Annotated in this window: 74 protein-coding genes (1 of these 74 running past the window's edge); 33 read left to right on the plus strand and 41 right to left on the minus strand. The window is 67.8% G+C overall.

Features of this window, described 5'->3' with window-relative positions:
* Positions 1–375 carry the 3' portion of a tRNA (guanosine(37)-N1)-methyltransferase TrmD gene (gene trmD / locus V5F26_RS02270; RefSeq protein WP_394947619.1) on the plus strand. It extends 348 nt beyond the left edge of the window, so 375 of the gene's 723 nt are visible here — the last part of the coding sequence; its start codon lies off the left edge, out of view; it ends in the stop codon at positions 373–375.
* A gap of 123 nt (positions 376–498) precedes the next feature.
* The gene (rplS, locus tag V5F26_RS02275; protein ID WP_234051212.1) at positions 499–909 is read left to right on the plus strand and encodes a 50S ribosomal protein L19; all 411 of its coding nucleotides are present in this window, start codon (positions 499–501) and stop codon (positions 907–909) included.
* Positions 910–987: 78 nt separating this feature from the next.
* On the opposite strand, the gene V5F26_RS02280 is transcribed toward rplS, so the two are convergent.
* From V5F26_RS02280 to V5F26_RS02300, 5 genes are all read right to left on the minus strand, one after another.
* Positions 988–1,881, minus strand: a complete 894-nt coding sequence (locus V5F26_RS02280; RefSeq protein WP_394947620.1) for a hypothetical protein — start codon at positions 1,879–1,881, stop codon at positions 988–990.
* Between the two features lie 402 nt (positions 1,882–2,283).
* A complete protein-coding gene (locus tag V5F26_RS02285; protein ID WP_394947621.1) occupies positions 2,284–3,894 on the minus strand; it encodes an ArnT family glycosyltransferase in 1,611 nt (536 codons plus the stop codon).
* Positions 3,895–4,327: 433 nt separating this feature from the next.
* Positions 4,328–4,555 carry an FmdB family zinc ribbon protein gene (locus tag V5F26_RS02290; protein ID WP_234051215.1) on the minus strand — a complete coding sequence of 76 codons (228 nt, stop codon included), beginning with the start codon at positions 4,553–4,555 and terminating at the stop codon, positions 4,328–4,330.
* A 126-nt stretch (positions 4,556–4,681) separates the two neighbouring features.
* Positions 4,682–5,134: a VOC family protein gene (locus tag V5F26_RS02295; protein ID WP_394059169.1), complete on the minus strand. Its 453-nt coding sequence runs from the start codon at positions 5,132–5,134 to the stop codon at positions 4,682–4,684.
* Between the two features lie 7 nt (positions 5,135–5,141).
* On the minus strand, positions 5,142–6,254 hold the full coding sequence (locus tag V5F26_RS02300; RefSeq protein ID WP_394947758.1) for a PA0069 family radical SAM protein: 1,113 nt from the start codon (positions 6,252–6,254) through the stop codon (positions 5,142–5,144).
* 493 nt (positions 6,255–6,747) lie between these two features.
* Here V5F26_RS02300 and V5F26_RS02305 point away from each other — a divergent pair, with 493 nt between their 5' ends.
* The 6 genes from V5F26_RS02305 (at position 6,748) to V5F26_RS02330 (ending at position 14,157) form a co-directional block, all read left to right on the plus strand.
* A complete protein-coding gene (locus V5F26_RS02305; RefSeq protein WP_234051217.1) occupies positions 6,748–6,900 on the plus strand; it encodes an aa3-type cytochrome c oxidase subunit IV in 153 nt (50 codons plus the stop codon).
* A gap of 35 nt (positions 6,901–6,935) precedes the next feature.
* Positions 6,936–8,084: a Re/Si-specific NAD(P)(+) transhydrogenase subunit alpha gene (locus tag V5F26_RS02310; RefSeq protein ID WP_234051218.1), complete on the plus strand. Its 1,149-nt coding sequence runs from the start codon at positions 6,936–6,938 to the stop codon at positions 8,082–8,084.
* Positions 8,084–8,539, plus strand: coding sequence for a proton-translocating transhydrogenase family protein (locus V5F26_RS02315; protein ID WP_234051219.1), 456 nt, complete (start codon positions 8,084–8,086; stop codon positions 8,537–8,539). Before V5F26_RS02310 ends, V5F26_RS02315 begins: the two co-directional genes overlap by 1 nt.
* A gap of 10 nt (positions 8,540–8,549) precedes the next feature.
* Entirely contained in the window at positions 8,550–9,956 is a 1,407-nt protein-coding gene (locus V5F26_RS02320; RefSeq protein ID WP_394947622.1) for an NAD(P)(+) transhydrogenase (Re/Si-specific) subunit beta, read from the plus strand.
* 1,129 nt (positions 9,957–11,085) lie between these two features.
* On the plus strand, positions 11,086–13,857 hold the full coding sequence (gene treY, locus V5F26_RS02325; RefSeq protein WP_394947623.1) for a malto-oligosyltrehalose synthase: 2,772 nt from the start codon (positions 11,086–11,088) through the stop codon (positions 13,855–13,857).
* A gap of 75 nt (positions 13,858–13,932) precedes the next feature.
* Entirely contained in the window at positions 13,933–14,157 is a 225-nt protein-coding gene (locus V5F26_RS02330; RefSeq protein WP_394059165.1) for a hypothetical protein, read from the plus strand.
* A gap of 42 nt (positions 14,158–14,199) precedes the next feature.
* On the opposite strand, the gene V5F26_RS02335 is transcribed toward V5F26_RS02330, so the two are convergent.
* The gene (locus V5F26_RS02335; RefSeq protein ID WP_394947624.1) at positions 14,200–15,156 is read right to left on the minus strand and encodes a pirin family protein; all 957 of its coding nucleotides are present in this window, start codon (positions 15,154–15,156) and stop codon (positions 14,200–14,202) included.
* Between the two features lie 522 nt (positions 15,157–15,678).
* On the opposite strand from V5F26_RS02335, the gene V5F26_RS02340 reads away from it, so the two are divergent.
* Positions 15,679–15,957, plus strand: coding sequence for a TM2 domain-containing protein (locus V5F26_RS02340; RefSeq protein WP_234051224.1), 279 nt, complete (start codon positions 15,679–15,681; stop codon positions 15,955–15,957).
* A 93-nt stretch (positions 15,958–16,050) separates the two neighbouring features.
* Here the strand turns inward: V5F26_RS02340 and typA are convergent, their stop codons facing one another.
* Positions 16,051–17,877 carry a translational GTPase TypA gene (gene typA / locus V5F26_RS02345; protein ID WP_234051225.1) on the minus strand — a complete coding sequence of 609 codons (1,827 nt, stop codon included), beginning with the start codon at positions 17,875–17,877 and terminating at the stop codon, positions 16,051–16,053.
* 168 nt (positions 17,878–18,045) lie between these two features.
* Here typA and V5F26_RS02350 point away from each other — a divergent pair, with 168 nt between their 5' ends.
* The 5 genes from V5F26_RS02350 (at position 18,046) to V5F26_RS02370 (ending at position 23,514) form a co-directional block, all read left to right on the plus strand.
* Positions 18,046–18,474, plus strand: coding sequence for an ion channel (locus V5F26_RS02350; RefSeq protein ID WP_234051226.1), 429 nt, complete (start codon positions 18,046–18,048; stop codon positions 18,472–18,474).
* A 192-nt stretch (positions 18,475–18,666) separates the two neighbouring features.
* The gene (locus V5F26_RS02355) at positions 18,667–19,887 is read left to right on the plus strand and encodes an acyl-CoA dehydrogenase family protein (RefSeq protein WP_394947625.1); all 1,221 of its coding nucleotides are present in this window, start codon (positions 18,667–18,669) and stop codon (positions 19,885–19,887) included.
* Positions 19,884–20,891: a phosphotransferase family protein gene (locus V5F26_RS02360; RefSeq protein ID WP_394947626.1), complete on the plus strand. Its 1,008-nt coding sequence runs from the start codon at positions 19,884–19,886 to the stop codon at positions 20,889–20,891. The genes V5F26_RS02355 and V5F26_RS02360 overlap by 4 nt, the downstream gene beginning before the upstream one ends.
* A gap of 169 nt (positions 20,892–21,060) precedes the next feature.
* Positions 21,061–22,134: a 3-hydroxyacyl-CoA dehydrogenase gene (locus V5F26_RS02365; RefSeq protein WP_394947627.1), complete on the plus strand. Its 1,074-nt coding sequence runs from the start codon at positions 21,061–21,063 to the stop codon at positions 22,132–22,134.
* A 195-nt stretch (positions 22,135–22,329) separates the two neighbouring features.
* Positions 22,330–23,514: an acetyl-CoA C-acyltransferase family protein gene (locus tag V5F26_RS02370; protein WP_234051230.1), complete on the plus strand. Its 1,185-nt coding sequence runs from the start codon at positions 22,330–22,332 to the stop codon at positions 23,512–23,514.
* A gap of 189 nt (positions 23,515–23,703) precedes the next feature.
* Here V5F26_RS02370 and V5F26_RS02375 read toward each other — a convergent pair whose 3' ends face one another.
* The gene (locus tag V5F26_RS02375; RefSeq protein WP_394947628.1) at positions 23,704–24,462 is read right to left on the minus strand and encodes a TetR/AcrR family transcriptional regulator; all 759 of its coding nucleotides are present in this window, start codon (positions 24,460–24,462) and stop codon (positions 23,704–23,706) included.
* Positions 24,463–24,765: 303 nt separating this feature from the next.
* Between V5F26_RS02375 and V5F26_RS02380 the strand changes: the two genes are divergently transcribed.
* Complete coding sequence (locus V5F26_RS02380; RefSeq protein ID WP_394947629.1) at positions 24,766–25,524, plus strand: RICIN domain-containing protein; 759 nt, start codon at positions 24,766–24,768, stop codon at positions 25,522–25,524.
* 82 nt (positions 25,525–25,606) lie between these two features.
* Here V5F26_RS02380 and V5F26_RS02385 read toward each other — a convergent pair whose 3' ends face one another.
* The 11 genes from V5F26_RS02385 to V5F26_RS02435 form a co-directional block, all read right to left on the minus strand.
* Positions 25,607–27,361: a di-heme-cytochrome C peroxidase gene (locus V5F26_RS02385; RefSeq protein WP_394947630.1), complete on the minus strand. Its 1,755-nt coding sequence runs from the start codon at positions 27,359–27,361 to the stop codon at positions 25,607–25,609.
* Positions 27,362–27,630: 269 nt separating this feature from the next.
* Positions 27,631–28,272 (minus strand): CoA transferase subunit B, encoded by a 642-nt coding sequence (locus V5F26_RS02390; RefSeq protein ID WP_394947631.1) that lies wholly within the window; start codon positions 28,270–28,272, stop codon positions 27,631–27,633.
* 1 nt (position 28,273) lies between these two features.
* On the minus strand, positions 28,274–28,987 hold the full coding sequence (locus V5F26_RS02395) for a CoA transferase subunit A (RefSeq protein WP_234051235.1): 714 nt from the start codon (positions 28,985–28,987) through the stop codon (positions 28,274–28,276).
* Between the two features lie 471 nt (positions 28,988–29,458).
* Positions 29,459–31,036: a 2-isopropylmalate synthase gene (locus V5F26_RS02400; RefSeq protein ID WP_394947632.1), complete on the minus strand. Its 1,578-nt coding sequence runs from the start codon at positions 31,034–31,036 to the stop codon at positions 29,459–29,461.
* A gap of 413 nt (positions 31,037–31,449) precedes the next feature.
* Positions 31,450–32,391 (minus strand): prephenate/arogenate dehydrogenase family protein, encoded by a 942-nt coding sequence (locus V5F26_RS02405; protein ID WP_394059149.1) that lies wholly within the window; start codon positions 32,389–32,391, stop codon positions 31,450–31,452.
* A complete protein-coding gene (gene hisC / locus V5F26_RS02410) occupies positions 32,388–33,518 on the minus strand; it encodes a histidinol-phosphate transaminase (RefSeq protein ID WP_234051238.1) in 1,131 nt (376 codons plus the stop codon). Before hisC ends, V5F26_RS02405 begins: the two co-directional genes overlap by 4 nt.
* 126 nt (positions 33,519–33,644) lie before the next feature.
* Entirely contained in the window at positions 33,645–34,481 is an 837-nt protein-coding gene (locus tag V5F26_RS02415) for a chorismate mutase (protein ID WP_234051239.1), read from the minus strand.
* Between the two features lie 100 nt (positions 34,482–34,581).
* Complete coding sequence (locus tag V5F26_RS02420; protein WP_394947633.1) at positions 34,582–35,103, minus strand: hypothetical protein; 522 nt, start codon at positions 35,101–35,103, stop codon at positions 34,582–34,584.
* Between the two features lie 111 nt (positions 35,104–35,214).
* A complete protein-coding gene (locus V5F26_RS02425) occupies positions 35,215–35,598 on the minus strand; it encodes a VOC family protein (RefSeq protein WP_234051241.1) in 384 nt (127 codons plus the stop codon).
* 43 nt (positions 35,599–35,641) lie between these two features.
* Positions 35,642–36,910 carry a dual-specificity RNA methyltransferase RlmN gene (gene rlmN, locus V5F26_RS02430; RefSeq protein ID WP_234051242.1) on the minus strand — a complete coding sequence of 423 codons (1,269 nt, stop codon included), beginning with the start codon at positions 36,908–36,910 and terminating at the stop codon, positions 35,642–35,644.
* A 123-nt stretch (positions 36,911–37,033) separates the two neighbouring features.
* Complete coding sequence (locus V5F26_RS02435; RefSeq protein WP_234051243.1) at positions 37,034–37,579, minus strand: invasion associated locus B family protein; 546 nt, start codon at positions 37,577–37,579, stop codon at positions 37,034–37,036.
* Positions 37,580–37,936: 357 nt separating this feature from the next.
* On the opposite strand from V5F26_RS02435, the gene V5F26_RS02440 reads away from it, so the two are divergent.
* Positions 37,937–38,914, plus strand: coding sequence for an NADPH:quinone oxidoreductase family protein (locus tag V5F26_RS02440; protein WP_394059142.1), 978 nt, complete (start codon positions 37,937–37,939; stop codon positions 38,912–38,914).
* Positions 38,915–38,974: 60 nt separating this feature from the next.
* Here V5F26_RS02440 and V5F26_RS02445 read toward each other — a convergent pair whose 3' ends face one another.
* From V5F26_RS02445 to V5F26_RS02455, 3 genes are all read right to left on the minus strand, one after another.
* Positions 38,975–39,379 (minus strand): YkvA family protein, encoded by a 405-nt coding sequence (locus V5F26_RS02445; RefSeq protein ID WP_234051245.1) that lies wholly within the window; start codon positions 39,377–39,379, stop codon positions 38,975–38,977.
* Between the two features lie 196 nt (positions 39,380–39,575).
* Positions 39,576–40,109, minus strand: a complete 534-nt coding sequence (gene thpR, locus V5F26_RS02450; RefSeq protein WP_234051246.1) for an RNA 2',3'-cyclic phosphodiesterase — start codon at positions 40,107–40,109, stop codon at positions 39,576–39,578.
* Between the two features lie 143 nt (positions 40,110–40,252).
* Entirely contained in the window at positions 40,253–40,930 is a 678-nt protein-coding gene (locus tag V5F26_RS02455; RefSeq protein ID WP_234051247.1) for a GyrI-like domain-containing protein, read from the minus strand.
* A gap of 263 nt (positions 40,931–41,193) precedes the next feature.
* Here V5F26_RS02455 and dapF point away from each other — a divergent pair, with 263 nt between their 5' ends.
* The 3 genes from dapF to ftsY all read left to right on the plus strand — a co-directional run bounded on the left by dapF (position 41,194) and on the right by ftsY (position 45,113).
* Positions 41,194–42,051, plus strand: coding sequence for a diaminopimelate epimerase (gene dapF, locus V5F26_RS02460; protein ID WP_234051248.1), 858 nt, complete (start codon positions 41,194–41,196; stop codon positions 42,049–42,051).
* On the plus strand, positions 42,051–43,328 hold the full coding sequence (gene mtaB, locus V5F26_RS02465; RefSeq protein ID WP_394947634.1) for a tRNA (N(6)-L-threonylcarbamoyladenosine(37)-C(2))-methylthiotransferase MtaB: 1,278 nt from the start codon (positions 42,051–42,053) through the stop codon (positions 43,326–43,328). Before dapF ends, mtaB begins: the two co-directional genes overlap by 1 nt.
* A gap of 387 nt (positions 43,329–43,715) precedes the next feature.
* Positions 43,716–45,113 carry a signal recognition particle-docking protein FtsY gene (gene ftsY / locus V5F26_RS02470; protein ID WP_394947635.1) on the plus strand — a complete coding sequence of 466 codons (1,398 nt, stop codon included), beginning with the start codon at positions 43,716–43,718 and terminating at the stop codon, positions 45,111–45,113.
* Positions 45,114–45,196: 83 nt separating this feature from the next.
* On the opposite strand, the gene V5F26_RS02475 is transcribed toward ftsY, so the two are convergent.
* The 3 genes from V5F26_RS02475 to V5F26_RS02485 all read right to left on the minus strand — a co-directional run bounded on the left by V5F26_RS02475 (position 45,197) and on the right by V5F26_RS02485 (position 49,289).
* The gene (locus V5F26_RS02475; protein WP_234051251.1) at positions 45,197–45,457 is read right to left on the minus strand and encodes a hypothetical protein; all 261 of its coding nucleotides are present in this window, start codon (positions 45,455–45,457) and stop codon (positions 45,197–45,199) included.
* 229 nt (positions 45,458–45,686) lie between these two features.
* Complete coding sequence (locus tag V5F26_RS02480) at positions 45,687–46,193, minus strand: DinB family protein (RefSeq protein ID WP_509210534.1); 507 nt, start codon at positions 46,191–46,193, stop codon at positions 45,687–45,689.
* A 399-nt stretch (positions 46,194–46,592) separates the two neighbouring features.
* Complete coding sequence (locus V5F26_RS02485; RefSeq protein ID WP_394059137.1) at positions 46,593–49,289, minus strand: carbohydrate-binding family V/XII; 2,697 nt, start codon at positions 49,287–49,289, stop codon at positions 46,593–46,595.
* 176 nt (positions 49,290–49,465) lie between these two features.
* Between V5F26_RS02485 and V5F26_RS02490 the strand changes: the two genes are divergently transcribed.
* The 3 genes from V5F26_RS02490 to purN all read left to right on the plus strand — a co-directional run bounded on the left by V5F26_RS02490 (position 49,466) and on the right by purN (position 52,061).
* The gene (locus V5F26_RS02490; RefSeq protein ID WP_234051254.1) at positions 49,466–50,155 is read left to right on the plus strand and encodes an MIP family channel protein; all 690 of its coding nucleotides are present in this window, start codon (positions 49,466–49,468) and stop codon (positions 50,153–50,155) included.
* Positions 50,156–50,316: 161 nt separating this feature from the next.
* Complete coding sequence (gene purM, locus V5F26_RS02495) at positions 50,317–51,390, plus strand: phosphoribosylformylglycinamidine cyclo-ligase (protein WP_394947637.1); 1,074 nt, start codon at positions 50,317–50,319, stop codon at positions 51,388–51,390.
* Positions 51,387–52,061 (plus strand): phosphoribosylglycinamide formyltransferase, encoded by a 675-nt coding sequence (purN, locus tag V5F26_RS02500; protein WP_394947638.1) that lies wholly within the window; start codon positions 51,387–51,389, stop codon positions 52,059–52,061. The genes purM and purN overlap by 4 nt, the downstream gene beginning before the upstream one ends.
* Before the next feature lie 1,299 nt (positions 52,062–53,360).
* Here the strand turns inward: purN and V5F26_RS02505 are convergent.
* The 10 genes from V5F26_RS02505 to V5F26_RS02550 all read right to left on the minus strand — a co-directional run bounded on the left by V5F26_RS02505 (position 53,361) and on the right by V5F26_RS02550 (position 61,733).
* Positions 53,361–55,481, minus strand: a complete 2,121-nt coding sequence (locus tag V5F26_RS02505) for a molybdopterin-containing oxidoreductase family protein (protein ID WP_394947639.1) — start codon at positions 55,479–55,481, stop codon at positions 53,361–53,363.
* A 184-nt stretch (positions 55,482–55,665) separates the two neighbouring features.
* A complete protein-coding gene (locus V5F26_RS02510) occupies positions 55,666–56,394 on the minus strand; it encodes a TerC family protein (RefSeq protein ID WP_394059131.1) in 729 nt (242 codons plus the stop codon).
* A gap of 306 nt (positions 56,395–56,700) precedes the next feature.
* Complete coding sequence (ndk, locus tag V5F26_RS02515) at positions 56,701–57,123, minus strand: nucleoside-diphosphate kinase (protein ID WP_234051259.1); 423 nt, start codon at positions 57,121–57,123, stop codon at positions 56,701–56,703.
* Between the two features lie 153 nt (positions 57,124–57,276).
* A complete protein-coding gene (locus V5F26_RS02520) occupies positions 57,277–57,741 on the minus strand; it encodes a MaoC family dehydratase (RefSeq protein WP_394947640.1) in 465 nt (154 codons plus the stop codon).
* Positions 57,738–58,205 (minus strand): MaoC family dehydratase, encoded by a 468-nt coding sequence (locus tag V5F26_RS02525; protein ID WP_394059126.1) that lies wholly within the window; start codon positions 58,203–58,205, stop codon positions 57,738–57,740. The genes V5F26_RS02520 and V5F26_RS02525 overlap by 4 nt, the downstream gene beginning before the upstream one ends.
* 94 nt (positions 58,206–58,299) lie before the next feature.
* Entirely contained in the window at positions 58,300–58,761 is a 462-nt protein-coding gene (locus V5F26_RS02530) for a MaoC/PaaZ C-terminal domain-containing protein (RefSeq protein WP_394947641.1), read from the minus strand.
* A gap of 11 nt (positions 58,762–58,772) precedes the next feature.
* Positions 58,773–59,870: a redox-regulated ATPase YchF gene (gene ychF / locus V5F26_RS02535; protein ID WP_394947642.1), complete on the minus strand. Its 1,098-nt coding sequence runs from the start codon at positions 59,868–59,870 to the stop codon at positions 58,773–58,775.
* 225 nt (positions 59,871–60,095) lie between these two features.
* Entirely contained in the window at positions 60,096–60,704 is a 609-nt protein-coding gene (gene pth, locus V5F26_RS02540; RefSeq protein WP_234051264.1) for an aminoacyl-tRNA hydrolase, read from the minus strand.
* A 111-nt stretch (positions 60,705–60,815) separates the two neighbouring features.
* Positions 60,816–61,430 carry a 50S ribosomal protein L25/general stress protein Ctc gene (locus tag V5F26_RS02545; protein ID WP_394059123.1) on the minus strand — a complete coding sequence of 205 codons (615 nt, stop codon included), beginning with the start codon at positions 61,428–61,430 and terminating at the stop codon, positions 60,816–60,818.
* A gap of 177 nt (positions 61,431–61,607) precedes the next feature.
* Entirely contained in the window at positions 61,608–61,733 is a 126-nt protein-coding gene (locus V5F26_RS02550; RefSeq protein WP_255684199.1) for a hypothetical protein, read from the minus strand.
* Between the two features lie 241 nt (positions 61,734–61,974).
* Here V5F26_RS02550 and V5F26_RS02555 point away from each other — a divergent pair, with 241 nt between their 5' ends.
* The 3 genes from V5F26_RS02555 (at position 61,975) to V5F26_RS02565 (ending at position 65,750) form a co-directional block, all read left to right on the plus strand.
* Complete coding sequence (locus tag V5F26_RS02555; RefSeq protein WP_234051266.1) at positions 61,975–62,808, plus strand: universal stress protein; 834 nt, start codon at positions 61,975–61,977, stop codon at positions 62,806–62,808.
* 217 nt (positions 62,809–63,025) lie between these two features.
* Positions 63,026–63,973, plus strand: coding sequence for an NAD(+) diphosphatase (gene nudC, locus V5F26_RS02560; protein ID WP_394059120.1), 948 nt, complete (start codon positions 63,026–63,028; stop codon positions 63,971–63,973).
* Positions 63,966–65,750: a uracil-xanthine permease family protein gene (locus tag V5F26_RS02565; RefSeq protein ID WP_394059119.1), complete on the plus strand. Its 1,785-nt coding sequence runs from the start codon at positions 63,966–63,968 to the stop codon at positions 65,748–65,750. The genes nudC and V5F26_RS02565 overlap by 8 nt, the downstream gene beginning before the upstream one ends.
* 18 nt (positions 65,751–65,768) lie before the next feature.
* On the opposite strand, the gene V5F26_RS02570 is transcribed toward V5F26_RS02565, so the two are convergent.
* The gene (locus V5F26_RS02570) at positions 65,769–66,626 is read right to left on the minus strand and encodes a prephenate dehydratase (RefSeq protein WP_394947643.1); all 858 of its coding nucleotides are present in this window, start codon (positions 66,624–66,626) and stop codon (positions 65,769–65,771) included.
* A 439-nt stretch (positions 66,627–67,065) separates the two neighbouring features.
* On the opposite strand from V5F26_RS02570, the gene V5F26_RS02575 reads away from it, so the two are divergent.
* The 7 genes from V5F26_RS02575 to V5F26_RS02605 all read left to right on the plus strand — a co-directional run bounded on the left by V5F26_RS02575 (position 67,066) and on the right by V5F26_RS02605 (position 76,637).
* Positions 67,066–67,629 (plus strand): c-type cytochrome, encoded by a 564-nt coding sequence (locus V5F26_RS02575; protein WP_394059114.1) that lies wholly within the window; start codon positions 67,066–67,068, stop codon positions 67,627–67,629.
* Between the two features lie 331 nt (positions 67,630–67,960).
* Positions 67,961–69,847 carry an extracellular solute-binding protein gene (locus V5F26_RS02580; RefSeq protein WP_394947644.1) on the plus strand — a complete coding sequence of 629 codons (1,887 nt, stop codon included), beginning with the start codon at positions 67,961–67,963 and terminating at the stop codon, positions 69,845–69,847.
* 49 nt (positions 69,848–69,896) lie between these two features.
* Entirely contained in the window at positions 69,897–71,792 is a 1,896-nt protein-coding gene (locus V5F26_RS02585) for an extracellular solute-binding protein (protein ID WP_394947645.1), read from the plus strand.
* A gap of 219 nt (positions 71,793–72,011) precedes the next feature.
* The gene (locus V5F26_RS02590; protein ID WP_394059108.1) at positions 72,012–73,127 is read left to right on the plus strand and encodes a microcin C ABC transporter permease YejB; all 1,116 of its coding nucleotides are present in this window, start codon (positions 72,012–72,014) and stop codon (positions 73,125–73,127) included.
* A 3-nt stretch (positions 73,128–73,130) separates the two neighbouring features.
* Complete coding sequence (locus tag V5F26_RS02595; RefSeq protein WP_234051277.1) at positions 73,131–74,351, plus strand: ABC transporter permease; 1,221 nt, start codon at positions 73,131–73,133, stop codon at positions 74,349–74,351.
* Between the two features lie 16 nt (positions 74,352–74,367).
* A complete protein-coding gene (locus tag V5F26_RS02600) occupies positions 74,368–75,996 on the plus strand; it encodes an ABC transporter ATP-binding protein (protein ID WP_394947646.1) in 1,629 nt (542 codons plus the stop codon).
* Positions 75,993–76,637: an NUDIX domain-containing protein gene (locus V5F26_RS02605; protein ID WP_394947647.1), complete on the plus strand. Its 645-nt coding sequence runs from the start codon at positions 75,993–75,995 to the stop codon at positions 76,635–76,637. Before V5F26_RS02600 ends, V5F26_RS02605 begins: the two co-directional genes overlap by 4 nt.
* Positions 76,638–76,974: 337 nt before the next feature.
* On the opposite strand, the gene V5F26_RS02610 is transcribed toward V5F26_RS02605, so the two are convergent.
* The 5 genes from V5F26_RS02610 to V5F26_RS02630 form a co-directional block, all read right to left on the minus strand.
* Positions 76,975–77,412: a BlaI/MecI/CopY family transcriptional regulator gene (locus V5F26_RS02610; protein ID WP_394947648.1), complete on the minus strand. Its 438-nt coding sequence runs from the start codon at positions 77,410–77,412 to the stop codon at positions 76,975–76,977.
* A 165-nt stretch (positions 77,413–77,577) separates the two neighbouring features.
* The gene (locus V5F26_RS02615; RefSeq protein WP_394947649.1) at positions 77,578–78,372 is read right to left on the minus strand and encodes a creatininase family protein; all 795 of its coding nucleotides are present in this window, start codon (positions 78,370–78,372) and stop codon (positions 77,578–77,580) included.
* A gap of 93 nt (positions 78,373–78,465) precedes the next feature.
* On the minus strand, positions 78,466–79,245 hold the full coding sequence (locus tag V5F26_RS02620; RefSeq protein ID WP_509210535.1) for a DUF1499 domain-containing protein: 780 nt from the start codon (positions 79,243–79,245) through the stop codon (positions 78,466–78,468).
* Positions 79,246–79,397: 152 nt separating this feature from the next.
* Positions 79,398–80,114 (minus strand): HAD family hydrolase, encoded by a 717-nt coding sequence (locus V5F26_RS02625; protein WP_394947650.1) that lies wholly within the window; start codon positions 80,112–80,114, stop codon positions 79,398–79,400.
* Positions 80,115–80,338: 224 nt separating this feature from the next.
* The gene (locus tag V5F26_RS02630; RefSeq protein WP_394947651.1) at positions 80,339–80,941 is read right to left on the minus strand and encodes a L,D-transpeptidase; all 603 of its coding nucleotides are present in this window, start codon (positions 80,939–80,941) and stop codon (positions 80,339–80,341) included.
* 310 nt (positions 80,942–81,251) lie between these two features.
* On the opposite strand from V5F26_RS02630, the gene V5F26_RS02635 reads away from it, so the two are divergent.
* Positions 81,252–81,464, plus strand: coding sequence for a hypothetical protein (locus V5F26_RS02635; protein WP_394059097.1), 213 nt, complete (start codon positions 81,252–81,254; stop codon positions 81,462–81,464).
* Positions 81,465–82,281: the final 817 nt, after the last annotated feature.

Below are 82,281 nucleotides of genomic sequence, written 5' to 3' on the forward strand. Positions count from 1 at the left end.
GAGGGCGTGGATGAGCGCATCGTGGCGGCGCGGAACCTGGAGGAAATCTGCGTCGGCGACGTGGTGCTCTCGGGCGGCGAGGCCGCCGCTTTGCTGCTGCTCGACGCCTGCGTACGCCTCATTCCCGGCGTCATGGGCAAGCTGGCGAGCGGGGAGGAGGAGAGCTTTTCCCAAAATCTCTTGGAATATCCGCAATATACGCGCCCCCAGGAGTTCGAGGGGCGCCCCATCCCCGAGGTTCTGGTCAGCGGCGACCATGCCCGCATCGCCCGCTGGCGGCGGGCGGAGGCCGAGGCCATCACCCGGGCCCGGCGCCCCGACCTGCTGGGCAATTGGCCACGCGCCTGTGACGCGCCCATGAAGGAAAGGGAATGACACCACCCTCATTCTCATGTATGGAGCCGCGTCCCCTGAACTGACAACGACACGATGCGGCGCCGGGGCGGGCGTGGACCAGATCCGCGTTTCCAAATAAAGACGCCGCTAGAGGTTGGTGACATGAACATTATCGAGACGCTCGAAGCCGAGCAGGCGGCGAAACTCGCCGAAAAGCGTGCCATTCCGGCCTTCCAGCCGGGTGATACGGTCATCGTGAACGTGAAGGTCGTGGAAGGCGAGCGCACCCGCGTGCAGGCCTATGAGGGCGTGGTGATCGCGCGCTCGGGCGGCGGCCTCAACGAGAGCTTCACGGTCCGCAAGATCTCCTATGGCGAAGGCGTGGAGCGCGTGTTCCCGGTCTATTCGCCGCTCATCGATTCCATCAAGGTGGTCCGCCGGGGCAAGGTGCGTCGCGCCAAGCTCTATTATCTGCGCGACCGTCGCGGCAAGTCTGCCCGTATCGCCGAGCGCCAGGAGCGCACGGCCGACGGCAAGATCAAGAAGAACAACGCGGCTCCCGCCGCCGAGTGATCGCCGGGCGCACTTGCGCCGCAAGCGACCCGCGTTTCACGCCGCCGGCCTCGCCGGCGGCGTTTTTGTTTGCCCTCCTCACGCCCCCGGCGGCTCCACATCCTTGAGGCGTGAGAGCAGCCCGTCCGGGTCCGCGTCGAACATCCGGCGCGCGGCGTCCAAGCCGCTCAGGCCGCCCACGTGCAGCCAGCCATCCACCAGCAGCTTGGGCGCACTCCAGCCGCCGTCCGCCTCCGGCATGGATACCGTGCGCAGGTGCGGCCAGACCAAGGCCTCCGCATCGAGATCCCGATAGAGCGCATACCAGTTGCGGCCGCCGGCATCGGTGTCCAGCAGCCGATCGGGGCCGAAATCCAGCGCCATGTCCGCGAGGCCGCCGTCGAACACGCAGAAGCCCGGCCACAGATACCAGGCCTTTGCCCGCCGGCTCCAGCGCCGCACCCCATAGACCGGCTGGCGGGCCACGCAGGCCGCGAGGTCCATGGGCTTCAGCGCCACAAAACCCTGGTCGAGCAGCGCGAAAGCCCCTGGCCCGACAGGGCGGATGATGTTCTGCAGCACCCAATTGGCGGCGACCGATGAGATGCGCGCCGACAAACCATGGGTGAAGGGCACCGGCGGCAGGGCCAGATAAGGCAGGCGCCGCTCCCCCGCCAGCACGGCGTGGCGGGTGCGGGCCTCCGCATCGCAGGAGGTGTCGCACACCAGCAGCGGCGTGTGGGGAAGAAACCGCGCCATGGAGTCCGCCAGCAGCGCCACCGCTTCGGGCGCGTTATAGGCGATGGTCAGGGCCAGCGTTCGCGCGCCCCGCTCTCGCAGCGCGCGCACCACCGCGTCCTGTCCCGCCGCCACGCGGCTGCCATAGGCGTGATCGAGGGACGCGTGGCGCACATGGTTGAGCCATTGCAGGCCCGGCACCTGGGTCAGCCGGCCCGAAACCGGCAGCGGCTCGCCGCCCTTGGCGCGGGCCATGCGAGACGCCCGCAGGCGCGGCCCCTTCACGCGCACACACCGGTGCGCCGCGTGGCGACCAGGCCGGACCGGAGGGGCAGGCAACGGCCGCGTGCCCTGCCGAGCGAATTCCTGCAATCCATCCCACCGCCCTCACTCCCCATGCCGCTCCCTCCTCCTGCCGGTCCGGCGAGGTTTCACTGCCTGCGGCCGCAAGAGGTGATCGCCGCCGGCGCCTGGCGCATCCGCCCGCCCCGAGAGTGCGGACGTGCCGCGGATCTTTGGCATGGGGGCGCTCCTCACACGCGGCGGCCCCGCTGCCGGAAAGCCAGCCGGTCCGGGTTCAGTTTTTCACGGAGGGGCTGAAACAGTCCATCCTTTCGGCCTCGTGCCCTGCTTCATCCCAACTCGGCGGGCAGCGCGCTACGGCTTGGATGCGGCTGGCCCGGTCGGAACGGGCGTCGTCCGGTTCAGGGCATAAAGATATGCCTGGCCGCTGCCATCCGGGCGCGGGAAGCGGCCGAGCAGCTTGAAGCGCTCCGGGTGAGCCGAGATCGCGTCCTGCATCTGCTCTTCCAGCGCAGCCTCCGACCCCGCGCTTCCCTCGACGAGAGCGATATAGCCAACGCCGAGCCCGTCCAGCCCAACAAGGAGATCTTCGGGAGTGGCAAAAAGCGGTGCTCCCGTCGCCGGGCCGGGGCCACGGACGGCGAGCACCATGCGGCCCGGCATCACGAAGCTGCGGCGGGCCTGATCTCGCTGCGCGACGGCAGCCACCAGCGCGCCTTCCGAAGACCGATCAGCCAGCACCAGCAAGCTCGGCGGGCGGCCGGTTTCGGAGAGAAAGGTCTGCGCGACGGGGTCAAGGCCAAGGCTCGGCTTGCTCACACTCGCCATGACCGCGGGAAGCGCCGCGAACAGCATGACCAGCGCCACCATCAGGCCCGCGAGCGTCCTCCACCCGCTCGTCACCAGCGCCATCAGGCGCAATCCGCCCGCCGCGGCCAGAATGACAAGCGGAGCATAAAGCGGCAAGCCGGTGTCCGGCCCCGGCAAGGGCCACGCCCGCTCGGCCAGGACGAAAGCCAGCGAAAGCACCACCAGGACCGGGAGCAGCGCCGGCCCATCCTTCCGTCGCGCATCCGCCAGCACGAACAGCACGCCCGCCACCGCCATCGCCACCAGAACCGCGCCGAGCTGCCCCAGGACGGCGAGGCCTTCATGCGGCGCCATGGTGCCGGACAGCGCCGCCGCCGTGCGCACCATGGGAAATGTGCCGATGGTCCACGGCCCAGCGACCACCAGGACCAGCCCGAACGGCAGCCAGAACACCCCGCGTCGCAGCAGGCCGAAGCGCCGGGTCAACAGAACAGACATGGGGAGCAGCAGCAAGGCGAGGCCCGTGGCCTTGGTCAGGATCGCCGCGGAGGCCAACAGGCCGAACACCATTGCGCCACGCAGGCACGGCCGCTCAAGAAAATCGGCATAGACCACGGCCGCCCAGAGCATCAGCACAGCGAGAGGCAGGTCGAGCCCCACCACCACGGTTGCCTCCCTCAAACCAGGCAGCACCATCAGCACCGCGCCGACGGCCACGCCCGGCAATGGCCCGAAGCGTCGCGCGCTCAGCCAGCCCGCGCTCGCCACCAGGAGCGCGGCGAGGAAGGCCGGCAGCAGGAGGATTGCCGGCGTCGAGGGCTGCAGCAAGCTGAACCACAGGCCTTCCACCAGGTAGTAAAGCGGCGGCCACAGCCCGAGCACGACGCGGGGAAAGTGCAGCCCATATTCCGCGATGAAAACCAGCGGATTCTGGAACCCCGACGACAAATAGTTCAACACCATGAGGCCGGTGACCACATGGCCCGACTCGTCGGGACCCGTGGCTGAGAACTCCGCCATGTAGGCGCCCGCCGTGCGCTGCTGCACCACGATCAGCACGGTAAGGAGGGCCGTCAGGATGAGGAAGCCGAGGCCCTGCAGCGCGGCGGTGCCAAGGCTTCGCGGGGTGCGCTCCCGAACAATGTCGTCCGCCAACTCGACTACTCCGCCAACACAATGCGGCCTCCGGCGCGCATGCGGCGAGACACCGCGCACCGCGAACCGGCTCAGGGCCGCCTTGTAAAAGCACAGGCGTCCGGCGTCTATGCCGGGAACGCGGCACAGGACGCACGGCGGGCGGAGGTTTCTGAATGCTGCGGCGGGCGCCGCCGATCGACCTGGGAAACGGCCCTCCTGAAAGAATGCCCATGACGGCAGGCGGGAAGATTGTCTCGGTATTTCTCTATGACCCGAAAACAGGCGCGTTGCGGATGCCTGCCACTGCCGGAGCATGCCAGCCGCCCCCGGGGCAGGACGTCTCACCGGCGCCGACTGCATCGCTCGTGCCGGTCGAATGGCCGTCCGGGCACGGGGAGCCGAAGGCTGCCGTGCAAAAAGGCCCTGGGGATACGCCCACGGTGGCGGGGGTTCAGGTGCCGCGCTCGGCCTTGCTGAAATTGCTGAGGTCGCCCTGCCGCTCCGCCTGCTTGCGCCAAACCTTGGCCGCTGCCTTCAGCTTGGCTTCCGGAGCGATGCGCGACATCAGGCGATCCAGCTTGAGGCTTCCGCATTTCGGGCACACGGGCGTGTCGGATATGCCGACGAGCAGCTCGCTATCCGTGTTGCAATCCTGACAATGAAAGCCATAGAGCGGCATCACGCGGCCTCTGTTCCAGCGCCCGGCGGCGCCTTGAAAGAATTGGCGTCGCGCCCCGATCCGGTTCAGCCGGCGCGCGGCTCGACGCACGCAGTCCACGCAAGTTTCGTGCCGCCCCTCCCTCCATCAGGCGTCGCCGCTGGGCAAGACCAACCGGCCTTCGCCATCGAACGGAAAGAACGGATTGTGCGCGACCTCCCAGAGGTGCCCATCCGGATCCGCGAAGTAGCCGCTGGTGCCGCCCCAGAACACTGCCTGGGCCGGCTTCACGCAGCGCCCGCCGGCCGCGACCGCCCGCGCGATCACCTCCGCCACCGCGCCGCTATCCCCCACATTGCAGGCAAGCGTGAGCCCACGGAACGCCGGCAGGTCGCCCCCCGGCGGCAAAGTTGCATCCTCCGCCAGATGGTCGCTCGGATAGAGGCTGAGCACCACGCTTCCCGCCACGAAGAAGGCCACCCCGGTGTCCGCCGCCGCGCGCCGCTCAAGCCCCATGGCCGTATAGAAAGCGCAGGCCCGCGGCAGGTCGGATACCCCGAGCGTGACCAGATTCAGGCGGAAGGGAGCGTCGGGCGCCATGGCGGCCTCAATCGAACAGCGAGAGTTGCTCGCCCATGGGCTTGGGGTGCCGGAAATGGGCCGTGGAAAGCCTGGCACCGCGCCCATCCAGCCCGAGCCGGCGAGCCGCGATCTCAAACCTGCGCCCCAGGGTCCAGGCATAGGGCCCTTCCCCCCGCATGCGGCTGCCGAAGGCCGAGTCGTAATCCTTGCCCCCGCGCATTTGCTGCATCAGCGCCAGCACATGGCGCGCTTTGTCCGGGAAATGGGTGACCAGCCATTCGCGAAACAGATCCGCCACCTCCAGCGGCAGGCGCAGCAGCACATAGCCGGCCTCGCGCGCACCGGCCGCCTTGGCCGAATCCAGGATGCGCTCAAGCTCCATATCGTTGAGGGCGGGGATCAGCGGCGCCGTCATCACCGCCGTGGGAATGCCCGCCTCGCTCAGCCGCTGGATGGTCCCGAGCCTCCGTTGCGGGCTCGCGGCGCGCGGCTCCATGATGCGCGACAGATGAGGGTCGAGGGTGGTGATGGAGACCGCCACCTTCACCAGCCCCTTCTCGGCCATGGGCGCGAGGATATCGAGATCACGCGCGACCAGCCCTGATTTGGTGACGATGGCCACCGGATGGCCGAAGTCACGCAACACCTCCAGGATGCGGCGCGTGACCTGGTACTGCCGCTCGATGGGCTGGTAGGGGTCGGTATTGGTGCCCATGGCGATCACGCGTGGCTGATAGCCGGGATGGGACAGCTCCCGCGCCAGCAGCTCCGGCGCGTCCGGCTTCACGAACAGCTTGGTTTCGAAATCGAGCCCCGCCGACAGCCCGTGATAGGCATGGGTGGGGCGCGCGAAGCAATACACGCAGCCGTGCTCGCAACCGCGATAGGGGTTGATGGAACGGTCGAAGCCGATATCCGGCGACTGGTTACGGGTGATGACCGTGCGCGCGCGCTCCTCCGTCACCTCGGTCTTGAACGGAGGCAGGTCTTCGAGGGCCTCCCAGCCGTCGTCGAACCGCACCCGAGCCACCGGCTCGAACCGCCCCGCCGCATTGGAAACGGCCCCGCGCCCGCGCCGCCGCGGGGCTTCCACGACCAGTCCCGCGGCCTCGGCGGCGGAAGGGGCGACAGCCGGCACATCCGCTGCCGCGTCAACATCCACCGACTGCTGCCGGCTTTCAGCGGCTGCGCGGCGCGTTGCTGCGCGGTCCTCCTCCAGCCGGCCGAGGACCGCCCGCGCGCGCTTGGGCCCCGCGCTCGCCGCCGGCTGCGGAGCCGCTCCTGCGGCCGCCTTGCGGCCCGCGCCACCCGCCACCTTGGGACCGGCGGATGACCGCCGGCCCGCCTTTGGCGGCGCGAGGGAATCGGAAGGCCGCTGCGCCACCTCCAGATCGAGAGGCGCCGGCAGCGAAGGGGCTGGAGGGTGAGCATTCAGATTCATGAATCAAAAGCTAACACCGCCACGCGAACGAAACAAGAACATCGGTGCGCAAATCGCGTTTCCGGAACGGATGCGAGCTTGGCGGGGCGCCGTGGTCTATTGTACGCTGAAGTACTCCGCTCACAGCGGTTGCCAGATGTCGGAGCCTCCGTTAAAGCCCGTAGAGGCTATGCGCCGAAGGGAGAAGAACATGGCGGATCATGCGACGTTTGAGTACGCCACCGCCGACGGCAACGATTATGCCGAGCACCTGCGCACATACGCCTTATTCACGGCGCTGACGAAATGGGGAACCGTCGCGGTCGCCGCCGTGCTCGTCCTTATGTGGATCTTCCTCCTCTGAGCCTTTGAAAGCCCGGAGCACTGGAGACATCTCAGATGAAAATCGCTGTCGTCGCCGAGGTTAACCTCGGCGAGCCGAGGGTCGGTGCGACCCCGGATACGGTGAAGCGTCTCGTGGCCCTCGGCGGCACTGTCGTCGTCGAGAGCGGCGCAGGCATCAAATCCGGCATCATGGATGCCGAATATGTCGCGGCTGGCGCCACTATCGCCGCCTCGGCGGCCGACGCCCTGTCCGGTGCGCAAGTGGTACTCAAAGTGCGGCGCCCTGAGGAAGCCGAACTTTCGTTGTATACACCGGGAGTCATCGTCCTCGCCATCATGGATCCCCATGGCCACGAGGCCGCGCTTGAAGCCATGGCCAAGGCCGGCGTCAGCGCCTTCGCCATGGAGCTGATGCCCCGCATCACGCGTGCCCAGGTGATGGACGTTCTCTCCTCCCAGGCCAATCTCGCCGGCTATCGCGCCATCATCGACGCGTCCTACGAGTTCAACCGCGCCCTGCCGCAGATGATGACCGCCGCCGGCACCGTGCCCGCGGGCCGCGTCTTCATCATGGGCGCGGGCGTGGCGGGCCTGCAGGCCATCGCCACCGCGCGGCGCCTCGGCGCCATCGTGACCGCCACCGACGTGCGCCCCGCCTCCAAGGACCAAGTGGCCTCGCTGGGCGCGAAGTTCATCGCGGTGGAGGACGAGGAGTTCAAGCAGGCGGAAAGCGCCACCGGCTACGCCAAGCCCATGTCGGCCGAATATCAGGCCAAGCAGGCGGCGCTCGTGGCCGAGCACATCAAGAAGCAGGACATCGTCGTCACCACCGCCCTCATCCCCGGCCGGCCCGCGCCGCGCCTGGTGAGCGCCGAGATGGTGGCCTCCATGCGGCCCGGCTCGGTCATCGTCGACCTGGCAGTGGAGCGTGGCGGCAATGTTGAAGGCTCGGTGGCCGGCGAGGTCGTCGAGATCGGTGGCGTGAAGATCATCGGTCACCACAACATGCCGGGGCGGCTCGCCGCGTCCGCGTCTCCGCTTTACGCGAAGAACCTCTACAACTTCTTTGAGACCATGGTCGACAAGTCGGCGAAGACCTTGGCCGTCAAGTGGGACGATGAGCTGGTGAAGGCCACCCTGCTCACCCGCGACGGCGCCGTCGTGCATCCGAACTTCGCCAAGAAGACCGAGGGAGCTGCGTGATGAACCCCGTGACCGCACAAGCCGCGGCCGACGCCGCAGCCCAGGCGCGCGCTGCCGCCGAGATCGCCCGCCAGGCCGCCGAAGCAGCCCAGATCTATGCCGATCAGGCCGCGACCGCCCTCGGCGGGGCGGTGCATGCCGCCACCGGCGGCGCCATCGACCCGTTCGTGTTCCGCCTCTCCATCTTCGTGCTGGCGGTGTTCGTGGGCTATTACGTGGTGTGGTCGGTGACCCCGGCTCTCCACACCCCGCTCATGAGCGTCACCAACGCCATCTCGTCCGTCATCGTGGTGGGCGCGCTGCTCGCGGTGGGCGTGACCACCGTGGGCGATGCCTCGCACGCCTGGTGGGCGCGCATCTTCGGCTTCATCGCCCTTATTCTGGCAGCGGTGAACATTTTCGGCGGGTTCATGGTGACCAGCCGAATGCTCGCCATGTACTCGAAGAAGAAGTGAGGCCGCACCCATGAGCGTCAATCTCGCGGCCCTGCTCTATCTCGTTGCGGGCGTCCTGTTCATCCTCGCCTTGCGCGGCCTTTCCCATCCCACCACGTCGCGACGGGGCAACCTGTTCGGCATGGCGGGCATGACCATCGCCGTGCTCACCACCCTGGCCCTGCAGCCTCCGTCCGATGCTGTGGGCTGGGTGCTGGTGATCGCCGGCCTTGCCATCGGCGGCGGCGTCGGCGCCGTGGTGGCCAAGCGCATCGCCATGACGGCCATGCCGCAGCTGGTCGCCGCCTTCCACTCCCTGGTGGGCCTCGCGGCGGTGCTGGTGGCGGCGGCGGCCCTTTATGCCCCGCGCGCCTTCGGCATCGGCGATCCCGGCCACCTGCACGGGGCGAGCCTTGTTGAAATGTCGCTGGGCGTGGCCATCGGCGCCATCACCTTCACCGGCTCGCTGATCGCCTTCGCCAAGCTCAACGGCAATATGAGCGGCAAGCCGATCATGCTGCCGGCCCGCCATTTCATCAATGGCGGCCTGGCCCTGCTGCTGATCATCCTCATCATCGCCTTCGTGAATACCGGCTCGATCGCGCTGTTCTGGATCATCACCGTGCTGTCGCTGGTGCTCGGCGGGCTGCTCATCATCCCCATCGGCGGCGCTGACATGCCCGTCGTGGTGTCGATGCTGAACTCCTATTCGGGCTGGGCGGCGGCCGGCATCGGCTTCACCCTCGGCAACACCGCGCTCATCATCACGGGCGCGCTGGTGGGCTCCTCGGGCGCCATCCTGTCCTACATCATGTGCAAGGGCATGAACCGGTCCTTCATCTCCGTCATCCTGGGCGGTTTCGGTGGCGATGCCGCCGCCGCCGGCCCGGGAGGCAAGGGCGAGGACCGGCCGGTGAAGCAGGGCTCGGCGGACGACGCCGCCTACATCATGCGCAATGCCGAGAAGGTCATCATCGTGCCCGGCTACGGCATGGCGGTGGCCCAGGCCCAGCATGCCTTGCGCGAAATGGCCGACTTCCTGAAGGAAGAGGGCGTCGAGGTGAAGTACGCCATCCACCCGGTGGCCGGCCGCATGCCCGGGCACATGAACGTGCTGCTGGCGGAAGCCCAGGTGCCCTATGACGAGGTGTTCGAGCTGGAGGACATCAACTCCGAGTTCGCCCAGGCGGACGTCGCCTTCGTCATCGGCGCCAATGACGTGACCAACCCGGCCGCCAAGACCGACCCGCAGTCGCCCATCTTCGGCATGCCGGTGCTGGACGTGGAAAAGGCGAAAACCGTGCTCTTCATCAAGCGCGGCATGTCGGCCGGCTACGCCGGCGTGGAGAACGAGCTGTTCTTCCGCGACAACACCATGATGCTCTTCGGCGACGCCAAGAAGGTGACCGAAGATGTGGTGAAGGCGTTCGGCCACTGAGCCCGCGCCACCGGCCACGAAGCCGGTGGACCACGCAAGAAACCGACGGCCGCCGGCATCCACCGGCGGCCGTTGCGCGTTAAGAACAACCCCATGTCGCGGAAGACAGATCGCTTTTCGCGATTCAATGGCGGGCGAAAAGTCTCTACACTCGTCCTTGGAGCGGGATGATGGGCGCCGGCCAGGGCCGGGGCCCGCCGGACCAAGGCGGCCACGGGTCCGCCGAGGCAAGGGGGCACGAGGTGAGGGGTCCAGCGTATCGCGGCGTCGCCACGCCGGCAGGAACGGCGCGCAGCAGCCAAGCGCACCGCGCCGCGCGCACACGCCACGGAACCCACCTCGGCGCGCCCGCTTTCGCGCGACTGATCGGTGGCCGGCACGACGCGGCGAATGGCTGCGCGCGGACGAGACGCCCGCGCGAAACATGTGCGCCAGGACAGCTTCAGCCATTCATAACAGCGTCAAGGCAATCGATCCTCGCGTTTCCCCGGCGTTCCTTCAGGCGCACCGAGGCCCATGTCGCGCCGATGGGCTCTCACTCTCAGCCCGCGCGCGCTGCCGGAACCTGTCCACGCGCTCCGGGCCTCCGCACGGGTCGGCGACACAGCTGGATCCCCAGCGGAAGCGCTGAGCCCTACTCTCACGCCCTCAGCCGCGCAGGCCAGGCCGGCGAGCGGGGTGCGTCGTGGTGCGACGAAGATGGCCCGAAGCAGACCGCGCGCGCCCGTCTCCCGAAGGCTCTCCGCAGGCCAGGCACTTGGCCATTCAACGTTTTCCAAGTTGCTGCGACCCACGGCGCAGCCTTGCCGGAAAGCTTCGACCGCCACATCCGATCGCCCAAGGCGTCGCCAACCGGCGCATGCCGTTTCCCGGTGTCCAACGGGCTCTCCCCGCGCGCGGCGCGTAGCGTCGGCCTCCCCCTCGTCAACGCACCACGGGATGGTGCACGTGACCGCCGCCCCTCCGGCGGGCGCCGGGCGGATGCGCGGCCTTGCCCCCCCTCCCCGACCCTGTGCTCCAGAGGCCGCACCCGTTTGCGCGCCCGGCGCGCAGAACAGCGTCTTCCAGTCCCCCACCAGTCCGCTGAACGCCCGCGCCGGCAGGCTCCGAGCCCCATGCGAGGCCGGTCGTGACTGTGCCCCGCGCCGCCGTCCGCCTTCAGTTCGAACCGGCATTTCCCCTCGACGCGGCCGTGGGGCTGGTGGACTATTTCGCCGATCTCGGCGCCAGCCACATCACGGCGAACGCCTTGCTCGCCGGTCGCGCTGATCTCCCCGGCGGGGTAGTGGACCACGATACCGTCGAGCCTCGCATCGGCGGCGAGGAGGGGCTGCGCCAACTGGTGGCCGCGCTGCGCCGCCGGCAGATGGGGCTCATCGTCGACATCACCCCCGCCGCCATGGCGGTCGGTGGCGCCGACAACGAGGCCTGGAACGACCTGCTGGAGTGGGGCCGCGACAGCGCCCATGCGCACTGGTTCGACGTGGACTGGCGCGGCGCTGATCCGGTCCTGCGCAACAAGCTGCTGGCGCCGTTTTTGGACCAGCCCTATGGGGTGGCCCTGGATGCCGGCAGCCTTCAGCTCGCGTTCGACAGCGCGCAGGGGCGCTTCCTGGTGCGCCACCATGCGCACGCCTTCCCCATCTGCCCGCTCCACTACGCGGAAATCCTGGAGGCGGCCGAGCTGACCGGCTCCGACGAGCTGGCCGCGCCCTTTACCCGGCTGCCCCGCCTGCGGCCCGACCCTCAGGAAGCGGAAGCCGCCCGCCGGACCTTGATGGCGCGCGCCGCCACGCCCGAGGGGCGCACGCTCATCGCCGCCGCCTGCGGCGCCTTCGACAGCCGCACCGAACCCGGCCGCGAGCGCCTGCACCGGCTGCTGGAGCGCCAATCCTTCCGGCTCGCATGGTGGGGTACCGCGGCCGACGAGCTGAACTGGACCCGGCTGCCCGACACCACCGCCCTCGCGGCCATCCGCACGGAGCGGCCGGACGTCTTCGATGCCACCCATGGAACCCTGGTCCGGCTCTATGCGGAGGGGCTGGTTGACGGCTTCGTCATCCGCCAATGGGACCTGCTGGGCGACCCCGCCGCCTACACCCGCCGCCTGCGCCTGAAGCTGGAGAGCGCGGCCGCCTCCCGCCCCGCGGGCCTCCCCGCACTCTATCTCGCGGCTGGTACGGTCGGAGCCGGGGACATTCCCCCCGGTGGCGGCATCGTGGCCGGCACCGCCGGCGCCGAGGCGCAAGAGGATATCTCCGCCGTGCTCCACGACCCGGCCGGCGGCACGCCGCTGGGCGATCTGTGGGTTTCCGCCACCGGCGAGCGCCAGCGCTTCGACGACCAGCGGGCCCTGGCACGCCGCCAGGCCCTCGCCATGAGCTTCGGCGCCCAGCTCGAGCGCGTGGTGGACGCTGTGGTGGAGGTGGCGCGTTCCGATCTCAAGACGCGGGACACGCCCCGCGCCAGCATTGCGCGCTGCGTGCGCGAGCTCGCCGTGGCCCTGCCCATCCGCCGCACCTATGCCGACGTGGATGGCTTCGACGCCGCCGACGCCGCCCTGTTCGCGGCCGCGCTGAAGCGGGCTCGCCGCCGCCTCTCGCCCCTCGACCTCCCGGTGGCGGAGCAGATGGCCGCGTGGCTCGGCGGCGAAGCCCCGCGCCAGCTCGGCGATTTCGAGAAGGCCGGCGCGCGCGAGGAGGCCATTGCCGCCTTCCAGCAGCTGACCGCCGCCCTTGGCCGGGAAGCCCTGGACGAGATGCTGGCCGCACGCTTCGGCCGCCTTGTCTCGCGTAATGAGCCGGGGTCCGATCCGGCATGGATGGGCCTTGCACCCGACGCTTTTCATGATCGCATGGCGGCCCGCGCCAGTCGCAGCCCCCACGCTTTGAGCGCGACCGGCGGCCCGGACCAGCAGCGTGGCGAGGATGCCCGCATGCGGCTGGCCGTGCTCAGCGGCGCGCCGCGCGAATGGGAGGCCCTGCTGTGGCCGCTCTTGGAGATCACGGCCCCCTTCCGCTCCCGGCTGGTGGACGGTGTCGCGCCGGAGCCGCGCGATGTGGTGATCCTCGTACAAACCCTCATTGGCGCCTGGCCCCACGGCCTGCGCCCCGACGACGCGCTGGGCCTCGGCGGCCTGCATGACCGAGTGAAGGCATGGTGGATGGAGAACCTCCGCCGGGCCCGCATGCGCACCCGCCCGCATTTTCCCGACACGGCCTATGAACAGGGCTGCGCGCACTTCCTCGCCACCCTCATGGAGGGGGAGGCCGGCGCGCCGGCCCGCCGGCTCATTGCCGCCTTCGTGCCCCAGCTCGCCCGCGCCAGCGCCGTCAACGCCCTGTCGCAGGTGGTGCTGAAATGCACGGTTCCGGGCATTCCGGAACTGTTCCAGGGCACCGAATTCTGGGACTTCGGCCTCTGCGCGGGCGACGGCGCTCCGGCAGTGGACCATCTGGCACGCGCCGACGCCCTTGCCACCGGCGGCACGCCCGACTTTCTGCTGGAGAGCTTTGCCGATGGCCGGGTGAAGCAGGCCACCATCGCGCGCCTTCTTCACCTGCGGGCGACAGAGGCCGCCCTCTACCGCGACGGCGAATATCTGCCCCTCCCCGTCCAGGGCCCACGCGCCGCCCACGCATTGGCCTTCGCGCGCCGCCATCGGGACGCCATGGGCGTGACGGTGGTGACGCGCTTGGCCTATGGGCTGCTCGGCCTGGAAACGGCCCTGCCCAAGGTGGCGCCGGGCCTGTGGCAGACCACCCGTGTCACCTCCCCCGAGCTGAGCGATGGGACCTATCACGACGCCCTCACCGGACGCGTGGTGGAAGTCCGCCTCGGCCGCTTCGATCTTTCCGATGCGCTGGACAGCTTTCCGGCCGCGGTGCTCCTGAAGATGTGAGGCCCGCGGCGGAACGGGGGCGGGCTGACGACGTTGATGGGCCAACACCCACAGGTGGGGGCCAGGGAGACGTCCATGAGCAAAGGCCACGCCCACAAGAAGACAGCCCAACCGCACACGCCCGAAGCCTGCCGCACACCGGAATCCGTGGCTCGGCAGCTCGACGACGAGCTGGAGCAGAGCTTCCCCGCCAGCGATCCGCCCTCCATGGTGCGCGATACGCCCACGCCCATTTGCGGGGAGGAGGCGAAGCCCCAGCACCCGCGCGGCCGCCACGAGAAGAAGCACGGGCACGGCTAGAGCGTTGCCGAACGACGTCGCAGGCCGCGCGCGGGAGAGCGATCAGGTCCGCGGCCGCTGGGCGCGCGGGCGGCCGGGCCCGTCACCGGGGGCCGGGATGAACTCGTCATGATCGGCGGGGATAAGGTCGAAGCGTCCCTGGCGCCAGGCGTCCCGCGCCTCGTCGATGCGCTCCAGGCGGGAGGAGACGAAGTTCCACCAGATGTAGCGCGGCCCCTCCAGCGCGGTGCCGCCCAGCAGCAGCACCCGCGCCGCCGTGTGCGCCCGCGCCCGGGTGGCGACGCCATTACGGATCACCAGCATTTGCCCGGCAGGGAAACGCGTGCCATCCACCTCGACCTCGCCGTCCAGGATGAAAAGCGCCCGTTCTTCATGCTCGGCATCGATCGGCAGCGCCGCCCCGGGCGCAAGGCGCGCGTCCACATAGACCGCTGGCGCGGCGAGCGGCACAGGCGAGGCTGCGCCGAACGCCGCCCCCAGGATCACCCGCGCCGACACTCCCCCATCCTCCACCAGAGGCAGGGCATCGGCGCCGGCATGAACGAATTCCGGAGCCCCCTCCTCCCGCGACTGGGGCAGGGCCAGCCAGATCTGCACGCCGGAGAGGCTGCCGCCATGGGCCTTCACGGCCGCGTCGTGCCGCTCCGAATGGACGATGCCGCGCCCGGCCGTCATGAGATTCACGGCGCCGGGGGTAATCACCTGCTCGCTGCCCAAGCTGTCGCGATGAATCATCTGCCCGTCGAGAAGATATGTGACGGTGGCGAGCCCGATGTGCGGATGTGGCCGCACGTCCTCCGCCTGATGCGGGCCAAAACGCACGGGCCCCATACGATCGAAGAAGATGAAGGGGCCAATCATCTGCCCCCGGGTGGAGGGCAGCACCCGCCCCACCTCCATGCCGCCAATGTCGCGGCTGCGCGGCAGCAGAACGGTTTCCACAGCCGCGCAGCCGGCGGCGTCCCCGAGCTCGGGATCTGGGCAGGGAACGAAGCTCATGGAACGAAACTCATGGAACGAAACTCATGGCAGCAGCCTCCAGCGCGGCGAGCTTTTCCGCCACCAGCGGCAAAGGGGTGCCGGTACGGAGCAAAGGAGCGAGGACATCATAGCCCCGATCCGAATATGCTCCATCGCAAATGCCGTCCTGGGCCGCACAGGCTGAGAACCGCCCGGCACGCCGAGGGGCGATCTTTCCCCCGCGCTGAGGAAGCTCCAACGCAACTGCGAGGCGCCGCGGCGATCGGGTGCATCCGGACTTCCCCGCCCCGCTCCGACGCGGCGGCCACCTCGCCAACACGCGGCGCAATGCGAATTTCCCCTCAGGGGCGTTTCAGAGCGGAGTGGATCCGCCTCGTGTGAGGGAAATGCCCGAAGGCCCCGCGCATATTCCATGCGCAAACGGGTATCCACTTCACGGCAAAGGGCCTTAGTAAGACGCCGCTCGCGAAGCCGGCCCTGGCGCGCCGAAACCGCTCGCCGCTCCGGCCCGCGTTTGACCCTCCAATGCCGGGCCTTTCCATGACCACCGACATCGCCACCAGAACCTATATCGAAGCGCGCCTCGCCAATGAGGGGCCGAGCATGACGCTCGCCTATTTCTTCTGGCTGTTCCTGGGGCTGTTCTCGGCCCACCGCTTCTACCTGGGCAAGACCGGGACCGCGATCCTGCAGATCATTTCCTATTTCTTCGTGGTGGGCATCATCTGGTTCGTCATTGATGCCTTCCTGCTGCCCGATCTCGTTCGGGCCCGGCAGGAGGAGATCCGCCGCCGCATCGCCAGCGGCATTGTGTCCTGAAAAAGCGGCCCGCTGAGGCAGCCGCCAAACAAAAAGGGGTCCGGCGATGCGCCGAACCCCTCTTCTCATGCAATTCCGGCGAACGGGCGCCGATCAGGCCATCTCGCCCACGGCCTTGCGCTCGTTGCGCTTGCGCTCGTTGGGATCAAGGAAGCGCTTGCGCAGGCGGATGGACTTGGGCGTCACTTCCACCAGCTCGTCGTCCTGGATCCAGGCCAGAGCGCGCTCAAGGGTCATGCGGATCGGCGGGGTCAGGCGCACCGCCTCGTCCTTGGAGGTGGTGCGGATATTGGTGAGCTTCTTGCCCTTCAGCACGTTCACTTCCAGGTCATTGTCCCGGTTGTGGATGCCCACCAGCATGCCCTGATACACCTTCCAGCCCGGCTCGATGATCATCGGGCCGCGATCTTCCAGGTTCCACAGGGCATAGGCCACCGCCTCACCCTGCTCGTTGGAGATCAGAACGCCATTGGTGCGCCCGGCGATCTCGCCCTTATAGGGGGCGTAATCGTGGAACAGGCGGTTCATGATGGCGGTGCCGCGCGTGTCGGTGAGCAGCTCCGACTGGTAGCCGATGAGCCCACGGGTGGGAGCGTAGAAGACGAGCCGCTGGCGGTTGCCGCCGGAGGGGCGCATCTCGACCATCTCGGCCTTGCGCTCGCTCATCTTCTGCACGACCGTGCCGGAATACTCCTCGTCCACGTCGATGAGGACTTCCTCGATGGGCTCCATCACGGTGCCCGCCTCATCCTTCTGGAACACCACGCGCGGACGCGACACGGCCAGCTCGAAGCCCTCGCGGCGCATGGTTTCGATCAGCACCGCGAGCTGCAGCTCGCCGCGGCCGGACACGAAGAAGGAGTCCTTCTCGGTGGATTCCTCGATCTTGAGGGCCACATTGCCTTCCGCCTCGCGGAACAGGCGGTCACGGATCACGCGGCTCGTCACCTTGTCGCCCTCGGTGCCGGCCAGCGGCGAATCGTTGACGATGAAGGTCATGGTGACGGTGGGCGGGTCGATGGGCTGAGCGGCCATCGCCTCGGTCACTTCAGGTGCGCAGAAGGTGTCGGCCACCGTGCCCTTGGACAGGCCGGCGATGGCGACGATGTCACCCGCCACGCCTTCCTCGATGGGCTGACGCTCCAGGCCGCGGAAGGCCAGGATCTTGGACACGCGGCCCTGCTCCACCAGGGAGCCGTCCTGCGCCAGAACCTTGATGGCCTGATTGGGCTTCAGGGTGCCGGAGGTGATGCGCCCGGTGATCATGCGGCCGAGGAAGGGGTTGGCTTCCAGGAGCGTGCCGATCATGCGGAATGGGCCTTCATGCACGGTCGGCGCCGGCACGTGCTTCAGCACCAGGTCGAACAAGGGCGCCATGCCCTGGTCCATGGGGCCTTCCGGGCTATCGGCCATCCAGCCGCTGCGCCCGGAACCGTAGAGAATCGGGAAGTCGAGCTGCTCGTCGGTGGCGTCGAGCGCCGCGAACAGGTCGAACACCTCGTTGATGACCTCGGTCGGGCGCGCGTCGGAGCGGTCCACCTTGTTGATGGCCACGATGGGCTTCAGGCCGATCTTGAGCGCCTTGCCGACCACGAACTTGGTCTGCGGCATGGGGCCTTCGGCGGCATCCACCAGCACGATGGCGCCGTCCACCATATTCAGGATGCGCTCCACCTCGCCGCCGAAATCGGCGTGCCCGGGGGTGTCGACGATGTTGATGCGCGTGTCCTTCCACACCACCGAGGTGGCCTTGGCGAGGATGGTGATGCCGCGCTCTTTTTCGAGATCGTTCGAGTCCATCACGCGCTCGGCCACGCGCTGGTTCTCGCGGTAGGAACCCGACTGCTTGAGCAATTCGTCCACCAGGGTGGTCTTGCCGTGGTCGACGTGGGCGATGATGGCGATATTGCGCAGCTTCATGGGCTTCCAGCACCAAAATGCGGGTCCGAATTCCTCGGGCCCGCCGGAGAAGAGGGAAAGTTGCGGTGCAAAATACACACTAAGGGCCGAAGATCAATGCGCGGCTGGCATTCTCCCTGCGCGGGTGGCATCTGAGGCGGGTTGGCGCACCGCTTTTCCGGAGGGTTCATGCAGGTTGAAGAGATCGTGTTCGGCCTTCTGGTCAGCGCCCTCACCATCGCCATCCAGGCCGTCATCACCCTCATGCTCGTTCATGCCCTGCAGAAGCGCGCCCACCGCCGGGTGAAGGAACACTCGGTGCCGACGCTGCTGGTGGTCATGTGCGGCACCGGGGTGGTCCTGACCCTCGGGCACCTGGTGCAGGCTCTGGCGTGGGGCGTGCTCTACGTGATGGTGGGCGCCGCGCCGGCCGATGTCGCCTTCTATCTGGCCATCGAGAACTTCACGACTCTCGGCTATGGCGATGTGCTGCCGGCCCACGAATGGCGGCTGCTCGGCCCGCTCACCTCCTGCAACGGCCTGCTGCTGTTCGGCTGGTCCACGGCGCTGCTCTATACGGTGCTCAATCGCGCGGTGCAGACCCTGCGCCTGTATTGACCTTTTTTTTCCGCCCGCCAGCGCCGCAAAGGTCCCCTTGCGCGGTGTCGCGCGCTCCGATAGAAAATCGAGCGCTCGCTCGACTTTCCTGGCGGGCCTATTGCGCCGCAAGATGTTCCGCATCACTGCAATCATCCCGAGCGGCGCTGTCCGGAGGTGGAATCACCACCCCGGCAAGAGCGGAGAGACGCCATGGATTTCGCCATCTCCCCCGAGCTCGAGGCGCTGAGGGCGCGCATCGCCGCCTTCGTGGCCGAGGAGATCATGCCCCACGAGGCGGACGCCTCCGCCTATGACGCCCACGAGAATATCCGCCCCGATCTTCTCGCCGAGCTGCGCGCCAAGGCCCGCGCCGCCGGCCTGTGGTGCCTGCAACTGAAGCCGGAGAATGGCGGGCTCGGCGTCGGCCGCATGGGCATGGCGGTGTGCTATCCGGAAATGAACCGTTCCATCTTCGGGCCGGTGGTGTTCAATTCCGCCGCGCCCGACGACGGCAACATGATGATGTTCGAGGCGGTGGGCACCGCGGATCAGAAGGCCCGCTGGCTCGCCCCCATCGTCGCGGGCAAGGTGCGCTCCGCCTTCGCCATGACCGAGCCCCATCCCGGCGGCGGCTCCGACCCCGGCATGATGCTCACCCGCGCCGAGGCGCAGCCCAATGGCAGCTATCGCCTCTACGGCCGCAAATGGTTCATCACCGGCGCGGAGGAGGCCGAGCACTTCACCGTGATCGCCCGCACCTCGGATGATCCGCGCACGGGGCTGACCGCCTTCGCGTTCCACCGCAGCGCGCCGGGCTGGCGCATCCTCCGTCGCATTCCCATCATGGGACCAGAGGAACATGGCGGCCATTGCGAGCTGGAGTTCGACGGGCTGGAAATTCCGCCAGAGGACATCCTCATGGGCGTGGGCAAGGGGCTGAAGGTGACGCAGATCCGCCTGGGCCCGGCGCGCCTCACCCATTGCATGCGCTGGCTGGGCCTGTCCGCCCGCTGCGTGGAGATCGCGCGGGAGTATGCTTCTGAGCGCCACGGCTTCGGCATCAGGCTCGCCGACCGGGAGAGCGTGCAGCTCATGCTCGGCCGCCTCGCCATGGAGATCGAGATCGGCCGCCTTCTGGTGATGAAGGCGGCTTGGGAACTGGACCGCGGGGGCCTTGCCCGCAAGGAAGTGTCCATGGCCAAGATCCAGGCCGCCAACACCCTGCACAAGGCCGCGGACACCGCCATCCAGATCAATGGCGCGCGCGGCTATTCCAAGGACACGGTGCTGGAGTGGATCTACCGCTATGCCCGCCAGGCGCGCCTGGTGGACGGCGCCGACGAGGTGCACCAGATGGTGCTGAACCGATTCCTGGACAAGGAACAGGGCGCCTTCTGGCGCTGGCCGGTGGCTGGGGAGAGCGCGAAATGAGCTTCGGCTTCGACGTCGCCGCCCTTGATGCCTATCTGAAGGCCACGATCCCCGGCCTTGCCGGGACGCCGCGCCTTACGCCCATCGCCGGCGGGCAGTCCAACCCCACCTTTTTCGTGGACTACGACAATCGCGCTTTGGTGCTGCGCAAGCAGCCGCCCGGCGAGCTTCTGCCTTCCGCCCACGCCATCGACCGGGAATACCGCATCATCCGCGCTCTGGCGCAGACCGATGTGCCGGTGCCCCCGGCTCTGCTCTATTGCGAGGACCGCGCCGTCATCGGCACGCCCTTTTATGTGATGGAGAAGGTGGACGGCCGGGTGTTCCACGATTGCACCCTGCCGGGCGTGGAGCCGGAGGAGCGGCGCGCCATGTATCGCGCCATGGCGAAGACCCTCGCCGCTTTCCACAATGTGGACGTGGCGGCGGTGGGCCTTTCCGATTTCGGCAAGCCCGGCAACTACTTCTCCCGCCAGATCGGGCGCTGGACCCGGCAATGGGTGCTCTCGCGCACGCGGGACGACGAGAATATCGAGCACCTGACCACCTGGCTGCCGGCGCACATTCCGGCCGATGACACCACGACCCTGGTGCATGGCGACTATCGCATCGGCAATCTCATGTTCCATCCCACCGAGCCCAGGGTGGTGGCGGTGCTGGACTGGGAGCTTTCCACCCTCGGCCATCCTTTGGCGGACCTGGCCCATTGCGCCATGGCCTGGGTGTCGCAGCCCGACGAATATGGCGGCATTGCCGGCCTCGATTTGAAGGCTCTGGGCATCCCCGAGCTCAGCGATTTCGTGGCCGATTATGCGGCGCTGGCCCGCCACGGACAGGCGCTCACCGACTTCCACAAGGCCTTCGCCCTGTTCCGCTGGGCGGTGATCTTCGAGGGCATCGCCGCGCGCGCCAAAGCGGGCAACGCCAATTCCGCCAATGCCGCGGACACCGGCCGCCTCGCCGCAGCCTTCGCCCGCCGCGCTGCCGATCTCACGCGTGGGTGAACGTCCCGCCGCGCGACCATTGCGCGCGAGGGGCAGGAGGGGTAAGGAGAGGGAACCAAACAAGCGTTTGATACAATTTACGTGACGGACCGGCGCAGGTTGCCGGAAACCGTTCCGCAAGCGCATCATCCGGCGCACCAGCGCCCATGAAAGCCGGGAGGAACAGGGCATGCAGCGATTGGCAGTCATCGGCGCCGGCCTGATGGGTGGCGGCATCGCCCTCGACGCGGCGCGCCACGGCATCGACGTGGTGGTGTTCGACCAGCGGCCCGACGGGGTGGCGAAGCTGAAGGAGCGCGCCGCCAAGGTCTATGGCCGCTGGGTGAAGAATGGCCGCATGGTGGAGGCTGACGCCACCGCCGCCCTCGCCCGCCTCTCCCCCGCCCCCGATCTCGCCGCCGTCGGCGCCGCGGATGTGGTGATCGAGGCGGTGTTCGAGGATCTCGCCGTCAAGCGCGAGCTGTTCACCGCCTTGGCGCCCCATCTTTCCCCCTCCGCCATCCTCGCCACCAACACCTCCGCCTTGAAGGTGGGAGATCTGGCGCAGGGCTTCGCCTTCGCGCCGCGCTTCCTGGGCCTGCATTATTTCAGCCCGGCGGAAGTCTCGCCGCTGGTGGAAGTGGTGCGCTCGGAGGCGACCAGCGACGCCACGGTGGACCGGGCCCTCGCCTTCCTCAAGGCCACCCGCCGCACGCCCTTGCCCTGCAAGGACCGGCCGGGCTTCGCCATCAACCGCTTCTTCTGCCCCTATTACAACGAGGCCACGCGCATCGTTGAGGACGGCATTGCCGGTACCGCTGACGTGGACCAGGTGGCCCAGGAGCGCCTCGGCGCCGCCGCCGGCCCGTTCACGGTGATGAACCTGGTGCGCCCGGCGGTTTCCGCCCATGCTATGAGCAACCTTGCCGCCCTCGGCCCGTTCTACACCACCAGCCGCATCTTGAAGGCCCAGGCCGAGAGCGGCGCCGACTGGCCGCTCGACGTCCGCGTGGCGGGTGCCGACCTCGATCTGGTGGAGCGCCGCCTGCTGGGCGCTTTGGTGCTACCCGCCTTGGAGCTGGAAGCCGAAAAGGTGGCCGCGCCCGAGGCCGTGGACCAGGGCGCCGTTCTGGCCCTGAAGTTCAAGGAAGGCCCTTTCGCCCTCATGCGCCGCTATGGGGACGCGAGCGTGGAAGCGGCCGTGCGCGCTCTGTGCGAGCGTGACGGCCACCCCGTGCCCGCCTTCGCCCCGGTTGAGGCGTGAGCGGCGCGACCCGTTCAGCGGCGGCCTGAAGGCCGCGGCCTTTTTTCGGCATGACCTCCGCCGCCCGCCGGCGTGCGGCCCCCAAGGTCCGAGGGTCCCTGGTTCCAGGGTCCCCGGTCCCGAGGCCGCAAGCCCTGTTTTCCTTCCATCCCGCCGGGCGGTGACGCCCGCTCACAGGTTCCGGGAGACACCCGCATGAGCACGACCGAAGTCTTCATCGTTTCCGGTGCCCGCACGCCCATCGGCGATTTCGGCGGCGCGCTGAAGGACATTCCCCCCACCGCGCTCGGCGCCCATGCGGCCAAGGCCGCCATCGCCCGCGCCGGCATCGAGCCGACCGATGTGGGCCACACGGTGGTGGGCAACGTGATCCACACCGAGCCGCGCGACATGTACATTTCGCGCGTGGCGGCCATGGAAGCGGGCGTGCCCAAGGAGGTGCCGGCCCTCACCGTGAACCGCCTGTGCGGCTCGGGCCTCCAGGCCATCGTCAACGCCACCCAGCTCCTGAAGCTGGACGATGCCCGCATCGCGCTCGCTGGCGGCGCCGAGAGCATGAGCCGCGGCGGCTATCTCATGCCCGCCGCCCGTTGGGGCCAGCGCATGGGCTCCGCGAGCGCCGTGGACATGATGGTGGGCGTGCTCACCGATCCGTTCGGCCACGGCCATATGGGCGTGACCGCCGAGAACGTCTCCGAGCGCTACCAGATCACGCGCGAGGACCAGGACGCCATGGCGGTGGAGAGCCATAAGCGCGCCGCCGCCGCCATCGCCGCCGGCTATTTCAAGGACCAGATCGCCCCGGTGGAGATCACCACCCGCAAGGGCACCGTGGTGTTCGACACCGATGAGCATGTGCGCGCCGAGGTGACTCCGGCGGACATGACCAAGCTGCGCCCCGTCTTCAAGAAGGACGGCACGGTGACCGCCGGCAACGCCTCCGGCATCAATGACGGCGCCGGCATGGTCATCCTCGCCACCGGCGAGGCGGTCGTGGAAAAGGGCCTGAAGCCCATGGCGCGGCTGGTTTCCTACGGCCTCGCCGGCGTCGATCCTTCCGAGATGGGCATGGGCCCGGTGCCGGCGGTGAAGACCGCCCTCGCCAAGGCCGGCCTGACCCTGGACGAGATCGACATCATCGAGTCCAACGAAGCCTTCGCCGCCCAGGCCTGCGCGGTCAGCCGCTCGCTCGGCTTCGATCCGGCCAAGGTCAATCCCAATGGCGGCGCCATCGCGCTTGGCCATCCGGTGGGGGCCTCGGGCGCCATCCTGCTCATCAAGGCCATCTATGATCTGCAGCGCACCGGCAAGCGCTACGGCCTCATCACCATGTGCATCGGTGGCGGCCAGGGCATCGCAACGATCGTCGAGCGGGTCTGAACCGCGGGCAAGGTCAGGGGTCCGACGGGGAGACCCTCGGCGGCGGCGTCCCGGGCTCAGGTCCGGGGCGCCGTTTGCGTTTGAGACGGGCCATGCGCGCTTTCGAGCGCGGTGGAGATCGGCCCGCAGGACAAAAAGCGTCAGATCAACGGTTCCGACCGCTCCTCGTCGCCGGCCAAAGGAACGGACCTAGCCGCGCGCCTTCTTCCCGGCTCTGGCCGGCTTCTCAGCCTTGGCGGCCGCCGGTGCCGCGGGCGCGGGGGGCGGCGCCAGGGCGGCCAGCACGAAGTCGCTCACCCGCGCGGCGTAGGTGGCGGCATTGACACCGCGCTTCCTGTATTTGCCCCGCTTCACGTACCAGTCCTGAAGCAGCGGCTTGATGAGGGTGGCGGTGAAAGCCACGTCATCCACCGCGAAGCGGCCCATGCGCGCGCCCTCCTCCAGCACCTCGGCGAACATGCGCTCGGTGGCCAGCTCGCTTTCCACCGCCGCCTTGCGGGCGGGCGGGGGAAAGGCCTTCGCCTCCATATAGGCGAACACGAACCAGGGCTGCATGGCCTCCGATAGGGAAACATGGGTCGCGATGAGCCAGGCCAGATGCTCCGCCGGGTCGGCCCGCACCTTGTCCGGCACCGCCCCGAGCGCCTCGGTCACCGCATCGGCCACCTGCTCCAGGATCATGAGCAGCAGCGTGTCCTTGCCATCGAAATAGGAATAGAGCCCGCCCATGCTGATGCCCGCCACGCGGGAGAGATCACGCAGTGTCGTGGCGTGGAAGCCCTGCCGGTTGGACAAGGTGAGCACCGCCTCCACGATGCGGGCGAGGTTGGTCACCGCCACATGGGGCTTCTGCACCTTGATGGTATCTCGGTGCCGCTCATAGATGCGGCCGCAGAGGGCTTCCAGCGCATAGTCCGCCCCCGGTGCGGGCCGCCGCTCCTTGCTCAACGTCCTGTCTCCCCATGCGCTTTCGACTGCGTCCCGGCTATGTATCACAGGATGCCGCACCCGAAAGTCAAGCGAGCGTTCGTTCGGTCATAAGCGGTTGAGCAAAAAACATCTGCGCGCCGGCCGCGAGGGATCGGGCCAAGGAATGGCGCTGACCGCCGCCGCAGGGCTCAGCTATGACTTGAACGGCGGGGGTGAAACGCGGACGAAACCGCCGGCGGGAGCAGCCAGGCATCCCTCCCATGCCTGTCGATCGGCGCTTGGAGATCCGCGATCCATTCAAGCCCGACACGCAGGGACCTCATGCAGCGCCCCCTCGCCCTCGCCACCGCAGCGTTGCTGCTCTTCCCCACCGCCCGGGCCGCCCACGCCGCGGGACCGGATATCTGCGTGCCCTATGCCAATGCCATGACCGCGATGACGGTCCGCGGGCAGAAGGCCAAATGCAACACCTTCGCGAGCACCCCGCTGGATTGGGACAATCATTTCAACTGGTGCTCCAGCCAGGGCCCCGCCAAGATCAAAGAGGCAGAGGACCTCTGGTCCGCCAAGCTCGATGGTTGCCTGCTGTCCTCCGCCCAGCCCACGCCCCAGCCGGCTCCCGCCACCCCGCGCGGCAAGCCCATCGTCAATGCCCTGTCGGGCAAGTGCATGGTCGCCGCCGATGGTGTCGGCGGGCGCAATGGCGTGGGGCTGGTGATCTGGAACTGCAACGACTCCCGGATGAATGCCGCCAATCGCTGGGAGCTGACCAATGGCGGCTTCATCCGCAACGTCGCCACGGGCAAATGCGTCGACGTATCCGGCGCGCCGGGGACCGCCGATGGCAGCGCGCTGCTGGTCTGGGACTGCGAGAGCTCCGGCCGCAATCCCAATGGCAGCGTGACCGATCAGCGCTGGGAGCTGCGCGGCGGGTTCATCGTAAACGAGCTCTCCCGCAAATGCGTGGACGTATCCGGCGCGCCCGGCACCGCCGATGGCGCCAAGCTGCTGCTTTGGACCTGCGAGAGCTCCGGCCGTAACCCCAACGGCAGCGCCACCGACCAGAACTGGCGCTTCTGAAGCCGTTCCCCGCGGCAAGACCTCTCGTCGCGGGGAACCAGACGGCGTGATGGCGCGCCGGAAGAAAACCCAGGGCGCCGGCTTAATGGCCGGCCGGATGGGGCCGCTCCAGAACCTTGAGATATTCGATGATGGCATAGCGCTCCGAGGGCGAGAGCCGCGCCACGGACGGGTCCGGGAAGACATGGCCGGCATTGGAATTGCCCTGCACGCTCGTGTCGAACAGGAACAGGCCGGCGCGCTCCTTTTCCGGGATCTTGTCCGGTTCGGAGACATAGCCGAGCTTTTTCGCGTCATAGCGCACATGGCCCACATAGAAGCGCTTCGGCCGCTCTTCCGGCGGCGACAGCAGGTCGTAGACCGTCGGCACCGAGCCATTGTGCAAGAACGGTCCCGTGGCCCACACGCCGGCCAGCGGCCCTGCCTTATAGGCCAGCGGCCCCACCCAGCCCGCCTGCGGTGCCGTGCTGCCGGGCGCGAAGCGCCAGCCGTAATAAGCAAGCCGCGCATCCCCGGAAATGGCGAGATTGCGCAGGTCGTTCTCGGCGATGTTGCCCACCATGGCCACCAGGACCTGACGGGCCGGCACCTCGCGCGCACCACCGAACACGGGCGCCAGACTGCCCGTCTGCGCGGTCCGCGTCGCGAAATTCATCAGCATTTTCGGGTCGGTCTTGACGGTGGCGAGGTCCACCATCTTCACCGCCAGCCACTGCCGCCCGCCAATGGTGTCAGCGGCGGGGGTGAGCGGATAGTCGGGCCCGCCGTGGCAGCTCGCGCAATATTGCGCATAGAGCTTGGCGCCGCGCCTGGCGCGCATCTGGCTGACCTTGCCCAGCTCCTTCGGCCAAAGCGGGGGCTGCAGCGCGGCGGTCCAGGTCTCCAGCGCCTTCAGGCTCTCGATGAGCGCGCTGGAGGAGAAGCTGCCGGGCGTCCCATTGCCGATGGAGGGATGACCGAACACCCCCAGCACCTCGCCCAGATTCCGCCCCAGCGGATTACCGGCGACGCCGTTCCACTGGGCGTAGCGCTGGGCCGGCGTGGTCCACAGGAAGGGATAGCTCACCGGGGCATCGGGAACGCGGAAGTTCTCCGGCTGGCCCAGGGCCTCCGCGGCGACCGCGTTGAGAATGTGGCCGAAGGCATCGAGCCGGCCGCGCCCATAAGGCTCCGGCGTCCAGCCGGCGGCCTCGATGCGTCGGATTTCCGCCGCCGTCGCCTCCAGAGCCGGGCGCACCGCCCGGGGATCCGCCGTCAGCCGCGCGGCGAAGCGCTGGAACTTGGCAGGGTCGGCCAGGGTCGCGTCCAGCGCCTTGGACAGGCGCGCCATGAGCATCTGGAAATCGCCCAGGGATGCGCCGCCATCGATGCGAATGCGGGTCTGTCCCACCTGGATGTCGTTGGTGTGGCACGCGGCGCAGGTGAGCCCCACCGCCGGACCAAACGCGCCGCCGGGGCGCGGGTCCTTGACGAAGCCGATGGGCAGGCCATCCGGATTGAGCTCTGAGCGCCCTTCCGCCGGCAGGAATCCGGTCTCGGCGATATAAGAGGGATCGAGGAAGAGACCGGCAGCCGTGGGCTGCTCCAGCGCCGTGAGGAAGGCATAGGGCAGAAGCTGGCTGCCCTGCGGCGTATAGTAGAATTCCTCGCGGCGCTCGGCCGACCAGCCTTGCTCCAGGTGCACCACCTTCGCCGCGGTCTTGCCGCCCGCCGCCGGCTCCTTGCGCACCACCGCGCCGGTCAGCGCCGCGAGCGCCACCACCGTGGCGAACCCGCCGAGCACCACCCATTTCGTGCGCCTGGGTTGCCTGCGCTCCGCGCTCTCCTGCCCCACCATGTCGTTCTCTCGTGCTGTCGCTGGTGCTGCGCGGCCTCCGCATGGCGCCACAGCAGGGTGGACTCCGGCCGGCCCTTGGCCATGCGGATGGAGATTCGGGTGTGATCGACCCGCAGCCTAATCCAGAACGGTTCCAGCCTGTATGACCGGGACCGCGTCTTTTGGTCCGGCCACCACACGGAGAGGCCCCAAAAGAAAACGGGCGGGATGGCTCGCGCCCCCGCCCGCTTCCAGAACTCAACGCGCCGCAGGGGCGCGCCGATGAAGCCTCACAGACCCACTTCAAACGTGGCGGCGGTCTTGGCCTTCACCTCGTCGAGCGAGACACCCGGCGCCAGCTCCTTCAGCACCAGGGTGCCGCCGCGCTTGGTGAACTCGAACACGGCGAGATCGGTGATGACGAAATCGGTCACATGGGTGCCGGTGAGCGGGAGGGTGCAGCGCTCCACCAGCTTGGGCGCGCCGGACTTCTCCACATGCTCCATGAGCACGATCACTTCCTTGGCGCCGGCCACCAGGTCCATGGCGCCGCCCATGCCCTTCACCATCTTGCCGGGCACCATCCAATTGGCGATGTCGCCGTGCTCGGACACCTGCATGGAGCCGAGAATGGACAGGTCCATGTGGCCGCCGCGGATCATGGCGAACGAATCGGCGCTGGAGAAATAGGCGGTCTCCGGCACCTCGGTCACGGTCTGCTTGCCAGCATTGATGAGGTCGGCATCCTCGTCCCCCTCATAGGGGAAGGGGCCGATGCCAAGCATGCCGTTCTCGCTCTGGAAGGTCACGGTCATGCCCGGAGGCAGAGCGTTGGCCACCAGAGTGGGGATGCCGATGCCGAGGTTCACGTAGAAGCCGTCGCGGATCTGCTGGGCGGCGCGGGCCGCCATCTGGTCACGAGTCCAGGCCATCTCACTTCACCTCTTCGCGCTTGCGGGTGGTCACCTTCTCGATCCGCTTCTCGGCGTCCTTGGCGACGACGATGCGGTCCACATAGATGCCCGGCGTGTGGATGTGATCTCCGTCGAGCTCGCCGACCTCCACCAGCTCCTCGACTTCGGCCACGGTCACCTTGCCGGCGGTGGCCATCATCGGGTTGAAGTTGCGGGCGGTCTTGCGGAAGACGAGGTTGCCGGCCTTGTCGGCCTTCCACGCCTTGACGATGGAGAGATCGGCGTGGAGCGCGGTCTCCAGCACATACATGTGGCCGTTGAACTCGGCGGTGGGCTTGCCCTCGGCGATCACGGTGCCGTAGCCGGTCTTGGTGTAGAAGGCCGGAATGCCGGCGCCGCCGGCGCGAATGCGCTCGGCCAGGGTGCCCTGGGGATTGAATTCCAGCTCGAGCGCGCCCTCGATGTACAGCTTCTCGAACAGCTTGTTCTCGCCCACATAGGACGAGACCATCTTCTTGATCTGGTCGTTGGCGAGCAGGATGCCGAGGCCGAAATCATCCACGCCGCAATTGTTCGAGATCACGGTGAGGTGCTTGGGGCCGAGGTCGCGCAGCGCGGAGATGAGGTTCTCGGGGATGCCGCAGAGCCCGAAGCCGCCGGCCATGATGGTCATGCCGTCGGCGACGATGCCGTCGAGAGCACTTTTCGCGTCGGCGAAAACCTTGTTACGCATCGATGAAGTCCCTCCGTGGAGCCGGTTCCATCCCCCGATCAGTTCGGCGGCCTTGCCGGCGAAGGCAACCGTGACCCGCTTCATCTGTCTCGCGACATGAACGGACGCCGCCCCGGCACCCCGGTTCCAGGCCCGGCGGAGCTCTCGACGATCACCAAAGGAGGAACCTCCCGAAGGTCCCGCAGGGCAGCGCCCGCGCGCCGTGGCGAATGGCGGCGGTCAAGGTGTTTCGTAATGCGCGCCGCCGGTCATGCCAAGGGGTTGAGAGACGTCTTCACCCACGATGTGCGGAAAGCACTGCACAATGAAAATGCTGCATTGCGAAGACTTGCGCGAAGATCCGGTGTCGTGACTTGCGGGCGGCCATTGGCCACCCGCGCCCTCTCCTCCCGGCCGAAAGGCTGGCGCAAAAGAAAACGCCCGGCCGAAGCCGGGCGCCATCCTGGTTCATCGCGGATCCGAAAGCGGCGCTCAGCCGGCCACCGCCTGGGGGTTCACGCTCTGGCGCTTCATCTGCAGCTTGTTGAGTGCGGTGATGTAGGCGCGGGCGGAGGCCACCAGGGTGTCCGGGTCCGCCGCGCGGGCGGTCACCACCTTGCCGTTCTCCTCAAGCCGCACGGACACTTCCGCCTGGGCATCGGTACCCTCGGTCACGGCGTGCACCTGGTAGAGCTCCAGCTTCGCCGTGTGGGGCACCAAGGCCTTGATGGCGTTGAAGGTGGCGTCCACCGGACCGTTGCCTTCGGCCTCCTCGGTCTTCACCGCGCCGTCCACTTCCACCTTCATGGTGGCGCGCTGCGGCCCATGGGTGCCGGCGATGATGGACAAGGAGATGAGCTTGATGCGATCGCTGGCCGCGACAATGCCTTGATCCACCAGCGCCTCGATATCCTCGTCATAGACCACCTTCTTGCGGTCGGCGAGGTCCTTGAAGCGGGCGAAGGCGTCGTTGAGGGCGTTCTCGCCCAATTCGTAGCCCATGGCCTTGAGCTTGTCGCGGAAGGCGGCGCGACCGGAATGCTTGCCCATCACCAGCGAGGTCTTGGAGACGCCCACGCTCTCGGGGGTCATGATCTCATAGGTCTGGGTGTGCTTGAGCATCCCATCCTGGTGGATGCCGCTCTCATGGGCGAAGGCGTTCCGGCCCACGATGGCCTTGTTGTACTGCACCGGGAACGAAGTCACCGCCGAGACGAGCTTGGACGCGCGGGTGAGCATGCGGGTGTTGATGCCCGTCGCAAAAGGGAAGGCATCGGAGCGGGTGTCGAGGGCCATGACGACCTCTTCCAAGGCCGCATTGCCGGCCCGCTCGCCAATGCCGTTCACCGTGCATTCGATCTGCCGCGCGCCACCAGCCACACCGGCGAGCGAGTTGGCGACCGCCATGCCGAGATCGTTGTGGCAGTGCACGGAGAACACAGCCTTGTCCGAGTTCGGCACCCGCTCGATCACGGTGCGGAACAGGGCCTGGTATTCGGCCGGCGTGGTGTAGCCCACGGTGTCGGGGATGTTGATGGTGGTGGCGCCAGCATTGATGGCGGCCTCCACGCAGCGGAAGAGAAACTCCATCTCCGTGCGGGTGCCATCCTCGGCCGACCACTCCACGTCGTCCACATGATTGCGGGCACGCGACACCGAGGCCACGATCATCTCGAGGACCTGATGCGGCTCTTTCTGGAGCTTGTACTTCATGTGCACCGGCGAGGTGGACAGGAAGGTATGGATGCGGGCGCGCTCGGCATTCCTCACCGCCTCGGCGCAGCGATCGATGTCATTGAGCGCGGCGCGGGAGAGGCCGCAGATGGTGGCGCGCTTGGCGCGGCGGGCGATCTCCGACACGCTCTCGAAATCGCCGATGGAGGCGATGGGAAAGCCCGCCTCGATCACGTCGACGCCCATGTCGTCGAGCAACTCGGCCACCTGGAGCTTCTCTTCGAAGCTCATGGAGGCGCCGGGGCACTGCTCGCCATCACGCAAGGTGGTGTCGAAGATGATGACGCGGTCCTTCTCCGAGGCGGGGACGGAGGAGGTGGATACGGGTTCGGTCATCGGAACGGTCCTTCTCGCATTCCGGCGGGCGCCTGCTCCATCCTGGGAGCGATCTCATCGATGAGACTGGGGCGCGGCATGTGCCGGATCATAAGCCGAAACAGTCGCCGGGTCTTCTGCCGGCGGCGGATCCAAGTCCCCTGAGTGCCCAGGCATAGCCCGGCCGGCGCTCAGGGGCGGCTAAGGAGCAGAATGGCGCGCAGAATAAGAGCGTTGTTCCCGGGAACCAGCTTGGTCCGGGTGGCAGAGGCGGCAATCTTGGTCGTGCGGGACGACACGGGGCTCAGCTCTCGGCGGTTGCGCTCAGGAGCCGTTTTGATACCCGACCGGGAGCGACAGCGCAAGGGGTTGATGCAACGCCAGGGAGAAACAGGGCCGCGCCGTCGCGACCCCGCATCTTTCAGCTGCGCGCGTCAGCTCTGCTCATGCTTGGGCTTCTCCGCCGCGCGGCGGCCGAAGTCGGGGGCGGCGGTTTCCTGGCCCTGCTCGATGATCGAGCGGCGGATCGCCCGGGTGCGGGTGAAATGCTCGAACAGCGCATCCCCGTCCCCATAGCGGATGGCCCGCTGCAGCGCCGTGAGGTCCTCCGTGAAGCGGCCCAGCATTTCCAGCACCGCATCGCGATTATAAAGGAACACGTCTCGCCACATGGTGGGGTCGGACGAGGCGATGCGGGTGAAGTCGCGGAAGCCGCCGGCGGAAAACTTGATGACCTCGGAGGCCAGGGTCTCCTCCAGCTCCGCCGCCGTGCCCACGATGTTGTAGGCGATGAGGTGCGGCACGTGGGAGGTGATGGCCAGCACCAGATCGTGGTGCTGGGCGCTCATGAACTCCACGTTCGCGCCCATGCCGCGCCACAGCGCCGCCAGCCGCTCCACCGCCGCCGGGTCCGCCCCCTCGGGCGGGGTGACAATGCACCAGCGGTTTTCGAACAGGGTGGCGAAGCCCGCATCGGGGCCGGAAAACTCGGTTCCGGCCACCGGATGGGCGGGCACCAGATGGGCGTGCGGCGGCACATGGGGGCCCATGGCCTCCACCACCGCGCCCTTCACCGAGCCCACGTCCGAGAGGATCGCCCCCGCCTTCAGCTCGGGCCCCACCTCGGCGGCCACCGCGCGGGACGCACCCACGGGCACGCAGGCCACTACGATGTCGGCGCCGCGCGCGGCCTCCGCCGCCGTTTCCACCACCTCGTGGGCAAAGCCCAGCTCGGCGACGCGGCGGCGCACGGCCTCGTCCCGGTCACTCACCACCAGCGTTTCCGCCAGACGCTTCTCGCGCACGGCGCGGGCCACCGACGAACCGATGAGCCCCGCGCCGATCACCGCCACGCGTTTTGCGACCGGACCGCTCACGCCGGCTTTCCTTCCAGAAAGTCCTTCAGCGCCTCGATCACCTTGATGTTGGCCTCCTCGCTGCCCACCGTCATGCGCAGGGCATCCGGCAGGCCGTAGGACGCCACCGAGCGCAGGATGAGCCCGCGCCGGGTGAGGAAGGCATCCGCCTCCCGCGCCGTGCGGCCGGGCACCGGCGGGAAGTGGATGAGCAGGAAGTTGGCCACGGATGGCGTCACATTGAGGCCGAGCTTCCCGATCTCGCTGGTGAGCCAGGGCAGCCACTGCTCGTTATGGGCGATGGAGCGCTCGATGTGCTCCACGTCCGCCACGGCAGCGGCGCCGGCCAGCAGCGCCGGCGTGTTCATGTTGAACGGGCCGCGCACCCGGTTCAGGGCGTCGATGATGGCGGACGGCCCCACCGCCCAGCCGATGCGCAGGGCGGCCAGGCCGTGGATCTTCGAGAAGGTGCGGGTCATCAGCACGTTCTCGGTGGAGAGCGCCAGCTCGAGCCCGGTCTCGTAATCGTTCCGGCGCACATATTCCGCATAGGCGGCGTCCAGCACCAAGAGCACGTTCGGCGGCAGGCCGGCATGCAGGCGCTTCACCTCGCTGATGGGGATATAGGTGCCGGTGGGGTTGTTGGGATTGGCGAGATAGAGCAGGCGCGTGCGCGGCGTCACCTTGGCCAGCAGCGCGTCCACGTCGGTGGTGAGGTTCGCTTCCGGCGCCACCACGGGCACACCGCCGGCAGCCAGCGCGGCGATGCGGTAGACAAGGAAGCCGTGCTCGGAGAACAGCACCTCGTCTCCCGGTCCCACGAAGGTGTGGGCCACCAGGCTCAACAGCTCGTCGGAGCCGGCGCCGCAGATGATGCGCTCGGGGTCCAGCCCCTGGGCGCGGGCGATGGCCTCGCGCAGCACATGGGCCGCGCCGTCGGGATAGTCCTGAAGGTTCCGGGCCGCCGCATTGAAGGCCTCGATCGCCTTGGGGCTCGGGCCGAGCGGGGTCTCGTTGGAGGAGAGCTTGAAGACCTTCTCCACCCCCGGCGCATGGCTCTTGCCCGGCACATAGGCGTCGATCTTGAGCACACCCGGACGCGGCTGCGGACGGGCGGGGATGGCAGGATCATTCAGCACGGCGGACATTGAAGGCTACTCCAGCACTCTTCCAGCCGGCCGCGCTCCGGGCCGGCTTCACGTTCGGCCGGGGACCGGCCGTTTCTCCGGCTTTCTGTCACGCCCAAGGGGCGAAGGCCGGCTCACGATTTCACGTCACGAGCACACTTTATGGAGGGCGGCATGGCTGCCCACCTCGCGCGCGCTGCGAATGCCGGCGCCCGCGCCGGTCACCGCGTCGAGCACCTCGTCGATGCGATGGCCCGGCGGCACGGACACCAGCAGCGCCGCCCCGTCGAGGGCCTCATCCGGCGCGACCAGGATTTCCGCGAAGGCCGGCAGGGAATGGCCCGCCGCCGCGCTCCAGCCCGAAACCCGCACCGAGTGCACCCGCACCTCGGTGACCGCCGCATCGGAAATGGGATGGGAAACCACGAACACCGGCAGCGCGGCCGGGTGGTCGTCCCGCTCCACGAACGGCAGGCGGGCGATGATCTTCGGCGCGCCGTCGGCCTCCAGCGCGATCCACCACGGCGTGGTGCCCACGGCGGCGGGCAGCAAGCCAAGGTCGCCCTTGGAGGCGGCCACCGCCTCGATCACCCCATTGGCGCCCATGTGGGGCACGAACGGCACGGTGAAGCCGAAATGGAAGCGGGCGCTGTCGCGCATGGCCGGCTCGCCCACGGCAAGGTCCGCATGCACGCTGTAGGGGGCCTGAACATAAGTGAAGGTGGCGATGATGACGCGCCAGATGCTCTCCACCGTGTCCAGCGGCAGCAAGCCGTGGTGGCGCTCCACCAGGCGGCGCATCATGTCCGCCTCGCGGGCGGGGCGGAAGGCGGAACCGCCCTCGGCGCCCTGGGTGCGTTTCACCTGCACCAGACGGTCGATGATCTCGCTGCGCTCCATGAGCAGGAGATGCATGGCCGCGTCGATGCGATCGATCTCAGTGCGCAGATCGGCGAGGGAGGGGGATGCGAGAGGTTGTGTCATGATCTAGCCGGCTCGCGGGGAGGCTTAGCGGGAACGGGACCGAGAATCAAAGGATTGTTGTACGCTTCGCCCCGATGGCCGCAGGCGGGAGAGGCATCGCTCAGGTGGCGCCGGGCGGCGGCAGGTCCGCGCCCTGCGGCGGACGCAGGCGGGCGGCGCGCTCGGCGGGCGAACGCAGCACCGGCTTGAAGAAGCCGGCGGTGGACCCCGCCACCAGCCAATAGACCAGCCCCCCCGCGAGCCCGGCGGCGATCACATAGAAGGGATCGTGCACCACCCGGTTCACCTCCGCATCGGAGCCGAACATCTGTGCGCCGATCCACGCGGATATGGCGCCATTGGCCACATGGAACATCCAGGAGCGCACCGCGAACAGCTCCGAGAACAGGATGCCCACCGCGGCCACCAGCCACATGGCGGACACCAGCAGCGCCATCAGCGCTCCCGCCGCCACCACCGCGATGACAAGGCCCAGCACCGCCTCGTCCGGACGGGGCGTGTCGAACAATGTGCCGATGCGCCATTCGCCGATGAGGATCACCGCCGCCCCCGCCGTCACGGCGGCAAGGTAGCCGAGGGGAACCAGGATCAGGCGGAGCAGCAGGCGAACCAGGGAATCCATAATGCCTCATACCATCGGCCCGGTGCGCGACTGGCGCCAAGGGATCTTGTTCACACGCCGCGACGGCCCCGCCAGACGCGGGCGCGCGGGCCTGGGGCTGGGGCTGGGCCGTCAGGCCGGCTTGTGGCAGACGGCTTCCACGTTCACGCCGTCGGGGTCCAGCACGAAGGCCGCGTAATAGTCGGGGTGGTAATGGGGGCGCAGGCCCGGCGCGCCATTATCCCGCCCACCGGCGGCCAGGGCCGCGGCGTGGAAGGCATTCACCATCGCCCGGTCCGCCGCGGCGAACGCCACATGAAGGTAGGAGGAGCGGCCCGGGCCGCCGGAAATCCAGAATTCCGGCTTGCCCGCGCCGAAGCCGACGGCGGCATGGCCACCGGTTTCGGCCGCGCTCACCTCCATGGCGATCGACAGCCCCAGCGGCGCCAGCGCGGCGGCATAGAAGGCCCGCGACCGTTCGAGATCCGAAACCGAGATGCCCATATGGTCCAGCATGGGGCCCTCCCTTCGGCCGGACCGCGCGGGCCGGCGTCTCGCGTTATTCCGCCGCCTCGGCGGAGGCAGCCATGGCGCGGTAGGCGAGGCGCTCGCGGGCGGAGAGCTTCTCACTCTCGCTCTTGAGCTGCCCGCAGGCCGCCAGGATATCGCGTCCGCGCGGCGTGCGCACCGGGCTTGCATAACCGGCGCGGAACACGATGTCCGAGAAGCGCTCGATGGTCTCCCAGTCGGAGCACTCATACTGCGTGCCCGGCCAGGGATTGAAGGGGATCAGGTTGATCTTGGCCGGCACCCCTTCCAGGAGCTTCACCAGCGCCCGCGCGTCAGCGGGGGAATCGTTCACGCCCTTCAGCATCACATATTCAAAGGTGATGCGCTTGGCGTTGGAGGCCGCCGGATAGGTGCGGCACGCCTCCATCAACTCCTTGATGGGATACTTCTTGTTGATGGGCACCAGCACGTCGCGCAGATCGTCGCGCACCGCATGCAGCGAGATGGCGAGCATGGGGCCCACCTCCGCGCCCAGCCGCTCGATCTCCGGCACCACGCCGGAGGTGGACACGGTGATGCGGCGCTTGCCGAGGCCCAGGCCGTCGCCATCGGAGAGGATCTCGATGGCTTCCTTCACGCTGTCGAAGGCATAGAGCGGCTCGCCCATGCCCATGAACACGATGTTGGTCACCAGCCGGTCGCCCTCGGTGGGCAAACCGGGGCCCACCGCGCGCTCGCGGCCGGGATAATCACCCAGCCGGTCGCGGGCCACCATCACCTGACCGACGATCTCGGCCGCCGTGAGGTTGCGCACCAGGCGCTGGGTGCCGGTGTGGCAGAAGGCGCAGTTGAGCGTGCAGCCCACCTGGCTCGACACGCACAGGGTGCCGCGATCGCTCTCGGGAATATAGACCGTCTCGATATCGTGGGGCTTCTCGCCAGGCTGGTCGGCGGGAAAGCGCAGCAGCCATTTGCGGGTGCCGTCCTGCGACACCTGCTCCATCACGATTTCCGGCCGCGCCAGGGTGAACGCCTCTTCCAGACGCGCGCGCAGATGCTTGGAGACGTTGGTCATCTCGTCGAAATGGGTGGCGCCGCGCAGATAGATCCAGTGCCAAAGCTGGTTCACCCGCATGCGCCGCTCGCGCTCGGGCACGCCCGCGGTGGCCAGGGCGTCGGCAAGCTTGGCCCGGTCGAGCCCCACCAAAGACGGCAAGGTGGTGGCAGGCGCGGGCGCGCCAGCCTCCGCCGAAGGGCAGGACGGGGGAGCGGAAACATCGACGCTGGCGGCGTCGGCAGGATCGGAAGCGCGGGTCATGGCGTCACACATAGTCTGTCCCGCCGCGCCTTTCCACAGGCTCGGCGGGTCGCATGACGCCTTCAACCAGCATATTGGGGCGCCGCCGCGGCGAAACAGGACCGCGGCGGCCGGCCAACCGGCCTATTTGCACTCCTGCGCCGCGCGGTCGAGCGCCTGGGAAATGCCGGAGAGGGAATATTTGTCCGTGGTCTTGTTGCCTCGTCCCGAAACGCTTTCCACCGTCAGGTCGCGCCCTTTGCGCATGGCGTCCACGAGCTTGGTCTCGTCAGCCACGTTGCGCACCCAGGCGCCCTGGTCCTTGGTGTAGAGCTGGAGCGTCAGCGAGCCCACGGTCAAGGTGGCGTCGGAGCCCTCCTTCACGGGGAAGCCGACAGTGATGCTCACCTCGTTCTTCACATTCTCGCCAGGGCGGGTGGAGATGAAGAAATAGGCGGGATCACGGCTCAGCCCCGCCGGCAGGCGGGTCTTCGGCTGGGAAATGGCGTAGCAGACCTTGGGACTGGACGTGGACACGTAAACGCTCCAGTCGCCGAACTGCGCGACCGGTTTCGACTGGCCCTGGCCCTGGGCCATAACGGGCGTGGCGACCACAGCGGCGAGCAATGCGCCAACGAGCGTTGAAAGGCGCTTCGAAAGACGCGTCGGACGGACACGACGGGGTGCCATAGCTTCTCCTTTTCGTTGCGGCCCGCAGCGAGGGGTGGCGCGGGCTGGCGAAACTGAGGGTGTGAGCCTGTGTGCCGCGTGAGCGATCGAGGCGGTTCCGGCAGGATGGCAAGCATGCCTTGCGTATTCTTAAACCGGCGCCTGCTCTCACCTCAATGTGTGCAAAACTCGAACTTCCAGGATTGAAACGCAAAGGGGGCCCTTGCGCGATCCCACCCGCCATGGCGCCAATCCGACAGGACGAGAATGTCCCGCTCAAGCCCCTTCGGCGCGGTGGAAGGCCATCCTAGCCGCCGGCCCTTTGCGAAAAGGTAAACGAATGGTGAGCGGGCGCGAACGATACGGGAGGCTTGGGCCATGAAAGCAGTCTTGTGTGTGCGCCACGGACCGCCGGAGACCCTGGAAATCGTCGATCTGCCGGATCCCACGCCGGGTCCCGGAGAGGTGGTCGTCGATGTCGCGGCCATTGGTCTCAACTTCTTCGACACGCTGATCATCCGCGACCTCTACCAGGTCAAGCCGCCACTGCCCTTCTCCCCGGGCGCGGAGTTCGCCGGCCATGTGGCCGCCCTGGGCGAGGGCGTCACCGACCTGGCGGTGGGCGATCGGGTATGCGGCTACATCACCTCCGGCGCGGCGCGCGAGAAGGTGGCGGTGCCGGCGGAGTTCCTCGCCCGTGTGCCCGATGATCTTGACCTCGTGAAGGCGGCCGGCCTCATCGTCACCTATGGCACCGCGCTCTATGCCTTGCGTGATCGCGGAGAATTGAAGGCGGGCGAGACCCTGGCGGTGCTCGGCGCCTCCGGCGGCGTGGGCCTGGCGGCGGTGGAGGTGGGCAAGATTCTCGGCGCCCGCGTCATCGCCTGCGCCTCGTCGCCGGACAAGATCGCCTTCGCCCGCGCCCACGGCGCCGATGAGGGGCTCGACTACAGCACCGAGGACCTGAAAGGCCGCCTGAAGGCCCTCGCCGGCCCGCGCGGGCTCGACATGGTCTATGACCCCGTCGGCGGGGATTATGCCGAACAGGCGCTGCGGGCACTGGGTTGGGAAGGGCGCTTCATGGTGGTGGGCTTCGCCGCCGGCGCCATCCCGAAACTGCCGCTCAATCTGCTGCTGCTGAAGAATTGCGACGCGCGCGGCGTGGCCTTCGGCGCGCAGGCGCGGGCCAATCCAAAATGGCTGCGGGATACGGTGCAGGATCTGGTGGGCTATGCCCGCGACGGGCGGATCTCGGCCCATGTCGATTCCACGTTCCCGCTCGCCCAGTGCGCGGCCGCCATCGACGAAATCGCGGGTCGGCGGGTGAAGGGCAAGGTGGTGCTCACCACGCGGTGAGCATCTTTCCGCGCCTCAGCCCTGGCTGTGTCAGTGCTGGTCGCTTCCGTTCTTGTCGCGTCAGTTCTGGCGACGCACGTCGTCCAGGGCGTCGCGGGCGGCTGAATGGTGATGCGGCTTGATGTGGTCCGACAGCAGGCGCATCGCGGTCATCAGCACCGCCGCGTCGTCGGTGAAGCCCAGCACCGGAAACACGTCCGGCACCGCATCCACGGGCAGCACGAAATAAGCAAGCGCGGCCAGCAGGGTCGCGCGCACCTTCAGCGGCGTCGCGCGGTCGAATGCGGCGAAATAGGCGGCCGTCGCCTCCTGGGCGAAGGGCACGAAGGTGGCCTGCCGCTTCAGCTTCTTCCAGAACCCGTTGCGGACCCGGGCCTCGTCCTTGGAGGCCCCGGCCTCGTTGGCCCCATTCAGAACACGCCACTCCAGAGCGGCGAACTGAGCGGTATTGGAAGATGTCGTCATGGGCAATACTCGATCACGGCCGCCGCGGACACAAGATCCCGCGGGCACCGCGCCCGCGATTGCGCCGACGACCTGCCGTCATTTGAAGCAGTTCATGTGTCAGGAAAATGAATTCTGCGCCGCGGCGCAATATCAAGCTGCGGCCAGAGACCCAAATAATAGTTTTTCTAAAGTGCGGCGCCGGCTCACATCCCCGTCACCCGAGGGGATAGGCGGCCTCCACAAGATAGGGTCCGCCGCCCACGGAATCGCGCGAGGAGAACAGGACGAAGCGCGGCACATGGAATACCGGGCTGCGATAAGGCCCGCGCAAAGCGAGATAATCAGCCACCTGCCGGCTGGAGGCATCGCGCAGCCGCGCCAGGGTGACATGGGGGCGAAAATTGCGCCCCTCCGCGGCGAGGCCGAGCCGCTGCATGATGCGCTCCTGCTCGGCCTGGAGCTCCATGATGGCGGCATTGACCTTCACCGCCGCGAACAGGGAGCGCGGCTTGCGCCCGCCGAACTGGTCGAGCCCCTGCAACATCAGCTCGAACGCGGGCCGCCGCACGGCGCCCAGCATGTCCATGATGTCGCGCCCCATGGCGTCGTCCACGTCACCGACAAAGCGCAGGGTCACATGGTAGTTTTCGGGATCGATCCAGCGTGCCCCGGACAGGCCTCCGCGCAGCAATGAGAGGCCGAGCCCCACATCGGGCGGGATCTCGAGGGCGGTGAACAGGCGCGGCATGGCGGCCTCCGCGTGACGTCGGGCGCGTGACGCCCGGTACGATCCTGCGCCCATCAAAGGAGATTCGCACGCCCAAGGAAAGCCGGGGAATGCGGCCGGCGACGCCGGATCCACATCCCCGCGCGCAAAACCCCGGCCCCGCTTTATTTCGGTGCCGGCACCAGAATGTCGATGGTCAGCGCATCGGGCGCCGTGGTGGTGAGATCGGTGCGGTACTGTTCCACATAGAGCTCGTCCGCGTTCACATTCTTCTCGTCCAGATAATTGGCGATCTGCTCGTAGGTGTTGTCCATATCGGCGAAGGAGCCGGAATGGGTGAACTTCAGCACCTTGCCCGTATAGGAACCGCCGAGCTTGATGTTGCCGGAGGGCTTCTGCGTGGTGGTGCCGGAAAAGGGCATCTGCACTTCATAGTCGAAGCCGAGATCGTCGCTGGAGCTGTAGACCACCAGCACGTCCCCCTTGCGGGCGAGGCCGAGCCGGCCCAGCTCCTTGTCCAGGGTCTTCATGGTGGCGACCAGCTTGTCGTAGGCCTCCTCCCAGGTGGCATGGCCGGACAGGGTGATGACCGGAACCGGCTGCAGGCTCACCTCCTCGGGCGCCAGGGCCTTGACCGGCGCGGGCGCCACCGGCGTCGTTTCCACCGGCTTGGGGTCCACCACCGGAGGCGGGGTCAGCGTATCGTCCTTCTGGGAGGCGGGCGCGGGCGCGTTCTGCTGGGCAAGAGCCGGCGCTGCGGAAGCCAGCAGCACGAGCGAAAGCGCGACACCCGCGATCCGGCGGGCGGGCGCACTCCGCGCCGGCCGGGTGGCGAACGTCATCGAGGTTCCATAAGCATCGTGCGCCGCGCGAGCCGCCATCATTCATCCTCCGTGCCGGCCGCCAATGGTCCGGCAACGTCACCGTTTCTAGCATGTTCGTTGGCATGTTCGAGGCAAGAGTGCGGCCGCGCTGCGGCGCGCATCGAAAGCAACACTGCGGCCGCGCCGCGGCACGCGGGGGTGGCGCGCGCTGCGGTTCGGCGCCATATAGGATGGGACGAATTTCCCCATGTCCGCCGGGCCCGAAGGATGGCCGAAGTCCCATGCAGCCGCTTGCCCATCGCCCCTTCGTGAAGATGAACGGTCTCGGTAACGAGATCCTGGTGCTCGACCTGCGCGACGCGCCGGTGGAGATCTCGGCCGCTGACGCCGTCGCCCTCGCCCGCCCCCAGGCGGTGCCCTACGACCAGGCCATGGTGCTCTATCCCCCGCGCCGGGAGGATACGGCCGCCTTCGTGCTCATCCTGAACAATGACGGGTCGCAATCGGCCGCCTGCGGCAACGGCACGCGCTGCATCGCCGCCTATGAGGCTGAGCGCACCGGCGCCAGCCACATCGAGTTCGAGACCGATGCCGGCCTCCTCGACTGCCGCATCCATGACGACGGCACCGTGACCGTCGACATGGGCGCCCCCCGCCTCGACTGGCGAGACATCCCCCTCTCCCACGACGTGGGCGACACCGCCGCCGTGACGGTGCCCGGGTTCGAAGCGCTGGGGCCGGCCAGTCTCGTGAGCATGGGCAATCCTCACGCCGTCTTCTTCGTGCCCGATGCCGACCAGGTGGACGTGGAGGGCCTCGGCGCCGCGCTGGAGCATCATCCCCTGTTCCCGGAGCGGGCCAACATCTCCTTCGCCAGCCTGAAGGGGCCGGATGACATTCTGCTTCATGTGTGGGAGCGCGGCTCGGGCCGCACCCGCGCCTGCGGCACCGCCGCCTGCGCCACCGCCGTCAGCGCCGCGCGCACCGGCCGCACCGGCCGCGCCGTGCGCATCCACCTGCCCGGCGGCGATCTCGACATCGAGTGGCGGGCCGGCGACGACCATGTGCTGATGACCGGGCCCGTGGCCTACGAGTTCCGTGGCGAGATCACCCCCGCAATGCTCGGGGAGAGCGCCTGATGGCGGAGGCCGCCGCGCCCGTGCGGGTGGAGACCTTCGGCTGCCGGCTCAATGCGCTGGAGAGTGACGGCATGCTGCGCGCCGCCGCCGGCGCGGGGCTGGAACGCACCCTGGTGGTGAACACCTGCGCCGTGACCGGCGAGGCGGTGCGCCAGGCGCGACAGGCCATCCGCCGGGCCAAGCGGGCTGATCCGGACCTGCGCATCGTGGTGACGGGCTGCGCGGCCCAGACCGAGCCGGCCAGCTTCGCGGCCATGGGCGAGGTGGACCTGGTGCTGGGCAATGCCGCCAAGGCGGCCCCCGCCACCTGGGATGCCGCCCGCGCCACCCTGGACTTCGGCCTTGACGCCGAGGCCCGGGTGCGGGTGCAGGACATCTCCACCGTGCGCGAGGCCACGCCCCATCTGGCGGAAGCCTTCTGCGGGCACACCCGCGCCTTCGTGGAGGTGCAGAACGGGTGCGACCACCGCTGCACCTTCTGCATCATCCCTTATGGGCGCGGCCCCTCCCGCTCCGTGCCCATGGGCGCGGTGGTGGAGCAGGTGCGCCGGCTGGTGGACAGCGGCCACCGCGAGGTGGTGCTGACCGGCGTCGACCTCACCTCCTACGGCCAGGGCCTGCCCGGCCAGGCGACCCTAGGCCGCCTGGTGCGCGCTTTGCTGCGGCAGGTGCCGGAGCTGGAGCGGCTGCGCCTCTCCTCCATCGATGCGGTGGAGGCGGACGGCGAGCTGCTGGCCGCCTTGGCCGAGGAGCCGCGCCTGCTGCCGCATCTGCACCTGTCGCTGCAGTCGGGCGACGACCTGGTGCTGAAGCGCATGAAGCGCCGCCACAGCCGCGCCCAGGCCCTGGCCTTCATCGCCACCCTGCGCCGCCTGCGGCCGGACCTGGTGCTGGGCGCCGACATCATCGCCGGCTTCCCCACGGAGACCGAGGCGCAATTCCGCAACACCCTCGCCTTCCTGGAGGAAGCGGGCATCGCCTTCGTCCATGCCTTTCCCTTTTCCGCCCGCCCCGGCACGCCCGCGGCGCGCATGCCGCAGCTTGATCGCGCCGAGGTGGCGGCGCGCGCGGCGCGGCTGCGGGACCTTGCCGGCCGGCAGCTGCATCGCCACCTCGCCGGCGAGGTGGGCCGCCGCCGCAGCGTGCTGGTGGAAGCGGGCGGACGCGGGCATACGGAACATTTCACACCGGTGCGTCTCGCCCGGCCGCTCACACGCGGCACGGTGGCGGAGGTGCGCATCTCCGGCCACGACGGCGCGCGCCTGATCGCCGCCTGAGCGCAATTCAAGGAACGGCCAGACGCCATGAGCCAAGACGACGCCCACTCGGACGCCCTCCCGGACGCCGGCAACGCCCCCACCGAAGCGCCGAAGAAGAAGCGCGGCTTCTGGGGCTGGCTGACAGGCCGCGCCGACGAAACCAGCGCGCCTCCACCAGCGGAAGAAGGGGAAGCGACTGCGGGGGAGTCAACCACAGGGGAAGCGACCGAGGAGCGCGCGCCCCAGCCCGCCATGGCGGATGCTCCAACCGGCGGGTCCGCGGAAGCTGCCACCACCGATGCTGCCACGGCCACCGCCCAATCTGCACCCCTCCAGGCAGCATCCCTCCAGGCCACACCGACCCCGGAGGCACCGCCCCCAGAAGCACTGCCCTCGGAAGCCCCTATGGCACCCGCTCCGGAGGCACAGACCACCGCCGGAGGGGTGACCGCTTCGGAAGAGCCGGTCGAAACGGCGCCGCAGGCCGTCGCGCTGGCGCAACCGGGCACAGCGACACCCCCGACCGCACCGACGGCCGAGGACGCCGTGCCATCGGCGGCTGGCGTCGCGGCCGCCCCCACCGACGAGCAGGCGGTCGCCAACGTCTCGGTCGCAACTGAGGCGCCGGTGGAGCCCACACCACCGGAATTGGAGGTCGAGCCACCGCCGGCCGCGCCGGCCCCCGACGCCGCGCAGGAGCCGATGGCTCCCCCGACCCCGCCTGACGTTGCTATTGCGACGGCCCTCACCGCGCCCCTCCCGCAAGGAGCGGGACAAGAGGCGGGCGATGAGGCCGAGCCGGAGCAACCCCAGGCGGGGGACGCCGAAGAGGCTGCGGCGGAAGCTCAGCATGAAGAGCCCGAGCAGTCCGCGACCGAGCCCCGCAAGAAGGGCTTCTGGGCGCGGCTGGCCTCGGGGCTCGCCCGCACCGCCTCCAATCTCGGCCAGGGCATCACCGACCTTGTCTCCAAGCGCAAGCTGGACGCCGACACCCTGGAGGAGCTGGAAGAAGTGCTCATCCGCGCCGACCTGGGCGTGGAAACCTCCATGCGGATCGTCGAGGCCGTGGGCAAAGGCCGGCACGACAAGATGATCTCCCCGGAGGAGGTGAAGGGTCTCATCGCGGCGGAAGTGGAACGCATCCTGGAGCCGGTGGCCAAGCCGCTTGTGGTGGAGCACCTGCGGCGCCCGTTCGTGGTGCTCATGGTGGGCGTGAACGGCTCGGGCAAGACCACCACCATCGGCAAGCTCGCCTCCCAGTGGCGGCACGAGGGCAAGAAGGTGGTGCTGGCGGCGGGCGACACCTTCCGCGCCGCCGCCATCGACCAGCTCAAGGTATGGGGCCAGCGCACCGGCACCAAGGTGATCGCCAAGGAGCCCGGCGCCGATGCCGCCGGTGTCGCCCACGACGCGCTCACCGAGGCCCGCGCCGATGGGGCGGATATTCTCATGATCGACACCGCCGGCCGCCTCCAGAACCGCACCGAGCTGATGGCGGAGCTGGAAAAGATCGTACGCGTGGTGAAGAAGCTGGAGCCGTCGGCGCCCCATGCGGTGCTGTTGGTGCTGGACGCCACCGTGGGCCAGAACGCTTTGTCGCAGGTGGAAGCCTTCACCCGCATCGCCGGCGTCACCGGGCTGGTGATGACCAAGCTGGACGGCACCGCGCGCGGCGGCATCCTGGTGGCCATCGCGGCCAAGCACAAATTGCCGGTTCACCTCATCGGCGTCGGCGAGGGGGCGGACGATCTGCAGCCCTTCACCGCCCGCGACTTCGCCCGCGCCATCGCCGGCCTGGAATGAGAACCTGGAATGAGAAAAGGCCCCGCCCGCGACCGGGAGGGGCCTTTTTTCTCAACCTGCCCGTGGGCAGACGCGCGGAACGCTCAGCGCGCCGCGCGCTTCTTGCCCAGCCGGCTGAACATGTCCGACGCGGTGAGGATCACAAGAGTCACCAGCATCGCGGCAGTGGCGGTCAGGGCCGACACGATCAGGAAGGGATATCCGAAGAAATAGACCAGCGCCGCGAACAGGACCAGCAGGTTGAAGATAAAGTAATAGCGCGCGTCGGGCAGGCCATGGACCGCATCCCTGAGCAGCCAACCGACCACGGGAACATGGAAGAACGCGCGCGCAACAGCCTGCATGGCGACACCATCTCAAATTTTACGGGTCTTCATCCTTAAGGGATGACGCTGGCGGCGATCCTCAATGATTTTTTGATCTGGATCAAGAAACCAGACACCCTCGCCGGAGCGACAGGTTGCCGCGACCGCCGCCCTGCCCTTCCGGCACATCTCGCAGCGTCAGAAAGCCTTGCGCCACAGGCTGCTACGGCGCGCCTGGCGCAATATACCGATCTCGGCAAGGATAGCGTCAGCGGCCCGGCGCCGGCTCTCGCTGGAACACGATCAGGTCGAGGGACGGCGCGGCCGCGCGCCCGCCGAGGCGGGTCAGCATCGCGTGCACCTGGCCGCGATGGTGGGTCTGGTGGTTGAACAGGTGATCCAGGGCGCTCGCGCAGCTCTGCGTGAACTGGCGGCCGCTGCTGTTGGCATAGGTGATGGGCCCCGCCAGCCGTTCGGGATCCAGGCCCGCAACCAGCGCCTTCAGCCGCTCATCCTCCACCACGCGCAAGGCCCGCAGGCGGGACAGATCGGCTTCCAGCAGGGTGTCGAGTGGCGGCTGGGCCTCGCCGGTATCCAGCAGGCGGGAGAGCCAGATGCGGTCGGTCACCACGAGGTGATTCAGCGTGGCGGTGATGGAGCCGAAGAACGCCCCCGTCGGGGTCGCGCACCGCTCCGCCCCCAGCGCCTCGGCGGCGTCGAACACACGCGCATTGGCCCAGGCATTATAGCCGGCGAGCTGCGTATAGCTGCGCATCACCAATGCCTCAGCGGCGCCGTGCGTTGCGGATACCCCCTTTTCCATGCTGCCTCCCGAAAGCCTGCCCCGCGCTGAAGCTCAGCATGCGGCCGCCGAAGCGATTGAAAAGAGCCTATTCGCCAGACGGGCGGCCACGCGAGGCAGGGCCACGTGCCGCCCCCTTACCGGAGCCCTCTTGCCCGCGCCCCCCTTGCCGGCGACCATCCCTTGCGGGCCGTGCACCGAAGGCTCCGTGGACATCAAGAACAGGTCTGGCCCACGGCCGCTTGCGCGCGAACCGGTCTCTCCGACGGGCAGGCGTATCCCCATTCGGTGAAACGGGCCACCGCACTCGCCAGCTTGAAACAGCCTCGCCGGAGACAAGTCCCCGGCGAGGCGAAGCATGTGGGCGTCGGCTCAGCGGCGGAATCCACCACCGCCACGGAAGCCACCGCCCCCGAAGCCGCCACCGCCGAAGCGATCGCCGCCGCCGAAACCGCCGAAGCCGCGATCAAAGCCGCCGCTGCCGAACCGGTCGCCACCGCCGAAATCGTCGCCCCGGAAGCTGTTGCCGCCGAAATTATCCACCCGCTGCTGACCCCAGGAGCGCGCGCGCGCCTCATTGTCCAGGTTGCGGGTGTCGTAGTTGTGGTCCACGTCGTGCCAGCCGGTGGTCGTGTTGCGGTTCCAGCCGGTGTCGGAGTGGCGATAGACGTTGCCGTCGTGGTCCACCATCACATTGCCGTTGTTCCAGGCAGCGGCGGTGTTGGTGTGGGTGTTCACGGCGGCGCCGCGGCTATCCACGTTCACATTGCCGTGGTTGTCCGTGACCGCGGTCTGCGAGGCATGGGCGGTGCCGGTCGTCGGGTTGTAGCCGGCGGATTCTCGGCCCGCCGCCGCATTGCCCGTATAGGCATTGCCCACCACTCCGGAGCGCGAGGCCCCCTCGGCACCGGTATAGGCGTTGCCGTGGGTTTCCTCGCGGCCGGCGGCATAATTGCCGGTGTAGACATTGCCGGTGGCGCCGGCGCGGGAAGCGCCCTCACGGCCGGTATAGGGATTGGCGTGCGCCCCCTCGCGGCCGGCTGCCCAATTGCCCGAATAGGGATTGAACGCCGCGGCCGAGCGGCCGGTGAAGGCCGTGCCGTTGGCGGTGGTGCCGCGCCAGTCGCGCCCGGACCAGCCGGTGCCGTTCCAGGTGGTGCCCCAGGCGTGGTTCACCGTGGCGGCGCCGCCCCAGCGGCCATAGACGTTGGTCTGGTTGATGTTGGTGTAGCCCCAGTGGCCGCCCCACGGCCCCGGACCCCACGGATGCGGCCCCCACGGCCCCGGACCCCACGGGCCGGGACCCCAGGGATGCCAATACGGCCCCCAATAGGGCCCCACCGCCACGCTCCAGGGCCAGCCGGCCGCGAAGCCGAAGGCGAAGCCTTCCGCCGCGCCCAGCGCGAAGCCGGCGCCGAGCCCGTAGGTGACCGGGCAGGAAACCCAGTAGGTGCCCACGTAGCCGGGGCAGGAATAGCCCGTGCCATAGACCACCGTGCCGCCGGGAGCGACCACGACGCCCATATAGCCGGGCGTGTAGCCCACCACCACCGCATCGGGCGTGCTGCCATAGATGCGGACATAGGTGACATAGTGCACCGGCGAGGAAACGGGGATGGTGTAAATGGCATCCGGCACCACGTCCGCCACGCGCCACGGCCCCATGGGCGTGGTGGCCACGAACCAGATGCCGTTGGCCACCGCGTAATAGCGCTCCGCATTGAAGCGGATCACCGGAACCGGCGTGTTCACGGCATACGCCAAGACGGTGCCGGTGATGGGCTCGAACCGCGGCGTGCCGTCATAGACCACGTTCAGCGGCACGTCGCGCTTCACGGTGGCGGTCTGCGGAATGGTGGCGGCGATGGCCGCCTCCTTGGCCTGCGGCGTGCCGGCCACCGAGACCAGCACATTGGCCTTGGGATCGTTGGGATTGATCTTGGAGAAGTCCGGCGGCAGGGCGTTGGAGGGCACGAACGCCCACGGCCCCTTAAGGTCGACGGCCTTGAACCAGCGACCGGCGATCAGCACGTAATAGGTGTTGCTGGTGGTCTCCAGGAACACCGCGTGGTCGGCGTTATTCATGGTGAGCAGGTTGGTGCCCACCACCGGCAGCATCTGGGGCTGCCCCTCGGTCTGAATCAGCTCGCTCGGCTTGGTGGTCACCAGGATCGCCGGCGGCGGGGTGATGGCCTTGCCATCCTTGCCCAGCAGCGGATCGGCGGCGAGTTCGTCGGTGGCCTTCTTGGCGGCGGCCACCAGGGCGTCGGAGGCCTGCGGCGTCACCACCCAGGTGCCGCCCAGATTGGTGGATTCGTACCACGAGCCTGCGGCCTGCAGGTGATAGGTGCCGGCATCATCCAGCAGCAGCAGCGGGCGGGTATTGATGACGCGGCGGAAGCCCGTGACCCCGGTGATGGGCTTCAGCACCGGCTCGCCGGCGAGGGGAATCTGCACCGTGGCGGTGGTGACGAACAGGATCTGCGGCGGGGAGTTGTCCACCGGCTGGGTCTTCAGCTCCGCCAGCTCCTTGTTCACCGCATAGCTCGCCTGGAGCTGGTCGAGGGGAACGGTGAAGCCTTCCGGCGGCAGGTGGGCCTGCAGCGTGTTGCGGATGAGGCTCGCCTTGCTGGGATCAGTGGGCACCTCGACGCCGGTGATGGAGAAGCTGGCCACATGCACGAGGCCGGCGGGCTTATCCACCGCGACCCGGCTGGTGAAGCGCACCATGCCATAGGTCGGCGCGCCGGACGTGGCCCCGATGGCCACCGCCGCGCGGCCGCTCATCACGTCGCCGTCCCAGGCATCGATCTGCGGCTGATAGAGCTGGATCTGCTGGTCGTCCGGCAGCGGATAGCTGCGCGGCCAGGTGGGTGCCTGAAGGGGGGCCTGGCTTGTCGCGGTTCCCTGGCCGGCGGACGGAGCACTCTCCTGCGCCTGCGCGGCGCCGAGCGGCGCGGTCAGGAAGGCGGCAAGAGCGGCGGTGACAGCCAGCGCCGTCGCCGTTCCGCGAGCGCGTCCGGCCGTCGCTGCGATGGCCGAGGCGTCCCGGGTTCGAGACCTTGTCATGGTAGCTCCCTTTGCCCCGCTTTCCATGCGGGCGCCTAGGCGTAGCATGATCGCACCTCTCCGTCTGCCAGCTTCGCCGCCGCCTCCAGCTTAATCTTGCCTGCAACCTCAGGTTACGAGACCATGGGCCCGGCGCCCGCCTCGGCGGCCGGCGCGCGGACCATTGGGAGGGCTTCATGAACAAGTACCTCGCCGAGCTGATCGGCACCGGCGTCCTGGTTCTGTATGGCTGCGGCTCGGCCGTGCTCACGGGCTATCCCACCGCGCCCATCGGCGTGCTGGCCATCGCCTTCGCCTTCGGCCTGTCGGTGACGGCCATGGCCTATGGCATCGGCCCGGTTTCCGGCTGCCACATCAATCCCGCCGTCACGCTGGGCCTGTGGGCGGCGGGCCGCCTGCCGGCGGCGGAAGTGCCGAAATACTGGGTGGCGCAGGTGCTGGGCGGCATCGGCGGGGCCGCCATCCTCTATCTGGTGGTCACCGGCAAGGTCGGCGGCTACGACGTGGCAAAATCCGGCCTCGGGCAGAATGGCTGGGGCCCCGGCTTCGGCGGGGAATATGGCATCGGCGCCGCGCTGATGGTGGAATTCGTGGGTACCTTCGTGTTCCTGGTGGCCATTCTCGGCGCCACCTCCAAGGCCGGGTCGGGGCCGGCGGCCGGCCTTGCCATCGGCCTCACCCTCACCCTGGTGCACATTGTGTTCGTGCCGGTGACGGGAGTTTCCGTGAACCCGGCGCGCTCCATCGGCCCGGCTCTGTTCGTGGGCGGGCAGGCCATCGCCCAGCTCTGGCTGTTCATCCTGGTGCCGCTGATCGGGGCTGTCGTCGCGGGCTTCATGTTCAAGGCGAAGCTCCTGGAAAACTGAAGCCCGGTCGCGCGCGATGGCATCGCGCGGTGCCATCGCGCCTTGCCATCCCGGCCGTTCGCGGCTAATCCGCCGGGGGTGGGCGCAAGGGCGCCTGCCGCCCAATTGGTCAGGGCGTGGCCAGCGTCAGCAGCCGACGCGCCCCCTGCCGCGAGGACCCGATGGCTCAGGACGGACTTTCCTATCGTGATGCGGGCGTCGACATCGACGCCGGCAATCGCCTCGTCGATCTCATCAAGCCGCTGGTGAAGGCGACCCGCCGCCCGGGCGCGGATGCTGATATCGGCGGCTTCGGCGGCATCTTCGATCTCAAGGCCGCCGGCTATTCGGACCCGCTGCTGGTGGCCGCCACCGACGGCGTGGGCACCAAGCTGAAGATCGCCATCGAGACCGGGGTGCATGACACCATCGGCATCGACCTCGTCGCCATGTGCGTGAACGACCTGGTGGTGCAGGGCGCCGAGCCCCTGTTCTTCCTGGATTATTTCGCCACCGGCCGGCTCACCCCGGAAGTGGGCGCCAACATCGTCGCCGGCATCGCCCATGGCTGCCGCGAGTCGGGCTGCGCCCTGGTGGGCGGCGAAACCGCCGAAATGCCTGGCATGTACGCGGACGGCGACTATGATCTCGCCGGCTTCGCCGTCGGCGCGGTGGAACGCCACGGCCTGCTGCCCCGCCCCGATGTCGCCCCCGGCGACGTCATCCTGGGCCTCGCCTCGGCCGGCGTGCATTCCAACGGCTACTCCCTGGTGCGCCGCATCGTCGAGCGCTCGGGCCTGAACTGGGACGAGCCGGCGCCGTTCGCCCCGCAGACGAGCCTCGGCAAGGCCCTGCTGGCCCCCACCCGGCTTTATGTAAAGAGCTGCCTTTCCGCCATCCGCTCCACCGGCGCGGTGAAGGCCCTCGCCCACATCACCGGCGGCGGCATCACCGAGAACCTGCCGCGCGTGCTGCCCCAGGGCACCCTGGCGCGCATCGACCTCGACAACCTCATCGTCCCCCCGGTCTTCCGCTGGCTCGCCACCGCCGGCAACGTGGCGCCGGAAGAGATGCTGCGCGCCTTCAACTGCGGCGTGGGCATGGCCGTGGTGGTGCCCGCCGAGCTCGAAGAGAAAATGGCCGACACCTTCGCCGATGGCGGCGAGAGCGTGGTGCGCCTGGGCGTCATTGAGCCCGGCGCCGGCGCGCCCCACGTGGTCTATGAAGGCTCCGCCGATTTCGGATTCGCGGCATGAGCGCGCGTCAGGGGGGTGTTCCCGCCCGCAAGCGGGCGGCGGTGCTCATTTCCGGGCGGGGCTCCAACATGGCGGCGCTGGTGCGCGCCGCTGCCGCGCCTGACTTTCCGGCCGAAATCGCCCTGGTGCTCTCCAATCGCGCCGATGCGGCGGGGCTGGATTTCGCCCAGTCCCACGGCATCGCCACCCATGTGCTGAGCCATAAGGGCTTTGCCGACCGCGAGGCCTTCGATGCTGCCCTCGACGGCGTGCTGAGGGACGCGGGCGTGGAGATCGTCTGCCTCGCCGGCTTCATGCGCCTGCTCACCCCCTGGCTGGTAGAGCGCTGGCGCGACCGCATGATCAACGTCCACCCCTCGCTGCTGCCGAGCTTCAAGGGCCTGCACACCCATGAGCGGGCGCTGGAAGCGGGCGTGCGCGTGCATGGCTGCACCGTGCATTTCGTGCGCGCGGAGATGGACGAGGGGCCGATCATCCTCCAGGCCGTCGTGCCCATCGAGCCCGGCGACACGCCGGACATCCTGGCCGACCGGGTCCTGACCCAGGAGCATGTGATCTACCCCAAGGGCCTGGAACTGCTGGCCGCCGGCCGGCTGACCGTGGCCAACGAGCGGGTGGACATCGCCGGCGTGGAAAGAGGCCTTCAGCCCCTGATCGCGCCGAAGGTCTGATCCCAGCCCCTCCGGCATTGGGCGGACGGGATGACGCCGGGCTTTCCGGTCCCCGCCGCGCCCCGCTCACGCGTGCGGCAACGGCAGGAAAGAGGCTGGGGCGCCGCCCAGCCCCCGGCCTCCGCAGCCTCCGCAGCCTCCGGCCCATGAAGCCACGCCCTTCCCACAGCCGCGACGAAACCAGCCAGAGGCCGTGCCCCGATCCGCAAGGCGCACACGGCCCCTCGTGCCCCCCTCCTGCCCGCCCCCCTGGCGGCACGAGAGAGCCGGCACAAGACGAGCGCCCATCGCCTTGAGCCGTACGCGGCCACGCGGGCGCCCCGATCAATCGAGCTTCAGGACCATGGCGTGGCCCCGGGGCTCGCTCCCACTCCCGCCACGGGGGAAGGGAGCGGCCAGGAGCGCCTTGCTGAGGCGGGCGTTTGCGCTCACGCGGAGGGACTTGCAGGGCGTTGCCCCTGCCTCATGGCCGGCTCAACGTGCCCCACGCTTTGCCCCGCAGCGCCGCAGCCATGCTGATGTCGTTGATGTTCCCGGCGCTGACCAACAGCGCACGGGGCCGGCCGCGCTCGTCTGCCAAGCCGTCGAGCCTGGTGGTATGGCCGCCCCCGCGAGTGACCTATGGCTTGACTAAAGGCCCCCTTTTGCGCCGGCCGCCGAGCGGCGCGCCTTGATGGGGTGGCGTCGATGGCCGCTCGGTCGAGGATGCCGCTTTGCCCAGTCAGCGCCTCGAGCATCTGCGGCCACAGCCCCTGCCGGCTCCAGCGGTTGAAGCGGTGTAGACTGTCGTGCAGGGGCCGAACTCCGACAGGCAGTCGCGCCACCGCGCCCGGCCCCTGAGCCTAAGACAATGCCAGCGATCGCCCGGCGATCGTCCACACGGCGAGCGCCCTTGCGTCCCCACGACAGCAGCGGCGCGACCCGAGCCCACTCCTCGTCGTTAAGCCGCTGAAGCTGCTTGGCACTCTTCAACGCTCCCTTTCAGAAGCCTTGAATCAGACCCCCGCGAGCACCACCACCGCGCATCGAGTACCGACCCTGGGTCCAATCGACATTCAGTGCGTGTGGCGCGGCTTGTCGCTCACCGCCACCGTGTTCCCCGCGGCACGGCACCCTCTCGCGCAAGCGGGGAAGCGCGGGGGTAAAGCGTTGGGAGGGTGGCCGCGGTGGGCGAGCGGAAGGCAATGCCTCGAAAATGCCGAAAGCCCAGAATTCCCATTCTCCGCACCACTGAAGCGGTCCTGCCCCTTCCTCCCCCGCAAGCGGGAGAGGAACGCGCCTCTTAAATGTCGATCGGAGCTAGGCCTCCACGCGGGCGAGGCGCACGCGGTTGTCGTGAAAAGCGGCGCCGCCCACGGGGGCGACGGGATCCGCCCCGGTGAGAGTGTTGATGCCCAGCCCGCCCCGATGGGCGCGATTGGGCTGGATCTGCTCGGACACCACCACGCCCCGCCGCAGCCCCTCGAACAGGCGCGCCTTCAGGAGCACCCGGCCGCGCGCGCTCTCCACCGCCACCATGTCGCCCTCGGCGATGCCCGCCGCCGCCGCGTCGTCCGGATGGATGAGCAGCGAGGGCGCCCCCTCGCGCGCGGCGGAGGTGGCGGTTTCGCTGAAGGTGGAGTTGAGGAAGTTGCGGGCCGGCGCGGTCACCAGGCGGAACGGATAGTCGGCGTTCGCCTCCTCGATCACGCCCCAGTGGTCCGGCAGGGCCGGCATGTCCCCCACCGGCCCGAACTTGCCCGGCGCGCTGAATTTCAGCCCGGCCCAATCGGCGGCGAAATGAAAGCGCTTGTCGGAATGGCCGAAGCCTTCGAGGAAATGAGCTTCCGCGAAAGGCGGACGCACATCCAGGAAGCGCGCGGCCTCCAGCTCCGCCAGGGTGCCGCGGCCGCTCGCCTGCAAGGTGCGGTCGATGAGCGCGCGCGGGCTCATCCGGAAGCCGGGATGGCTGGCCCCCAGCCGCACCGCCAGGGCGCACACCACATCGTGGTTGGAACGGCATTCGCCCGGCGGCTCCACCAGCTTCGGCCCGAACAGGATATGGGGATGGCCGCCGGCCTGGTAGAGGTCGTCATGCTCGGTGAACATGGTGGCCGGCAGCACGATATCGGCCATGCGCGCGGTGTCGGTGAGGAACTGCTCGTGCACGACCACGAACAGGTCATCGCGCGCGAAGCCCGCGCGCACCTTCTCCTGCTCCGGCGCCACCGCCATCGGATTGGTGTTCTGGATGAACAGCGCCTTCACCGCCGGCCCGCCCGCCAGCGCGTCCTCGTCGCCGGTGAGGATGGGGCCGATGCGGGACTGGTCGAGCGCGCGCGTGGTGGGATCGCGCACATCGAGCCCCTCGATGAGGGTCTTGTTCCAGCCATAGATGCCGGACACCGAATGCAACGCGCCGCCACCCTCATGCTGCCAGGCCCCGCTCACCACCGGGATGGAGGCCACCGCATGCATGTTCACGGCCCCGTTGCGGGTGCGCGAGACGCCGTAGCCGATGCGGAAGAAGGCGCGCGGGGTGGTGCCCACCAGCCGCGCATAAGCCTCGATCTCCGCTTCCGGCAGGCCGGTAATGGCGCTGGCCCATGCGGGCGTGCGCGTCTTCAGGTGGTCTTCGAGGGCCGCGGTGTCACGGGCATAACGCTCCAGATAGGCGCGGTCCGCCAGCCCGTCGCGGAACAGCACATGCATCACCGCGCAGGCGAGCGCCCCATCGGTGCCGGGACGGATGAGCAGGGCCAGGTCCGCCTGCTCCATGGTGGGCGTGCGATAGACATCCACCACCGCGATCTTCGCGCCCCGCGTCTTGCGGGCATGGATGGCGTGGGTCATCACATTGACCTGGGTCGCCACCGCATTGGTGCCCCACAAGGTGATGAGGTCGGAAGACGCCATCTCACGCGGGTCGGCGCCGGAAATGCGGCCCGCCCCAGCCAGATAGCCGCTCCAGGCCGGATTCACGCAGATGCTGGAGAAGAAGCGCGAATAGCCCTTGGCGTGGGTGAGGCGGTTGAGGCCGTCGCGCATCACGAGGCCCATGGTGCCCGCATAATAATAGGGCCAGACCGATTGCGCCCCGTGGGCCAGCTGGGCCGCCAGCAGCCCTTCGGCCACCCGGTCCAGCGCCTCATCCCAGGAGATGGGCGCGAACGCGCCGGAGCCCTTGGGCCCGGTGCGCCGCAGTGGCGTCAACACGCGATCCGGATGGTTGGCGCGCTCCGCGTAACGGGCCACCTTGGCGCAGATGACGCCCGCCGTGTAGCCATTGTCCTTCGCCCCCCGAATACGGCCGATGCGGCCCGTGGGCTCGATCTCCACCTCCAGCGCGCAGGTGGAAGGGCAGTCATGGGGACAGGCCGAGGCCCGCACGAGAGGGCGCGCGCGGGCGGCATCGGAAGGCGGGGGAACACGCGTATTCATGGGCGGAACATTAGAGCGTTTTGGAGCGAAGTGGGTACCGGCTCGCGTGAAGAAAAAGGCGTCAACCCGGTGCGCTGAAGCCTGTCCCCATTCCCTGAAGAAAGGAACTGCCTCAGACGCGCCCCGTCGCCCCATTTTGCGAGCTGCAGCAAGGGCTTTCCTGCGGACGGATGCCGCGCGCGGCTCAGGCTTCCCCGCCCACAGCCGCGCGGCGACGCATCACCAGGCCCACCGCCACCACGAAGGCCGCGCCAAGGCCGCTCGCCACATAATGGGGCAGCGCCGCCGGGTGCAGGCCATCGTGGTTCTCAACCACCAAAGCGGGGTTGAGGTGCGCCAGCAGGTCCACGGAAAGGGTGTCGCGCACCATCATGTCGCCCGCGATCCAGCCCAGCAGCGCCGCGCCGGCCCAGATGAGCACAGGCAGGCGCTGGAGCAGGGTGAGCAGCACCTGGGCACCGAACACGATGAGCGGAATGGTGAGCAACAGGCCGAACACGAACAGTTCCGCGTGGCCGCGGGCAGCGGCGGCCACCGCCACCACATTGTCGAGGCTCATGACCGCATCGGCGATGGCGATGGTGCGCACCGCCTTGAACAGGGTGTCGGCGGCCTCCACCTCGTGGCCGTCATCATCATCGCCGACGGCCAGCTTGATGGCGATCCAGAACAGCAGCAGCGCGCCCACCACCTTCAGCAGCGGAATGCCGAGCAGCAGAGAGACGGCGAGAGCGAAGAGAATGCGCAGCACCACCGCGGCGGCGGCGCCCAGCACGATGCCCCACTTGCGCTGCCCCTTCGGCAGCGAGCGGCAGGCGAGCGCGATCACGATCGCATTGTCGCCGGACAGCAGCAGGTCGATCCAGACGATCTGCAGCAGCGAGAGCCAGAAGTTGGGGGAAGTGAAGTCCATGGGAATGTCCCGTCGGTTCCGCAATGGCCCGATGGCCCCGAAAGCCGGCGGGTCGCTGGCCTGAGGATCCGGAAGGCTCAGCCCTGCCGGCCGGAGAAACTGCGGGTCGCAGAGCGCGCGGGGCGGAACGCCCTCTCCGCGGCACCTGTGACGGGGTGTCTTAAGGTGAAGCGGCCGTCGCGTCCAGAGCGGGCCGACATCGGCACCGCACAACAGCGCCGGGACAACAACGCACCCGAGACAAGCTGCGGGTGGAAAGGGGCCCGGCCGTCCGGTGCCAGACCCCCTTGAACGTCCTTGCGGACGTCAGCCGACGATCTCGTTGCCGGCGAAGAACTGGGCGATTTCCACCGCGGCGTTCTCGATGCTGTCGGAACCGTGGGCGGAATTCGCCTCGATGGATTCGGCGAACAGCTTGCGGATGGTGCCCTCGGCGGCGTTCGCCGGGTTGGTGGCGCCCATCACGTCGCGATACTTCGCAACGGCGTTCTCGCCTTCCAGCACCTGCACCACCACCGGGCCGGAGGTCATGAAGGCCACGAGCTCACCGAAGAAGGGGCGCTCCTTGTGGACCGCATAGAAGGTCTCGGCCTGAGCCTTGGTCATCAGCACGCGCTTCTGCGCGACGATGCGCAGGCCCGCCTTCTCAATCACGGCGTTGACGGCGCCGGTGAGATTGCGACGGGTCGCGTCGGGCTTGATGATCGAGAAGGTGCGCTCGATCGCCATGGGAATCACCTGTCTTTCATGGGGAGGAATAGACCGCGCGTCGGCGGATGGCGCGGCTCTTAGCAGGGGCGCCAGCCAGGGGCAAGGGACACCGACGCGCGGCCCCCCTGCAATGGGCGCGCCCCACCGCCCGCCAGCACCTGCGGCAAGGCCTCAGGCGTTGCGACGACGCACCAGAACCGCGCCCTCGAACTCGAACACCCGATCGCCATGTTGGTTGGTGCCGGTGTTGAAGGAGCGCACCACGCCCCATTCGGGCTTGCTGCGGCTGGCGGTCTTCTCCGTCACCGCCGTGGTGTAGGTGATGGTGTCGCCGGCATAGACCGGCTTCAGCCAGCGCATGTTGCGGAAGCCCGGGGAAGCGCCCGCCGCCCGCACCGGCTTGCCCTCGGCGATGGAGCGCGTCTGGTATTCCATCAGGCACTTCATCCAGGTGGCGGCGGTGTGCCAGCCGGAGGCGCACAGGGCGCCGAAGGGCGAGCGCTTGGCCGCCTCGTCGTCCGTGTGGAAGGGCTGGGGATCATAGTCCGTCGCGAAGGCGATGATCTCCTCGCGGGTGAAGGTGTGGCTGCCGAGGGTGGCGGACAGGCCGATTTCCACGTCTTCAAAGTAGTTCATGCGAGGCGCGCCCCCGGGTTGCGGCGTCCGATCATGATGAGGCAGGTCTGGCTGACGGCCACGGTCTTGTCCGCCTTCACCAGCTCAAACTTGAAGGTGACGAGGCCCATTTCCGGCCGGCTCTTGGAGGTGCGTGCCTCCAGTACCGTGCGGCGCAGGGTCAGCACGTCGCCGGGGCGCACCGGGGCCAGCCAGCTGTTCTCCGTGACGCCCGGCGAGCCCATGCCGGCGGTGCGCAACAGGAAGCCGTCGCAGATGAGGCGCATCATGATGGCGCAGCTGTGCCAGCCAGAGGCGGAAAGCCCGCCCAGCACCGATTTCGCCCCGGCGGCAGCATCGGTGTGCATGGGCTGGGGATCGAACTCCCGCGCGAAGGTGACGATTTCCTCCTCGGTGATGGTGTGGGACCCAAAGGTCTTCACCTCACCGACGACGAAGTCCTCGTAGAAGAAATCCGGCAACACGCGCCTCCCCTGTTCGTCCCGATCCAAGGGGAGGATGACGCAAACGTCAAGCTGTCGCGCGGAAAGGGCGTGGACAGCGGGCGCCAGGGTCCGCTCAGCCGCGCCCCGGCGCGGGATCGGGAGCCATGTGGCGCAGCTCGAACGCCATCACCTCGACACCGTCCTCGCGCCGGGCGCTGTTGCGACGGTGGAAGACGCTCCAGCCGGGACGGCTGCCGCTGGCCCGCGCCTCCAGCACCTGGGTGAAGAAGACCAGGGTGTCGCCGGCGCGCACCGGAGCCTTCCATTCCAGCCCCTGCAGGCCAAACCCCACCCCCACCGGCGCGATGACGCTGGGATGATCCGCAGGCGAATCAGCGGCGGAGGGATGGGCGCGCACGAAGGCTCCCATCCAGGCGCACACCACATGCCAGCCGGAAGCCACCAGGCCGCCGAAGGGCGACTGCCGCGCCGCCTCCGGATCCACATGAAAGCCCTGCGGATCGAAGGCGCCGGCAAAGCGCCGGATCTCCGCCTCCGTGAAGGTGAGGCGGCCGATCTCCACCGGTTCCGGCATGGCCGCCTCGCTCAGTTGGCGAAGCGGAAGTGCAGCACGTCGCCATCGGCGACAATGTAATCCTTGCCTTCCAGGCGGAAGCGGCCGGCCTCGCGGGCGCCGGCTTCGCCCTTGAACTTCACATAGTCCTCATAGGCCACCGTCTCGGCGCGGATGAAGCCCTTCTCGAAATCCGTATGGATCACGCCCGCCGCCGCCGGCGCCTTGGTGCCGCGCGTGATGGTCCACGCCCGCGCTTCCTTCGGCCCCACGGTGAAATAGGTGATGAGGTTCAGAAGGTCGTAGCCGGCGCGGATCACCCGGTTGAGGCCCGGCTCGTCGAGGTCGATGGCCTCCAGATATTCCTTCTGCTCCTCGGGGGAGAGCACGGCGATCTCGCTCTCGATCTTGGCCGAGACCACCACCGCCTTGGCGCCCTCCTCCTTGGCGCGGGCGAACACCTGAGCGGAGAGGGCATTGCCCTCCTTGGCCGAGGCTTCTTCCACATTGCACACATAGAGCACGGGCTTTGCGGTCATGAGGCCCAGCTGGGAGAACAGCCTCTCCTCCTCGGGCTTCACCTCGGCCATGCGGGCGGGCTTGCCGTCGCGCAGCTGCACCAAGGCGCGGTTGACAAGGTCCAAGGTCTCCTTGGCCTCCTTGTCGGCGCCCTTGGCCTTTTTCTCCAGGGTGGAGAGGCGCTTTTCCAGGCTTTCGAGATCGGCCAGCATCAGCTCGGTCTCGATGGTCTCGATGTCGTCGACGGGAGAGACCTTGCCCTCCACATGGGTCACGTCCCCATCCTCGAAGCAGCGCACCACATGGGCGATGGCGTCGCACTCGCGGATATTGGCCAGGAACTGGTTGCCCAGCCCCTCGCCCTTGGAGGCGCCGCGCACCAGGCCGGCAATGTCCACGAAGGTGAGGCGGGTAGGCAGGATCTGGCCCGAGCCGGCGATCTCCGCCAGGGTGTCGAGGCGCGGATCGGGCACCGCCACGTCGCCCACATTGGGCTCGATGGTGCAGAAAGGATAGTTGGCCGCCTGGGCCGCCGCGGTCTGGGTGAGCGCGTTGAAAAGGGTCGACTTGCCCACGTTCGGCAGGCCGACGATGCCGCATTTGAAGCCCATGGCTCAGGTCTCGAACTCATCGTGGCCGCGCAGGGAGGCACCCCCAATGGGCACCCGCTCCCGCCGGCCGAGGTGGAGGTGGCGCCGGTTGGCGCGCACGGAAGGATGTTCGCCGCCGCTCTTAGAGGGTTTTGGCGCGAAGGGGAAACCGGTTCGGGCAAGAAAACGCGCCGGCCCGGCAAATTGCCGCGCGGCGCCGCAGGACGGCTGCGGGACCAGACGCACTCAGCCCTTCTCGCCCACCCTTTTCGGGTCGGCGAAGCCCTGGGCGTCCATGAACAGATGGGCGCGGTTCTGGAATTCGTCGGCGCGGCCGGTCACCAGCAGGTCGGCGAAATCGGCGCAGGCGTCGCACAGAGCGTCGAGCCAGCCCTTCTCTGCCTTGGCGAAGTCGCCCAGCACATAGGGCATGACCATGGCCTTGTCGCCGGGATGGCCGATGCCGAGCCGCACCCGCCAATAGTCATTGCCGCATTGGGCGGTGATGGAGCGCAGCCCGTTATGGCCGGCATTGCCGCCGCCCTTCTTGATGCGCAGCTTGGCCGGCGGCAGGTCCAGCTCGTCATGGAAGACGATGATGTGGTCGAGGGGCACCTTATAGAAGCGCATGGCCTCACCCACGGCGCGCCCGCTCTCATTCATATAGGTCTCGGGAAACAGGGCGATCACCTTCTCGCCGCCGATCTCCCCTTCCGCCGTCATGGCCTGGAAGCGCTTGCGCAGCGGGCCGAGACGATGGCGGCGGCAGATGGCGTCCAGCGCCATGAAGCCGATATTGTGCCGGTTGCCGGCATATTTCGGGCCGGGATTGCCGAGCCCTGCGAGCAGGAACATGAGGCGCCTCCGGCCCGAAATGGATCAGGTCATTCGCGTCAGCGAGAACGCGACCGGCCCTGGAGCCGGTCGCTCGATCAGCCGATCAGGATGGCCAATCAGGACGGCCAATCAGGCCTTGGGCTCTTCCGCGGCCGGGGCCTCGGCGGCCGGCTCGGCGGAGACGGTCGGGGCCACCACGGTGGCGAGGGTGTCGTCGCCATGGCCGGCCCAGGTCACGCCCGCCGGCAGCTTCACCTTGGAGAGGTGGAAGATGTCGCCGAACGCGGCGCCGGTGAGGTCCACCACAACCGCCTCGGGAATGGCGTCAGCCGGAGCCTCGAGCTCGACGGAATGGGCCACCACGTTGAGGGTGCCGCCCGCCTTGAGCGCCGGGGAAGCCTCCTGGTTCACGAAATGAACCGGCACTTCCACGGTGAGGGTCGTGCCCTTGGACACCCGCAGGAAGTCCACGTGCAGGGGGAAATCCTTCACCGGGTCCATCTGGTAGTCGCGGGGAATGACACGATGCTTCGTGCCGTCCACGTCCACCTCGAACAGGGTGGTGAGGAAGTGGCCCGCATAGATGGCCTTGTTGACCTCGATGAAGTCCAGCGAGATCGTGACGGGGTCCTGCTTTTCGCCGTAGATGACGGCGGGCACGCGTCCAGCGCGGCGCTCGGCACGGGCGGCCCCCTTGCCGGCCCGCGCGCGCGCCACAGCCTTCAGTTCCTTGATGGCGGTCATGGCACTTGATCCTGAATTCTTGAGGGTTCAAACGGCCAGCGGCCGCAATCGCGGCCGCATGGCTCCGCAGCGCAACACGCCTCCAGGGGGGCGCATGTTCCGCGCGAAGGCGCGCTTATAGCGGCATGGCTGTGCAAATGCAACGCCGGCGCCGCCCCGCGACCCTTCGAAGGCCCGCTATTTGGGCGTTTCACCCTGGCAGGCGGCCGGGCGCCCCTGGCCGAACCAGTTGCCGCATTTGTCGCAGGCGGTGAGGCCGAGGGCGAGGCCGGCGACCAGGGTCAAGCGAACCAGAACCCGCATGGATGCTCCAAATATCAGCGCCGCACGCATCGCGGCCGGTGGCTGCGACCATAATGGATCCCGCGCCCGAGGAAAGCCGGCGCCCGCGCCCCGGGCGGCAAAAACCCGCTTTCCCCAGCAACCCGGATCCGGACACCTCCGCGCGCCGCGCGAGTTGCCTTCGGGAAAGCAGGGCCTTACAGCCATTCTCTTGCCCCGCCCCGCGGGGACGTTGCGGCCATCCGAAGCGAAGAGGGACACCATGCTCCAGCGGATTCTGCTCCTGCTCGGTGAATCATCGGCCTCGGAGACGGCGCGGGCCACGGCCTTCAAGCTCGCGCAGGAAACCGGCGCGGGCCTGGCGGGGCTGGCCGGCGTCGACCTTTCCGCCCTCGATCTGCCGACCTTGGGCCGGGCCGGTGCCAGCGCCCTGAAGGCGCGCGTGGAAGCCGAGCTGCTCGCCGAGTCGGAGGCGCTGCAGAAGCGCCTGCGCGCCCAATACCAGCAGCAATGTGCCGATCGCAGCATTCCCTTTGAATGGCTCTCGTTCGAGGGCGATCCCCAGGCGGCGCTGCGGATGGCGGTGGAAACCCGCGACCTGGTGGTGACCGGCCACGACACCGGCTTCCACGCCGGAAGCGAAGTGCCCCTGCCCGACCTCCTCTCGCAGCTTCTGGCCGCCACCCCCCGCCCCTTCCTGGTGTGCGGAGAGGAGATGCCGAACGGCGGCGACGTGCTGGTGGGCTACGACGCCAGCATGCCGGCCATGCGCGCGCTCCAGATGTTCGCCCTCACCGGCATCGCGAAGGGCCGGCGGGTAAAGGTGGTGTCGGTGGATACCGGCCAGGAGACCGCCGCGCGCAACGCTTCCGCCGCCGTCTCCTATCTCGCCAGCCATGGCTATGGGGCAGAGGCTGCGCCGGTGGCCTCGCGCGTCGACATCGCCGAGGTGCTCCGCCTGGAGGCCACCGACATGAAAGCGGGCCTGCTGGTGATGGGTTCCTATGGCCATCGGGGCTGGCACGAGCTGCTGTTCGGCTCCACCACCCACAAGCTGGCCGAAAACCCGCCCTGCCCGCTCTTCGTCTACCACTGAGGAAGCGCGGCGCCGACGCCTGCGCGGTTCCCGGAGCGGCCCGGCGATCAACTACAGGGGGCGCGGACTTGGAGGCTTGGGGGACCATATGCCCCCTGCCATCCCCCCACCCCGTTTCCCCGCCCTCGTCGCCCCTGCCCCATGGGCGGCCTTGCCTCGCCGCGGCGCCCGTGCCACCGTCGGGCACCCGCGCCGCGCTGGAAGTTCCTGACCCATCATGCTGCTTTCCCCTTCCCGCCCCGACCTCGGCGCATGGCCCCCGATGGGCTATGTGGAAACCCGCCTCGACCGCGCGGCCCATCTGCGAAGCACCGCGCATGCCCTGCGTTCCCACGCGGAGGCGCGCGCCTATGTTTTCGGCGGTGAGCTGGTGGCCCTGAAGCCGGCCCGCGAGGCGGGCGCGCTCGACGATCCCCTTCTTTCCCTCGCCGAAGCCCGGCCGTGGTGCGACGAGCGGATGCTGTTCCTGGGCCTGGAGGGCAACGCGCCGCGCTTTGGCCTCTCCTTCGACCCCGGGCGGCGGGAGGAGATCGAGGCCCTCGGCTTCAAGGTGACGGACCTGCGCTCCATCGCCGCCGGCGGACTGGTCGCCAATGACGACCTGGGCTCCCTGGCCACCGGCAAGGCCCTGTTCGGCTGGCACGGCCGGCATCGTTTCTGCGCCAATTGCGGGGCAGAAACGCGGGTGGTGGAAGCCGGCTGGCGGCGGGATTGCCCCAGCTGCGGCGCCCAGCATTTTCCGCGCACCGACCCGGTGGCCATCATGCTCACCGCCCGCGGTGACCAATGCCTGCTGGGCCGCCAGCCCCACTTCCCGCCTGGCATGTGGAGCTGCCTTGCCGGCTTCGTGGAGCCAGGCGAAACCATTGAGGACGCTGTGCGGCGCGAGACCATGGAGGAAGCGGGCATCGCGGTGGGCCGCGTGACCTACCATTCCTGCCAGCCCTGGCCTTTCCCCATGCAGCTCATGTTCGGCTGCCTCGCGGAGGCCACGTCCGAAGCCATCACCATGGATCCCGGTGAGCTGGAGGCGGTGCGCTGGTTCTCCCGCGAGGAGACCGCCGCCCTCATCGCCCACACCCACCCCGACGGTCTGTTCGCCCCGGTGACGGCCGCCATCGCCCACCACCTCATGCGCGCTTTCGTGGAAGGCGCGCGTGCCTGAGGCCGCGCCCACCCGCTCCGTGCTCTGGCGGCTGCTGGACCGCGCCTTCCCCCCGCCGGGTGGGCGACAGAGGCAGGGCCGGCGCCCGCCCTCGCTGGTCTATGGTCTCAACGACCCGGTTCCCAGGCCCAATCTGCTGACCCTGGCCAGCCAGCACGCCATGCTGGCGGCCACCTTCCTGCTCTACCCAATCCTCGCGGCCACCGAAGTCGGCCTGCCGGCGGCGCAGACCACGAGCATGCTCACCGCGTGTGCCCTGTGCATCGGCATCGCCACCGTGCTGCAATGCCTGCCCACGCGCTTCGGCAGCGGCTACCTGGCGGTGCACATTCCCTCGCCGGGCGCCATTCCCCTGGCCCTGCAGGCGCTCACCCTTGGCGGCATGGGGCTATGGGGCGCCACCATGTTCACCGTCGGCGTGGCGCAGATATTCGTTGCCCGGCTGGCCCGGCCACTGCGGGTGCTGCTGCCGCCGGAAGTGTGCGGCGTGGCGGTGACCATGCTGGGCGTCTCCCTCGCCGGACCGGCCTTCCGCCGTGCCTTGGGCATGGCCACGGAGAGCGCCGAAGTCGCCCCCGCGGCCTTCATGACCGGCGCCGCCACCCTCGGCCTCATCGTTGCCGTCACGGTGTTTGCGCCGCGCGGGCTGAAGCTGTTCGCCATGCTGACGGGGGCGAGCCTGGGCTGGGTGCTGGCGGCGATGCTGGGTGTGGACCACCCCGACGCCGCGCGAATCATCGCCGATACGCCGCTGATGGCCTGGCCCGAGCCCACCCTGCCTGATCTGCGCATCGAGCCCAGCCTGCTGCCGCTGATGGCGCTGCTGGTGCTGATCAATCTGGTGGACGTGCTGTCCGTCACCGTCTCGCTGGAGCGCATGAATGACGCCGACTGGCGGCGCGCCGACATGCGCGCGGCCCAGCGCGCGGTGACCGCCTGCGGCATCGGCAATATGCTCAACGGGCTGAGCGGCGGCTTCCAGTCGGGCCTGTCCTCGTCGTCGGTGGGGCTGGCCTTCGCCACCCAGGCCACCGCACGGGTGATCGGCATCGCCGCCGGCGCGCTCATCTTCGCCATCGCCTTCTTCCCGAAGGCCATCGTGGCGCTCACCCTCATTCCCTCGCCGGTGATTGGCGGCATCCTGCTTTATACTTCCGCCTATCTGGTGGTGGCGGGCATGGACCTCATCGTATCGCGCCGGCTCTCCGAGCGGCGGGTGTTCCTGGTGGGGCTCTCGGTGCTGGCGGGCCTCTCGGTGGCGCTGCTGCCACTGAAGGAGCAGATCCCGGCCGCGCTGCAGCCCCTGTTCTCCACCCCGCTCACGGTGGCGGCGTGCAGTGCCATCCTGCTGAACATCCTGTTCCGTATCGGCATTGCCCGCGAGACCGGGGAGAAGGTGCCCGAGGGCGCCCACGCCTTCCCCTTCGCCCGCGATTTCCTGGAAAAGCAGGGCGATGTGTGGGGCGCCCGCCGCGACGTGATCGCCGCCGCCATCCCCACCGTTGCCCAGGCGCTGGAGCTCATCACCGACAGCGGGCTCGCGGAAGGCCCGGTGGAGCTGCGCGCCCGCTTCGACGAGGCCCACCTCGACGTCTATCTTCTCTATGATGGCGAGATCGTGCAGCCGCCCAAGGAGCGCCCCTCGCCCGAGGCGCTCTTGGGCGATGCGCAGGAGGTGGCGGGCTTCACCGCCTACATGCTCCAGCGCCTCTCCGATCATGTTCGCTTCGGCCGCAGCCAGGGCCGCGCCCGCATCGCGCTCCGCTTCGACCACTGAGCGGAGCGCGCCGCTGGCTCAGGGGTTTTCCGGCCCCACCTGGAGGCTCGCGCGGAAGGGATGGGCGGGATAGACGCCCAGAATGCGCATCTCGCGGGAGAAGAACGCCAACTCCTCCAGCGCCAGGCGCACGGAGCGCTCGTCGGGGTGCCCGTCCACGTCGGCATAGAACTGGGTGGCGGTGAAGTGCCCGTCCATCTGGTAGGATTCGAGCTTGGTCATGTTGACGCCGTTGGTGGCGAAGCCGCCCAGCGCCTTGTAGAGCGCTGCCGGCACGTTGCGCACCCGGAACACGAAGGTGGTCACCACCGGGGCGCTCTCGGCCGGCGCCCATTCGCCATTGCGGGCCAGGATAATGAAGCGCGTGGTGTTGTGTGCCTCGTCCTCAATGTTCTCCTTGAGGATGTCGAGCCCGTAGATCTCGGCCGCTAGGCGCGAGGCGATGGCGGCGCGGGTGGGATCTCCTGCCTCGGCGATCTCGCGGGCGGAACCGGCCGTATCCGCCCCGATGAGCGGGGTCAGGGACAATTCGGCGATGGCCTTGCGGCACTGCCCCAGCGCCATCACGTGGCTCTGCACGGTGCGGATGGTGCCAAGGGTGGCGCCGGGCACGGCCATCAGCTGGTGCGACAGCGGCAGGAAGTATTCGCCCACGATGTTCAGCTTCGACTGGGGCATCAGGCGGTGAATGTCCGCCACCCGGCCGGCCACCGAATTCTCGATGGGGATCATGGCAAGCTCGGCCTCGCCCCCATCCACCGCGGCGAAGGCATCCTCGAACGTGGCGCAGGGCAGCGCCTCCAAGTCGGGAAAGGCCTCGCGGCACGCAATATGGGAATTGGCCCCCGGCTCACCCTGAAACGAGATGCGACGCATCCTGGACACTCACCGCCCCGCGCCGCCTCCCGGAAGGGAAAGCCACGATGCCCGCTCGCGATGCGCGGGGATATCCACCCCGAGCGGAACTCGATCCACCATGCCGGAAGGCCGCCGGCTGCGACAACGCCGCGCGCCCGCCGCACCTGCCCCAAGGCCAGGCCCAGGGTCGCCAGCGCGCCAGCGCGAAGGAATTAAAGGCCGGGCGCGGAACCTCTCCGCCGGATCGCTTCCGAACGGTTCGCGACACCGCGGTGACGGCCCCGGCAGGCGCCTTAATACGGGTTGCGCCGTTCCAATCAAAGTGCTTAGTGTCGCCGAGAATGCGCGGAGGGGTTCGCGCGCGTCATATTATAGGGATAGGAAGCACACCACCGCGCGCTGCCCATTTCGCGGGTCGGGATGCTCCAAAACAAGGGCTTCGAGGGGCATAGCGCCGATGACCTTTTTTGAATTGAACAAAATTGCAGGTGCCCTGCTGGCGACGCTAGCATTTGCCGTGGGCATCGGGATTACCTCCCAGATCCTCTTCACGCCCGAGGCCCCGGCCAAGCCGGGCTATGAGATCGCCATCGAGGAAGCTGGCGCGACCGCGACCAAGGTGGCTGAGCCGACCATTGAGGAGCTGTTCGCCACCGCCTCGGTGGAAAAGGGTGCGACCGTCGCCAAGAAGTGCGGCGCCTGCCATAATTTCGCGGAAGGCGCCGGCGCCAAGGTCGGCCCGGATCTCTACGGCGTGGTTGGCCGCGATGTGGCCAGCGTCGAGGGCTTCGCCTATTCGGCGGCCATGAAGGCCAAGGGTGGCAAGTGGACCCCGGAGGCCATCAACGCCTTCATCACCAATCCCAAGTCCGCCGTGCCCGGCACCGCCATGGGCTTCGCCGGCCTGCCCAAGGCCGTGGATCGCGCCAACATCATCGCCTACCTGAACTCGCTGTCGCACAATCCGCAGCCCCTGCCCACCGCCGCGGCTGCCGCTCCCGAGGCCGCGCCGGCCAAGTGAGGCGCTGCCAAGCGAGGTTGAAGGCTGAAGATTGAGGGCGGCGGGGCGAGCCCCGGTTCACCCGCCGCCCTCCAGCCCGTTCAAGGTGTCGCGGAAGGCGAGCCGGGAGTGGGCAAGGCGGCTCCAAGCGCTTGGGCCTTCACGCATTTGTCAGACATGCGCTGTTCAAAAAGGGCCGGTCCGCCAGGATCGGCCCTTTTTGTTGCCCCAGCGGGGAGGCACCCTGCGATCCGGTTCCGTGCCTCACCCCGGCTGCCCGCCTTTCCCACGTCGCGGCCGGCGCCATAATCGGGTATTGCGGGGAACCGCGGACCTGTTTCCGGAGACGTCGATGCCCCTGCTCACCCGCCGTGCGTTCACCCTCGCCACCGCCCTTGCGCCGATGCTCGCGACGCGCGGCTTCGCCGAGGAGGCCAGCGCAGCCACCGGGAGCAGCGCGGCCGCCAGCACCCCCGCTTTCCGTCACGGCCTCTCGCTGATGGGCGAGCCCCGCTATCCCGCCGGCTTTCCCCACTTCGACTATGTGAACCCCACAGCGCCCAAGGGCGGCGTGCTGCGCCTGGCCGAGGATGGCGGCTTTGATTCGCTGAACTTCGTCATTCCGCGCGGCAGCCTCGCCAGCGGGCTGAGCTTCATCTACGACACGCTCATGACGTCCGCCTATGACGAGGTGGCGAGCGAATATGGCCTGATCGCCGAAGGGGTCAGCTACCCCGCCGACTTTTCCTCCGTCACCTACCGGCTGCGCGAGAGTGCCAAATGGCATGACGGCACCCCCATTTCCGCCGAGGACGTGGTGTGGTCGTTCGAGGTGCTGGTGGCCAATAATCCGAACCAGAAATTCTACTATTCCCACGTGGTGAAGGCGGAGAAGACCGCCGAGCGGGAGGTGACCTTCACCTTCGACCAGGCCGGCAATCGCGAGCTGCCGCAGATCGTGGGCCAGTTCATGGTGCTGCCGAAGCACTGGTGGACGGGCATCGGCCCCGACGGCAAGCCGCGCGACATCACCCAGGGCACCCTGGAGCCGCCCTTGGGGTCCGGCGCCTACCGCATCAAGAACGTCGTGCCCGGCCGCTCCATCGCCTATGAGCGTGTGGCCGACTATTGGGGCAAGGATGTCAATGTGAACGTGGGCAAGGACAATTTCGACGAGATCCGCTACGAATACTTCCGCGACGACACCGTGATGCTGGAAGCCTTCAAGGCCGACCAGTATGACTTCCGCGTGGAATCCTCCGCCAAGAACTGGGCTACCGCCTATGACTTCCCCGCCCGCAAGGACGGTAAGGTCATTCTCGAAATGTTCGAGAACCGCGCCTCGGGCGTCATGCAGGCCTTCATCCCCAATCTGCGGCGCGAGAAGTTCCAGGACCGGCGCGTGCGCCGCGCGCTTAATTACGCCCTCGATTTCGAGGGCATGAACCATGCGCTGTTCTTCGATCAGTACAAGCGCATCAATTCCTATTTCTCCGGCACGGAACTCGCCTCTTCCGGCCTGCCCCAGGGCCGCGAGCTTGATATTCTGGAGAGCCTGAAGGGCAAGGTGCCGCAGGAGGTGTTCACCACCGCCTACACCAACCCCGTCAGCGGCGACGAGACCGCCCGCCGCGCCAATCTGCGCGAGGCCACCCAGCTCATGAAGGCCGCCGGCTGGGAGGTGAAGAACCGCAAGCTGGTAAACGCCAAGGGCGAGGCCTTCACCATCGAGATACTCATCGCCAGCCCGGCATTCGAGCGGGTTGCGGTATTCTACAAGCCGGCGCTTGAGCGGCTCGGCATCACCGTCACCATCCGGCTCGTGGATTCGTCCCAATACATCAATCGCGTGCGGGCGCGGGACTTCGACATGATCGTGTCGGGCTGGGGCCAGTCCCTGTCGCCTGGCAACGAGCAGCGCGACTTTTTCGGCTCCGCCGCCGCCGATCGCGAAGGCTCGCGCAACTATGGCGGCATTCGCGACGCGGCGGTCGATACGCTGATCGACAAGGTGATTTACGCCACCGACCGCGCCGACCTCATGGCCGCCACCCACGCATTGGACCGGGTTCTGCTGTGGAATGAATATGTCATTCCGGCCTGGACGCTGAACTACACCCGCACCGCGCGCTGGGACCGCTTCTCCCATCCCGCGCCGCTGCCGGCCTATTCGTTCGCCTTCCCGGACATCTGGTGGTTTGATGCGGAAAAGGCGGCCAAGATCGGCCAAGCCAAATGACACGGCGGTGCAACGCGACCTGGTTCCATGACGTGATCGGCCTCATCCCATGACGCTCTCCCGCCGCTCCCTCCTCCGCATCGGTGTCGGCGTCGGCCTCTCGGCTGGCGTGCTGGGGCCTCGCGCCTCCCGCGCCGAAACCACCGCGCCGGCGGATGAAGAAGGCGGGCCCTCCGCGAAGGCCGAGATGCGCCATGGCATCTCCTTCTTCGGAAACCTGGGCTACCCGGCGGATTTCACCCACTTCGCCTATGTGAATCCGGACGCGCCCAAGGGCGGCCCTTTCTCGCAGATGGGCCGCACCACCTTCTACAACCAGTCGCTGAATACCTTCGACACGCTGAACCCCTATAATCAGCGTGGCAACGGCGCCCAGGGCATCGAGCTGATCTACGACACCCTCATGGCCGCCGCCGGCGACGAGAAGAGTGCCATGTATCCGCGCCTCGCCACGGGGGTGGAGATTGCCGACGAAGGGCTTACCTATCGCTTCCCGCTGAACCCCAAGGCCCGCTTCCATGACGGCAGCCCCGTCACCCCCGCCGATGTGGTGGCCACCTTCGCGGCCCTGAAGGCGGATGGCTACGAAACCATCCGCATGGCCCTGCGCGACCTCACCAGCGTGGAGGCGGATGGCGAGCGCACGGTGGTCATGCGCTTCAAGCCTGGCCGCGCGCGCGATGTGCCGCTGACCGCCGCCGGCATGCCCATTTTCTCCAAGGCCTATCTGGCGCAGCATCCGTTCAGCCAGTCGTCCATGGACCTGCCTTTGGGCTCCGGCCCCTACAAGGTGGCGCGGCTGGAGCAGGGGCGCTTCATCGAATATGACCGGGTCAAGGACTATTGGGGCGCGGACCTGCCCACCATGAAGGGCCGCTTCAATTTCGATACGGTGCGCTACGAATATTTCCGCGACCGCATCGCCGGCTTCGAGGGCTTCAAGGCCAGGACCTATCTGTTCCGCGAGGAATTCACCGCCCGCGAATGGGCCACCCAATACGACTTCCCCGCCGTGCGCGACGGACGGGTGAAGCTGGAGACGCTGCCGGACGAAAGCTTTTCCGGCGTGCAGGGCTGGTTCCTCAACACCCGCCGCCCGCAATTCTTCGACCGCAGGGTGCGCGAGGCCATCGGCCTTCTGTTCGACTTCGACTGGACGCGGCGGAATCTGATGTACGATTCCTACCACCGCACCGTCTCCTTCTTCCAGAATTCGGACATGATGGCGCAGGGCCTGCCCTCCCCCGCCGAGCTGAAGCTGCTGGACCCGTTCCGCGCCCAGTTGCCGGAAGACGTGTTCGGCGAGCCCTATGTGCCGCCCGCCTCCGACGGCTCCGGCGAGGATCGGGCCCTGCGGCTGAAGGCGGTGGAGCTGCTGAAAAGCGCCGGCTACATGATCCGCCAGGGCAAGCTGGTGAACGCCAAGGGCGAGCCCTTCAGAATTGAGTTCCTCGAGGACAGTGGCGCCATGGAGCGCCACCATGCCCGCTTCATCGGCCATTTGAAGAAGGTGGGCATCGAGGCCAGCTTCCGCATCGTGGACCCCGCGCAATATCAGGTGCGGCTTCAAACGTTCGACTTCGACGTGGTGACCCGCCGCTACAGCTTCGCGCCCTATCCGGGCGACGAACTGCGCGCCTATTTCTCCACGGAGGCCGCGCGCACACCCGGTTCCTACAATGTGGCGGGCATTGCCGACCCGGTGGTGGATGCCCTCATCAACCAGGCGCTGGCGGCAGAGAATGCGGAAGCGCTGATCACCTGCTGCCGTGCCCTCGACCGGGTGCTCCGCGCCGGGCACTATTGGATTCCCCAATGGTATTCGGGCGAAAACCGCATTGCCTATTGGGACGTGTTCGACCGGCCCAAGGTGAAACCGCGCTATGAGCTGGGCGTGCTCGACACCTGGTGGAGCACCGCACCCGACGGGCAGAAGGCCGAATGAGGCCGGCCGGCGAAGCGCGGGCCTGGAGCGCAAGCCCGGCGCCCAACCGCGGGGATCTGGGACGCTTTGCCGTGGCGCAGGCTCGCGCGCAAAGCTGCCGCCCGCGTTCGCGGGGATTGCTCCAGCATCTGGCGCCGACGCATTTTCTTCACGTCGGCCGGTATCCACTTCGCTTGAAAACGCTTTAGTCTGCGCCGCCAGTCCGGATCGGGAGACGCGATGCTCGCTTACATCATCCGCCGCATTGCCCTCATGGTGCCAACCATGCTCGGCATCATGCTGGTGTCGTTCGTGGTCGTTCAGTTCGCGCCTGGCGGACCGGTGGAACGGGTGATCGCCCAGCTTACGGGCGACGACGTTTCCGCCACCTCCCGCGTGTCCGGCGGCGGGGGAGATTTCACCGGCGGCGCGGCTGCGGCCCAGGCGGCGGGCGCGGGCGATGCGATCGCCTCCAAATATCGCGGCGCCCAGGGGCTCGACCCCGCCTTCATTGCCCAGCTCGAAAAGCAGTTCGGCTTCGACAAGCCGCCCCACGAGCGCTTTTTCAAGATGATCAAGGACTATGCGACCTTCGATTTCGGCCGCTCCTATTTCCGCGACATCACGGTACTGGACCTGATCGCGGAAAAGCTGCCCGTCTCCATCTCCCTCGGGCTGTGGATGACGCTGATCACCTATGCCATCTCCATTCCGCTGGGCATCGCCAAGGCCATGCGCGACGGCTCGCGCTTCGACATGTGGACCTCGGCGGTGGTGATCGTCGGCTATGCCATCCCCTCCTTCCTGTTCGCCATCCTGCTCATCATCCTGTTCGCCGGCGGCTCGTTCTGGGACCTGTTCCCGCTCCGGGGGCTGACCTCAGAGAACTTCTGGCAGATGAGCTGGCCCGAGCGCATCGTGGATTATGCGTGGCATCTGGTGCTGCCCATCACCTCCATGGCGCTGGGCGCCTTCGCCACCATGACCCTGCTCACCAAGAATTCGTTCCTGGAAGAGATCCGCAAGCAATATGTCACCACCGCCCGCATGAAGGGCCTCACTGAAAGCCGGGTGCTCTATGGGCATGTGTTCCGCAACGCCATGCTCATCGTCATCGCCGGCTTTCCGGGCGCCTTCATCTCGGCCTTCTTCACCGGCTCGCTGCTGATCGAGACCATTTTCTCCCTGGACGGGCTCGGCCTTCTCTCGTTTGAAAGCGTGCTCAACCGGGATTATCCGGTGGTGTTCGCCACCCTCTACATTTTCTCGCTCGCCGGCCTCATCGTCGGCCTCGTCTCGGACCTCACCTACATGCTGGTCGATCCGCGCATCGACTTCGAGACGCGGGAGGTCTGAACCATGGAGAATGTGCCCCTGCTCCAGCCGGGCGAGCCCACCGACGTGCCCGCCGCCCGCGAGCTGCCCCACGGCGCCCTGCCGCCACCCGGGGAGAACCCACCCGGGCACAAGCCCCGGGGCCGCTTCGACCTCTCGCCACTGAACCGGCGGCGGGTCGCCAATTTCCGCGCCAACGGGCGGGGCTATTGGTCGTTCCTCGTCTTCATGGTGCTGTTCGTGGTGTCGCTGGGCGCCGAATTCATCGCCAACGACAAGCCCATCCTCGTCTCTTATGAGGGGCACTATTACGTGCCGGTGTTCCGCGCCTATCCGGAAACCACTTTCGGCGGGGATTTCGAGACCGATGCGGACTATCGCGACCCCTACCTTCAGAAGCTGATCGCGGAGAAGGGCGGCTGGATGGTTTGGCCGCCCATCCGCTATTCCTATTCCACCCACAATCTGGACCTGCCGACCCCGGCCCCCTCCCCGCCCACCTGGATGCTCACCGAGGACCAGTGCAAGACGGTGGCGGAGAAGAAGGGCGTTGCTGGCTGCGCGGGCCTGGAGTGGAACTGGCTGGGCACGGACGACCAGGGCCGCGACGTGCTCGCCCGCCTCATCTATGGCTTCCGCATCTCGGTGCTGTTCGGCCTCACGCTCACCATCGTCTCTTCCGTGGTTGGTGTGGCCGCAGGCGCGGTGCAGGGCTATTTCGGCGGCTGGGTGGACTTGCTGTTCCAGCGCTTCATCGAGATCTGGACGGCCATTCCCTCGCTTTACCTGCTGCTCATCATCTCCTCGGTGCTGGTGCCGGGCTTCTGGGTGCTCCTGGGCATCCTGCTCCTGTTTTCCTGGGTGTCGCTGGTGGGGCTGGTGCGGGCGGAATTCCTGCGGGCACGCAATTTCGAATATGTACAGGCGGCGCGCGCCCTGGGGGTGGGCAACTTCACGCTCATGACCCGGCACATCCTGCCCAATGCCATGGTGGCCACCCTCACCATGCTGCCCTTCATCCTCTCCTCGTCCGTGATGACGCTCACCGCCCTGGACTTCCTGGGCTTCGGCCTGCCGCCTGGCTCGCCCTCGCTGGGTGAATTGCTCTCCCAGGGCAAGAACAACATCCAGGCGCCGTGGCTGGGCCTCACCGGCTTCTTCACCGTCGCGGTGATGCTGAGCCTGCTCATCTTCACCGGCGAGGCGGTGCGCGACGCCTTCGACCCGCGCAAGACCTTCGCGTGAGAAAGGAGAGCGCAAGATGACGGCCCCCCTCCTTTCCATCCGCGACCTGTCGGTCGCCTTCCGCCGCGAGGGTTCGGAAACGCTCGCTGTGAAGCACGTCTCGTTCGACATCACCAAGGGCGAGACCCTGGCTCTGGTGGGCGAGAGCGGCTCCGGCAAGTCGGTCACCGCGCTTTCGATCCTGAAGCTGCTGAACTATCCCGCCGCGCGCCACCCCTCCGGCGAGATCCTGTTCGAGGGGCGTGATCTGCTCACCGTCTCCGAGCGGGAATTGAGGGGCGTGCGAGGCAACAAGATCACCATGGTGTTCCAGGAGCCCATGAGCTCCCTGAACCCGCTCCACACCATCGAGCGGCAGGTGGGCGAGATGCTCATCCTGCACCGGGGCCTTTCCGCGAACGCCGCCCGCGCGCGCACCCTGGAGCTGCTCGCCGAAGTGGGCATTCCCGATCCCGCCTCTCGGCTTTCGGCCTATCCCCACCAGCTCTCGGGCGGCCAGCGCCAGCGCGTGATGATCGCCATGGCCCTCGCCAACGAGCCGGACCTGCTCATCGCCGACGAGCCCACGACCGCCCTCGACGTGACGGTGCAGGCGCAGATCCTCAAGCTTTTGAAGGATCTTCAGAAGCGGCTCGGCATGGCGATGCTGTTCATCACCCACGACCTCAACATCGTGCGCAAGATCGCCGATCGGGTGTGCGTGATGCAGCATGGCGAGATCGTGGAACAGGGCGGCGCCGAAGAGACCTTCCTGAACCCGCGCCATCCCTACACCCAGGCCCTCTTGAAGGCCGAGCCCAAGCCCGATCCCGCCCCGGTGGCGCAGGACGCACCCGTGGTGGTGGAGGCGGAGAACCTCAAGGTCTATTTCCCCATCAAGCGCGGCATCTTTCGCAAGACCGTGGGCCATGTGAAGGCGGTGGACGGCGTCTCCATCTCCATCCGCCGGGGGGAAACCCTGGGCGTGGTGGGGGAATCGGGCTCCGGCAAGACCACTCTGGGCCTGGCGCTGCTGCGCCTCATCTCCTCCGCCGGGCCCGTGACCTTCCTCGGCAAGCGCATTGACGGTCTGGGCTTCAAGGACCTGCGCCCGCTGCGGGCCGACATGCAGATCGTGTTTCAGGACCCGTTCGGCTCCCTTTCCCCGCGCATGTCGGTGGGAGAGATCGTGGAAGAAGGCCTGCTGGTGCACCAGCGCAGCCTTTCCGCCGAAGCGCGCGAACAGCGCGTCATCGCCGCCTTGGCCGATGTGGGGCTCGATCCCGGAACACGACACCGCTATCCGCACGAATTCTCCGGCGGCCAGCGCCAGCGCATCTCCATCGCCCGCGCCATGGCGCTGGAGCCCTCCTTCGTGGTGCTGGACGAGCCCACCAGCGCGCTCGACATGATCGTTCAGGCGCAGATCGTGGAGCTGCTCCGCGCCCTGCAGAGGAAGCGCGACCTCACCTTCATGTTCATCTCCCACGACCTGCGCGTGGTGTCGGCCTTGGCGAGCCGCATCCTGGTCATGCGCAACGGCCAGATGGTGGAGGAAGGCCCGGCCCGCGCCGTGTTCGAAACCCCGCGCGAGGACTATACGCGCGCTCTGTTCGCCGCCGCCTTCTCCCTGGAAAGCGCCGGCGGCGAGGTGGTGAGGCAATGAGCAAGATGGACAAGCCGCCCCTGCCCGGCGATGGCCCCGCCGACGTGGATGTGCAGGGCCCCACTTTGATCGCCCCCGGCTATCGCCCCTATGAGCGCTATGTGGCGCGCCTTCTTGAGGCGGATGGCAGCGTCATCACCCAGACCCGCGATATTCTGCGCGGCGGCCGGGTAGTGGGGGTGCTCGCTTTTGATCCGGCGCGCGACCAGGTGGTGCTGGTGCGTCAGTTCCGGTTGCCAGCCTATCTTGCACTTGGGCGGGAGCGGAGCGATCTGGTGGAGATCGTCGCCGGCGGCGTCGAGGCCGGCGAGGAGGACGAGGCGGCCGCGCGCCGCGAATGCGTGGAAGAAACCGGCCTGGCGCCGGGCCGCATGGTGCCCTTCATGCGGCTGCTGCCCACCCCCGGCATCACCGACGAGCAGGCCACCTTGTTCCTGGCGCAGGTGGATGCCAGCCGCCTGCCGGAGCGGGCCGGCCTTGCGGAAGAGGACGAGGTCATTCGCCCGCTCGCACTATCGGTGGACGACGCCCTGGACATGCTGTCCGCCGGCCGCTGCGCCAATGGCTATCTCATCATCGCGCTGCAATGGCTCGCGCTCAACCGAGGCCGGGTGGCGGAGCTGCTGGCGAAAACCAGCTAAGGTGCGTCAAGGGCTTTCAACAGTTCCGGCCGTAGACGGATTCACTCATTTGCTCTATATGGACAGGTGGAGACGGGGGGAGTCGAACCCCAAGGGGAGACGCTGCAAATCGTTCCTTGGCACCGGCCGTAACCGTCCCCTGATGGGGTGCCCGCCGGGGCACCACTGCTAACGCAGTGTCAGCCGGCGGGGCTTCGTCATGATGATCTAACCACAGGCATCTCGGTCCTTGCCGACCTCCGTGTTTGTGTGTCTGCGTGCGATCGGCCGAGCAAAGCATTGTCGCGCGCACTCGAAATCAGAAAGCGGTTGTGCCTTTGGCGCAGCCGCTTTTTTGTTAGCCGAGCGGAGTTTTCTGGAGATCTGAAAACTCCTCCGGGACCGGCTCGGAGAGCATCTCATCAACCGCCGAGGCGCTCTTATTGATCAAACCCCAACTACGCCCGTTGAGCGCAACCACCCCTTGATCCTTCATCCGGGATAAGGTGGTTGAGACAGTGTTGGCAGTCGTCTCTTGACGAGCGCTAACACGCTCGAAAATCTCGCGACTTTCAAGCGGCCCGCATTCGGTTAGCACCTCCGAAATCAAATCGCTGATGGTCGGTCCGCGCCCAGAGCGCGTAGCAACATCCATGACGTCCCCATCGCCAGAACCGAATGACTCAAGGACACGTATGGCGGTGCGAAGGTCGCCAAGCTCTCGCTCGGCGTCTTTGATGATCCCCTCAAGCTCGGAAATCCGAGCCTGCATACGTGCCAAGTATGAGGACTTCATCACATCCCACCCATCGAATCGGCGGCAACCAGCGCACCGTTAATCACACGATAGCCCACCGCCAGACAATGTCAATACGAATTTGATGGAAAGGACGATTGTACAACTTACAACATTTCCATGGTCAATGGAGTGACGGGCGCCGCCCCCCTGGGGTTCAATCAATCAATACGGCGCATCAAGCCGCTCCAGATCAAAGGCGGCCACGTCCTCCAGCAGCTCCACAAAGGCGCGGGCGCCGAACTCAGCCGCGGCGTGGCCCTTCTCCGCCGTGGCGCCGCGCGCGTCGCCCATGGCTCCGGCGGCGCTCAGATCCTCGCTGAGCCAGGCGAAGCCGACGGGATGGTTGGCGCGCAGGCGCTTGAAGGCACTCTCCATTTCCACCGAATAGGGCACGAAATCGGCCGCCTGGCCCATGTCCACCAGCTCTGGCCGGAAAGCCAGCATGAGGGAGGTTTCCACCTCCCCGCCATGGATGCCATGGGCCCGTTCATGATCCGCGAACAACCCCGGCGGATAGCCAAACCGGTGCATGGAGGACATGGCGACCAGCATTCCATGATCCAGCCGCAGCGTGCGGGCCACCAGATCAATCACCGGCACATTGCCGCCATGAGTGTTCATGAGCACTAGCCGGCGCACGCCCGCGCGGGCAAGGCAGGCCCCCAGCTCCACCCAGGCGGTGATGGCGGTGGCCGGCGACAGGGTCAGCGTGCCGGCAAAGGTCTGGTGCTCATCGGATTTGCCGACCGCCTGCACCGGTAGCACGACCACGTCCAGCGCATCCGGCACCAGTGGCGCGATGCGAGCCAGATAGCCTTCCGCGATAAAAAGATCCGTGCCGAGGGGCAGATGCGGGCCATGCTGCTCCACCGCCGCCACCGGCAGAACCGCGACGAGGCGCGATTTGTCGAGAGCCGCAATGGCAGGCGAGGACAGTTCGGACCATCTCAAGAACACGTGCGACGCTCCCGGCGGGCGCTGCCCGCTCCCCTTCCCCACCGACCACAGCGACTGGCGCCTGCGTGCATCCAACCGCCACGGCGGCGCACATCAATGCTTGCGGCGCTCCGTGGCGAGGTCGTCCATCAGGCTTTCGATGCGCTCGGCGTTCGAGCCGAGATCGCGCATTCCGTACCGTGATGCCGAGCGCATATCCACCCGCGCCCCCTTGGGCGTGGGCCGGATGCGGATCACCACATCATTTCGATAGCCCATGATACGGGAGACAGCCACGGCCTCAATCCGCCCATCGCGCTGTGTGCCGCGCGGGGGGGCCGCATCCAGAATGTGCCAGCCGCGCTTCTGCACCAGGGTCAGCACCGCGTTGAACGCCTCTTCGGGCGTGGCGCTGAGATCAACGGGCTTGATGCCGGGATAGCCCATCCGCTGCGCATCCGCCGCCAGGGCGTCGGGCGCGGAATGGCCATTGGCCTCCCGCGGGCTGGCGAGCAGCAGCGCGTGGAAGTGCGGCGGATCCTCAAGATCCGTGGAGATGTCCGCGAGCTCGGGCAGCATCATGCCGCGGGCAATGACCACGGCTGGCGCCGACAACACGACGACCGCGAGCGCAACCGCGGCCATCGCCCGGCCGATGCCGACCCATCCGCTTTCCCAGGTGATGAAGAAGGCGACCGCCCCCAGCAGGCCGCCCAAGGCCGCCACCGCCAGACCGGCGGCGAACGCCACCGTTGCCAGCGTGAAATCCAGAATGCCGAGCCGGTACAGCAGGATCGACAGAACCAGAACCGGCACGGCGAACAAAGCGAGGCGGAAGCTCCACCGGGCCGTGGGCGACACCCGCTCTTCAATGTACAGACGACGCCTGATCATGCGCTTTGGTCATCCGCCCGCCACGGCCCCTTCCCCCCTGACATGAAGGAGCCGGGCCTCATTGGCAAGGGCCCGACATCAGAACGCGCTGCGAATCATCACGCGGGCGCCCGCACCTCCACCTGATGCCCTGGCGCCGGAGATCGCTCCACTTAGGGTCCGGCGCCAGCGAATAGCGTGTCAGGCAGGTCGTTCACGCTCTCAACCACAAGATCCGCAGCATCCACGAGGTGCCCCACCGGAGCCGGTCCGCTGCGTACAAGGATGAAGCGCGCCCCGGCCGCACGGGCGGCCTCGAGATCATGTGCAGTGTCGCCAACCACAGCCGTTCGCTCCGGGGCGACCCCCGCCGCAGCCGCTCCCGCCAGCACCATACCTGGAGCAGGCTTGGAGCCGTAACCGGAATCATAGCCATAAATGGTCTGCAGCCAGGGAGAGAGACCGAGTGCAGCCACCTGCTGGCGCGCGTTTCGCTCGGCATCGTTCGTCACCATGGCCAAAAGCAAGCCGGCATCGGCCAACCGCTTCAGCGTCCGTTCAGGCCGGCCAATGGGCGTGAGGAAACGCAAACCCGCCTGGGCGAACAGGGCGTCGATTTCCGCCAGAAACCCGGCCGAGCCGGCCCCCCCCAAAACATCCGCCCACAGAGGCCCATAATGGGCCGATGACCCCGCCACCAAAGGCGAAGAAGGCAGGAAACGCTGCTCGGCGGCCCGATACTCACTGACCTCATGCAACCGGGCAAGGCGCGCCGGGTCTCCCCCAGCCAGACGCTCCATCACGGCGCCCGCCGCAGGCCCCCAGGTGCGATCGAAATCAATCAGCGTCCCGTCCTTGTCCAGCAGGAGAGCCTCAATACCATCCAGCATTGCCAAGCCTCACCCCCATCAGCGGCAAGCGCCTCAAGGCGGCGACCGCCATCCCTCCGCCCTCGGGCCACCACCAGACGTCACCGGCGGATCTTCGTGAACGGACAGGTCAACGTCTCACGTCAATGTCTCGCGAGCGCCTACGCTACAGGAGCGCACGCAAACAAAAACGGGCGCGCCGGAGGGCGCGCCCGTTTTAAAACCACTGTCGCGACGGATGGGGCTCAGAGAACCACCACCTCAGTCCCAACCGGCACGCGGCTGTAGAGGTCGATCACGTCCTCGTTCAGCATGCGAATGCACCCGGAGGAAATGGCCTGCCCGAGCAGCTCCGGCTGATTCGTGCCGTGAATGCGGAACAGCGTGTCCGTGCTGCCCTGATAAAGGTAAAGGGCGCGCGCACCCATCGGGTTGTGCGGACCGGGCGCCACGTAGGACGGCAAGCCGGCAATCCGCTGGTGAATTTCCGGCGTCGGCGTCCAGCTCGGCCACTCGGTCTTGCGACCAACCTTCGCGCTGCCGCGGAAGGCTAGGCTTTCTTCACCGACGGTCACACCGTAGCGAATGGCTTTCCCATTTCCTTCAACAAGGTAAAGGAACTTATTGGGCGTATCGACCACAATAGTTCCGGCTTTCTTGTTGGTCGTATACTCGACCTCATGCCGAGCAAACTGCCCTTCAGGTTTGACCTTCGGGTACGGCGCATTTGCGAGAAGCTGCTTATCCCGCGCCGTCTGCGCCGTCGTCGGAGCAGGTGCGTAGGCTTCCGACATACACCCCGTAAGCGCCAATCCGAGCACAAGCGCCCCTGCGGCCCGCCACATCATATCGGCCTCTTCCTAGAACCTCAAAATGAGGAATCGAACACTGTGTTTCCTGAATTAACCGAATGTGCCGGATGCTTGAAGGCCCGAAACTGTGCAGTTGCGGGGTTCTCCTAACCTGTTGCCGAAATGCCTCACATCCTCTCCTTTCGTCAGGTCCGTTTGGAGATTTTCAAGCTTTTAGGCGCTTTCTGTTTTCACAACCTTAGAGAAGTCGCATCCATTGCACAGTTTCGACGCAGTCGATGCCCATCACTAAGGCGCACAAGTGAAGAGTAGCCTCTTGGCTCGTATTGCGTTGAGGGAGAAGACCATGTCCACGAACCACCCGTCGTCCACACAGCAGGCGCCCGTCCAGGACGATCTGAAGCGCCAGGCGCAGGCGCAACAGTGGCGGCAGATTGGAATCGCGTCCGTTGCCGCGGCAGCCCAGCAGTCCAGCGCCCAGCGCGATGCCGCGGCTACGCCCCCCTCCGGTGAAAAGCGCATTGTGACCCTGCGCGACATCGACTACTTCGCCGCGTGACCCGGACGGCATCAGGGAGGTGTGCCCGGCGTCCGCGCCTCGGCACTTGGCACACCGCCCAACTCTACCCAGAGGTCAGCAGCTCCCCTTCTCCGACCGCTAGAGCCGCCCTGTAGAGCGATTAAAGATCTGCCATCGCTCGGGATGATCTGGCAACTTCGCATGCAGAATTCCGACGAGAAGCCGAGATGACTTGCCACCGGATTCATCGCACGCCGCGAACCCAGGGCCGCCCCTGAGACACCCTTGTTCGCGCCCGCCCAATCTTAAATCGCCAGCAGAGCGGGTTCGGCCATTGCCCTCTAGGGTGAGAAGCCAGGTGCCGAAGCGACCCGACCTAGCGTCTGCTGTTTAGCGATGCGAAATAGCGTCCCTGAGCGAAGAGCTCCCGAAAAGTGGCCCGCAGTCGCGTCGGAGCGCAGTGTCGGACGAACGTTCCTCGGTTCGGTTTGGATCTGCTTCGGCAGCCTCGCCCGCCAATTTGAAATCACCCGACGGCACTTTCAGCCTGGACCGGATTACACGGCAAGAACTGCCCTCTCAGCGCTCAAGCAAGCGACCTCGGACGTGGCAGAACGGACGCAATCCAAGGCCCAGCGCCCCATCAGCGGCGAGCGCACACCCAGCCACCTACTCCAGAAGCTATTCTGGCCGCGACACAGCGCTAGCAACGACGTATCCGCAGCCACCTAGAGAGAAGTAGCCGGACCGCTAGCCATCCTGGTCAGGAGCCCCAAGCTGCGTCCATCGGTGAAACCCTGGGACACGGAGCACGTTAATCAGCAGCCGCTGCAATCCAGCCCGCATCGCCGATCGC

It is taken from the genome of Xanthobacter variabilis (assembly GCF_043831965.2).
Lineage (GTDB): Bacteria > Pseudomonadota > Alphaproteobacteria > Rhizobiales > Xanthobacteraceae > Xanthobacter.

Coding starts and splice junctions, on each gene's coding strand:
- rplS (WP_234051212.1), top strand. CDS start 499: ATGAACATTATCGAGACGCTCGAAGCCGAGCAGGCGGCGAAACTCGCC.
- V5F26_RS02280 (WP_394947620.1), bottom strand. CDS start 1,881: ATGGCCCGCGCCAAGGGCGGCGAGCCGCTGCCGGTTTCGGGCCGGCTG.
- V5F26_RS02290 (WP_234051215.1), bottom strand. CDS start 4,555: ATGCCGCTCTATGGCTTTCATTGTCAGGATTGCAACACGGATAGCGAG.
- V5F26_RS02295 (WP_394059169.1), bottom strand. CDS start 5,134: ATGGCGCCCGACGCTCCCTTCCGCCTGAATCTGGTCACGCTCGGGGTA.
- V5F26_RS02305 (WP_234051217.1), top strand. CDS start 6,748: ATGGCGGATCATGCGACGTTTGAGTACGCCACCGCCGACGGCAACGAT.
- V5F26_RS02310 (WP_234051218.1), top strand. CDS start 6,936: ATGAAAATCGCTGTCGTCGCCGAGGTTAACCTCGGCGAGCCGAGGGTC.
- V5F26_RS02315 (WP_234051219.1), top strand. CDS start 8,084: ATGAACCCCGTGACCGCACAAGCCGCGGCCGACGCCGCAGCCCAGGCG.
- V5F26_RS02320 (WP_394947622.1), top strand. CDS start 8,550: ATGAGCGTCAATCTCGCGGCCCTGCTCTATCTCGTTGCGGGCGTCCTG.
- V5F26_RS02330 (WP_394059165.1), top strand. CDS start 13,933: ATGAGCAAAGGCCACGCCCACAAGAAGACAGCCCAACCGCACACGCCC.
- V5F26_RS02335 (WP_394947624.1), bottom strand. CDS start 15,156: ATGAGCTTCGTTCCCTGCCCAGATCCCGAGCTCGGGGACGCCGCCGGC.
- V5F26_RS02340 (WP_234051224.1), top strand. CDS start 15,679: ATGACCACCGACATCGCCACCAGAACCTATATCGAAGCGCGCCTCGCC.
- typA (WP_234051225.1), bottom strand. CDS start 17,877: ATGAAGCTGCGCAATATCGCCATCATCGCCCACGTCGACCACGGCAAG.
- V5F26_RS02350 (WP_234051226.1), top strand. CDS start 18,046: ATGCAGGTTGAAGAGATCGTGTTCGGCCTTCTGGTCAGCGCCCTCACC.
- V5F26_RS02355 (WP_394947625.1), top strand. CDS start 18,667: ATGGATTTCGCCATCTCCCCCGAGCTCGAGGCGCTGAGGGCGCGCATC.
- V5F26_RS02360 (WP_394947626.1), top strand. CDS start 19,884: ATGAGCTTCGGCTTCGACGTCGCCGCCCTTGATGCCTATCTGAAGGCC.
- V5F26_RS02365 (WP_394947627.1), top strand. CDS start 21,061: ATGCAGCGATTGGCAGTCATCGGCGCCGGCCTGATGGGTGGCGGCATC.
- V5F26_RS02370 (WP_234051230.1), top strand. CDS start 22,330: ATGAGCACGACCGAAGTCTTCATCGTTTCCGGTGCCCGCACGCCCATC.
- V5F26_RS02380 (WP_394947629.1), top strand. CDS start 24,766: ATGCAGCGCCCCCTCGCCCTCGCCACCGCAGCGTTGCTGCTCTTCCCC.
- V5F26_RS02385 (WP_394947630.1), bottom strand. CDS start 27,361: ATGGTGGGGCAGGAGAGCGCGGAGCGCAGGCAACCCAGGCGCACGAAA.
- V5F26_RS02390 (WP_394947631.1), bottom strand. CDS start 28,272: ATGGCCTGGACTCGTGACCAGATGGCGGCCCGCGCCGCCCAGCAGATC.
- V5F26_RS02395 (WP_234051235.1), bottom strand. CDS start 28,987: ATGCGTAACAAGGTTTTCGCCGACGCGAAAAGTGCTCTCGACGGCATC.
- V5F26_RS02400 (WP_394947632.1), bottom strand. CDS start 31,036: ATGACCGAACCCGTATCCACCTCCTCCGTCCCCGCCTCGGAGAAGGAC.
- hisC (WP_234051238.1), bottom strand. CDS start 33,518: ATGTCCGCCGTGCTGAATGATCCTGCCATCCCCGCCCGTCCGCAGCCG.
- V5F26_RS02415 (WP_234051239.1), bottom strand. CDS start 34,481: ATGACACAACCTCTCGCATCCCCCTCCCTCGCCGATCTGCGCACTGAG.
- V5F26_RS02420 (WP_394947633.1), bottom strand. CDS start 35,103: ATGGATTCCCTGGTTCGCCTGCTGCTCCGCCTGATCCTGGTTCCCCTC.
- V5F26_RS02425 (WP_234051241.1), bottom strand. CDS start 35,598: ATGCTGGACCATATGGGCATCTCGGTTTCGGATCTCGAACGGTCGCGG.
- rlmN (WP_234051242.1), bottom strand. CDS start 36,910: ATGACCCGCGCTTCCGATCCTGCCGACGCCGCCAGCGTCGATGTTTCC.
- V5F26_RS02435 (WP_234051243.1), bottom strand. CDS start 37,579: ATGGCACCCCGTCGTGTCCGTCCGACGCGTCTTTCGAAGCGCCTTTCA.
- V5F26_RS02440 (WP_394059142.1), top strand. CDS start 37,937: ATGAAAGCAGTCTTGTGTGTGCGCCACGGACCGCCGGAGACCCTGGAA.
- V5F26_RS02445 (WP_234051245.1), bottom strand. CDS start 39,379: ATGACGACATCTTCCAATACCGCTCAGTTCGCCGCTCTGGAGTGGCGT.
- thpR (WP_234051246.1), bottom strand. CDS start 40,109: ATGCCGCGCCTGTTCACCGCCCTCGAGATCCCGCCCGATGTGGGGCTC.
- V5F26_RS02455 (WP_234051247.1), bottom strand. CDS start 40,930: ATGACGTTCGCCACCCGGCCGGCGCGGAGTGCGCCCGCCCGCCGGATC.
- dapF (WP_234051248.1), top strand. CDS start 41,194: ATGCAGCCGCTTGCCCATCGCCCCTTCGTGAAGATGAACGGTCTCGGT.
- mtaB (WP_394947634.1), top strand. CDS start 42,051: ATGGCGGAGGCCGCCGCGCCCGTGCGGGTGGAGACCTTCGGCTGCCGG.
- ftsY (WP_394947635.1), top strand. CDS start 43,716: ATGGCACCCGCTCCGGAGGCACAGACCACCGCCGGAGGGGTGACCGCT.
- V5F26_RS02475 (WP_234051251.1), bottom strand. CDS start 45,457: ATGCAGGCTGTTGCGCGCGCGTTCTTCCATGTTCCCGTGGTCGGTTGG.
- V5F26_RS02480 (WP_509210534.1), bottom strand. CDS start 46,193: ATGCGCAGCTATACGCAGCTCGCCGGCTATAATGCCTGGGCCAATGCG.
- V5F26_RS02485 (WP_394059137.1), bottom strand. CDS start 49,289: ATGACAAGGTCTCGAACCCGGGACGCCTCGGCCATCGCAGCGACGGCC.
- V5F26_RS02490 (WP_234051254.1), top strand. CDS start 49,466: ATGAACAAGTACCTCGCCGAGCTGATCGGCACCGGCGTCCTGGTTCTG.
- purM (WP_394947637.1), top strand. CDS start 50,317: ATGGCTCAGGACGGACTTTCCTATCGTGATGCGGGCGTCGACATCGAC.
- purN (WP_394947638.1), top strand. CDS start 51,387: ATGAGCGCGCGTCAGGGGGGTGTTCCCGCCCGCAAGCGGGCGGCGGTG.
- V5F26_RS02505 (WP_394947639.1), bottom strand. CDS start 55,481: ATGAATACGCGTGTTCCCCCGCCTTCCGATGCCGCCCGCGCGCGCCCT.
- V5F26_RS02510 (WP_394059131.1), bottom strand. CDS start 56,394: ATGGACTTCACTTCCCCCAACTTCTGGCTCTCGCTGCTGCAGATCGTC.
- ndk (WP_234051259.1), bottom strand. CDS start 57,123: ATGGCGATCGAGCGCACCTTCTCGATCATCAAGCCCGACGCGACCCGT.
- V5F26_RS02520 (WP_394947640.1), bottom strand. CDS start 57,741: ATGAACTACTTTGAAGACGTGGAAATCGGCCTGTCCGCCACCCTCGGC.
- V5F26_RS02530 (WP_394947641.1), bottom strand. CDS start 58,761: ATGCCGGAACCGGTGGAGATCGGCCGCCTCACCTTCACGGAGGCGGAG.
- ychF (WP_394947642.1), bottom strand. CDS start 59,870: ATGGGCTTCAAATGCGGCATCGTCGGCCTGCCGAACGTGGGCAAGTCG.
- pth (WP_234051264.1), bottom strand. CDS start 60,704: ATGTTCCTGCTCGCAGGGCTCGGCAATCCCGGCCCGAAATATGCCGGC.
- V5F26_RS02545 (WP_394059123.1), bottom strand. CDS start 61,430: ATGACCGCCATCAAGGAACTGAAGGCTGTGGCGCGCGCGCGGGCCGGC.
- V5F26_RS02550 (WP_255684199.1), bottom strand. CDS start 61,733: ATGCGGGTTCTGGTTCGCTTGACCCTGGTCGCCGGCCTCGCCCTCGGC.
- V5F26_RS02555 (WP_234051266.1), top strand. CDS start 61,975: ATGCTCCAGCGGATTCTGCTCCTGCTCGGTGAATCATCGGCCTCGGAG.
- nudC (WP_394059120.1), top strand. CDS start 63,026: ATGCTGCTTTCCCCTTCCCGCCCCGACCTCGGCGCATGGCCCCCGATG.
- V5F26_RS02570 (WP_394947643.1), bottom strand. CDS start 66,626: ATGCGTCGCATCTCGTTTCAGGGTGAGCCGGGGGCCAATTCCCATATT.
- V5F26_RS02575 (WP_394059114.1), top strand. CDS start 67,066: ATGACCTTTTTTGAATTGAACAAAATTGCAGGTGCCCTGCTGGCGACG.
- V5F26_RS02580 (WP_394947644.1), top strand. CDS start 67,961: ATGCCCCTGCTCACCCGCCGTGCGTTCACCCTCGCCACCGCCCTTGCG.
- V5F26_RS02585 (WP_394947645.1), top strand. CDS start 69,897: ATGACGCTCTCCCGCCGCTCCCTCCTCCGCATCGGTGTCGGCGTCGGC.
- V5F26_RS02590 (WP_394059108.1), top strand. CDS start 72,012: ATGCTCGCTTACATCATCCGCCGCATTGCCCTCATGGTGCCAACCATG.
- V5F26_RS02595 (WP_234051277.1), top strand. CDS start 73,131: ATGGAGAATGTGCCCCTGCTCCAGCCGGGCGAGCCCACCGACGTGCCC.
- V5F26_RS02600 (WP_394947646.1), top strand. CDS start 74,368: ATGACGGCCCCCCTCCTTTCCATCCGCGACCTGTCGGTCGCCTTCCGC.
- V5F26_RS02605 (WP_394947647.1), top strand. CDS start 75,993: ATGAGCAAGATGGACAAGCCGCCCCTGCCCGGCGATGGCCCCGCCGAC.
- V5F26_RS02610 (WP_394947648.1), bottom strand. CDS start 77,412: ATGAAGTCCTCATACTTGGCACGTATGCAGGCTCGGATTTCCGAGCTT.
- V5F26_RS02620 (WP_509210535.1), bottom strand. CDS start 79,245: ATGATCAGGCGTCGTCTGTACATTGAAGAGCGGGTGTCGCCCACGGCC.
- V5F26_RS02625 (WP_394947650.1), bottom strand. CDS start 80,114: ATGCTGGATGGTATTGAGGCTCTCCTGCTGGACAAGGACGGGACGCTG.
- V5F26_RS02630 (WP_394947651.1), bottom strand. CDS start 80,941: ATGATGTGGCGGGCCGCAGGGGCGCTTGTGCTCGGATTGGCGCTTACG.
- V5F26_RS02635 (WP_394059097.1), top strand. CDS start 81,252: ATGTCCACGAACCACCCGTCGTCCACACAGCAGGCGCCCGTCCAGGAC.